Genomic DNA, 111,130 nt, shown 5'->3' on the forward strand with positions numbered 1-111,130 from the left:
GCGTCTGCAGCACCTTGGCGCCGAGGGATGCCAGCTCCAGCATCTCCTCGAAGGCGATGCGGGGCAGCTTGCGCGCGCGCGACGTGATGCGCGGATCGGTGGTATAGACCCCGTCCACGTCGGTATAGATGTCGCAGCGTTCCGCATCGAAGGCGGCGGCGAACGCCACCGCGGTCGTGTCCGATCCGCCGCGGCCAAGCGTGGTGATGCGGCCTTCGGGCGACAGGCCCTGAAAGCCCGCGACCACGGCGACCTTGAAGCCTTCGGCGAACTTCTGGTCCAGGTTCTTGCGCGGGATGTCCACGAAGCGCGCGGCCGAATAGGCGGCGGTCGTGTTGATCGGCACCTGCCAGCCCTGCCAGCTGCGTGCGGGCACGCCCATCTCCTGCAGGGTCAGGGACATCAGGCCCGCGGTCACGTTCTCTCCGGAACTGACCACCGCGTCGTATTCGCGCGCGTCGAACAGCGGAGAGGTCTGTTCGACCCATCCGACCAGTTCGTTCGTCTTGCCGGACATGGCGCTGACGATGACGATCACGTCATAGCCCCGCTCGACCTCGCGCTGCACCTTGCGGGCGGCGTTCTTGATCCGGTCCAGATCGGCCACCGAGGTGCCGCCGAATTTCATTACCAGAAGCGGCATCAAGGGCCTCCAGCCAAAGGATGTGCGTCGGCGGGGCTTTTAGGGGCGGTGCGCGCGAACCGCAAGGGGCGGCGCTAGTTCGTCTTGGGACGCGGGACGAAGGGCAGGGGGGCCACGGGAACGCCGTCCTCGATCAGCTTGCGCGCATCCTCGGGGCGGGCCTCGCCATGGATGGCGCGGGCGGGCCGCGTGCCCTCGTGCATCGCGCGGGCCTCCTCGGCGAAGGACAGGCCGACATAGTCGGAGCTGGTCTCGATCTTGCGGCGCAGCGCCTGCAGGGCGGCCTCGGCCGGGTTGCGGGGGGCGGTCAGGGTCTTGTCGCTGACCGCCGGGGCCATCAGCGCCCGGTCGACCTTGGTCGCGCCGCAAACCGCGCAGCCGACCTGACCCGCATCGCGCATCGCCTCGAACCCGTCCGAGGACCGGAACCAGCCGTCGAAATCATGCCCCTGGTCGCAGCGCAAGGCATAGCGGATCATCGCAACAACTCCTGTCAGATGATCCCTATATCGGGTCCGCCGGGGGCGCGTGCAAGATCGTCCAGCCGCGCGATCAGCGCCGCAGGATCGCCCGCCCGGTCCACCAGCACGGCCCGCGCCGCGCGGCCCATCGCACGGGCCTCGTCGGGCATGTCGGTCAGCCGCGACAGGGTCGCCGCCAGATCGCCCGCGGGTCGCGCCGCGCCGTGCCCGTCCAGCGCATCGAAGGCCTCGACGAAGTTGCCGACATGGGGCCCGTGGATCAGCGCGCAGCCATAGGCCGCAGGCTCCCACGGGGTGTGGCCGCCATGGTCCTGCAGGCTGCCGCCGATGATGCAGATCCCGGCGCGCGCGTACCAGCGCGCCATCTCTCCCAGGGTGTCGGCCAACAGCACGCCGCCCGGCGGCGCATCGTCCGCGCCCACGCTGCGGCGCGCGAAGGACAGGCCGCGCGTCGCGATCAGTGCCGCGATGGCATCGCCCCGGTCGGGATGGCGCGGCGCCAGGATCAGGCGCAGGTCGGGCCGGGCATCACGCAGCGCGGCAAAGGCGTCCAGCACTGGCCCGTCCTCGCCCTCATGCGTCGATGCCGCCAGGATCACCCGGTCGCGGGCCGCACTGTCCGGGGGCACGGGCTGCGCCGCCGGGGCCAGCAGCTTGAGGTCCAGCCGCGGCAGCAGCGCGCGATGCGGCAGGCCCAGGTTCAAAAGGCGCGCCTCGCTGCCCTGATCCTGCGCCGACAGGGCCGCGACGCGTCCCAGCATCGGCCCGATGATGCGCGGAAACCGCGCCCAGGTGCCCGCCGACCGTTCCGACATGCGCGCGCCGATCATCGCCTGGCGGATGCCGCGTTCGGCCAGCAGGCGCGACCGCAGCGGCCAGAACTCTCCCTCGACGGTGATCGCCAGCGCGGGGCGCGCGGCATCCAGGAACCGGGCCAGTGCGCCGGGCAGATCCAGAGGCGCCAGCCGCGCGGGCAGGCCCCAGTCCTGCGCCAGTGCGCGGCCCGTCTCGCTGTTGGTGGTGACCGTCAGGGGGTGGCGCGCGGCCAATGCCTCGATCACCACGCGGGCCGAGGTCAGCTCTCCGACGGATGCGGCATGCAGCCAGATCGCGGCGGGGCCGGGCGCGCCCGTGCAGACCAGACGCTCGCGCAGCGCCCGCGATCCGCCCAACCGCGCGCGCAGGCAAAGCGCGGCCTCGGCGATGCGGGTCGTGGCGTCATAGATCATGCAGGAAGGTCCCCTCGGTCAGGATGAGGTGGAGGCGGGTACCGGAATCGAACCGGTCTTCACGGATTTGCAATCCGGTGCGTAACCTCTCCGCCAACCCGCCGCCGTCGAGAGTGGCCGTGTCCTAGCGGATTGCCGCGACCCTTGCAAGACGCGAAGCGCGGGGCCGATGTCCTGCGTTGCCCAACTGCGGGAAACATGGCAATAGTCGGCCAAACAGGTCCAGCAGAGGTTCCCCGACATGAGCGATTTCGCCGCGCGCCGCACGACGATGGTGGATACGCAGGTGCGCACCAGTGACGTCACCAAGTTTCCCGGTGATCGACGCGATGCTGACCATTCCGCGCGAGGAGTTCGTTCCCGCCAGCCGCCGCTCTGTCGCCTATTCCGGCGAGAACCTGGACATCGGCCACGGCCGCGTCCTTCTGGAGCCGCGGACCCTGGCCAAGATGGTCGACGCGCTGGACATCCAGCCCGACGAGCTGGTCCTGGACCTGGCCTGCGGCTATGGCTACTCCGCCGCCGTCATGGCGCGCATGGCCGAGGCCGTCGTCGCGATCGAGGACGACGCGGAACTGGCCTCCGAGGCCGAACAGCGCCTGTCGGAGGCGGGTATCGACAACGTCGCCGTCCTGCATGCCCCGCTGACCGAAGGCGCGCCCAAGCAGGGGCCCTATGACGTGATCCTGATCGAGGGCGCGGTCCAGGACATCCCCGCCGCCATCGTCGAGCAGCTGCGCGAGGGCGGCCGCGTCGCCGCCCTGTTTGTCGAGGGCGCGCTGGGCGTCGCCCGGATCGGCACCCGGCAGAACGGCCAGCTCAGCTGGCGCTATTCGTTCAACGCCAAGGCGCCGATGCTGCCCGGGTTCGGCCTGCAACGCGGGTTCGCACTGTGACCCCGCTTGCGCGGTTTGCAGGGGGTGCGCTGCTGGCCTTGGCCGCGGCACTGCCCGCCCGCGCCGAATCGCTGGCCGACACCATGGTGGCGGCCTATCGCCATTCGGCGCTGATCGAACAGAACCGCGCCGTCCTGCGCGCCGCCGACGAGGATGTCGCGGCCTCCGTCGCGGCTCTGCGCCCGGTCGTCGAATGGGTCGCGCGCCAGTCCGCCTCGCGGACCGAGGGGGGTACGACCGTGCGCTCGACCTCGCTGTCCCTTGGCGCGCAGCTGACGCTTTATGATTTCGGACGCTCGCAGCTGGCCATCGACGGGGCCAAGGAACAGGTTCTGGCCACACGACAGGCGCTGGTGGGGGTCGAACAGGACATCCTGCTGGCCGCGACCGTCGCCTATTTCGACGTGCGCGAGGCTATCCAACAGGTCGGGCTGCAGGAAAACTCGGTCGACGTGCTGTCCAGCGAGCGCCAGGCCGCGCAGGACCGATTCGACGTGGGCGAGATCACGGTGACCGACGTGGCGCTGGCCGATGCGCAGCTGGCGGCGACCCGTGCCGCGCTGGCTGCCGCCAACGGCCAGCTGGAGATCGCGCGCGAGGCCTATCTGGCCGTGACCGGCCGCCAGCCGGGTCGACTGGACGCGCCGCCGCCGCTGCCCAACCTGCCCGCCACCCTGGACGAGGCACGCCAGATCGCCCAGCGCACCCACCCCGCCATCGGCCAGTCGCAACGCCAGGCCGCCGCGGCCGAGATCGGCGTGGCCGCCGCCGCCGCCGAACGCAACCCGACCCTGTCGGGCACGGCCAGCGTCGGCGTGACCCGCGCGCCCGAAGCCAGCCTGGGCGGCCGCTATGGCAGCCGCAATTCGTCGTCTGTGGGGCTGGAACTAAGCCAGACGCTGTATTCGGGCGGGCGCCTGTCGGCCGCGCATCGCCGCGCGATGGCACAGCGCGACCAGGCGCGTTCGGCGCTGCTGAATACCGCGCGCCAGATCAGCCAGCAGGTCGGAGAGACCTGGGCGAACATCGCCGTCGCCCGCGCGCAGATCACCGCGATCAACCAGCAGATCTCGGCCGCGCAGCAGGCCTATGACGGCGTCCGCGAGGAGGCGCTGCTGGGTGGCGCGGACCACGCTGGATGTGCTGGACGCCGAACAATCGCTGCTGGAGGCGCGGGCCGACCGGATTTCCGCGGAATCGAACCTGCAGTTAGCTCATTATCAACTTCTGGCTGCTATGGGTCTGTTGACGGTAGAAAACCTGCAACTGGGGATACCCACCTATGACCCATCGCAATATTACAATGCTGTGCGGGACGCGCCCGCAACCAGCAAGCAGGGCGAAAGCCTGGACCGCGTGCTGCGCGCCATCGGCCGGAACTGATCCGGCCCCGGCGGTGCGCCATGACTGAGGCGCGCCGCATGACCCCCGTCGAGGATTCGGCGACCGACACCCCCGCACCGCGGCGCAGCGCCGCCAAGGCCGCTGCGGCGCCCAACGCACCGCGCCGCCGCAGCGCCAAGGCTGATGCGGCCGCCCCCGCCACCAAGCCTGCCCGTGCCAAGGCCCCCCGCGCCAAGGCCGACCCTGAGGCCAAGCCCGCCCGCGCGCGCACCCGCAAGGTCGCGCCGGCGCAGCCCGCTCAGGTCGTCACCCTGCCGGTCCTGACCCAGGATCAGCCGATCGGTCAGGCCGCCCAGGAAATCGCCCGCATCCGTGCCGAAATGCAAAGCATCCGGCACATGATCGACGGTCAGCCCGTGACTCACAGCGACGCGCGCCCGATGCTGCACCGCCTGTCTCAGGATCCGACCCCGCGGGGCATGCTGGCGGGCAGCACGGCCTCGGTCATCCAGCTGACCCCGCATCTGCGCAGGGCGGTCGCGGATCTGCCTGACGACGGCGTTCCGTCGTCGCGGCCCCGGCGCACAACAGGCAAGGCCCGCGGCAGGACGGCAGCGGCACTGGCCCTGCCTGACGCGGTCGTCGAGGCGCCCATCGCCGATGCCCCGACCGAGGAGGTCGTGGCGCCTGCCGTCGCACCGGCGGTCATCCCAGCCGCAGCGGCGCCCCGGTCCCGCATCGCACGGCTACTCTCTGCCTGGGGCGACTGGCTGCTGTGGCGCCTGCTGCCGCCGGCGATGCCCGCCCAGGCATCCGCACAGGATGCGGCTGTCGGTCCTGCGCAGGTCCGCGGATCAGCGGCCGCCGATGTCGTCCCTGCGCCGCAGGCCCATGCGCCCGCGGGCGACGGTCCCGACCGTCCGCAGGCAGACGATGCCGCCGCGCTGTCGCATCTGCCGGTCGCGCAGATCGTTGCCCAGACCGTTGCGCAGATGATGGACGACAAGACCATGCGCGCCCCACCTGCAGGAGATGATCCGCGAGGAGCTGGAGGGAGAGATGGGCGCCCGCTTTTCGGGCAACCTGCGTGCCGTGGTGCGACGCGAGATCGCCACGGCGCTGGATGAACGGCTGACGCATCTCTGATCCCCGTCCGGGGATCAGTTCAGGTACCGCTCGGGGTCGACGCTTTCGAACCCCCGGCGGATCTCGAAATGGACGAAGCCCGCGTCGCCCGCCTGGCCCAGGGATTGTCCCGCGCTGACGCTGTCGCCCTTGGCGACGGCGACATCGCCCAGGTTGGTATAGACGCTCATCAGATCGCCCTCGTGGCGGACCACGATGATCGGCGTGCCCGCGCTGTCGCGGGTGATCGCGGCCACCTGGCCGCTGCCTGCCGCGGTGACCGCCGTGCCGCCCGAGGCCGCGATGTCGATCCCGTCGTTCTGGCCCTTTTCATAGACCCGGATGATCGACCCCTGGACCGGCATGCGGAACTGGCCGCCGCCCGATGCCGCGGTCCGCGTGGATCCCAGGTCGGTTTGGGGCGTATCTGGCGCGGGGGCGCCCGCGGGTGGCGTCTCCTCGGCGGGCAGGGGACGCGTGGCCGAGGGCGGGGTCGGGGTCGGGCTGCCCGCGCCGGGGGCGGTCGTGGCCAGCCTGTCAGGTTTCTGGCCGGGCTGCGGCACCAGAAGACGCTGGCCGGTCCGCAGGCTCATGTCGCCCGGCAGGCCGTTCCAGTTGGCCAGATCCTGGACGCTGACGTCATAGCGGCGGGCGATGGCCCAGGCCGTCTCTCCGGCGGCGACGACATGCTCGCCCGGGTTTGCAGCGGCGGCAGGGGCCGGGGCGGCGCGTCGCGCCGTGGGGCCGGCCGGGGCGCTGCCGGCAAAGGGGTCGGTCACGATTGCCGTGCCGCCACCGGTCGCGGCCCCCGCGGGCGCACCGGCGGCGACCTGCGTCGGCAGGACCAGGACTGCACCCGCCAGCAGGGGCGCGTCGGCAGGCAGGGCGTTATGGGCGGCCAAAGCCGCCGCATCCAGCCCAAGCCGCGCGGCGATCGATGCGGGCGTGTCGCCCGCCTGGGCGACCGCGACCTGGCCGCTGGAAAAGCTGATGACGCCGCGCGCGTCGGGCGCCGGACGGGGTGCCGCGGCTGCGGCCGCGGGGCGGTGTCCATGCCTCCGATCAGCCCGCGCAGGTCGGGGTCGAAACTGCCGTCCGACCCGCAGGCCGTCAGCGCCAGCACGGCCAGCATGGCGCAGCCGGTCCGAATATCACGTCTCGTCATGGTCCTGTCCTCGGCCTGCCTGGTGGTGGCCGGGGGTCATGTCTGGCCCAACCCCTCGACCAGCGGAACGAACCGCACCTGCCGCAACTCGTCGTAATCGAAACCCTCTTGGGTCCGCGTCACGCGGATCAGGGTCTGGACCGCGTCCGACTGTCCGACAGGCACCACCATGATACCGCCGATCTTCAGCTGTGCCAACAGGGGCCCGGGCGGATCCTCGGCCGCGGCGGTCACAAGTATGCGGTCGAAGGGGGCCTGGTCGGGCAGGCCCCGCGATCCGTCGGCCACCTGCGCGATGATGTTGTAGAGGCCCAGTTCGCGAAAGATCGCCTCGGCCTCATGGACCAGGCGGCGGTGGCGGTCGACGGTGTAGACGCGCCGGCACAGTCCCGACAGGACCGCGGCCTGGTATCCCGAACCGGTGCCGACCTCCAGCACGGTGTCCCGGGGACCGACGTCCAGGGCCTGGGTCATCAGGCCGACGACCGAGGGCTGGCTGATCGTCTGGCCGCAGGGGATGGGCAGGGGGGTGTCCTCATAGGCGCGGTCGGCGAACTGGCCGCGCACGAACAGGCCGCGGTCGATCCCCTCCATCGCGGCCATGACCCGCGGATCGGTCACCCCGCGGGACCGCAGCTGAAAGACGAACCGCATCTTGCGTTCCGCGTCGTCGTCCTCGTCGCTCATTCGGCGGCCCGTACCAGCGGATCGTCCAGCGCCGCCGCCAGTCGGTCCAGCGACGCATGGCAGGTCAGGTCCGCCCGCATCGGCGTGACCGAGACGAACCCCTCCATGTTGGCGGCCACATCGGTCCCGTCGCGCGCCGGCGCCTGCTGCGACCCGCCCGCGATCCACATGAACCGGCGCCCGTTCGGCGCGCTGTAGGGCTGGGCGGCAAAGCGCGATCCCTGGCGCTGGCCCTGGGGTGCGACGCGTAGGCCCCTTACCTCCGCGGCCGGGACCGGCGGAAAGTTCACGTTGTAGAACAGGCGGAAGTCGGCATCCGTCGACCAGTCGCCATGATCCAGAAGGCGGCGGATCACCGCGGCGCCATGCGTGCGCGCGCCTTCGAAGGGGTCGGCAAGGTCCGCGGTGCGCGGGCCCAGGTACTGCGACAGCGCGATCGCGGGCAGGCCCTGCAGCGCGGCTTCCATTGCGCCGCCGATGGTGCCCGAATACATGGCATTCTCTCCGGCATTGTTGCCGCGGTTGACGCCCGACAGCACCAGGTCGGGGGCCGCGCCCACGATGTCGCCCAGGGCCGCCAGCACGCAGTCGGCGGGGCTGCCCTCGGCGGCATAGCGGCGTTCGGCCAGGCGGGCGACCATGGTGGGGTGGGTATAGCTGATGCAATGACCCACGCCCGACTGCTCGAACGCGGGCGCGACGGTCCAGACCTCGCCGTGCGGGCCGGCCAGTTCGGTGGCGATCTGGTGCAGCACCTCCAGGCCCGGGGCGTTGATCCCGTCGTCATTGGTGATGAGAATGCGCATCCTGTCCCCTGTTCCGGCTGACCGCGCCCCTGCGCACGCGGATGTGACCCGATCTGCTTAGCGGGGGCGGCTTTCTGCTTCAACCCGTTCCTGCGCCGCAGGGCGGAAGCGGTTTGACGTCGGGCGCGCCGCGTTGCATCGTGGGACGGTGCGCAACGGGCCGGGATGCGATGCAGATCTTTCTTCCCATCGCCGAAGTCTCGGTCAACGCCTTCACCCTGATGGGGTTGGGCGGGCTGGTGGGCGTCATGTCCGGCCTGTTCGGCGTCGGTGGCGGCTTCCTGATCACGCCACTGCTGTTCTTCATCGGCATCCCGCCCGCCATCGCGGTGGCGACCGGCGCGAACCAGGTGGTCGCATCGTCGGTGTCGGGCGTGCTGGCGCACATGAAGCGCAAGACCGTCGATTTCCGCATGGGGGGCGTCCTGCTGGCCGGCGGCATGGTCGGATCGGGCCTGGGGGTCGTGGTCTTCAACATCCTGCAGCAGTTGGGCCAGGTCGAGCTGGTCGTCCAGCTGTGCTATGTCGTCTTCCTGGGCCTGATCGGCGCGATGATGCTGCAGGAGAGCCTGCGGGCCTTGTTGCGCGCGCGCCATCCCACGGGGCGGCGGCGCCTGCACCAGCACATGTGGGTCCACCGCTGGCCGCTGAAGGTCAAGTTCCGTGCCTCGGGCCTCTATATCAGCGTCATTCCGCCCCTTCTGGTCGGGGTTGCGGTGGGGGTTCTTGCCGCGATCATGGGCGTCGGCGGCGGCTTCATCATGGTGCCCGCGATGATCTATCTGCTGGGCATGCCCACCAAGGTCGTCGTGGGAACGTCGCTGTTCCAGATCACCTTCGTGACCGCCTTCACCACGCTGATGCACGCGGTCAGTTACAACACGGTCGACGTGATGCTGGCGGTGCTGCTGATCGTGGGGGGTGTCATCGGCGCGCAGATCGGCACCACGCTGGGCGCGCGCCTGCGGGCCGAGCAGCTACGCATCCTGCTGGCGCTTCTGGTGCTGGCGGTCTGCGGCAAGCTGGCGCTGGACCTGTTCCTGACACCTGACGACCTGTTCGTCATCACCACGCGGGGGCAATGATGCGGGGGGTCGTCCTGGCGATGATGCTGGCGCTGCTGCCGGGCGCGCTGATGGCGCAGGGGGCCGGGTCGACCATGCCCGCCAACCCTGATGCGGGCCTGATCCCCCCGGTGGACGCCCCCCAGGTCTGGCCGCTGTTCCCCGATCCGGGGTCGCCGCGCGGAGATCCGGTCGCCCCCGCCGACCAGGGGGGGGAGCAGGTGGTGGCGGGCCTGTCGAACAGCGCCGTGGCGATCACGACCAGCTTCGATGGCAGCGACATCCTGATCTATGGCGCCGTGCGGCGCGAGACGCCGATTCCCGACGGCCCCCTGGACGTGATCGTGACGATCGAGGCCCCGTCCGAACCGCTGACCATCTGGCAGAAGGCCCGCCGCTTCGGCATCTGGGTCAATACCGAACGCGTCGATGTGGGGGCCGCGCCCAGCTTCTATGCGGTGGCGACGACGCGGCCCCTGGACGACATCCTGGCGCCGGACTGGGACAACCGCTATCGCATCTCGCTGCCGCTGGTGCTGCGCGCCTTTGCCGGCGCCCCCGAGGTCGAGGATACGCTGCCCTATACCCAGGCCCTGCTGCGCCTGCGCCAGCAGAACGGCCATTACCGGATGGAGGAGGGGGCCGTGACCCTGGTCGAGGACACGCTGTTCCGCACAGACATCCGCCTTCCTGCCAACCTGATCGAGGGCGATTACCGCGCCCGCATCTTCCTGCTGCGCGAGGGGGCGGTGATCGACGCCTATGGCGCCGCGATCGAGGTGCGCAAGGTGGGTCTGGAACGCTGGCTGTACCGTTTGGCCTTCGACCAGCCGCTGCTCTATGGCCTGATGTCGCTGGCGGTGGCGGTGATCGCCGGCTGGGGCGCCTCGGCCGCGTTCAGGAAGCTGCGGCGCGCGTGATCGCCGATCATCTTGGCTGCGGGGCAGCGGCGTAGGGTCTCCCTGCAATGTTAATTCCGCGTCTGCACGTCTTCATGGGCTTACGCGGCAATCGTCGGGGCACTGCATGATACAGCTTGCAGCCATTCTGGCTGTCGAGCCTTCCGGGGTATGCCATCCGCGGGATCGATCAGTCGGCCTGATCGGCAGGCCAGCGCATGTGGTCAATGCATCCTATGGCCCAACGTCGTTGATCGTCGAGGCGGAACTGGAGGCTTGGAGCCCGCTTGAATGCACGGCATCGGGTGGTGCAAGATCCAATGGTGGACGACGGACCGCAGACGGCGGCAGCGGAGGGCGGTGCTCGATATTTCAAGGTGGCCGACGGCGGGCCCGTCGGAGGACCGGAACTGTTCCAGCGTTTGGTTGGTGGGAGCAACCCAGAGGGTCATTTTGTCCCTGGCAAGCCAAATTTGGACCTGCATCGGCCGGATGGCTGTAGAAGCAGCAATGCTTGCGAATGAGGAACCGCGCTGCGCTTGCGCTTCCGCCGCCACGCGGTAACGCCCGCTAAGGCGACGCACGGGCCGGTGCGCCAGTTGACGGCGCGCGTCGCGTCACCCTTCGGACATACCGGGATGCGCGGTGGGCGGTGCTGCTGGAGTTCGAGGGAAGCAAGGTTCAGGGCGGCTGACCGGGATGGCTGTAGTGGCCGGGACCGTCCATGGTCCGACCATCGGCAGGCCTCACCCGCGGTCATGCGATAAGGCCCCGCGATCGCTCGCGGGGCCTCTCCTCCCTCGTGGTGCGGGCCGTCCCCCTCCACTGGTCCGGCCCGCGGGGGGTCTTCAGGCGCCGATCAGGTCGGACTGGCGCAGGGTCACCTCGGCCTGCTTGATCGACGCAATGTCGACCAGGCGGCCCTTGTAGACGGTGGCGCCGGCGCCTTCGGCCTTGGCCTTCTCCATCGCGGCCAGGATCTCGCGCGCCTCGGTGACGGCGGCCTCACTGGGCGAGAACACCTCGTTGGCCAGCGCGATCTGGCTGGGATGGATGGCCCATTTGCCGACCATGCCCAATGTGGCGCTGCGCAGGGCTTGGGCGCGGAACCCCTCGGGGTCGCTGAAGTCGCCGAAGGGGCCGTCCACGGGCAGCAGCCCGTGCGTGCGGCAGGCCGCGACGATGGCGGTCTGGGCCCAGTGCCACGGATCGGGCCAGTATTTCTGGCCGTCCCGGATCATGTAGTAATTTTCCTGCGTGCCGCCGATGCCGGTGGTGGCCATGCCCATGGACGCCGCGAAATCGGCGGCCCCCAGGCTGATCGCCTGCAGGCGCGGGGACGCGGCCGCGATCTCCTCGACATGGCAGATGCCGGCGGCGGATTCGATGATGACCTCGAAGGCGATCGGCTTGGTACGGCCCTTGGCGCGTTCGATGGCGGTGACCAGCGCATCGACGGCATAGATGTCGGCCGCGCATCCCACCTTGGGGATCATGATCTGGTCCAGCCGATCACCAGCCTGTTCCAGAAGATCGACCACGTCGCGGTACCAGAAGGGCGTGTCCAGCCCGTTGATGCGCACCGACAGCGTCTTGGTGCCCCAGTCGACGTCGTTGATCGCCGCGATGATGTTGGCGCGGGCCTGGTCCTTGTCGGCGGGCGCGACCGAATCCTCCAGGTCCAGGTTGATCACGTCGGCGGCGGAGGCGGCCATCTTGGGAAACAGCGCCGGGCGCGAGCCGGGACCGAACAGCTGGCAGCGGTTCAGGCGCGCGGGCGGCAGGGGTTGCTGGCGGAAGCTCATGGCAGGGTCCAGTTCGAAAAGATTTGCGTCGCAACAAGCAATAAAGTTGCGCTGCGGTTGCGGCAAGATGTTTTTCCGCGATGCGGCATCGGGCGCGGTTCTTGACGCGCAGGGGCTTTGGGCGCAGGACCGGGCCCGAACACGCGACGGCACGGAGGCAGCGATGACGCGGACGGTCTATGTGAATGGCGACTATCTTCCCGAGGATCAGGCCACGGTCTCGGTCTTTGACCGGGGGTTCCTGATGGCCGACGGCGTCTATGAGGTGGTCAGCGTGCTGGGCGGCAGGCTGATCGATTTCGACGGGCACATGGTCCGGCTGAAGCGGTCGCTGTCCGAGCTGTCCATCGCCAATCCGCTGTCGGATGACGACTATCTGGCCGCCCACCGCGCGCTGGTGGCGCGGAACGCCATCACCGACGGGCTGGTCTATCTGCAGGTGACCCGCGGCAATCCGGGCGACCGGGATTTCGCCTATCCGCCCGCGGACACCGCGCCGACGGTGGTGATGTTCACGCAATCGAAGCCCGGCCTGGCCGACGCGCCCGCGGCCAGGACCGGCTGGAACGTGGTCAGCGTCGAGGACCTGCGGTGGGGTCGGCGTGACATCAAGACAGTGCAGCTTCTCTATCCGTCCATGGCCAAGATGGAGGCCAAGGCGCGCGGTGCGGATGACGCGTGGATGGTCGAGGACGGGCGCGTGACCGAGGGGACCTCGAACAACGCCTATATCGTCACGGGCAACACCATCGTCACGCGCGAGCTGAGCCACGACATCCTGCACGGCATCACCCGCGCGGCGGTGCTGCGCTTTGCCCGCGAGGCGCAGATGCAGGTCGAGGAGCGCAGCTTCACCATCGCCGAGGCGCAGGCGGCGGACGAGGCGTTCATCACCTCGGCCTCGGCCTTCGTGATGCCGGTCGTGTCGATCGACGGGGCGCGGGTGGGCGCGGGCACGGTCGGCCCGGTGGCCACGCGCCTGCGCGAGATCTATCTGGAAGAGAGCCTGAAGACCGGGGTCTGAGTTGCGTCCCGCGACGGCGGGGGGCCAGCCCCCCGCACCCCCCGGCGGCGTCACAACCTGCTGTCGGCCAGCACCTTCGTGATCACCGGTGCCAGCCTGTCGGCCCAGATCTGCTGGCCTTCGGGGGTTGCGATCAGGTCGTTGCGGACCTCGATCAGCATGTTCGGGCGGCCGTGGCGCAAGGCGTGGCGATCGACGCTGTCGCCGTCCAGATGCCCGTCATAGGGCTGGTTCTCACCGGTGATCCAGCCCTGATCGCGGCAGGCGGCGACCATCGCGGGGCCAAGGCGCGGATCGGCATGCGAATAGAGGATGCCGACCTGCCACGGCCGAGGCGGGCGCCCCCGCAGCTGCGGCGTAAAGCTGTGGACCGCGCAGATGCAGCGGTCCGGGTGCAGCGCCGCGACCCGGGCCAGCGCGGCATGGTAGGGGCGGTGCAGCCGGTCCAGCCGGCGCTGGCGTTCGGCCGCGTCCGCCAGGCGGTTCGTCGGGATCACCGTCCCGTCATAGAGCCGCATCAGCAGGGTGGGGTCATCCTCTCCGCGGTTCGGGTCGATCACCAGGCGCGAGAAATCGGACAGGATCGCCGGCGCGTCCAGCCGTTCGGCCAGCCGTTCGGTCAGCCCGGCCGCGCCGACGTCGTAGGCGATGTGGCGGGCCATGTCGGCGGGCGCGATGCCCAGGGTGCCGCCGCCGACCCAATAGGGCACGCGGTTCGTGGCGTGATCGCAGGTGATCAGCCACCGCGAGGGGCGGTCCTGACCCAGGATGCGGAAGGGCGTCGCTGTCGTGTCATCGGTCATGATGCAGGCTGTCTACGACGGATGGCGGACAGACGCCAGTTGCCGACCATCGGCATTTGCGGCATAGATAGCGCTAAACCTGAGACAAGGGCGGGATGATGAGACGACATCGCAACGTGAAGATCGTGGCAACCCTGGGACCGGCATCATCGTCGAAAGAGATGATCCGCGCCCTGTTCGATGCCGGGGCCGACGTGTTCCGCCTGAACATGAGCCATGGCAGCCATGACGATCACCGGGCACGCCACGACACGATCCGCGAGATCGAGGCCGAGACGGGCCGTCCCATCGCGATCCTGGCCGACCTGCAGGGCCCCAAGCTGCGCGTGGGTCCCTTTGCCGCCGGGCCGCACGAATTGGCCGTGGGCGATCATTTCCGCTTTGACTTGTCGCCCGATCTGGGCGACGCGACCCGCGTCTCGTTGCCGCACCCCGAGATCTTCGCGGCCCTGATCGAGGGGTCGGAACTGCTGGTCAACGACGGCAAGATCCGCCTGACGGTGCAGAAATGCGGCCCCGATTTCGCCGATTGCGTGGTCACGGTCGCAGGTGCGATCAGCGACCGCAAGGGCGTGAACGTCCCGGACGTGGTGCTGCCGCTGGCCGCGCTGTCGGACAAGGACCGCGCCGACCTGGAATTCGCCTGCGAGTTGGGCGTGGACTGGCTGGCCCTGTCCTTTGTTCAGCGCGCCGAGGACGTCGAGGAGGCCAAGACCCTGGCCAAGGGTCGCGCCGCGATCCTGTCGAAGATCGAGAAGCCCGCGGCCGTGCGCGCCTTTGACGAGATCCTGCAGGCGTCCGACGGGATCATGGTCGCGCGCGGCGACCTGGGCGTCGAGCTGCCGGTCCATTCGGTGCCGCCGATCCAGAAGCGTCTGGTCCGCCTGTGCCGCAGCGCCGCCAAGCCGGTGATCGTGGCCACGCAGATGCTGGAATCGATGATCGACAGCCCGATGCCAACCCGCGCCGAGGTCAGCGACGTCGCCAACGCCATCTATGAAGGCACCGACGCCGTCATGCTGTCCGCCGAGAGCGCCGCCGGCAGCTTCCCGGTCGAGGCGGTGCGCACGATGGACAACGTCGCCCGGTCGGTCGAGGCCGACCCGAACTATCGCTCGATCATCGAGGCGGCGCGCAAGGCCAGCCTGTCGTCGGTCCCCGACGCCATCGTGACCGCCGCGCGCGAGATCGCCGAGACGACCGACGTGGCCGCCATCTGCGCCTTCAGCCAGTCGGGCAAGACGATCAGCCTGATCGCCCGCGAACGGCCCCGCGTGCCGATCCTGGCGCTGTCGCCGATCCTGACGGTCACGCGCCGCATGGTGCTGACCTGGGGGACGCATTGCGTGACGACCCCGCGCATGTCGCGCTTCAAGGAGGCCGTGATCATCGGCACCCGCGCCGCCCGCGAATACGGCTTTGCCGACGAGACGCGGCAGGTCGTGGTGATGGCGGGCGTGCCCTTCAACGTGCCGGGCACGACGAACATCCTGCGCATCGCCCCCTGCGATGACCGCTTGATCTTCGCCACCGACCCGGAATAACGCTGGGGCCTTGAAACCCGGGGGGTGGTGATGTCCGATCTTCTTTTGCTGGCAGGGGTTGCTCTGTGCCTTCTGTCCGTGGTGCTGGCGGTGGTTCAGCTGCTGCAGACGCAGCCGCCGCGCGCGGCGATCCTGGCGCTTCTGGGCGGGATCGTGCTGCTGTTCGCGGGGTCCTGGATGGATCCCGAACCCTTCAGCCCGGCCGACATCCCGGCCGCGCTGGACACGGTCACCGGCGGCGCGCCCGCGTCCTGACCCCTTGCGCATTCCCGCGCGCCTGTGTAAGGCGACGCTTCCGTTCCCGTGCGGCCGGCCGACATGGCATTGCCGAGCCGCGCGTTCACTCTGATGAAGGAGATGAAAATGCCGAAGATGAAGACCAAATCCGCTGCCAAGAAGCGGTTCTCGATGACGGCCTCGGGCAAGGTCAAGGCAGGTCAGGCCGGCAAGCGCCACGGCATGATCAAGCGCACGACCAAGTTCATTCGCGACGCGCGCGGCACCACCATCCTGTCGGATGCGGATGCCAAGATCGTCAAGAAATACATGCCCTACGCTCGCTGATCAGGAGAACCACACATGTCCCGCGTTAAATCCGGCAAGGTGACCCACGCCCGTCACAAGAAAGTCCTTGATCAAGCCAAGGGCTACTATGGCGCGCGCTCGCGCAACTTCCGCACCGCCACCCAGGCCGTCGACAAGGCCAACCAGTACGCGACCCGCGACCGCAAGAACCGCAAGCGCAACTTCCGCGCGCTGTGGATCCAGCGGATCAACGCCGCCGTCCGCGCCGTCGATGCCGAGATGACCTACTCGCGCTTCATCAACCTGCTGTCGAAAGCCGGCATCGAGGTTGACCGCAAGGTCCTGGCCGACCTGGCCGTGAACGAACCCGACGCGTTCGGCGCGATCGTGGCACAGGCCAAAGCCGCCGCCTGATCGCGGTCACCGCATTGCCGCAAAGGCCCGTTCCCGATCCGGGGGCGGGCCTTTGTCATGCGCGGAACCCGCATGCGTGTCGGGCGTTCATTCCCCACAGAGACACACCCATCAAGGAGATCCCCATGGGCGAGATGACCGACAAGGCGAAAGCCGCAGGGAACAAGCTGGCAGGCAACGTCAAGGAGGGCATCGGCAAGATGACCGACAACGAGCGTCTGGAAGCTGAAGGCAAGGCCCAGCAGGCCAAGGGCACCGCACAGAACGTGTCGGGCACCGTCAAGGGCAAGCTGGGCGACGACATCTGATCGTCACCCATTGTCTGGAAAGGCCCCGCGATTGCGGGGCCTTTTTCATGTGGTGCGTCACCTCAGCAGCAGCTTGGCGGCGATGGACCACATGACGACGGCGATCACCGCCTCCAGGATGCGCCAGGCGGTGGGGTTGGCAAAGACCGGGCCGCAGCCAAGCGGCGCCATAGCCCAGGGCGAAGAAGAACAGGAACGACCCGGTCACCGCGCCCGCCGCGAACGCGTCGCGGTCCTCTGTGAACCGGGTCGAGATCGTGCCCAGCAACACGACCGTGTCCAGATAGACATGCGGGTTCAGCCATGTCAGCGCCAGGCAGGCCAGCACCGTTCGCCGCAGCCCGCCCGGTCCGCGCCCGCCGCCTGCCTCCAGCGCCCCGGTCGCGCTGATCGCCGCGCGCAGGCTGCGCGCCCCGTACCAGATCAGGAACGCCGCCCCCGCCACGCGCATCACCGGGTCGATCCAGGGCAGCAGCTGGGCGATGCGGCCAAAGCTGGTGACGCCCAGCACGATCAGCACCGCATCCGACAGCGCGCAGGTCAGGCAGACCGCCAGCACGTGATCCCCGCGCAGGCCCTGGCGCAGCACGAAGGCGTTCTGCGCACCGATCGCCACGATCAGGCTGAGGCCCGTCATCAGGCCGGTCAGAAAGATCGCAGGGCTCATGGGGCGTCTCCGGTCATGGGGTCGCGGTTGATCTAGCCGTCCGTGGCGGATTAGACAAACTCATGCTGCTAAGGGCGGGTAAGGAAAACTGATGCTGGATTATGCCGCTGCCCGTGCCGTGGCGACGATCGTGCGGACCGGCAGCTTCGAGGCCGCGGCGCGGGCCCTTGGGGTGACGCCTTCGGCGATCTCGCAGCGGGTCCGCAATCTGGAGGAGCGGTTGGGCACCGTCCTGATCCGTCGCGGACAGCCCTGTACCGCGACCGAGGCCGGAGCGCGCCTGTGCCGCCACATGGACCATGTGGGCATGCTGGAACAGACCTTGGCGCAGCACCTGCCGGGGATGGCCGACGGGGATGCCGCGCGGGTCACGGTGACGATCGCGACGAATGCCGACAGCCTGGGCACCTGGCTGATGCCCGCCCTGGCCGCCCATGCGCGCGACAGCGGGCACCTGTTCCAGATCGCCATCGACGACGAACAGCACACCGCCGATGGGCTGCGGCAGGGCAGGGTGCTGGCCGCCGTGACATCGCTGGACAGCCCGGTGCAGGGCTGCGCGGTGCGGCCCCTGGGGCGGCTGCGCTATCACGCGACGGCCAGCCCCGATTTCATGCGGCGGCATTTCCCTGACGGGGTGACGGCGGCGGCGCTGGCAGGTACGCCGGCGCTGGCCTTTGATCGCAAGGACGGGCTGCAGCTGGCTTGGGTCCGACAGGTCACGGGGCAATCGCCGGTGCTGCCCGCGCATGGCCTGGCCTCGACCCAGGGTTTCGTGGATGCGTGCCGCGCGGGGCTGGGCTGGGGGCTGAATCCCGAGATGCTGGTCGCCGATGATCTTGCCTCGGGTCGGCTGGTGCAGATGGTGCCGGGCACGCCGCTGGACGTGTCGCTGTACTGGCAAATCGGGCGGTTGGCCGCGGATCGGCTGTCCGGGCTGACGCGCGCGGTGCAGGCGGCGGCGGTCGCGGCCCTGCTGCCCGCGACATCTGGGCCGCTGTCCAACGGTTGACCCGCAGCCCCCGCGGCCCCAGCTTTGTAGGACAGCCCCAGCCAGAGGCCGCCGCCATGTTCGACCTGCCCCAAGCCGATCCCGCCAAGGTGCCGTTGGCGACCGTCCCCCTTGGCCTGTGGGGCACGGCCATGACCGCGCGCCGCAATGTGCTGGAACTGATCCCCGCCATTGCCACGCGCCAGCCCATCGTGTCGGGCAAGACCGGCGTCAGCTGGCACATGGTGATGGACCCGACCGCCTTGCGCCGGATCCTCAAGGAGAAGCTGGACGACTATCCGAAATCGGTGACGACCAAGCTGATCCTGAACCCGGCCATCGGTGACAGCCTGTTCGTGGCCGAGGGTGCGCATTGGCGCTGGCAGCGCCGCGCCGCCGCCCCGGCCTTTGCACAACGCCATGTCGAGGCGCTTGGCCCAGTGATGACCGCCGCCGCCGAGGCGTCCTGCCGCCGTCTGGCGGGCGCGCGCGGCCCGGTCGATCTGTTCGAGGAGACGGTGGCCGCCACCTTCGACGTGATTTCCGATGTGACCTTTTCCGGCGACGGGATGTTCGATCGCGATGCAGTGCATCAGTCGATCGACGCCTATATTGCGCAGACGGCCAAACTGTCGCTGATGGACGTGCTGGGCATGCCCGCCTGGCTGCCGCGGCCGGGGCGGCTGTTTTCCGGTCCGGGGCTCAAGCGGATGAAGGCCATCGCCGACCAGTCCATCGCCACCCGCGCGCAAGCCGCCGAAAAGCACGGGCCGCCCGACTTGCTGGACCTGTTGCTGGTCGCGCAGGACCCCGAGACCGGGCGCACGATGACCCGCGACGAGTTGCGCGACAACCTGCTGACGTTCATCGTGGCGGGGCACGAGACGACCGCCCTGACGCTGGCATGGGCGCTGTATCTGATGGCCTTCGCCCCCGACATCCAGGAGGCCGCCGCCGAGGAGGCGCGCCGTGCCTTGGGCGACCGCGCCGCCACCGCCGCCGATCTGGGCGCGCTTCCCCTGACCATGCGTATCGTGAACGAGACGTTGCGCCTGTACCCGCCCGCGGCCTTCCTGTCGCGCACCGCCCAGGCCCGCGACACGCTGTGCGGGCGCCAGATCAATCCCGGCGATACGGTCATGATGCCGATCTATGCGCTGCACCGGCATCACCTGCTGTGGGACCGGCCCGACGCCTTCGACCCCGACCGCTTTCTGACCGCGCCCGACCGCTATGCGTTCCTGCCCTTCGGCGCGGGGCCGCGCATCTGCATCGGCGCCAGCTTTGCCCTGCAGGAGGCGGTGATCATCCTGTCGACGCTGCTGGCGCAATTCCGCTTTGCCCGCGTGCCGGGGCGAGAGCCGCAGCCGCGCATGATCCTGACGCTGCGCCCCGAAGGCGGGGTCTGGCTGACCGTGACGCCCCGCGACTAAGCGGCTTGCGATTGCTCACATGGCTGTTACAGACTGCCTCTTGAAAAGGCAGCGGAGAACGCCATGACCGCCATCATCGATTTCCTCAACACCATCTTCTGGGGCTATGTGCTGATCTACGGCCTGCTGGCCGTGGGCATCTACTTTACCCTGCGCCTGGGCTTCCTGCAGTTCGTCCACTTCGCCGAGATGTGGCGCTGCGTGCGCGGATCGGGAGAGACGGACAAGGACGGCATCACCCCGTTCCAGGCACTGTCGGTGTCGCTGGCCAGCCGCGTGGGCACCGGCAACATCGCGGGGGTCGCTGTGGCGCTGACGCTGGGCGGGCCGGGCGCGATCTTCTGGATGTGGATGGTGGCACTGGTCGGCATGGCCACGGCCTATGCGGAATCGACGCTGGCGCAGCTTTACAAGGTGCACGGGTCGGACGGGATGTATCGCGGCGGACCGGCGCAATACATCGCCCGCGGCCTGGGCCTGCCCTGGCTGGCCGCACTGTTCGCGGTCGCGCTGATCGTCGCCTTCGGCCTGGTGTTCAACGCGGTCCAGGCCAACTCGATCGCGCAGGCGGTCGAGGGCGCCTTCGGCATCGGCGCGGGCATGGTCGGCATCGGCGTGGCCATCCTGTCGGGCATCATCATCTTCGGCGGCATCCCCCAGATCGCGCGGGCGGCCCAGTTCATCGTGCCGATCATGGCGGGTCTCTACCTGCTGGCGGCGGTTGTCATCCTGGTGATGAACATCACCGAGGTGCCGGGCATCCTGGGCGGCATCGTGCGTTCGGCCTTCGGCCTGCAGGAGACCGTTGGCGGGGTCGCGGGCGGCGTCGCGGCGGCGATGCTGAACGGGGTCAAGCGCGGCCTCTTCTCGAACGAGGCCGGCATGGGCTCGGCCCCCAACATCGCCGCGGTGGCAGTGCCCAACCCGCATCACCCCTCCAGCCAAGGCTTCGTGCAGGCCCTGGGCGTCTTCATCGACACCATCCTGGTCTGCACGGCCACGGCGGTGATGATCCTGCTGGCCGATGTCATGCCTTCGGACCAGCTGACCGGCGTGAACCTGACCCAAGCCGCGCTGACCGACCATTTCGGCGGCTTCGGCCAGATCTTCGTGGCGGTGGCGATCTTCTTCTTCGCCTTCACCTCGATCATCGGCAACTATTCCTATGCCGAGAACGCCATCGTCTATCTGGGCGCGGGCAAGCCGGGCATCATGGTCCTGCGGCTGGCGGCACTGGGCATGGTGGTCTGGGGCTCGCTGCAGGCGGTCACGACCGTCTTCAACTTCGCCGATGCCAGCATGGGGCTGATGGCCACGATCAACCTGATCGCCATCGTCGCGCTGTCGGGGACCGTCGCGGTCGTCACCCGCGACTATCTGCGCCAGCGCAAGGCAGGGCACGAGCCGACCTTCCGCATCGGCGATCACCCCGGCATCGCGCCGGGCGTGAACCGCGACATCTGGAAATAAGGCGGCACGGGCGCGCGGTCTTTACCCCGCGCGCCCGGCCATGCTAACGCGGGCGCAACCAGGAAAGGCCCCGCGATGGACGATCTGACCCCCCTGCGCCAGCAATGGCTGGACCGCATTTCTGCCGCCTCCGACCCTCAGGCCATCGAGGACGTGCGCCTGTCCGCGCTTGGCAAGAAAGGCGAGCTGAGCCTGATGATGCGCGAGCTGGGCCGCATGTCCCCCGAGGAGCGCCAGACCACCGGCAAGGCGCTGAACCAGATCCGCGACGAGATCGACGCCGCCCTGCGCGCGCGCAAGCTGGCGCTTGAGGATGCGGCGCTGGACGCGCGTCTGCGCGACGAATGGCTGGACGTGACCCTGCCGGGCCGCCCGCGCCGTCAGGGGTCGATCCACCCGATCAGCCAGGTCACCGACGAGGTCACGGCGATCTTTGCCGACATGGGCTTTGCGGTCGCCGAAGGGCCGCAGGTTGAAAGCGACTGGTACAATTTCGACGCCCTGAACATCGCCCCCGAACATCCCGCGCGGCAGGAGCACGACACCTTCTTCATGCACCGCGCGCCGGGCGACGACCGTCCGCCCCACGTGTTGCGCACCCACACGTCGCCGGTGCAGATCCGCGCCATGCAGGATCACGGCGCCCCGGTCCGCGTGATCGCGCCGGGCCGCGTCTATCGCATGGACATGGACCAGACGCACACGCCGATGTTCCACCAGATCGAGGGCGTGGCCATCGACCGCGACATCAGCATGGCGCATCTGAAATGGACGCTGGAGGAATTCTGCCGGGCCTTCTTCGAGGTGCCGTCGGTCGAGCTGCGCTTTCGCGCCAGCCATTTCCCCTTCACCGAACCTTCGGCCGAGGTGGACATCCGCTGTTCCTGGGAGGGCGGCCAGCTGAAGATCGGCGAGGGCAATTCCTGGCTGGAGATCCTGGGTTCGGGGATGATGCATCCGCATGTCCTGCGCTCTGGCGGGATCGACCCGGATCAGTGGCAGGGCTTTGCCTTTGGCATGGGCATCGACCGCATCGCGATGCTGAAATACGGCATCCCCGATCTGCGCGCCTTTTTCGAAAGCGACCTGCGCTGGCTGCGCCACTATGGCTTTGCAGCAGGCGACGTGCCGAGCGTCAGCGGCGGGCTGTCGCGCTGAAGGCTGCGCGCCCTAGCGATCGAGGGGCGCGCGCCGTGGACGTCAGGCGGTGAATGGAACGCCCGGTGCGGATGCGGGGAAGGCGGTTGGGTGCGGTCCGGAATGACCCCCGAACTCTACGGCCAGCCTTTGCCGCAGGGCGTCCTGATCGGCCCTGATGATCCCGGGGATCAGGAACAGATCGACGAACGCCCAGATCCCGACTGCGGCCAGCATGATCAGCCCGACCCCGAGGATCAGCGTCATCCAGCCCAGCACCCACAGGATCAGCATGGCGACTGCCGTGCCGGTCTTGCCTAGATAGAATCGGTGCGCCCCGAATCCACCCAGAAAAACCAGCAGAAGATAGGCGATCACAGGCGACCTGGTGTCGTTCGTGACACGCTGTTCGATAAGGATTCGCTGTTGGGTATCAAGGGGCACGTCGAAATCTCCGGATCTGAAAAGGGAATGTCTATAGTTGACCGCCCTAGCACGGGCCGCCTTTACAGATCACGGAAACTTCAACCTCAGGTTAACGGCGCGCCATCACCGCAGCCGCCGCCGGATGTCCTCGCGATCCGCGCGGACCATTCCGGGGATCAGGAACAGGTCGATGATGCACCACAGCACCACAAAGCCAACCGCGGGCCAGCCGATCAGGATCGGCGTCAGTAGCCAGCCCACTGCCCAGACCGACAGCATGAACAGTCCGCTGATCCAGCGGCCCAGATACATGCGGTGCACGCCGAACCCCCACAGGAAGATCAGCAGCAGATAGGCGATCAGCGGCGATTTCGCCTCGTTGGCCACCCGCTGCTCGATCAGCAATTCGCGCTGCACATCCATCCGCAAGGCTCTCCTGTTCCATGTCGCGCCCGCCATCCGGGCGCATTGCAAAGATAAGAACGCCCCGCCGCCACGCAAGATCCGCACCGCAGAACCCGGCGGACCCTGTGCGCGGTCGGTGACCCCGCGATGCCCGCGGCGTTCCGGAAGCATCACCGACCACGGCGCCGTGCCCCAGGCCGATGGGATCGACAGCGTCCGGGGTCAGTCTACGCGCTCGAACCGCTCGAACACCAGGCCCACGGGGCGGATCGGTGCGCCGGGCTGGTCGGGGCGGTTCACGTCCGTCAGCGCCATCCGGTACTCTCCGGGTTCCAGCACCACCGGCCCCAACCGGGCGTCCACGCTGCCGTCCCGGTCGTCGGCCTGCGCCACCACCGCCCCGTCCCGCGAAAACAGCGCCAGCTTGGCATCGACGCCGACCAGTTCGCCATAGGCGCTGACAATCAGCGCGGTCTCCCGGTCCAGGGTGAAGGTCAGCCATTGCGCGGTGCCGTCCTGCAGGACGACCGTCTCGCGGTCGGCGGCCAGATCGATGGCCTGCATCGGATAGTCGCCATCCGTGGGCGGCGCCAGCTCGCCCTTGCGCCAGGCGGTGCGCAGATAGCTGTCGCGGTCCAGCGCCTCGACGCTGACGGTGATCGTGCCCTCGACCGAGGAGATCGGCGCGACACCCAGGCAATAGTCGCCTCCGGCCAGACCGCTTGGGAAATCGAGGCGCGCGTTCAACCCGTCGGCATCGTCGTTGGCGGCGATCTGCGTGCCCGACCCGTCGAACAGGATCATGTTCGGGTCCAACCCGTCGCTGACCGCGCGCAAGGTCACGGAGGCGCTGCCGTCCAGCGCGAATCGCAGATAGCGGACAGTGCCGTCCGTCTGCGCCTCAATGGGCAGGGCGGCGTTCAGCGGCCCCTGGCCCAGGGTCTCGGCAGGCGTTTCAGGGGTGCAGGCGGCGATGGTCGTGTCCACGGGATCGACCAGCAGGGCGGGCATGTCGGGACGCGTCAGCTGGACGGTCGCGGTCATGTCCGGGTCCCCGACGGGATCAGCCGCACGCAATAGTCGCCCGGTCCGACGGACTGTTCGATCCGCGAATTCAGCCCGACGGCATCGTCATTCTCGGCCAGCAGGTCGCCGTCGGGGGTTTCCAGCCTGATCGACGGGTCGCCGTCCGACATCGCCTCCAGCCTCAGGGGCTGCATGTCGCCCGTCACCCGGAACATCGCATAGGGGTTGGTGCCGGCGGTCGTGGTCATCTGCCGCGACAGCGCGGCCCCCGCCGCGGTGATGTCGCTGGCATCGGGATCGTCGCCCAGCCAGGTGGCGGGCTGACCGGAACACTGTGGCTGTGCCGGGGCGTCCTGCGCCTGCGCGGGCAGGGCTGCCAGCAGCAGGAGGGGCAGGGGGGCAAGACGGGACATGAGACTCATGATGACACCTTCGGTTTGCTTCGCGCTACAGTTGCACCCTGCGCAGGGCCCGGCAAGCGTGGTGACGGGCCGGGGATTCGGGGAAAACCGCTGATCCGGCTTGACCCAGGACGCATGGCACGGTTCAAGGCGGCAAAGTCCCCGCGCGGGCCGACCCGGAAGGCAGACGCCATGAAGTTCACCCTCTCCTGGCTCAAGGAGCATCTCGACACAACCGCGACCATCGACCAGATCGCCGAGGCGCTGACCGATCTTGGCCTGGAGGTCGAGGAGATCGCGGACCCCGCCGCCAAGCTGGGGACCTTTATCCTGGCGCGGATCGATCATGCCGAACAGCATCCCGATGCCGACCGCCTGCGGGTCTGCCGGGTGATGACGGACGAGGGCGAAAAGCAGATCGTCTGCGGCGCGCCCAATGCGCGGGCGGGCATCACGGTCGTGCTGGCCAAGCCCGGCGATTACGTCCCCGGCATCGACACGACGCTTGGCGTGGGCAAGATCCGCGGCGTCGAAAGCCACGGCATGATGGCCAGCGAACGCGAGCTGGAGCTGTCCGAAGAGCATGACGGCATCATCGAGCTGCCGTCCGGCGAGGTCGGTCAGCGCTTCGTCGACTGGCTGGCGCAGAACGCGCCGGACAAGATCGACCCGATGATCCACATCAAGATCACGCCGAACCGCCCCGACGCCCTGGGCGTCCACGGCGTCGCCCGCGACCTGGCGGCGCGCGGCCTGGGCACGTTGAAGGCCGTGACGGTCGATGCGGTGCCCGGCGCCTTTCCCTGCCCGGTGGGGGTGACGATCGACGCGGGCGTGGCCGCCAAGGCGCCGTTCTTTGCCGGCCGCGTGGTGCGGGGCGTGACGAACGGCCCGTCGCCCGCCTGGCTGCAGAAGCGCCTGCGCGCGATCGGCCTGCGTCCGATCAATGCGCTGGTGGACATCACCAACTTCTTCACCTTCGACCTGAACCGGCCGCTGCACGTGTTCGACGCGGGCAAGGTCGCGGGCGACCTGATCCTGCGCGGCGCACGGGCCGGAGAGGAGCTGGTGGCGCTGGACGACAAGACCTATGCCCTGCCCGAAGGCGCGGTGGTGATCTGCGACGACAACGGCATCGAGAGCATCGCGGGCATCATGGGCGGCGCGGCATCGGGCGCGTCCGAGGAGACGCGCGACGTCTTCATCGAGGCCGCCTATTTCGATCCGATCAGCACCGCCGCCACCGGCCGCGCGCTGAAGATCAATAGCGATGCGCGCTATCGCTTTGAACGCGGCATCGACCCGGCCTTCACCCTGCCAGGGCTGGAGCTGGCCACGCGCATGGTGCTGGACCTGTGCGGCGGCGAGGCCTCCGAGGTGGTCACCGCCGGCGCGCTGCCCGACACGGGTCGCGCCTATCGCCTGGACCCCGCACGCACCAGCCGCCTGGTCGGCATGGATATCAACGAGGCCGATCAGCGTGCCACGCTGGAGGCCCTGGGGTTCCGGCTGGAGGGCGAGATGGCGCATGTCCCCAGCTGGCGTCCCGACGTGCTGGGCGAGGCCGACTTGGTCGAGGAGATCGCCCGCATCGCCAGCCTGACCAAGCTGCAGGGCAAGCCCCTGCCGCGGGCCCAGGCCGGGGTGCCAAAGCCCGTGCTGACGCCCCTGCAGGTCCGCGAGAAGACCGCGCGGCGCATGGCGGCGGCCTTGGGCTACAACGAATGCGTGACCTACAGCTTCATCGACCAGGCCTCGGCGGCGCTGTTCGGCGGCGGGGACGATGCGGTGCGCGTCGAGAACCCGATCAGCAGCGAGATGAGCCATCTGCGCCCCGACCTGCTGCCCGGCCTGCTGCAGGCCGCGGCGCGCAACCAGGCGCGCGGTTTCGCCGATCTGGCGCTGTTCGAGCTGGGCCCGGTCTTTTCGGGCGGAGAGCCGGGCGAGCAGGCGGTCCGCATCAGCGGCCTGCTGGTCGGCCAGACCGCGCCGCGCGATCCCTTCGGCAGCCGCCGCAAGGTGGACCTTTACGACGCCAAGGCCGATGCCGAGGCGATCCTGAACGCCATCGGCGCGCCTGCGCGTGCGCAGATCAACCGCAAGCTGGATGGCTGGTGGCATCCGGGGCGTGCGGGCAACATCGCGTTGGGTCCGAACGTGCTGGCAACCTTCGGCGAGATCCACCCCAAGGTCCTGCGCCAGATGGACGTCAAGGGGCCGGCCGTGGGCTTCACGATCCAGCTGGCCGCGGTGCCCTTCCCCAAGGTCAAGACGCCCACGCGCCCCGCGCTGGAGCTGTCCGAACTGCAGGCCGTCGATCGCGATTTCGCCTTCGTCGTGGATGCGGGGGTCGAGGCGCTGACCCTGGTCAACGCCGCCGCCGGGGCCGACAAGGCGCTGATCGCGGGCGTGTCGGTCTTTGACCAGTTCCAGGGGTTGGAGGGGGGCCAGAAATCGCTGGCCATCACCGTGCGCCTGCAGCCGCGCGACAAGACCCTGACCGATGCCGACATCGAGGCGGTCAGCCGCAAGATCGTCGAGAAGGTCGAGAAGGCCACGGGCGGCCGCCTGCGCGCCTGATCCGTCCGGTCACGGACATGAAAAGACCCCGCCCGGTGGTCCGGGCGGGGTCTTTTCATGTCGGCCGTCTGGCGCGTCTCAGAAGATCAGCGACAGGATGCCGATCACGACCAGCAGGCCGATGATGAAGATGATGCCGGCGGCGCCGCCGATGAACTTGAGCATGTCGGTCTCCTGTTTGTTACGCAGGACAACCGGAAAGGCGCGCTGTTGTTCCCCGGCACGGACCGCGCGGTGCAGGAAAACCGGATGATCATGCGGGAAAACGGTGAGAGGCTGGACAACGACCCATGCGGGACTCGTTACGGCTGCTTCCTTCCGGACCTGACCGATTTGGCGAGGCGCTTGCCCGCGCCAACCTCTCGGGCGCACAGATAGGATGGTCGCGCGGCGGATGCAAGCCCATGCGCACGGCTTACAGCGACAGGCGCATCACCGCGAAACCGTCCTCGTTCAGTCCCACGCCCTGCAGCCGGTCTGGTTCGGGCAGGGGACGGTCCAGCGCGGCGGGCGCTGTCTCGAACAGGACGGTGGTGCCGGGCTGGGACGCGAAGGCCCAGTTGGGCCGGGCCGGAATGCGGACCCGCCGCAGCTGTCGGACATAGCGGCGCAGAACGTCCAAAGTCAGCGCGTCACGGTCCAGGATCACCCGGTTGCACGAGACCAGCGGACTGAACAGCTCGCAGCTTGCCAGCCGATACGAGTTCGTGGCCAGCACGAAGGCCTGGTCGTCCGCGACGGGCCGGGTCTGCCAGGTCAGGTCGCGGATGCGGTGGGCATTCGGGGCGGCAAGCCGCCCGTCGGGGTGAAACCGCGCTGGGGCGGACAGGTCGATCCGCCAGCTGACCCCGTCGATGACGTCGAAGTTGTAGGCCGGAAACTCGGGGTTCAGCAGCGGCGCGTCGCGCGTGCCGGGTTGGACGCGGTGAAACAGGCTGGCCGAACGTTCCAGCCATCCCCGCAGCTGCGCGCCCGTCAGGCGGATGGCGGTGATCCGGTTCGGAAAGGAGTAGAGGTCGGCCAGGTGCCGCAGGCTCAGCGTGCCCGCCGGAACGTCGGTGTAATGCTGCGGCCCGCCCCGCCCCCCGGCCCGATAGGGCGCCGAGGCCGACAGCACCGGCAGGTCCGCATCCGGCGTGCCCGCCAGCCGCTGCCGGACATGCCAGCGCTGTGCGAGGTTCACCAGGCGCAGGCCACAATCATGGCCGATCACCGCGAAATGGCTGTTCAGGGGTTGCACCGTGCGGCCGATGCGCGTGGACAGCTGCCGCAGCGTGGCCTTGTGCGCGGTCGCCACCTGGCGCGCCACCAGCACCGCGGTCGGCATCGCCGGCGTGACCGATTCGGCGCGCACGGCAAAGCGGTCGACCGCCAGCCCGCCATCGGCCCGCGGGGCAAAGCGCAGGTCGATCACCCCCAGATGCGATCCGCCAAAGCCGGGCATGACCGCGGGCTTGCCCGCCAGCGTTCCCCGATCGGCGTCGATGCCGGGGCGGCCGCGCCAGCGGGGGCCGGGAAAGACCTCGTGCGTGTGGCCGGCGATCAGCACGTCGATGCCGGGCAGGGTGGCCAGCGCATGGGCGGCGTGCTCCATCCGGGGCAGGGGCTCGGGGCCGCCGATGCCGCTGTGGGCCAGCGCCACGACCAGATCGACCCCTTGGGCGCGCAGCCGCGGCACCAGGCGGCGGGCACAGTCCAGGATGTCGTCGCTGCGCATGACGGCGCGCAGGTCTTGGTCCCATTCCTCGGTCTGGGGCGGCAGAAAGCCGATCACGCCGATGCGCAGCGGCAGGCGGTTGCCCTGCGGGTCGGTCAGCTCACGCTTGATCACGCAGGTGGCGGCGAAATCGGCGCCGCGGCGCACGGTCAGGTTCGCGGCCAGCATCGGAAAGCGCGCCCGTGCCACCGCGCGCCGCAGAAAGGGCAGGCCGAAGTTGAAATCGTGGTTCCCCAATGCCGCCGCGTCATAGCCAAGCGCGTTCATCGCCGCGATGGCCGGGTGGGTGCCGGCGAAGGGTCCGCTGCGCCGCGCGACCAGGTCGCCCATCGGACCGCCCTGCAGGAAATCGCCGTTGTCCAAGAGGATGCTGGCATGCGGCCCGGTCCGCCGCGCCTCGATCAGCGATGCGGTGCGCGCCAGCCCGATCCGGTCCGACGGACGATCCGCCAGGTAATCGTAGGGCAGCAGGTGCATGTGCAGGTCGCTGGTGGCCAGGATGCGCAGCGTCATGCCGTCCGGGGGCGGATCATCCGCGGCCGTTGCGGGCATTTGCATCGTCTTCCTGTCAAACATGTGATCGCCCGACGCCGCGTTGCGCATGCCGTCATGTCCTTTCCGGGCACGGACGACATACCGATACCATGCTTACTGTATACAATTCGAACCACACAACCAAAGATTGAAGAACGCACGCTTTATCAGGTCATTGTGGCACAGAATTTCACAAATCCGAAACGTTGCGATGAATTCGGGCGCGCCTTGGTTTTCGGGTGCCATGATCGCGGTTTGGTAATCCCCCGGTTGAACCTGCCGCGCGATCCGGATTATCTGCCAAGGGAGGGGTCGGCGGTCCTGGCCGCCCCGGATGGGTCATTGGGTCGTTTCAGATGAAGTTCTCCACGCGGATCGACACGGACCTTCCCGCGGAACGCCTGTTCGAGGTGGTCGGGAATTTCGACGCGCTGGAACGGATGGTGATCGGCCGCGGCGCAACCGTGGCGCGCATCGATCCGTCGAACGAACCGGGGATCGGCATGGGCTGGAACATCGGGTTCGACTGGCGGGGCAAGGCGCGGCAGCTGCGGCTGGCCGTCACGCGGTTCGACCGCCCCGAACAGATGATGATGGCCGGTCATTCCGATGCGCTGGACCTGACGGTGGTGGCCACCGTCGTCGCGCTGAGCCGCGTCAAGTCGCGCCTGATCTTCGAGACCGAGGTTCGCCCGCGCAACATGAAGGCCCGGCTGATGCTGCAGACCGCCAAGCTGGGCAAGGCGCAGCTAGACCGCCGCTATCAGCGCCGGATCGAGGATTTCGTCCACCAGATGCGCAACTTTGCCCGCTAGGCAGGATCAGTCCGCCATGCTTGCCTGTCGCTGCGTCTCGCGCAGCGGATCGGCCGGATAGACGCCCAGGATGTCCAGGCTGGAGGTGAAGAAGCGCAGCTCGTCCAGCGCGCGGGCGACGTTCGCGTCCTCGGGGTGACCCTCGATGTCGGCATAGAACTGGGTCGCGGTGAACACGCCGTCGACCATGTAGCTTTCCAGCTTGGTCATGTTCACGCCGTTCGTCGCGAACCCGCCCATCGCCTTGTAGAGCGCTGCCGGGATGTTGCGGACCCGGAAGACAAAGCTGGTCAGCATCCGCTCGGCGCGCCGGCTGTCGTCGGCCTGGCGCGACATGATCAGGAACCGCGTCGTGTTGTTCTGCCGGTCCTCGATCCGGTCGGCCAGGCGGTCCAGACCATAGATCTCGCCCGCCAGGGGCGCGGCCAGCGCGGCCAGCGACGGATTGCCGCGCGCGGCGACCTCCTTGGCGGAACCGGCCGTGTCGGCCCCGGTGATCGCGTGGATGGCGTTCCGGCGCAGGAACCCGCGGCACTGGCCCAGCAGGACGGTGTGGCTCATCGCCTCGCGGACCTGATCCAGGGTCGTTCCGGGCACGGCCAGCAGGCTGATATGGACGCGCACGAAGGCCTCGTCGATGATGCGCAGGCCGGATTCGGGCAGCAGGTGATGGATGTCGGCCACCCGGCCATAGGTCGAATTCTCGACCGGCAGCATGGCCAGATCGGCGTCGCCCGCGCGCACGGCCTCGATGACGTCTTCGAAGGTGCGGCAGGGCAGGGCCTCCATTCCAGGGCGCGCGCTGCGGCAGGCCTCGTGGCTGTAGGCACCCGGTTCTCCCTGGAACGCGATGCGATTCGTGGTCATGGCCGAGCCCCCGCTGTTCTAAATTTGAGCGTGCCGGGGTAACTATACCTTGATCCTTGAAAGCGAAAGCGGATACATACCGCACGACCTGACGAGCTTACCAAGGCGGGACCGCACGCGATGTTCAATACGATGACCCTGACCAAGGCAGCCGGCGCCTTCATTGGCGCGCTGCTGTTTTTGATGCTGGCCAACTGGGCGGCCAGCGGCCTGTTCACTGTCGGACATGGCGGCGGTCATCACGGCGACGAGGAAATTGCGCAGGCCTATACCATCCCGGTCCCGGAAACCGTCCCCGCGGGCGAAGAGGAAGCGCCGCTGGACTTTGCCGCGCTGATGGCCTCGGCCGATGCGGCCGCGGGCGAGCGTGAATGGGCCAAGTGCCGGTCGTGCCACGCCCTGGACGGCAGCGACGGCGTCGGCCCTCACCTGAACGGCGTCGTCGGACGTCCGACCGCCAGCATCGACGGGTTCAGCTATTCCAGCGCGATGACCGAACATGCGGCCGAATACCCCACCTGGGATCCCGACCACCTGCAGGCGTTCCTGGAGAACCCGCGCGGCTTCGTCTCGGGCACCGCGATGAGCTTTGCGGGCATCCGCGATCCGCAGGCCCGCGCCAACCTGATCGCCTATCTGGAAACCAATCCCTGATCGGTCCCGCCCGACCGTACGCCATCCAGGAAACCCCGGCCCGGCGCCGGGGTTTTTTCATGGCCCGCGTTCACGAAATCGCGGCTTGAAGCCCGGCCCCCCGCTGGCCTAGCCTCTCGCTGGTCCAGACCGGAGAGACGACATGCGCCACGCCGCCCGCCTTGCCACGCTGCTTCTTGGGATCGCCGTGGTCCCAGCCTGGGCGCAGGACGCGGCCGGCGATCCGACGGTCGTCAAGACGCATGGCATCGCCACCTTTGGCGAGCCCGCACTGCCCGCGGACTTTCCGCATCTGCCCTACGTGAACCCGGACGCGCCCAAGGGCGGCGAGATGTCCCAGCACGGCATCGGCACCTTTGACAGCTACAATCCGTTCACCTTCCGCGGTCGCGCAACCGCGCCCGCCACCATCATGCTGGAGCGTCTGATGGCGCCGGTGCTTGACGACCCGTATTCAGATTATTGCCTGATCTGCGAAACGATCGAGTATCCGGAAAGCCGCGATTGGGTCATCTTCAACCTGCGCCCCGAGGCGCGGTTCAGCGACGGCAGCGCCCTGACGGCGGATGACGTGCTGTTTTCGTTCGAGTTGCTGCGCGACAAGGGCTTTCCGTCCTTCAGCGAGGCGATCAAGCGTCTTGTCGAAAGCGCCGAAGTTCTGGACCCGCACCGTATCAAGTTCACATTCCGCGAGGACGCGCCGCGACGCGATGCCATCGGGCAGATGGGCGCGCAGATCGTCTTTTCGCGGGCTGACTTCGAAGAGAACGCTCGCGACATCCAGCAGACCAGCACGACGCCGTTCCTGGGGTCCGGCCCCTATGTCTTCGACAGCGCGGATTTCGGGCGGTCGATCACGATGCGGCGCAACCCGGACTATTGGGGCAAGGACCTGCCCATCAACAAGGGCCGGCACAATTTCGACACCTTGCGGTTCGAGTATTTCGGCGATTTCGACGCGGCCTTCGAGGCGTTCAAGGCCGGCATCTACACCTTCCGGGTCGAGCCGTCCGAACAGCTGTGGTCGACCGGCTATGACTTTCCGGCGGTGGCGGCGGGCGCCGTCATCAAGGAGGAGATCCCCGACGGCGTGATCGCATCGGGCGATGCCTGGGTCTTCAACCTGCGGCGCGACAAGTTCAAGGACATCCGCGTGCGCGAGGCGATCGGGCTGATGTTCAACTTCGAATGGTCGAACCAGGCGCTGTTCTATGGCATGAACACCCGGCTGGACAGCTTCTGGGACAACAGCGACCTGCAGGCCGAAGGCCCGCCCACGCCTGAGGAACTGGCGCTGCTGGAGCCCGTCGCGGCCGATCTGCCGCCGGGCATCCTGACCGACGATCCGGTCTCGGCCCCGGTCAGCGGCGAACGCCAGCTGGACCGTGGCAACGCGCGCCGGGCGGCAGCGCTGCTGGATGAGGCGGGCTGGACGACCGGCACGGACGGCATGCGCCGCAACGCCGCAGGCCAGACGCTGCGGGTCGAGTTCCTGGACTTCAACCAGAGCTATGACCGCATCGTGAACCCTTATGTCGAGAACCTGCGTGCGATCGGCGTGGACGCGGTCCTGTCGCGGGTCGATCCGTCGGAACTGACCACCCGCACCCGCAGCCATGATTTCGACATCGTGCGCGACAGCCTGGGCAACGGTTACGGCATCGGCGGCGGCACGGCGCAGGCCTTTGGGTCCGAGCACAGCGACGACGTGTTCAACCCAATGGGCCTGGCCAACCCCGCCATCGACCGCCTGATCGAGATCGGCAGCGCCGCCACGACGGACGCCGAGAACCGCGTCGCCATCCGCGCGCTGGACCGGGCGCTGCGCAGCCTGCGCTTCTGGATCCCGCAATGGTACAAGCCGGTGACCACGGTCGCCTATTGGGACGTCTATGACCGCCCCGAGACCCTGCCCACCCTTGGCCTGGGGGTCACGGACTTCTGGTGGTACGACCAGACCCGCGCGGACGAGCTGCGGGCGGCGGGCCAGCTGCGCTGAGACGGCGATGCGCTTGATTTCCCGGCGCGGATTGCCGACAAGCCCAGATAACGACAAGGCCCCGCCAAGGGGCACGGACCCAACGGGGAAGGGCATGCGCTGATGGGCGCCTACATCTTGCGGCGACTGCTGCTGATCATCCCGACCCTGATCGGGATCATGGTGGTGAACTTTACCCTGACGCAGTTCGTCCCCGGCGGCCCGATCGAACAGATCGCGGCCCAGGTCCGGGGCGAGGGCGACGTGCTGGGCAACCTGGCCGGCGCCACGGCCGACAGCGCCGAACAGCTGGGCGGCGACGCGGGATACGAGGGTGCGCGCGGCCTGCCCCCCGAATTCATCGCCCAGCTTGAAAAGGAGTTCGGCTTCGACAAGCCCCCGGTCGAGCGGTTCTTCTCCATGATGTGGAACTACATCCGCTTCGATTTCGGGACCAGTTGGTTCCGGTCGATCAGCGTGATGGACCTGGTCGTCGAGAAGATGCCGGTCTCGATCACGCTGGGGCTGTGGTCGACGCTGATCGCCTATGTCATCTCGATCCCGCTGGGCATCCGCAAGGCGGTGCGCGACGGATCGCGCTTCGACACCTGGACGTCGGGCGTGATCATCATGGCCTATGCGATCCCGGCCTTCCTGTTCGCGGTCATCCTGATGGTGCTGTTCGCGGGCGGCAGCTATTGGCAGATCTTTCCGCTGCGCGGCCTGACATCGGACAATTTCGCGGACCTGTCGGTCTGGGGCAAGGTCAAGGACTATGCCTGGCACGCAGCCCTGCCGGTGATCGCGGCCACGATCAGCAGCTTCGCGACGCTGACGCTGCTGACCAAGAACAGCTTCCTGGACGAGATCAACAAGCAGTACGTGATGACCGCGCGGGCCAAGGGGCTGACCGAACGCCGCGTCCTGTACGGCCACGTCTTCCGCAACGCGATGCTGATCGTGATCGCGGGGTTTCCAGCGATGTTCCTGGGCGTGTTCTTCGGATCAAGCATCCTGATCGAGACGATCTTCTCGCTGGACGGGCTGGGGCGCCTGGGCTTCGAGGCGGCGGTGCAGCGCGACTATCCGGTGATCTTCGGCACGCTGTATGTCTTCGGCCTGATGAGCCTGGTGGTCGGCATCCTGTCGGACCTGATGTACGTCTTTGTCGATCCGCGCATCGACTTTGAGAAGAGGGCGGGCTGATGGCGATGTCGGAACTGAACCGTCGCCGCTGGCGCAACTTCCGCCGGAACGGACGCGCCTTCTGGTCGCTGGTGATCTTTGCGGTCCTGTTCGTGACCGCGATGTTCGCCGAGATCGTGGCCAACGACAAACCCATCGTCGTCCGCTATCAGGGCGAACTGTACTGGCCCGCCTACAACTTCTATCCCGAGACCGCGTTCGGCGGCGATTTCGGGACCGAGGCGATCTATCGCGACGAGGCTGTGCAATGCCTGATCGTGTCGGGCGGCCGCGAGGAGTGCTGGGACGAGCCGGAGGGCTTCATGGCGGCGGTGCGGTCGGGTTCGACCGATGTGCCCAAGGCCGAACAGGGTTGGATGATCTGGCCGCCGATCCCCTATCACTACCGCACCATCAACAACGTCGGCACCGCGCCTTCCGCGCCCGACGGCAATCACCTGCTGGGCACGGACGACACCGCGCGGGACGTGCTGGCGCGGGTGATCTACGGGTTCCGCACCTCGATCCTGTTCACGCTGATCGTGACGGTGGTGGCCTCGACCATCGGCATCACGGCGGGCGCGATCCAGGGCTATTTCGGCGGCCGCACCGACCTGGTGTTCCAGCGCGTGCTGGAGATCTGGGCCTCGACGCCCAGCCTTTACGTCATCATCATCCTGTTCGCGATCCTGGGGCGCAGCTTCTGGCTTCTGGTCTTCGTCACCATCCTGTTCGGCTGGCCCGCGCTGGTGGGCGTGGTGCGGGCGGAATTCCTGCGGGCGCGGAACTTTGAATATGTCCGCGCGGCGCGCGCCCTGGGCGTCAGCGACCGCAAGATCATGTTCCGCCACATCCTGCCCAACGCGATGGTCGCCACGCTGACGATGATGCCCTTCGTCGTCACCGGCACGATCAGCGGCCTGGCCGCGCTGGACTATCTTGGCTATGGCCTGCCCGCCGGATCGGCATCCTTGGGAGAGATGGCGCTGCAGGCGAAACAGAACCTGCAGGCGCCCTGGCTGGCCTTCTCGTCCTTCTTCACCTTCGCGATCATGCTGTCGCTTCTGGTGTTCATCTTCGAGGGCATCCGCGACGCCTTCGACCCCAGAAAGACCTTCCGATGAGCGATCAGCCCGTCCGCCCCGCCCCCGGCGCCCCCGCGGCCGTGGCCGAGAGCCATGGCGGCTCGATGCCCGGCGCGTCGCAGGCGCGTCCCGTGCCCGCCCCGTCCAGCGATGCCGTGCTGGCGGTCAGCGACCTGCGCATCGGGTTCCGGTCCGAAGGCGTCCTGACCGCGGCCGTCAAGGGCGTCAGCTTTCACATCGACCGTGGTGAGACCGTGGCCCTGGTGGGCGAATCCGGTTCGGGCAAGTCGATCACGGCGCTGTCCACCGTGCAGCTGCTGGGCGCCTCGGCCGAGGTCCAGGGGTCGGTGAAATACGCGGGCCGCGAGATGGTCGGCGCATCGGACCGCACCCTGCGCGACATCCGCGGCAACGACATCAGCTTCATCTTTCAAGAGCCGATGACCTCGCTGAACCCGCTGCACACGCTGGAAAAGCAGCTGTCGGAAAGCCTGGCGCTGCACCAGGGGCTGTCGGGCGCCAAGGCGCGGGCGCGGATCATCGAACTGCTGACCCGCGTCGGCATCCGCGACCCGGAAACCCGCCTGGCCGACTATCCGCACCAGCTGTCGGGCGGTCAGCGTCAGCGCGTGATGATCGCGATGGCCCTGGCCAACGGTCCCGACCTGCTGATCGCGGATGAACCCACCACGGCGCTGGACGTGACCATCCAGGCCCAGATCCTGGCCCTGCTGGCCGAGCTGAAGGCCGACGAGGGCCTGTCGATGCTGTTCATCAGCCACGATCTGGGCATCGTGCGCCGCATCGCCGACCGCGTCTGCGTGATGAAGGACGGAGAGATCGTCGAACAGGGCGCGGTCGAGGACATCTTTGCCCGGCCCCAGCACCCCTATACCCGCAAGCTGCTGGCCGCCGAGCCGACCGGGCAGGCCGATCCCATAGCCCCCGATGCGCCGGTCCTGGTCGAGACGCGCGACCTGAAGGTCTGGTTTCCCATCAAGCGCGGCCTGCTGCGCCGCGTGACGGGGCACGTCAAGGCGGTGAACGGCGCGACCCTGTCGCTGCGCACGGGAGAGACCCTGGGTATCGTCGGCGAATCGGGATCGGGCAAGACCACGCTGGCCCTGGGCATCATGCGCCTGATCGAAAGCGACGGCCCGATCCTGTATCTGGGCCAGGACATCCAGGCCTGGACCAGCGGCCAGTTGCGCCGCCTGCGCCGCGACATGCAGATCGTGTTCCAGGACCCCTATGGCAGCCTGTCGCCCCGCATGACGATCGAGCAGATCATCACCGAGGGCCTGGGCGTGCACGGGGTCGAACCCGGCCGCGACCCGCCGCCAGCTGGTCACCGAGATCATGACCGAGGTCGGGCTGAACCCCCAGATGATGCACCGCTATCCGCACGAATTCAGCGGCGGTCAGCGTCAGCGCATCGCCATCGCCCGCGCGATGATCCTGCGCCCCAAGGTCGTCGTCCTGGACGAGCCGACCAGCGCGCTGGACATGACCGTGCAGGTGCAGATCGTGGATCTGCTGCGCGACCTGCAGCGGAAATACGGTCTGGCCTACCTGTTCATCAGCCACGACCTGCGCGTGGTGCGCGCGATGGCGCATCACATCATGGTCATGCGCGCCGGAGAGGTCGTCGAACATGGCAGCGTCGCGCAGATCTTCGATGCGCCCCGGCAGGATTACACCCGCGCCCTGCTGCGCGCGGCCTTTCCGATCCACGAATGAAGATCCTGTTCGTCCACCAGAACTTTCCGGGCCAGTTTCCGCATCTGGCCCCGGCCCTGGCCGCGCGCGGGCACCAGGTCCTGGCCCTGACGGATGAGAACAACCAGCGGCCCAGCCCGATCCGGACCCTGCGCTACAAGGCGCCGGCGGCGGTGCAGACCGACAGCGCCCTGGGTCGGACCTATGCGGACCATGCGGAACGCGGCCTGCTGGCGGCGCGGGGCGCGCGTGCGCTGCGCGACCGGCACGGGTTTCACCCCGACATCGTCATCGGCCATCCGGGCTGGGGAGAGACGCTGTTCCTGAAGGACATCTGGCCCCACGCGCGCCTGCTGGTCTATGCCGAGCTGATGTACCGCACCCGCGGCCACGATGTGGGCTTCGACCCCGAGATCAGCCCCGACCGGGACGAGGTGCGCTTCATGACGGTCGCGCGGTCGGCGCATCTGGTCCAGGCGATGGTGCAGGCCGATGCGGCCATCGCGCCCACCCGTTATCAGGCCGACAGCTTTCCGCCCGAGCTGCGCGGCAAGATCACCGTCATCCATGACGGCATCGACACCGCCCGCGTGGCCCCCGATCCCGTGGCCCGCCTGACCCTTCCGGGCGGCACGATCCTGCGCGCGGGGGACGAGGTGCTGTCCTTCGTGTCCCGTTCTCTGGAGCCTTACCGCGGGTTTCACGTGCTGATGCGGGCATTGCCCGACGTGCTGGCGGCGCGCCCCGACGCGCAGGTGGTCCTGGTCGGCGCCGAGGGCACCAGCTATGGCGCCAAGCCGCGCGATGCGAACAGCTGGAAGGACAAGCTGCTGGCAGAGGTCGGCGCCCGGCTGGACCTGTCGCGGATGCATTTCCTGGGCCGCGTGCCCTATGGCGACTATCTGTCGCTGATGCAGGTGGCGCGGGTGCATTGCTATCTGACCTATCCGTTCGTGCTGTCCTGGTCGCTGACCGAGGCGATGGCGGCGGGGGGGTACGTCGTGGCGTCCGATACCGATCCGGTGCGCGAGCTGATCACCGACGGGGTGAACGGGCGGTTGGTGCCGTTCTTTGACGGGGCGGCCCTGTCGGCGGCTCTGATCCGCGGATTGGAGGGCGATCCGCAGGCGGCGGCGATCCGCAAGGCGGCGCGGGCCACGATCCTGGGGGGCTATGATCTGGCGTCGCAATCGCTGCCGCGCCAGATTGCCTGGGTGGAAAGCCAGGGCGCGATGCGATAGACCCTTGGCCACGCTTGCCAAAAGGGCCGCATCATGACGCAGATCAGGCTGACCAACACCCGCACCCGCCGCAAGGAGGAGTTCGTCCCCATCGACCCGGCCAACGTGCGTCTGTATCTGTGTGGACCCACCGTCTATGACCGCGCCCATCTGGGCAATGCCCGGCCGGTCCTGGTGTTCGACCTGCTGGTGCGGCTGCTGCGGCATGAATACGGCGACCGTGCGGTCACCTATGTGCGCAATTTCACCGATGTCGACGACAAGATCAACGCCGAGGCGCAGCGCCGCCGTGCGGCCGGTTCCGACCTGTCCCTGGAGGCGCTGATCGCCGAGCGGACCGAGGAGACGATCGGCTGGTATCACGCCGACATGGACGCGCTTGGCGCGGCTCGTCCGGACCACGAGCCGCGGGCGACCGCCTATGTCGGCCAGATGATCGCGATGACCGCCGACCTGATCGCCAAGGGCCATGCCTATGAGGCCGAGGGGCATGTGCTGTTCGACGTGCGGTCCTTTCCCGACTACGGCACGCTGTCAGGCCGTTCGGTCGACGACATGATTGCGGGCGCGCGGGTCGAGGTGGCACCCTTCAAGCGCGACCCGATGGATTTCGTGCTGTGGAAGCCGTCCTCGGACGACCTGCCGGGCTGGGACAGCCCCTGGGGCCGGGGGCGTCCGGGTTGGCACATCGAATGCTCGGCCATGTCGGCGGCGCTGCTGGGGCCGCATTTCGACATCCACGGCGGCGGCATCGACCTGCAATTCCCGCACCATGAGAACGAGATCGCGCAGAGCTGCTGCGCCCATCCCGGCGCGGGTTTCGCCAATGTCTGGCTCCACAACGAGATGCTGCAGGTCGAAGGCAAGAAGATGTCCAAGTCCCTGGGCAACTTCTTCACCGTACGCGACCTGCTGGACCGGGGCGTGCCCGGCGAGGTGATCCGCTTCGTGATGCTGTCCACGCATTACCGCAAACCGATGGACTGGACCGAGGCCAAGGCGCAGGAGGCCGAAGCGGTGCTTCGGCGGTGGCATGGGCTTGTTGCGGGCATCGAACCCGCAACAAGCCCGGCACCCGCGCTGATCGAGGCGCTTGCCGATGACCTGAACGCTGCGGGTGCCATCGCCGCGTTGCACGACCTGGCGGGTCGGGGGGACGCGGAGACGCTGTTGGCATCGGCCCGGATGCTGGGCCTGCTGCTGCCGGGCATGGGCGATTGGGCCCAGGCCGATGCCGGTGCGGCGGGCCAGATCGAGGCGTTGCTGGCGGCGCGACTGGCGGCGCGCCAGGCCCGCGATTTCGCCCGCGCGGATGCGATCCGCGACGGGTTCGCGGCGGCGGGCGTCGAGGTTAAGGACACGGCCAAGGGGCCCGAATGGTCGCTGGCCGCGGGGTTCGATCCGGCACGACTGGCCGATCTGGCGCGGACCCACGGCACATGACCCTGGAGGCCTGCACCGAGGCGCTGCGCCAGCATGACCCCGACCGGTTCGGCGCGGTGCTGGTGGCCGAGGCGGCGGACCGTCCGGCGCTGGTCACGCTCTATGCGCTGAACCTGGAGATCGCCCGCGCGCCGTTCCAGTCGGCCGAGCCGATGCTGGCCGAGATGCGGCTGCAATGGTGGATCGACCGCCTGGACGAGATGGGGCAGGGCACCGCGCCCCCGCTGCACGACGTGCTGACGCCCCTGTGGGAGGCCTGGGGGACCGATGCAGGCGCCCTTTCGCCCCTGGCCGAGGCCCGGCGCAGGGATTGCGAACGCCAGCCCTTTGACGGGCCGCAGGCGGTGCTGGCCTATGTCGACGCGACGGCGGGCGCGCTGATGTGGACCGCCGCGCGCCGCTGCGGCGCGCCCGAAGGCACGCGAGAGATCGTGGCCCATCAGGCCCGCGGTGCCGGTCTGGCCGCGTGGCTGCGCGCGCTGCCGCAATTGCAGGCAGTCCGGCTGGGGCTGGAACCGGCCCGCCCCGAAGACGCGCTGGCCTTGGCGGAACAGGCGCGCGACGGGCTGCGCATGGCGGCGCGGATGCACCGCAAGCTGCCGCGCCGGGCGGCGGCTGCGCTGTATCCCGGGCCCCGCGTGCCGCGCCTGCTGTCCGAGATCATGGCCGGGCGCACCGATCCGTTCGAGGCCACCACCGCGATCACGCCGTTTCAGCGGCGCGCATCGCTGGCGCGGCTGGCGCTGACCGGGCATTGGTGGCGCTAGGCGGGCCAGAAACCTCTTTTCCTCGCGCGCGGCCTGTGACAGCAATTGCGAAAGGCCCGGCGGGGCGGACGGAAGGGGATCGCCATGGCAAAGGCCAAGTTCGACGACCAGGCACGGGCCGGGCTGTCGCTGATCGCGCCGCCGTTCCTGTATGCGCTGGTGATCCTGGCGGCGCCGCTGCTGACCATTCTGGCCTACAGCTTCCTGACCGACGGCTATCTTGAGATCATCCGCGACTTCACGCTGGACAATTACACCCAGGTGCTGACCGACCCGATCGTGCGGACGGTGATGCTGCGGTCGCTGGTCGTGGCGGCCATCGTGACGCTGGCGACCGTGGTGATGGCCTTTCCGGTCGCCTATTACGTCAGCTTCTGCGTGCGGCCCGAAAAGAAGGCCATGTGGCTGTTCCTGATCACGATCCCCTTCTGGACCAGCTATCTGATCCGGGTGTTCCTGTGGAAGGTGATCCTGGGGTACAACGGGGTCATCAACTCGTCCCTGACGGGGCTTGGCATCATCGACGCGCCGCTGACCTTCATCCTCTACAACACAAACGCGATCGTGCTGACGCTGGCCCATGCCTATGCGCCCTTCGCGATCCTGCCGATCTTCGTCGCGCTGGAGAAGATCGACCGATCCCTGCTGGAGGCCGGGCGCGATCTGGGCGAAAGCCGGCTGATGACCTTCTGGCGGGTGACGCTGCCCCTGGCGATGCCGGGCGTCATCGCGGCGGTGCTGATCGTCTTCATCCCGACCATCGGCGACTATGTCACGCCCGAGGTCATCGGCGGCGGCAAGATCCCGATGATCGCCAACCTGATCCAGGTCCAGATGCTGGCGCTGGACAACCGGCCCCTGGGATCGGCGCTGGCGGTGACGGCCATGGCCATCGTAGCGGTGGTCAGCCTGGTCTTCCTGTTCCTCAACCGTCGTTTCCTCAAGGTGCGCCAATGAACCGCCAGGGACGCGGCCTGCAGGCCTATGCCATCTTCTATCTGCTGTTCCTGTATGCGCCGATCATCCTGCTGCCGATGTTCGCGTTCAACTCGGGCACGATCATCGCCTTTCCGCTGCAGGGGGTGACGACCGACTGGTTCCGGCAGATGTGGGCCGACGCGACGCTGCGCCGGGCGCTGACCAATTCGCTGACGGTGGCGGTGGCCTCGTCCATCCTGGCCACCTGCTTTGGCATCTTCGCGGCGCGCGCCTCGACCCGCTTCGTGTTTCCGGGCAAGGGCGGGATGATGGGGTTCATCATGCTGCCCATGGTCCTGCCCGAAATCATCGTGGCCATGTCGCTGCTGGTCGTGCTGCTGGGCATGGGGGTGCAGCTGTCGCTGATGACGGTCATCGCAGGGCACACACTGATCTGCATGCCCTATGCCATCGCCGTGCTGACCACCGCCTTCTCGTCGCTGGACCGCAGCCTGGAGGAGGCGGCCTATGACCTGGGCGAGACGAAATGGGGCGCGTTCCGTCTTGTCACGCTGCCCCTGGTCATGCCGGGCATCATCAGCGCGCTGCTGATCAGCTTCACCATCAGTTTGGACGAGTTCATCCTGGCCTTCTTCCTGGCGGGGAACGAACCGACGCTGCCCACCTACATCTTCAGCCAGCTGCGTTTTCCGCGCGCGATCCCCGTCATCATGGCGTTGGGCACGGTGCTGGTGATCCTGTCGATCGTCCTTCTGGCGATCGGCGAATATTTCCGCCGCCGGGGCAATGCCCGCATCGGCGGCAAGCCCACCGGAGGGTTGATGTGACCGAAGCCAAGCCGATGATCGAATGTCAGGGCGTCCACAAGTATTACGGCGACTATCACGCGCTGCGCGGGATCGACCTGACCATCCGGGCCGGAGAGTTCTTTTCCCTGCTGGGCCCGTCAGGCTGCGGCAAGACCACGCTTCTGCGCACCATCGCGGGCTTCGAGGACATCAGCGACGGCGCCATCCTGATCGGCGGCAAGCGCATGGAGGAGGTGCCCGCGAACAAGCGGCCCACCAACATGGTGTTCCAGTCCTATGCCATCTTCCCGCATCTGACCGTCGCCGAGAACGTGGCCTTCGGCCTGCGCCGCGATCCGCGCAGCAAGGCCGAAAAGGCCGCCGCGGTCGAGGAGGCGCTGGCCATGGTCGGCCTCAAGGGATACGGCGCGCGATCCGCGCATGCCCTGTCGGGCGGCCAGCGGCAGCGGGTGGCACTGGCCCGCGCGCTGATCCTCAAGCCCAAGGTGCTGCTTCTGGACGAGCCGCTGTCCGCGCTGGACCGCAAGATGCGCGAGCAGATGCAGGTCGAGCTGATCAAGCTGCAGCGGCAGGTCGGCATCACCTTCGTCCTGGTCACCCATGACCAGGAGGAGGCGCTGGTCATGTCCGACCGCATCGCCGTCATGTTCGAGGGCGAGATCGCGCAGCTGGACGGCCCCGAGGCGCTGTATGCCCGCCCGGCCACGCGCCGGGTCGCGGATTTCATCGGTGTGATGAACTTTCTGCCCGCCACGATCCTGTCCGAGGCGGGCGGCACGGTCACCGTCGATGTCGCGGGCCTGGGTACGGTCGAGCTGCCCGAACGTCAGGTCAGTCGCGCCAATCCCGACGATGCAGGTGCCGTGATCGGTTTCCGCCCCGAGACGATGACCCTGGTCGGTCCGGGCGCGACCCACACGCAGCCGCGCGAGACCAACGCCACCATCGACGAGGTCGTCTATTACGGCGACATGACCTATTACGACCTGCGCCTGGACGGCGTGGCGCGGGGCGACGGCAAGTCGCGCACGGTCCGCATCTCGATGCGCAACGTCTTTGGCCGCGACGTGCAGGAGGTCGGCACGCGAACCCGGCTGGCCTGGTCGCCCGGATCGCTGGTTCTGTTCCGCTGAGGCGCGCGGCGCCTTAGCGCGGCGTCACCCTGACCCAGATCCCGTCGCGCGCCCGGATCGTCAGCCGGGCGATGGGCATCGGCTGGCGGTCGGTCACCTCCAGCCGCCACCGCGCTGTGATCGCAGCCAGCATCACCACCCCCTCGATCATCGCCAGCCCCGCGCCGGGGCAGGCGCGCGGCCCGGCCGAGAACGGCAGGAAGGCCGCGCGGGCGCTGGCCTTGCCTTCCGGCGTGTCCCACCGGGCGGGGTCGAAATCATCCGGCCGGTCCCACAGCCGGTTGTGCCGGTGCAGATGCCACGGAGAGATGACCAGCTGCGCCCCGCGCGGCACGGGACGGTCTCGGAACGTCTCGGGGGCGGTGGACTCGCGCACAAACATCGCAACGGCCGGATACAGGCGCAGCGCCTCGCGGAACACGGCACGCGTGGCACGCAGCCCACCGACGCTGGCGAAGTTGTCCAGGGTCGCGGCCTCTGCGGCGACGCGGTCCTGCCAGTCAGGATGCGTGGCCAGCAGCCACAGCGCCCAGGCCAAGACCGAGGCGCTGGTCTCATGCCCGGCCAGGAACATCACTGCGACTTGGTCGATCATCTCGGCTTCGGAGAACGGCGTGCCGGTGTCGGGGTCTGGGGTGGTCATGATCCGCGTGGCCAGATCGTCGGGTGCGGTGCCCGTCGCGATGGCCCCGCGACGCGCGCGCACCAGATCGCCGATCAGCCCGCGGATGCGCGCGGCGGTGGCGCGGGTGCGGCGCGAATGCGGTCGCGGCATCCAGGCGGGCAGGGGCAGCAGGGCCGCCAGGTTCACCAGGGGTTGAGCGGCCTGATGGTCGCGGAACGCCTCGAACACGTCGGACGCAATGCGGTGTTCGACGGGCATAGAGAACAGCGTGCGAAAAATCACGTCGGCGGCGGCATGGGCGGCCTGCGGCTCGATGTCCTGCACCCCCGGCGCCAGCCGCTGGCTGGCCGCGCGTGCGGCGGCCAACACGGCGGGAAAGCTGTCGCGAAGGCGACCGCCGTCAAAGGCCGGGTCGATAATGCGCCGCTGGCGCGCCCAATCCGCGCCATTGGAGATGAAGACCCCATTGCCCAGAAGCGGCGCCAGACCCTCGCGCATGCGGTTCGATTTCGGAAAGTCGCCCGGTCGCTCCTGCAGGATCAGCCGGATCAGCGCCGGGTCGTTGCAGAAGAAGCTGTGGATGACCGGACTGCGGAATTCCGCCATCCACGCGCCGTACAGGCGTTCCGGCAGCGCGCCCAGCAGGTCGCGCCTGAACCCGCGGATCAGCCCGCGCAGCGTCCCGCGCCCCTCTGCGCCCTGGGGGCGGGGCGTCACCGCGCGCCCACGGGCCGGGTGATCCGCCCCGGCGACGGCTTGCGCCCGGCGAACCGCTGCGCCAGCGTCCGCGGCCCGGCGGTGATCGCGAAATAGTCGTAATCGCCCGGCCGATCAAAGGCGCACAGATACTGGAAATGCAGCTTGAACCATCGGTTCTTCAACGCCGCCTGCCGGTCCGGCGACAGCGTGTGCGTGAACGCCGCCGAAATCACCAGCGGCCAGCGCTGGTCCGGGCCGGCCTGTCCGCAGACCGCCACCGGATCGCACAGCGCGAAACAGCAGGCATCGCCCGGCGCCGTCACGTCCAGCCAGAACAACCCGTCGCTGCGCGCAAGCCAGCCCAGATCGTCGCGCAGCCGCCCGGCATCGGGCAGGAACGCCGCCATCGGCACCACATGCCCAAGCGTCAGCAGCGACAGGGCCGGGCCGGGGTCGGCACGTTCGCGCAGCAGATCGGCCATCACCGACACCGCCAGATAGGCGCCCGAGGAATGGCCGACGACCAGCACCTCGTCCGGTCCGTCGTCCAGGATCGCCATCAGGCGGGCGCGGAACTGGGCCAGCCGGTCCTCCAGCGCGGGGGGATAGGCGCCGCGATGGCGCGCGGTGAAGGCGTAATCGTGCATCAGGTAATAGGCGAACAGCCGGTGATCCAGCCGCCGCCCCAGGACCAGCACGCCCCAGGCCACCGCCAGCCCCACGGGCAGGCCCGGCCAACTGCCGACCAGCCACGCCGCCAGCCCCCCAGCCAGCAAAGCCAGCGCCAGCTGTGCCAGCAGCACCGCGATGGGATAAAGCGCCGCGATGACCGGCCCGCGCCGCAGACGCATCAGCCGCGACAGGGTGCCCGTCGCGATGTAGGTCCAGGACGTCCGCGCCAGCTGTGCGAACGTCCCCGCGATGCCCTGCCGCATCGAGGCCTGCACTATGTCGGACCACAGCGCGACCTCGATCACGGTGGTGGTGTCGCGACCCTCGACCCGGCCGTGGACGGCCCAGGCAAAGCCCTGCGCCTGCGCCTTGGTGATGCGCAGCCGGTGGCCCGAAATCCGCGCCTGATCCGCGGCCTCGCGCCGATACAGTTCGCGATAGCGGCGCGGCGGGATGGGGTCGAAACCCGGCAGGTACAGGATGTGGCGGCGGAACGGTGCGGTCATGGGGGCCCTTGACTGTCCGGCACCACCTTAGGTGGAAATGCCGCCGCGGCAAGACCCGGTCAGCCGCGCCAGCGCGCCTCGTGCGCCTCGATCGCGGCAATGCGGCGGGCGGCGGGGGGGTGGGACAGGAACCATGCGGGGGCGCCTGCGCCGCCGCTGCCGGTCAGGCGGTCCAGCTTGCGGAACAGCGATTTCTGCGGGGCGGTGCCAAGGCCCGCCTTGATCATCAGGGCGCTGGCGAAGCGGTCGGCCTCGAACTCGTCCTGGCGCGACAGGCGGGCGGCGACGGCGGTCGCGATCAGGTTGGCGATCCAGGCGCCGATGCCCGGCAGGATGCGCCCCAACACCCCCGCCAGCGCCATGCGGATCGCGTTCTGGCCCGCGAAATCGATCATCCGGCGGCGCGAATGGCCCAGGCTGACATGGCCCAGTTCGTGCGCGATGACGCTGGCCAGTTCCTCGGGCGTGACCTCTTCGGCGTCCAGCTTGCGCAGAAAGCCGCGGGTCAGGAAGATGCGCCCGTCGGGGGCGGCAAGGCCGTTCACCGGCTCGATCTCATAGACATGGGCGCGGATCGGGGGCAGGTCCATCGCGCGGCCAAGCCGGTCCAGCATGGGCGTCAGGCGCGGATGGGTCAGGGGCGTGGCCTTCTGGTTCAGCTCCTGGCGCAGACGCCATGCGGAAAAGAACCACATCGCGACCAGGTACAGCGCCAGCAGGATGAAGGGCAGGTAACGCATCATGGCCCTTATATGGCGGCGCCGGACCGCCGATGCCAGAGCCTGCGCCCCGCCCAGATTGCCGCAGCCAGCACCGCGGCCGCCGCAAGTGCCTTGAGCGCCGCGGCCTCGTCCCCGCGAAAGCCGCGCCCGGCCAGATGCCCCGCGCCCAGATGCAGCGTGGCCCAGATCGCCTCTCCGGGGACCGAGGCGGCCATGAACCGCGCCAGCGACAGCCCCGCGGCCCCGGCGACGTAGTTGGTGGCCGGACCAAGCGGCGTGACCAGCCAGCGCGACAGGAACACCGCTCCCGCGCCGCGCCGGGCGATCAGCGCCTGCGCCCGCGCCAGGATCGCCCCCCGCCTGCCGCGCATCAGCCACGGCCGCATCCGGCGCGCCAGCAGGAACGCCGCCGCGTCGCCCGCGCTGGCCCCCAGCACCGCGCCCGCGCCGATCAGCCCCAGGTCCAGGTGCCCGGTCCCCGTCAGCGCCCCCGCCGCCACCAGCACCGCCGAGGTCGGCACCGGGACCATCATGCAGGACAGGAACGCCATCGCCCCCACCAGCCACGGCCCCCAGACCGGCAGCAGGGCCATCAGCTGGGCGATCATCCCAGCACCCGCATGGCGCGCGTCAGCCCGTCCAGCGTCAGGGGCAGCATCCGGTCGGGAAAGACCTGCTGCACCATGCCGATGGACTGGGTGTATCCCCAATGCGCCTCGGGGACGGGGTTCAGCCAGACATGGTCGGGCCAGGCCCCGGCAAGGCGCTGCAGCCAGACCTGCCCGGATTCGGGATTCCAGTGTTCGTTGGCCCCGCCCGGCACCGCGATCTCGTAGGGCGACATCGATGCGTCGCCCACCACGATGCATTTGTAGTCGCGGCCATAGCGGTGCAGCACGTCCCAGGTGGGCGTCTGCGCGTCCCACCGGCGGCGGTTGTCGGTCCAGACGCCTTCGTACAGGCAGTTGTGGAAGTAGAAATGCTGCATGTGCTTGAATTCGGCGCGGGCGGCACTGAACAGCTCGTCCACGACGCGGATATGGTTGTCCATGCTGCCGCCCACGTCCAGGAACAGCAGCACCTTGACCGCGTTGCGCCGTTCGGGCCGCGTCTGCACGTCGATATAGCCGTGATCGGCGGTGGCGCGGATCGTGCCGGGCAGGTCCAGCTCGTCCGCGGCGCCGTGGCGGGCCCATTGGCGCAGGCGCTTCAGCGCGACCTTGATGTTGCGGGTGCCCAGTTCGGCGGTGTCGTCGAAATCGCGGAACTCGCGCTTGTCCCAGACCTTGACGGCGCGGCGGTGGCGGCTGCCGTCCTGGCCGATGCGCACGCCTTCGGGGTTGTAGCCATAGGCGCCGAAGGGCGAGGTGCCCGCGGTACCGACCCACTTGTTGCCGCCCTGATGGCGCCCCTGCTGTTCGGCCAGCCGCTTGCGCAGCGTATCCATCAGCGCCTGCAGGCTGCCCAGGCCTTGGACCTGCGCCTTTTCGTTGTCCGACAGCAGCTTTTCGGCCAGCTTCTCAAGCCACCCTTCGGGCAGGGCGCGGGGGTCCAGCAGGTCGCCGACATCGACCTGCTCAAGCCCCGAGAACGTGTCCGAGAACGCGCGGTCGAAGCGGTCGATATGGCGTTCGTCCTTGACCAGCACCAGCCGGGCCAGGCCGTGGAACCCCTCGACCGTCATGCCGTCCAGGCCGGCGCCCATGCCCTCCATCAGATCCAGCCATTCCCGCAGCGAGACGGGAACCCCGTGCCTGCGCAGATTGTCCAGAAAGGGCAGGAACATCAGCTCATCCGATGAACGATGATCGTGGCGACAACGCCGATCATGGCTAAGCCAAGCGCAAAGGCCACCGCATACTGGATGCGGTCGGCGCGCGTGCCGCCCAGCTGGCCGGCGCGACGCCAGCCCAGGATGGCACCGATGATGACGGCTGCGATGACGATCATGACGGTCCTTCCCGTGGCACCCAAGGCCCCCAGCAGATACCGTGCCCGGCCCCCGCCCGCAACCGCGACCGCTTGTCCCCGCGCGGCCGTGCCACTAGCGTCGCCACCGGGACGGAGGATCGGCATGCAGGATTTCGGGGATTACGACTATATCATCGTGGGCGCGGGCTCGGGCGGGTGCGTGCTGGCGAACCGGCTGTCGGCCGATCCCGCGAACCGGGTCCTGCTGCTGGAGGCGGGGGGGCATGACAACCGCTTCTGGGTGCATGTGCCGGTGGGCTATCTCTATGCGATGGGCAACCCGACGCTGGACTGGTGCTATCAGACAGAACCGGAACCCGGTCTGAACGGGCGGCGCCTGAACTATCCGCGCGGGCGCGTCCTGGGCGGGTGTTCGTCGATCAACGGCATGATCTACATGCGCGGGCAGGCGGCCGATTACGACCGCTGGCGGCAGATGGGCAACGCGGGCTGGTCCTGGTCCGACGTGCTGCCGCATTTCCGCGCGACGGAGCGCCATTACGAACCGGCCTGCGACATCCACGGCGACCAGGGCGAATTGCGGGTCGAACAGCAGCGGCTGCGCTGGCCGATCCTGGACGCGGTGGCCCAGGCCGCGCAGGAGCTGGGCCTGCCCGCCAACCCGGACTTCAACCGGGGCGACAACCTGGGCGTCGGCTATTTTCCGGTCACGCAGCGCAAGGGCATCCGCTGGAACGCAAGGAAGGCCTTCCTGAACCCCGCCCGCGGCCGCCCCAACCTGCGGATCGAGACGGATGCCCAGGTCCTGCGCCTGCAGATGGACGGCCGCCGCGTCACGGGCGTCCTGTTCGACCAGCACGGCCAGCGCCGGCTGGCGCGCGCGCGGGGCGAGGTGATCCTGGCCGCCGGCGCGATCAATTCGCCCGCGCTGCTGGAGCTGTCGGGCATCGGACAGCCGGACCGCCTGGCGGCCCTGGGCATCGCGCCCGTCCATGCCCTGCCGGGGGTGGGCGAGAACCTGCAGGATCACCTGCAGCTGCGCACCGTGTTCCGCATCCGCGGCGCGCGGACGCTGAACGACCGGGCGCGGACGATCTGGGGCAAGGCCGGCATCGCGCTGGAATACGCGCTGCGCCGGACGGGGCCGATGGCGATGGCGCCCAGCCAGCTGGGGATATTCGCGAAATCGTCCGATGCGTTCGACACGCCCAACATCGAATATCATGTGCAGCCGTTGTCCCTGGGCAAGTTCGGAGACCCGCTGGACGATTTTTCGGGGCTGACGGTGTCGGTCTGCAACCTGCGGCCCGAAAGCACGGGGTCCGTGCACATCACCGCGCCCGATCCCCGGACGGCGCCCGCCATCGCGCCGCGCTATCTGACGACCGAGGGCGACCGACAGGTGGCCATCGACAGCCTGCGCCATGCGCGCCGCCTGATGGCGACCGCCCGCATGGCCGAATTCGCGCCCGAGGAGCACAAGCCGGGCGCGCATCTGCAAAGCGATGCCGATCTGGCGCAGGCGGCGGGAGAGGTCGGCACGACCATCTTCCACCCGGTCGGCACGACGCGGATGGGGTCGGACCCGATGGCCGTGGTCGATGCGCAGCTGCGCGTGCACGGGCTGTCGGGCCTGCGCATCGCCGATGCCGGGGTGATGCCCGCAATCGTGTCGGGCAACACCCATGCACCGGTCACGATGATCGCGGACAAGGCGGCGGGGATGATCCTGGTGCGTTAGGTCAGCATTTCGCGGAACGCGTGCCAGCTGGCCTTGGGGGTCCGCACCATCGTGTCATAGTCCACATGGACCAGGCCGAAGCGCGGGCCGTATCCCCAGCCCCATTCGTAATTGTCCAGCAGCGACCAGTAGAAGAACCCGCGCACGTCCACGCCCTGATCCATCGCCGCCTTGGTCGCGCGCAGGTGATCGCCGATGAACCGGATGCGGGCCTGATCGTCGGTCGGCACCTCGGAGGCCATGCCGTTCTCGGTGACATACAGCGGCAGGTTGCCGGTGTGGTCGCGCGCCAGGCGGGTCAGGAATTCGGTCAGGCCCTCGGGGCGGATCTCCCAGTCCATCTGGGTCTTGGGCAGGGGGCCGGGCACCTCGGAGGCGTGGGGCCACAGCCCGTCGTTCCGGGTGTACAGGCGCCGGGTGTAGTAGTTGACCCCCAGCCAGTCCAGCGGCTGCGCGATCAGGTCCATGTCATCCTGCCAGCGGTCTGGCAGATGCGGCCCGATCCCGGCCAGCGCGGCGTCCGGGTATCCCTGGCCCATCAGCGCGCGGATGAACCACTGGTTATAGATTGCGTCCTGCGTCTCTGCCGCCTGTTCCGCCTGTTCCGCCTCGGCGGAGTTGTCGGCGGGGTGGCTGGTCTCGAAGTTCAGCACGATGCCCAGGTTCGTGGCGCCATCGGCGCGCAGCGCCTGCATCGCGGTGCCATGTGCCAGCAGGACATGGTGCATGGCGCGGCTGGCGGCACGGATGTCACGCAGGCCGGGGGCGTGGTGGCCGAGGAAATGCGACAGCCAGGCGATGCACAACGGCTCGTTCAGGGTGGCGGCCGATGCCACGCGGTCCCCGATGCGGGCGTTGATCGTGGTGCACAGGTCCGCGAAACGCTGCGCGATGTCGCGGTTCTGCCAGCCGCCCTGCGACGACAGCGCCGCGGGCAGGTCCCAGTGGTGATAGGTCAGGAAGGGTTTCAGGCCGCGTTCCAGCATGCCGTCGACCAGCTTGTCGTAGAAATCCAGACCATCGGGGTTCACCGTCACCCCGTCCGGCATCACCCGCGCCCAGGAGGTCGAAAAGCGGTAGCCGTCAAATCCTGCGTCGCGGATCAGGTCCAGGTCCTGCGGCCACAGCCGCAGGTGATCGCAGGCGCGGCTGCCGTCGCTGTCATCCATGATGTTGCCGGGCGTGGCGGCAAAGGTGTCCCAATGCGACGGGCCCGCGCCGGCCGTGCCCTCGATCTGATAGGCCGAGGTGGCGGCGCCGAAGGTGAAACCTGCGGGAAAGTCGGTGCGGGGCGGCAGCATGGGGGATCCTCCTGATGGCGCAACCATGCTGGCATGTCCGCGCGGGGCGGGAAAGGGGTCAGGCGCCGCCGTTCACGCGCGCGGCGCCATCTGCCGCCAGGCAAAGGCCAGAACGAAGACCGCGGTCAGGATCACGATGATCGTGGGGGCGGGCGCGCTGTCCAGCCAGAAGCTGGCCCAGATGCCTGCCAGGCTGGCCGCGACCGCGATGACTGTGGCCAGCGCCATCATCACGGCCAGCCGGCGGGTCAGCAGGAAGGCGATGGCGCCGGGCGCGATCAGCAGCCCCACGGCCAGGATGATCCCAACCGCCGACAGCATCGCCACGACCGAGGCCGCGATCATCGCCAGCATCCCGTAATGCAGCCAGCCCACCCGCAGCCCCGACACCCGCGCCTGCACCGGATCGAAGGCCAGCAGCGCGAAGTCCCGCCATTTCAGCAGGAGCGCCAGCGTCACTGCGGCGGCGATGGGCAGGGCCTGGGCGAAATCGCCCGGCCCGATGCCCAGGATGTTGCCGAACAGGATATGGTCCAGATGCACGCCGGGCGGAAAGACCGTGAAGAGGATCAGCCCGACCGCGAACATGCCCGCCATGACGACGCCAAGCGCGGTGTCGGACTTGATGCGGCTGTTGGCGTCCAGCCAGCCCGAGGACAGCGCGCAGACCATGCCCGCCGCGAAGGCCCCGACCAGCAGGGGCAGGCCCAGGGCATAGGCCAGCACGATGCCTGGCAGGACCGCGTGGCTGATCCCGTCGCCCATCAGCGCCCAGCTCTTGAGGACCAGGAAGCAGGACAGCAGCGCGGCGGGGACCGCGACGATCACCGCGATCAGCGCCGCGTCCGCCATGACGGGAAAGGTGAAGGGCAGGATCAGCGCGTTCACGGCTGCGCCCTGACGGCATCGCGGGCGCGGCGGCGCGTGGCGCACAGCCCGTGTGTGGGGGCGAAGACGAAGGCCGCCAGGAAGATCAGCGTCTGCAGCGTCACGATGATACCGCCCGTGGCCCCATCCAGGAAGAAGCTGGCATAGGCGCCGATTGCCGAGGTCGTCGTGCCGATCACGACCGAGATTACGATCAGCCGCGGAAAGCGGTCGGTCAGCAGATAGGCCGTGGCCCCCGGCGTCACCACCAGGGCGATGACCAGGAAGGCGCCGACGGTCTGCATCGCCGCCACGGTCGAGGCCGCCAGCAGGGTGAAGAACAGCGCCTTCATGCGGTTCGGATGCAGGCCGATGGTGCGGGCGTGGACCTCATCGAAGAAGACCACCATCAGGTCGCGCCACTTCATCAAAAGGATCGCCAGCGAGACGCCCGAGATCAGCACCAGTTGGATCACGTCGCCCGGCGCGATGGCCAGGATGTTGCCCATGGTGATCGCCTGAAGGTCCACCGCGACCGGGTTCAGAGACACCATGAACAGCCCGATGCCGAAGAAGCCCGTGAAGATCAGCCCGATGATCGCGTCCTGTTTCAGCCCCGTGCGGGTGTTCAGGAACAGCATGGTCAGCGCTGCAAGCCCTCCCGACAGGAACGCGCCAAGCGCGAAGGGCAGGCCCAGCATATAGGCCCCCGCCACGCCCGGCACGATGGAATGGGACAGCGCGTCGCCGATCAGGCTCCAGCCCTTGAGCATCAGATAGGCTGACAGGAACGCGCAGACGCCGCCGATCAGGGCCGAGACCCAGATCGCGGTCGTCATGTAGCCATAGGTGAAGGGGGTCAGGGCCAGCTCGATCATCGGGCGTCGCGCGCGGGGGTTTTGCACCCCCGCACCCCCGCAGGGTATTGGGGCAAAGGAGAAACGCTCATGCGCCGCCCCCTGTCCGGTGACGGTCGTCGTAGAAGATCAGCGGGCGTTCGTCGTCGGTGAAGACGTCCACGTTGCGCGCGTCGGCGTCGTCATGCAGGTCGGTGCCGCCCAGCATGAAGTGGCGCAGCGTGCCGCCAAAGGCCTGGCGCAGGTTGGCGGGTGTGAAGGTCGTCTCGGTCGGGCCGAAGGCCAGCACCGTGCCTTTGACCAGCACAACGCGGTCGCAATATTCGGGGACCGAGCCCAGGTCATGGGTCGAGACCAGCATCACCCTGCCTTCGTCGCGCATCTGGCGCAGAAGCGTGATGATCGTCTGTTCGGTCTGCACGTCGACGCCGGTGAAGGGTTCGTCCAGCAGGATCACCCGCGCCTCCTGCGCCAGCGCGCGTGCCAGGAAGACGCGCTTCTTCTGGCCGCCGGACAGTTCGCCGATCTGGCGGGTGGCGTAATCGGTCAGTCCGACGCGGGCCAGTGCGTCGGTCACCGCCTGTCGGTCGGCAGGGCGGGCGCGGCGCAGGAAGCCCATATGGCCGTAGCGGCCCATCATCACCACGTCGCGCACCAGCACGGGGAAGGTCCAGTCGACCTCCTCCGCCTGTGGGACATAGGCGACCAGATTGCGCGACAGGGCCTGGCGCACGGTCAGGCCCAGGATGCGCACCTGACCCGTGGCATGGGGCAGCAGGTCCATCAGCGCCTTGAACAGCGTCGATTTTCCCGCGCCGTTCACGCCGACCAGCGCGGTCACCGAACCCTGCGGCACGGTGAAGCTGGCCTGCGCCAGGGCGCGGTGGCCGTTGCGATAGGCAACCGTCAGGTTGCCGACCTCGATGCCCAAGGGGTCGCGCTGGGTCTGAGGGTCAGCCATCGGCCAGCGCGTCCACGATGGTCTGCGACGTGACCCGCAGCAGGTCCAGATAGGTGGGCACGGGCCCGTCCGTGTCCGACAGGCTGTCCACATAGAGGACGCCGCCATAGTCGGCCCCGGTCTCGGCTGCGATGCTGCGCGCTGGACGGTCCGAGATGGTGCTTTCCGAGAAGATCACCGGCGCGCCCGTGTCGCGCATGGCGTCGATCAGGGCGCGGACCTGCTGGGGCGTGCCTTGGCCCTCGGCGTTGATGGGCCAGAGATACATCTCGGTCAGGCCGAAATCGCGGGCCAGGTAGCTGAAGGCGCCTTCGGAGGTGACCAGGAAGCGGCGATCCTCGGGCAGGGCGCGGGCGGCGTCGCGCAGCGGGCCCACGACATCGGCGATCTGCTGCTTGTAGTCGTCCGCATTCGCGGCATAGGCGGCGGCATTGTCGGGGTCAGCCTGGGCCATCGCGGCGGCGATGTTGTCGACATAGATCTGTGCCGAATCCAGCGCCATCCAGGCATGGGGGTTCGGCTTGCCCTCATAGTCGCCGCCGCGGATCGGCATCGGCTCGATCCCGTCGCTGACGGCGATGATGGGCACGTCGCCGGCACGGTCCAGGTATTGCTGCGCCCATCCGTCCAGGTTCAGGCCGTTGACCAGGACCAGATCGGCATCGGCGATGCCGATGATGTCGCGGGGGCTGGGCTGATAGTCGTGGATCTCCGCCCCCGGCGGCGTGATGGAACGCACCTCGGCCAAGTGGCCGCCAACGTTGCGGGCCATGTCGGCGATGATGGTGAAACTGGTGGCGACCTGCAGCTGGTCGGCGGTCGCATGGGTCGGGATCAGGAACAGGAACGGCGTCAGGAATCGATACATCGCATCCTCCAATGCCCCTGTTATCTGCGAACGGTTCGCAACTGTCAACAGTTGAGAACCAGTTGCAACTGGACCCCGGCTGCGGCAGAATGCGCGCATGACCAGACGACGTGCGGACAGGTTGGAGCAGGCGTTGCGGGATGCGGGGGTCCGCGTCACGCGCCAGCGCGCGGCGCTGCTGCAGGTGATCGCCGCGGCTGACGACCACCCCGACGCGGCCGAGTTGCATGCCCGGGCGGTCACCGCCGGGGCGGGGGTGTCGCTGGCCACGGTCTATCGCACGCTGACGACGCTGCAGGCGCAGGGTGTGATCGAGAAGCTGGAATTCCAGGGCGAACCCGCCCGCTGGGAGGCCGCCGACCAGCGCCACCACGACCACATGATCGACGTGGACAGCGGCGAGGTCATGGAGTTCACCAACGAACGGATCGAGCGCCTTCAGGCCGAGATCGCCGCCGAGATGGGATATGACATCGTCCATCACCGGCTGGAGCTGTATGTGCGGCGGCGCTGATGCAGGTGTTCGACAAGATCATCAGCGACCGGGGGTCGCGCTATGCGGTGTCGGGCGGGCCTGCCACCGACCGGGCGGCGGTGGCCGCGATGCTGGCCGAGCTGACGCGGGTCAAGCGGTTCCAAAAGGCCACCCATCACAGCTGGGCCGCCATCTTGGGCGGACAGGGCGTCAAGGATGATGATGGGGAAAGCGGCGCGGGGCAGCTGATCCTGCAGATGCTGGAACGCGCCGGCCTGCAGGATCATGTGGTCATCGTCACGCGCTGGTACGGCGGCAGGCATCTGGGCGGGGACCGGTTCCGGCATGTCGCCGATGCGGTGCGCCATTACCTGCGCGAGACGGGGGCGGGCTGACCCGGCGACGGGTCACCCCCTTTGGTCAGGGCCGGAACATCACCTTGCCGGTGCGGCCCGGCGTCAGGGCGGCGGTGACGGCCTGGGTCGGTTCGTCCAGTCCGAAGGTGCCGCCCGCGGTCAGGTCCAGCTTGCCGTCCATGACCAGCCCGATCAGTTCGCCGAACATGCGCTGGCGATCCTCTGCCGGGGTGGCGGGCATCACCTTGGCACCCCAGAAGCCCTTGACGGACAGGTGCTTGAAGATGATCGGCCCGGCAGGCAGCTGCAGGTCCTCTCCGGTGGTCGAGCCGAAGGTGACCAGCAGCCCCTCGGTCCCCAGCAGGTCGACCAGCCCGGCCGCGACCGCGCCGCCCACGGAATCGACCGCCGCGCGGGCGCCGTCCTTGCCGATGATCGCGCGGGCCTTGGCCACCCAGTCCGGGTCGCTGGTCGAGATGACGTCGGTCATGCCCATCGCGGTCAGCTCCTCGACCGCTTCAGGGCGGCGGACCAGGTTCAAGAGGCGCACGCCGCGCGACTGCGCCAGCACGGCCATGATCTTGCCCACCGCGCCGTTGGCGGCGGTCTGGATCACCCAGTCACCGCGCGACACGTGCAGGAATTCCAGCAGCGTGATGGCGCTGAAAGGCATGGCGATCAGCTGGGCCGCGGCCGCGTCGGGCATCTCGTCGGGGACGGGGATGGCGCCGGCGGCCTGGGCCACGGCGTATTCGGCCCAGGACCCCTTGAGGCCCGCGACGGCGACGCGGCGGCTCTTCAGGGCGGGGTCGACGCCGGGGCCGGTCTCCTCGACGATGCCCACGGCCTCGCTGCCGGCGGTGGCGGGCAGGTCGGGACGCACGCCGTAATTGCCGCGGATGGTCCACAGGTCGTGATTGTGGATGGGCGACAGAAGCACGCGGACCAGCAGCTCGCCGTCCTGCGGGGCGGGACGGTCGGTGTCGGTCGACTGCAGCACGTCGGCGGGTTCGCCGAAGCGGTCATGGGTGACGCTGCGCATAAGATATCCTTTCGGTCCTGTTCGTTGCAGCTGACCTAGGCATTGCCCCCTGCCGTTGCCAGTGCCGGCGCGCGGGCGGTGACAGGATGACTCCGCGTCAAGCGGCCCGTTCGTCGGGAACCTCGCGGGCCAGCGCCCGCGCCTCGGCCCGGTCCAGGGTGGCCAGGATCTGATCGATCGTGGCCCCCCGTGCCCGTTGTCGCTGCCAGATGCGCAGGCAGGATGTAGGCGACCAGGGGAGGGCGGCGCGGCTCAGCCAGGCGCGCAGCGGCGCAGGCAGCGCGTCGAAGGCCGCCATGGGGTCGCGCGTGCGCCGCCGCTGGCGCTGCGCGGTTCGGCCCAGATTGGCACAGCGGCGCATCAGCACGATGCGGCCTCCTCCACCGGATCGACCACCACCAGCAGCCGCGTCTGGCCGGGGATGGCGGGCGGCGACCGGTGCAGGATGCCCGTCGGCTGGATCCCCCAGCTGCGGCCGCGGAACAGGGCGGCGGTGCCCGTGGGCATCTGCCGGATGCGGTCAACCTGGGCCGGACCACTGACGGGACCGAACTGCGTGCCCGCTCCGCGCAGGGTGCAAAGCAGCCGTGCGCGCACTGCATCCAGATGCCATTTCGGACAGGACTGGCCATCCGTGACCTCGACCCGCAGGGTGACCATCAACGCGCCCAGGGAACGCGCCGCGTGCTGCGCCAGCTCGGCGATCTGGTCGATCAGCGCCCTGCGGTGATCGCAATGCGCCAGCGCGGCCGCGTCGCAGGCATGGCGCAGGGCCGTCGCGGCGTCCTGCGGGCGCAGGGTCTGGCGCAGACGCGGCAACCGGTCCGGCGGCAGCGCGTCCAGCCAGGCCTGCCATGCAGGATCGGTGGTCCGCTGCCACAGCGCGACCGCGACGCCGGGCAGCGCCATCGTCCCCAGCACGCGCGGATCGTGGCCGCTGTTCATCGCCGTCGCGGGGGCGGGGGTCGGGCGCAGGGCGACGCGCTGGTTCATGCCGCGACCTCCGTCGCGCGGCGCCAGGCGGGGAAGGGGTCGGGCAGGGCGGTCCAACCTGCCGGGTTGTCGCCCCATTCCTCGCCCAGAAGGCAGGCGTCCAGGCGGGCGCGGATGCGATCCTCGTCTATGCCGGTGCCGATGAAGACAAGCTCCTGCCGCCGGTCGCCGAAGGGGTCGGACCAATGCGCGTCCAGATAGGCGCGCCCCTCGGGGTGGGTCGGCCAGCGGTCGCGCGGGACCGAGGCCCACCACTGCCCCAGGGGCCGGACCGACGACAGCGCCCCCGCCAGAGAGAACTCGGCTACCCAGTCGGGCCGCGTGGCGACCCAGAAATGCCCCTTGGCGCGGATCACGCCGGGCAGGGGGCCGTTCAGCAGCTCGTAGATCTTGCGCGGCTCGAACGGCTGGCGGGCGCGATAGACGAAGCTGGCGACGCCGTATTCCTCGGTCTCGGGGGTGTGGTCGGCATGGCCATACAGCTCCTTGGCCCACATCGGATGGGTATGGGCGCGGTCGAAATCAAACAGGCCGGTGTTCAGGATGTCGCGGGGCGCGACGCGGCTGTGATCCGTCTCGATGATGCGCGCGTCGGCGTTCAGCGCGCGGATGATCTTGCGCGCGGCGTCCACGCGGGCGGGTCCGGCATCGCTGCATTTGTTCAGCACGATCACGTCGGCAAATTCCATCTGGTCGGTCAGCAGATCGACCAGCGTGCGCGCATCGGCGTCGCCCATCACCTCTCCACGGTCGGACAGGAAATCGTGGCTGGAGAAGTCGGCCGTCAGGTTCACCGCATCGACCACCGTCACCATCGTGTCCAGCCGCGCCACGTCGGACAGGCTGGCGCCGCTGTCATCCGCGAACTCGAAGGTGGTGGCGACGGGCAGCGGCTCGCTGATCCCGGTCGATTCGATCAGTAGATAGTCGAACCGCCCCGCCTGGGCCAGGCGGCGCACCTCCAGCAGCAGGTCCTCGCGCAGGGTGCAGCAGATGCAGCCGTTCGACATCTCGACCAGGGTCTCCTGGGTCTGCGACATGCCGCCCTCGGCGCGGACCAGGTCGGCGTCGATGTTCACCTCGGACATGTCGTTGACGATGACGGCGACGCGCAGCCCGTCGCGATTGTTCAGAACGGCGTTCAGCAGGGTCGTCTTGCCGGCGCCCAGAAAGCCGGACAGGACGGTGACGGGCAGGCGGGGATCGTGGGTCATGGCAGGTCCTCGGTGCTGTGGCTGGTCAAATTAGTTATAGTATAACATTACTGATGACAATCCTGCAGCCTGCCTTGCCCGCCCCATTGACGACCCGCCCCCGATGGGCCATGCCGCGCGGATGCTGCACATCGATGACATCTCCTATTCCATCCAGGGCCGCCCGCTGTTCGCCGGCGCCTCGGCATCCGTGCCCGAAGGGCACAAGGTCGGCCTTGTGGGTCCGAACGGCGCGGGCAAGACGACGCTGTTCAAGCTGATCCGCGGCGAACTGGGCCTGGACGGCGGCGCCATCAGCCTGCCGACGCGCGCCCGCATCGGCGGCGTGGCCCAGGAATCGGCCGCGACCGCGTTGTCCGTGCTGGAGACCGTCCTGGAGGCAGACCAGGAACGCACCGCCCTGATGGCGGAATCGCTGACCGCGACGGACGCGCACCGCATCGCGGACATCCAGACCCGCCTGACCGACATCGACGCTTGGTCGGCCGAGGCTCGCGCCGCGACGATCCTGGACGGGCTGGGCTTCGACACCACAGACCAGCAGCGACCGACCAGCGACTTCAGCGGCGGCTGGCGGATGCGCGTGGCGCTGGCGGGGGTGCTGTTCGCGCAGCCCGACCTGCTGCTTCTGGACGAACCGACCAACTATCTGGACCTGGAAGGCGCGCTGTGGCTGGAAACCTATCTGGCCCGCTATCCGCACACGGTCATCATCATCAGCCACGACCGCGGCCTGCTGAACCGCGCCGTCGGCCATATCCTGCATGTCGAGGACAAGAAGCTGACGCTGTATACCGGCGGCTATGACAGCTTCACCCGCATCCGCGCCGAAAAGCGTGCATTGCAGGCCGCCGAGGCCAAGAAGCAGACCGAACGCCGCGCCCATCTGCAAAGCTTCGTCGACCGCTTTGGTGCCAAGGCCAGCAAGGCCCGCCAGGCCCAGGCCCGCGTCAAGGCACTGGCCAAGATGGAGCCGATCACCGCGCCCGAAGAGGCCAAGTTCTTCCGTTTCAGCTTTCCTCAGCCCGAGGAGCTGTCGCCCCCCATCGTCGCGATGGAGGGGGTCAATGTCGGCTATGGCGACCGCACCGTGCTGTCGCGCCTGGGGCTGCGCATCGATCAGGACGACCGCATCGCGCTGCTGGGCCGCAACGGCCAGGGCAAGTCGACGCTGTCCAAGCTGCTGGCCGGGCGCCTGACGCCGATGGCCGGCAAGGTGGTGCAGTCGAACAAGCTGCGCGTCGGCTATTTCGCCCAGCACCAGGTCGACGAGCTGTCGCTGGACGACACGCCGCTGGACCACATCCGCGCCGTGCGCCCGAACGAGGCGCAGGCGCGCCAGCGGGCCCGTTTGGCCGGTTTCGGCCTGATGGAGGCGCAGGTCGAGACCAAGGTCCGCGCCCTGTCCGGCGGCCAGAAGGCGCGCCTGTCGCTGCTGCTAGCCACGATCGACGCGCCGCATCTGCTGATCCTGGACGAACCGACCAACCACCTGGACATCGAAAGCCGCGAGGCCCTGTCCGAGGCGCTGAACGATTACACCGGCGCGGTCGTGTTGGTCAGTCACGACATGCACCTGCTGGGACTGGTCGCGGACCGGCTGTGGTTGGTCAAGGACGGCGCCGTCGCCCCCTACGAGGGCGATCTGGATGATTACCGCAAGTTCCTGCTGTCGGGCGACGCGCCCGCCGAGAAGTCCGGCGAGAAGACCCCCGAGGCGCCAAAGCCCGCCGCCCCCAAGAAGCCGAACCGCGATGCGGTGCTGGCCCTGCGGTCGGACGTGCGCAAGTCCGAGGAGCGGGTCCAGAAGCTGACCGAGATGATGGGCAAGCTGGACGTCAAGCTGGCTGATCCGGGCCTCTACAACGATCCCTACGAGGCCGAGAAATGGGGCAAGAAGCGGGCCGAGGCCGTGCGCGCCCTGGCCTTCGCCGAGGAGCTGTGGATGGCCGCGCTGGAAAAGCTGGACGCGGCCGAAAAGGGCTGACGGCGGGGTGATCATCGCGCTGTTGCGAAAATGCGGCGCATGGCCCAGGATGAGACGCGGACAGGTTGTGCCTTGCGGGGCACGGCCATAGATACCCGGAAAGCCCTTTTTGCGCGGAATCGCCCCCATGAAATATGCCTTGGCCCTTGCCGTCCTGTTCGCCATTCCCGCCCATGCGCAGGATTTCGGGGCTACAGGGGGGCGCACATTCTCGGTCGATCTGGGCGTCGGTGCGGCGCTGCGCCCGGCCTATCCCGGTGCCGAGGATGCCGAGGTCGCGCCGTGGATCATCTGGCGCGACGCGGGCTTCGGTCCGGTCGGCACGGCCCCTGCGCAGGGATTCTCGATCGCGCCGTCCTTCGGCACCGTGGGCAAGCGTGAAAGCAGCGACGACGCGGCCCTGACGGGGCTGGACGACATCGACCGCGCCTATGAGCTGGGCCTGCGGGTCAGCTATGGCGCGGGGCCGGTGACGGCCTATGGCAGCGTGCGCCGCGGGTTCGAGGGCCATGAGGGCATCACCGGAGAGGTCGGCGCGAAGTACCGCACCGAGCTGAGCGACCGCGTGACCCTGTGGTCCGGGGCCGAGGTCGTCTATGGCAATGACGACTTCAACAACACCTATTTCGGCGTGACGCCCGCCGAAAGCGTGACCAGCGGCCTGCCCGCCAGCGCCCCCGGCGGCGGTCTGAACGAGGCCGCGATCACCTTCGAGGCGCGCTATGCCATCAACGACACCACCGCCGTCCTGGGCGAGGTGCGTTACGGCAAGCTGATCGGCGACGCCGGCGATTCGCCGGTCGTCCAGGAAGAATACCAGCCCTCGCTGCGCCTTGGCGTGACGCGTCGGTTCTCCTTCGGCTTCTGATCGCCGCAGGGTCAGGGGATCGGGGTCGCGTGTGGCGCGGCCCCTTTTTCTTGGCCAAATGTTTTAAGCCTGAAATAATTTCTTGACAGGTCGCGCCCGCCTGTTGCGTTCTGGTGTCAAGGCATCCGAACCGGGCCGCGACCAACGCGGTCCCCGCCAACAGGGAAAGACCGCACCATGACCCAGACCCGTTCGCTGATCGCGGCGCTTGCCGCAACGACCGCCCTGGCCGCCCCGGCCATGGCGCAGGACGACACGCTGACCGTGGGCGTGTTGCTGACGCTCTCCGGCCCCGGCGCCGTGTTGGGAGAGATGGCGCGCGACGGCTTCCTGCTGGCCGCAGAGGAGATCGGCGATCTGGGCGGCATCCCCACCCAGATCATCGTGGTCGATGACGAACAAAAACCCGACGTCGCCGCCAACAAGGCCCGCGAACTGGTCGAGCGGAACGGCGCGGACATCGTGGTCGGGCCGATCTTCTCCAACGTCGCGGGCGCCATCGTGCAGCCGGTCACGCAGGGCGGCGGCATCCTGATCAGCCCGAATGCCGGCCCATCGAACCTGGCCGGGGCGGAATGCAACAAGGCCTTCTTCGCGACGTCCTATCAGAACGACCAGATGCACGAGGTGATGGGCGCCCATGCGCAGGCGCAGGGGTTCCAGAACGTCTTCCTGCTGGCCCCGAACTATCAGGCCGGGCAGGATGCGCTGGCGGGCTTCAAGAAAAGCTATACCGGCGGCGTCGCGGGCGAAATCTTCACCCAGATGGGCCAGTTGGACTATTCCGCCGAACTGGCCCAGATCGCCGCGATGCAGCCCGATGCGGTCTTCGCCTTCATGCCGGGCGGCATGGGTGTGAACCTGGTGCGCCAGTATCGCCAGGCGGGGCTGGAGGGCATCCCCTTCCTGTCGGCCTTCACCGTGGACGAGGCGACGCTGCCCGCGCAGGCCGAGGCGGCCCTGGGCTTCTTTGCCGGGTCGAACTGGGCGCCCGATCTGGACACGCCGGAAAACGCCGCCTTCGTCGCGGCCTACGAGGCGAAATACGGCCATGTGCCCGGCGTCTATGCGATGCAGGGCTATGACGCGGCCCGCCTGATCGACGGCGCGCTGCGCGAGGCGGGCGGCACCGATCGTGACGCGCTGATCGCGGCCCTGGAGAAGGCGCCCTTCACCTCGGTCCGCGGCGATTTCAGCTTTGGTCCCAACCACTTCCCGATTCAGGACTTTTACCTCACCACGGTGGTGCAGCGCGAGGACGGCAAGTTCGCCACCTCGGTCGTCGAGAAGATCTTCGACGACTATCAGGACAATTACGCCGCCAACTGCCAGATGAACTGAACCGATGACCAGCCTGTTCCTGCTGCAGCTGCTGAACGGGGTGCAGCTGGGGGTCCTTCTGTTCCTGATCGCCGCCGGGCTGACCCTGGTCTTTGGGATCATGGATTTCGTGAATCTGGCCCATGGCGTGATCTACATGGTCGGCGCCTATCTGGTGGTGATGTTCGCGGGCATGACCGGCAGTTACGGGCTGGGCCTTCTGCTGACGCTTCCCGCGACGCTGGTCATCGGGCTGGTGCTGGAGGCGCTGATCTTTCGCAGGCTCTATGACCGCCCGCATCTGGATCAGGTGCTGGCGACCTTCGGGCTGGTCATGGTGGTGACGGAACTGGTCAAGATCATCTGGGGCCAGTCGCCGCTGTCGATCCTGCCGCCCGATGCGCTGTCGGGGTCGGTGCCGCTGGTGGGTGCGCTGCGCTATCCGGTATTCCGGCTGGTGGTGATCGCGGCGGGGCTGGCGGTCGCGGTGGGGCTGTGGCTGGTCATCACGCGCACCCGCATCGGCATGCGCCTGCGGGCGGGCGCCACCAACCGCGCGATGGTGGGCGCGCTTGGCGTCGATATCGGGCGGCTGTTCACGGTGATCTTCGCCTTTGGTGCGATGCTGGCGGGGTTCGCGGGGGCGATGGTGGCACCCATCCTGTCGGTCGATCCGGGCATGGGGGAAAGCGTGCTGATCCTGGCCTTCGTGGTGATCGTCATCGGCGGCATCGGCTCGGTCAAGGGGGCGTTCGCGGGGGCGCTGCTGGTGGGGATCGTCGACACGTTGGGCCGCAGCTTTGGCCCGATCATCCTGCGCGCGGTGATGGAGCCCTCCGCCGCCGCCCAGACCGGGCGCGTGCTGGCGCCGATGCTGGTCTATGTGCTGATGGCCGCGATCCTGGCTGCCCGGCCGCAGGGCTTGTTCGGAGCGCGCCCATGACCCGCTGGCTGATGCGCCGCCGGGTTGCGGCCTGGGCGATCTTCGGCGGTTTCGCCCTGTTGCCGCTGATCGCGGCGATGACGGGGGACCCCTATCTGGTCGTCGTGGCGACGCGCATTCTGGCCTTTGCCATGGCGGCCTTGGCGCTGGACCTGATCCTGGGCTATGGCGGCATGGTCAGCTTTGGCCATGCGGCCTATCTGGGCATCGGCGCCTATGCGGTGGCGATCCTGTCGCGCGCGGGCATCACCGATCTGGGCGCGCATCTGGGCGTGGCGGTGGTCGCGGGGGCGCTGTTCGCGCTGGTCACCGGGGCGATCAGCCTGCGCACGCGGGGCATCTATTTCATCATGATCACGCTGGCCTTCGCGCAGATGGCCTATTTCTTCTTCGTCTCGCTGTCGGCCTATGGCGGCGATGACGGGGTGACGCTGACGGCGCGGTCGACCGTGCTGGGGCAGGACTGGCTGGCCGATGACCGGGTGCTGTATTACGCCGCGCTGGCGATGCTGCTGGGTCTCTATCTGCTGTGTGTCGCGATCACCGGGTCGCGGTTCGGCCGCGTGCTGACGGGGGCGCGGGAAAACCCGCTGCGGATGCAGGCGGTGGGCTTCACCCCCTTCCGGTTTCAGCTGACGGCCTTCGTCATCTCGGGCGCGATGACGGCCATCGCCGGGGTGATCCTGGCCAATCAGGCCAGCTTCGTCTCGCCCTCCTACATGAACTGGCACCGCTCGGGGGAACTGGTGGTGATGGTCGTCCTGGGCGGCATCGGCAACCTGCTGGGCGCCATCGCCGGGGCCACGCTGGCGCTGCTGCTGGAGGAATGGCTGGCGCTCTTCACCGAACATTGGCGGCTGATCTTCGGCGCGCTCCTGATCCTGGTCGTGCTGTTCTCGCGCGACGGGCTGACGGGGCTTTTCAGGGGGCGCGCAAAATGAGCCTTCTCTCCGTGCGCGGCTTGCGCAAATCCTATGGCGCGCTGAAGGTCACCGACGATCTGGACCTGGAGGTCACCGAGGGCGAGCTGCACGCCATCATCGGCCCGAACGGGGCGGGGAAATCCACGCTGATCGCGCAGCTTTCGGGGCAGGCGGGGTCGGATGCGGGCTCGGTCCGCTTTGCGGGGGCCGAGATGATGGGTCGTCCCATGCCCGCGCGGGTCCGGGCGGGCATGTCGCGCAGCTTCCAGATCACCTCGATCCTGCCGGGCTTCACCGTGCTGGAGAATGTGGCCACCGCCGTGCAGGCCCATGCGGGCAGCAGCTTCCGCTTCTTCGCCCCCGTCGCGCGGGACGACGGCCTGAACGCGCAGGCGCGGGACGCGCTGTCCCGCGTGGGCCTGGCCGACCGCGCCAACACCCGCGCCGGCAGCCTGTCGCATGGAGAGAAGCGTGCGCTGGAGCTGGCCATCGCGCTGGCCACGCGGCCGCGCCTGCTGCTGCTGGACGAGCCCCTGGCCGGGACCAGCGGGGCAGAGGCCGAGCGTCTGGTTCAGGTTATGGCGGGCCTGAAGGGGCAGGTGACGCTGGTGCTGATCGAACATGACATGGACGCGGTCTTTGCGCTGGCCGACCGGGTCAGCGTGCTGGTCTATGGCCGGATCATCGCGACCGGCACGCCCGATCAGGTGCGCGCCGATCCGGCGGTGCGCGCCGCCTATCTGGGGGATGCGTGATGCTGGTCGTCGAGGGGCTGCAGGCCGGTTACGGAGAGGCGCAGGTCCTCCACGACATCCACCTGTCGGTCGGGCAGGGGCAGGTGGTGACCCTGCTGGGCCGCAACGGCATGGGCAAGACGACGACGATCAGCACGATATTCGGCCTGCTGGCGGCACGGGGAGGGCGCGTCAGCATAGACGGGCGCGACGTGACCCGCACCGCACCGCACCGCATCGCGCGCGCGGGCCTGGGCCTGGTTCCCGAGGGGCGGCAGGTCTTTCCGACACTGGACGTGCGCGAGAACCTGATCGCCACCGCGCGCCCCGGACACTGGACCCTGCCGCGCGTCCTCGAGCTGTTCCCGCGCCTGTCCGAACGCATGGGCCACAAGGGCAGTGAGCTGTCGGGCGGCGAGCAGCAGATGCTGGCCATCGGCCGGGCGCTGATGACCAACCCCCGCCTGATCGTGCTGGACGAGGCGACCGAGGGCCTGGCCCCCCTGATCCGGGACGAGATCTGGTCCTGCCTGACGCGCCTGAAGGACCAGGGCGAGGCGATTCTGATCGTGGACAAGAACCTGTCGGCCCTGACCCGCTTTGCCGACCGCCATGTGGTAATCGAGAAGGGACGCACCGTCTGGTCCGGCGACAATGCGCAGCTTTTGAACGATTCCGCTGTGGCAGAACGGCATCTGGGCGTCTGACGGACACACATCTCCCTTTACCGGCGCGGCCTGCGCGACATAATAAGATGCATTGGTCTGCGGCCACTGCCGCCCGTTTTTTTTAGGAATTCATCATGCGTCCGTCCGCGCGAATCGTGACCCTCGGTCTTGCTTTCGCGCCGCTGATGCTGGCCGCCTGCCGCGTCGATGCCGGCGGAGGCGGTGAGGCGCCGACCGTCCAATGCGCCCCGGCCCAAGGTGTGGACATGGTCCAGGCCGATGCCCTGTGCGACGCGCTGCGCGCCCAGGACCCGAAGGGCGGGATGCGCCTGCGCGTCCTGGCCACGGGGCCCACGGCGTTGTCCGCACAGCTGGACCGCGTGACCGACCAGGGCGACCGGCCCGGCCAGCGGATGGATTTCAGCGTCACGGACCGGGACCTGCAGCCCGACGATTTCACCAGCTTTGCCCGCGACCTGCTGCGATACGGGTTGCCCGATTAGGAAAGAGCCGCACGCATGTGCCAGATCTGCGCCAACCTTCGTCCCTATGACAAATCCTGCGCCGGGTCGGAGTTCGCGGGTTCCACCGTCGATCTGCTCAGCGCGACGCTGCGCGAACAGGGCGACGCGCCGGGGGGGCGGGGAACCCCCTATCGCATGGCGCCGGGGGACGTGTTCAACGGCACGGTCGGATTTTCGGGCGACAACGACTGGGTGGCCGTCCGTCTGGAGGCCGGCACGACCTATCGAATCGCCCTGAACGGCGTCAGCCTGTTAGATCCGCTGCTGGAACTGCGCGGCCCCGATGGCCGCGTGGTCGCCGTGAACGACGACGGGGGGGCGGGGCTGGACAGCCTGATCACCATCGCGCCCACGCAGACCGGGACCTATTACGTGAACGCGGGCGCCTATTCCGCGGGCACCGGCAGCTATCAGCTGGTCGTGACCGAGGCGCCCGTGCCCCGGCCCGCCCCGATGGCCGAGCTGGCCACCTATCTGACCGACGGCTTCTGGGCCGATACCGGACAGTCCGCGCGGTCCTTCGACATGTCGCGCGACAACATCATCACCTATGACTTCAGCGGCCTGACGCCGCAGGGCCGGGCGCTGGCGCGCGACGCGATGCAGGCCTGGTCGGCGGTCGCCAACCTGCGCTTCGTTGAACAGCGCGGCGATGCCGACATCACCTTCGACGACAACCAGGACGGGGCCTTTGCCCAGTCGACGATCATGGGCGGGCGCATCCTGCGGTCGTCGATCAACGTCTCCACGGACTGGATCTCGCAGGATGGCGCGCGCATCGGCACCTATTCCTATCAGACCTACGTGCATGAGATCGGCCACGCGCTGGGCCTGGGGCACCAGGGCCCCTATAACGGCAGCGGCAATTTCGCCGATGACGCGTGGTTCGTGAACGACAGCTGGCAGGCCTCTGTGATGTCCTATTTCGGCCAGGACGAGAACCCCAACATCGCCGCCAGCGGCGCCTATCTGGCGTCGCTGATGCCCGCCGATATCATCGCCATCCAGCGCCTGTACGGCGCCGCGGGTGCGGTGTCGCTGACCGCGGGCAACACGGTCTATGGCGTGGGCCATACGCTGGGCAGCAGCTGGCTGGGGCGCGTGTTCTCGGCGCAGGACGGGGGCTCTCACCAGACCGTCCAGAACGCGCGCGGCGTGGCGATGACCATCTATGACGCAGGCGGCCATGACGTTCTGAACTTCTCCAACGATGGACAGGCGCAGCGGGTCGATCTGCGTCCCGGGGCCATGTCGGATATCTATGGCCTGCGCGGCAATCTGCAGATCGCCCAGAACACCGTGATCGAGGGCTATGTCGCGGGATCGGGCAATGACGCGGTCCATGGCAACGCCGCAGGCAACGTCCTGCGCGGCATGGGCGGCCACGATCGGCTGTCGGGCGGATGGGGCAACGACATCCTGCATGGCGGCGCGGGGAACGACACCCTGCTGGGGGATGTCGGTGCGGACCGGCTGTTCGGCGATGCCGGGAACGACGTGCTGACGGACATGCAGGGCGACAATGCGATGGCGGGCGGGACAGGGGACGATCGCCTGACCGCGGGGGCCGGACGCGACAGCCTTTATGGCGACGATGGCGCGGACATCATCCTGGCGGGGGCGGGCGATGATTTGATCCGCGGCGGGGCGGGGTTCGACACGATCCGCGCCGGTGCCGGCCACGATCGGGCCGAGGGCGGCTTGGGCAACGACATCGTCGATGGCGGCTGGGGCAACGACCGCCTGTTCGGCCAGCAGGGCAACGACACGATGGTCGGCGGGCTGGGGGCTGATTCGATGGCGGGCGGACTGGGCGCGGACACGTTCCGGTTCTTCTCTGCCGCCGACAGCAGCCTTGCCGCGCCGGACCTGATCGTCGATTTCGACCCCGATCGGGACGTGATCGACCTGCGGGCGCTGGATGTCGACTATGTCGGACGCGGGCCGCTGGCGGGGGATGCCTCGGTGCGGTGGGACCACGCGAACGGGATGACCCGCGTGCTGGTCGACGTGGACGGCGACCGCCTGCCGGACATGCTGATCCGCCTGAGCGGCAGGCTGCAGCTGGACGCCGACAGCTTCCTGCTGTGAGGCGACCCGCGCGGGGCTTGCAAATTCCCCGCGACCGGGTCCATCTGCCTGCCAACATCGATGACAAGGACCGGCCATGGCATACGCACAGACCCTGACCCCCCGCCCCGGATTGGGCCTTCCCGGAACCGGGGCACTGGTTGTCCTGGCGCTTGGCACCATCGCGCTGGCGCTGACCCAGGGGGCGGCGCAGGGCGCGTTGTTCCTGGTGGGCGGGGCCTTGGGCATGTCGCTGTACCATGCGGCGTTCGGGTTCACCTCCGCGTGGCGGGTGTTCATCCTGGACCGCCGGGGCAGGGGCCTTCGGGTGCAGATGCTGCTGCTGGCCATGGCGGTGGTGCTGTTCTTTCCGGCCCTGGCATCGGGAACGCTGTTCGGGAACGAGGTGCGGGGGCTGGTCTCTCCGGCCGGGCTGGGGGTGATCGCGGGGGCGTTCATCTTCGGCATCGGCATGCAGCTTGGCGGCGGCTGCGCCTCCGGCACGCTGTTCACCGCCGGGGGCGGCAATGCGCGGATGCTGATCACGCTGGTCTTCTTCATCGTGGGGTCGGTGATGGGCACCGTCCATTTCGACTGGTGGGCCAGCCTGCCCGCGCTGGAGCCTGTCGCATTGTGGCAGCCGCTTGGTCCCTGGGGCGGGATCGCGCTGTCTCTGACCATCTTCGGGGCGATCGCGCTGATCACGATGCGGGTCGAACGCAACCGCCACGGCACGCTGGAGCAGCCCCCCGAAAGTGAGCGTCACGGCATGGCACGCTGGCTGCGCGGGCCCTGGCCGCTGGTCGGTGGCGCGGTGGCGCTGGTGGTGCTGAACTTCCTGACGCTGGCGATTTCGGGGCGGCCTTGGGGCATCACCTCGGCCTTTGCGCTGTGGGGGGCCAAGATCGCGCAGGCCATCGGCATCGACCCCACCGCCTGGGGCTACTGGCAGCGCCCCGCCAATGCCGAGGCGCTGCAGTCAAGCGTGTTCTCGGACGTCACCTCGGTCATGGATTTCGGCATCATCGCGGGGGCCATGCTGGCCGCGTCGCTGGCCGGTCGGTTCGCGCCGTCGCTGCGGATCCCGCTGCGGTCGGTGATCGCCGCGGTCGTGGGCGGGCTGATGCTGGGTTACGGCGCGCGCATCGCCTATGGCTGCAACATCGGGGCGTATTTCTCGGGGATCGCGTCGGGCAGCCTGCACGGCTATCTGTGGGCGGTGGCGGCATTCGCGGGCAACATGCTGGGCGTGGCCCTGCGCCCGTGGTTCTTCATGGAACGCCGCACCAGCCGCGCCGACGGCTGAATTGGACTGGCTGGCCCCCGTCGACGCCTATTGCGAACGCACCGGGCCGGAATACTGGTCGGAACCCGTCAATGCGCTGACCAACCTGGCCTTTCTGCTGGCTGCTCTGGTCATGGCGCGGCGCCTGCGGGGACCGGGCATGGCGACGGGGCGCGTGCTGGCCGGGGTGCTGTTCGTCATCGGGCTGGGGTCCTGGCTGTTTCACACCCATGCCAACGGACTGACCGGGCTGATGGACGTCCTGCCGATCCTGACGTTCATCCTGATCTACGTGTTTGCCGCCACACGCGACTATCTGGGCGCCCGGCCTTGGGTCGCGGCGCTGGTGACGGCGGGGTTCATCCCCTATGCGGCGGTCACGGTGCCGCTGTTCGCGCAGGTGCCGGGGCTGGGATCGTCGGCCAGCTATGCCCCGGTGCCGGTGCTGATCCTGGCCTATGCGGTCCTGCTGCGGAACCGCCTGCCGCGCGTGGCGCGGGGCCTGGCGATCGGGGCAGGGCTGCTGACGCTGTCGCTGACCTTTCGCACGCTGGACCAGACCAGCTGCGCCGTGCTGCCCATCGGCACGCATTTCATGTGGCACATCCTGAACGCGACCATGCTGGCATGGATGATCGAGGTCTGGCGGCGGCATCGGATCGGTTAGGGGATCTTGGTGCACCCGAAGGGATTCGAACCCCTGGCCTCTGCCTTCGGAGGGCAGCGCTCTATCCAGCTGAGCTACGGGTGCACGCGCCGCCTGATTACCCGGCGGGGTCAGGCGACGCAATGGTGAAAATCGATCAGGCGGCGTCCAGGGCCGTGATGATCGGGACAAAGTCGGCGGCCTTCAGGCTGGCGCCCCCCACCAGCGCGCCGTTCACATGCGCGATGGCAAAGATCTCGGCCGCATTCGCGGGCTTGACGCTGCCACCGTAGAGCAGCGCCACATCGGCTCCGTCGGACAGGCGCGCGGACAGGTGGTCGCGCATCAGCGCGTGCACCTGGGCGATCTGATCCAGCGTCGGCGTGCGTCCGGTGCCGATCGCCCAGACCGGCTCATAGGCCAGAACGGTGTTGCGGGCATTGGCGCCGTCCGGGACGGACCCGGCCAGTTGCGTGGCGATCACGTCCAGGGTGCGCTCGGCGTCGCGTTCGGCCTCGGTCTCGCCGACGCAGATGATGGCGGTCAGGCCTGCGGCATGGGCGGCCTGCGCCTTGGCGCGCACCATGGCGTCGGTCTCGCCGTGATCGGCGCGGCGTTCGGAATGGCCCAGGATGACGTGCGTCGCGCCCGCGTCGCGCAGCTGCAGGGCGGCGATGTCACCGGTATGGGCGCCCTTGTCGGCATGGTGGCAATCCTGCCCGCCGACCAGCAGGTCGCTGGCGCCGATGCGGGCCATCATCGGGTGGATCAGCAGGGCTGGCGGGCAGATCAGGACGTCGCAGGTCGCACCTTCGGCGGCGGCGGCCATGTCGTCCAGCTGATCCAGCGCGGCCAGATCGCCGTTCATCTTCCAGTTTCCAGCGGCAAGTTTGCGCGGTGCCATGGGGGTCCTCCGTGGGTTCGGGACAGGCTTAGCCAGCGTCCCGCCCCCGCGCAAGGCTCAGCTCTGCGCGCGGCTGCCCTCGATCGGGGCAAAGTTCACCGACTCTCCGCAGCCGCAGCTGTCGGTGACGTTGGGGTTACGGAACCGGAAGCCCTGCTCCAGCAGGCCGGTCTCATAGTCGATCTGGGTGCCGAACAGGAACATCTGCGCCATGGGCGCGATGATGACGCGCGCGCCGTCCAGTTCGACCACTTCTTCGTTCGCGGTGGGGGTCTGGGCCAGCTCCATCGTGTATTCCATGCCCGCGCAGCCGCCCTTCTTCAGCCCGATGCGCAGACCATAGGCGTTCTTGCCCACCATCAGCCGCGCGATCTGGGCGGCGGCGGCGGGGGTGATGGTCACGGGAGGGGTGCCGGGCATGGCGAACATGGCGATATCCTTTCGGGCTTGGCCTCAAGATAGTCATCCGGGGGGCATCGGTTCAAGACCGCCCCCCGGCCGGCGATCACATGAAGCCCAGTTCCAGACGCGCCTCGTCGGACATCATGTCCATGCCCCATTGCGGCTGGAAGGTCATCTCGACATCGACCTGCTTGACGCCCGGCACGGCCTCGACGGCGTCGGCGACCCATCCCGGCATCTCTCCGGCGACAGGGCAGCCCGGCGCGGTCAGGGTCATGATCACCCGCACCTCCGAGGCGTCGTTGATGTCGATCGTGTAGATCAGGCCCAGGTCGTGGATGTTGACCGGGATCTCGGGGTCATAGACGGTCTTGCACGCCTCGACGATGGGCTCGTAGAGGGGATGGTCGGTCGAAGACGGCGCGATCAGGGGCGCGCCTTCCATCAGGGGTTCGGTCATCGGAGCATCCTTCAATTCCGACCGATTATATAGGGCACCGACCGCCCGCGGTCCAGTGGGCGCCCCACATTGCGCCGGGCGGGGGGCGGCGCTACAAGCGCCCGGTTCCAAAGGCTCGGGCGGACTCATGACCACGCGTTTCAACTTTACCCTCCAGGCGACCGACGGTGCGGCGCGCACGGGCGTCATCGACACGCCGCGCGGCCAGATCCGCACCCCGGCCTTCATGCCGGTGGGGACGGCCGCGACGGTCAAGGCGATGCTGCCCGACAGCGTGGCGGCCACGGGCGCGGACATCCTGCTGGGCAACACCTATCACCTGATGCTGCGCCCCGGTGCGGAGCGCGTGGCGCGGATGGGGGGGCTGCACAGGTTCATGAACTGGTCCAAGCCCATCCTGACCGACAGTGGCGGGTTCCAGGTGATGTCGCTGGCGGGCCTGCGCAAGCTGACCGAGAAGGGGGTGACCTTCTCCAGCCACGTCGACGGGTCCAAGCATTTCCTGTCGCCCGAGACCAGCATGGAGATCCAGAAGCTACTGGGCAGCGACATCGTGATGTGTTTCGACGAATGCCCCGCGCTGCCGGCGACCGAGGAGGCGGTGGCGGCCTCCATGCGCCTTTCGATGCGGTGGGCGCAGCGGTCGCGCGACGCCTTTGGCGACCGGCCGGGGCATGCGCTGTTCGGCATCATGCAGGGCGGCGTCACGCGCGAACTGCGCGAGGAGAGCGCCGAGGCGCTGCAGGCCATCGGCTTTGACGGATACGCGGTCGGCGGCCTGGCCGTGGGCGAGGGGCAGGAGGCGATGTTCGGTGTGCTGGACTATGCCCCCGGCTTCCTGCCGGTGGACAAGCCGCGCTATCTGATGGGCGTGGGCAAGCCGGACGACATCGTGGGCGCGGTGCAGCGTGGCATCGACATGATGGATTGCGTCCTGCCCTCGCGGTCGGGGCGGACGGGTCAGGCCTGGACCCCGCGCGGTCAGGTCAACATCAAGAACGCCCGCCACCAGGACGATCCGCGCCCCTTGGACGAGGATTGCACCTGCCCCTGCTGCCGGGGCTATTCGCGGGCCTATCTGCACCATGTCTTCCGCGCCAAGGAGATGATCAGCGGCATGCTGCTGACCTGGCACAACCTGCATTACTATCAGCAGCTTATGGCGGGGCTGCGCGACGCGATCGCGGCGGGACGGCTGGACGCCTTCGTGGCGGAATTCCACGCGCGCCGCGCGGAAGGCGATATCGAACCCGTGTGACGCCGCGACCTTGGACGGAATTTCCCCGTCCGGGCCTTGGCGCGGGCGTGCGGGGGCGTTATCTTGATGGTGTTCTCAGGGCGGGGTGCAATTCCCCACCGGCGGTGACAGCCCGCGAGCGCCCCTTGCCATGGCAGGGGGGTCAGCAGATCCGGTGAAATTCCGGGGCCGACGGTATAGTCCGGATGGAAGAGAACCGCCCCGTGTGCCACCCCGGCGCGCGTGGTGGTATGCCTTGGGGGCCTGACGCAACTTACGGAAGGTTCCTGAAAGATGACCAAATCCCCCCGTATCGCCTTCATCAAGGCGCGCTGGCACGCCGATGTCGTGGACCGCGCGCATGAAGGTTTCCTGACCCAGGCCGCCAGCCTGATGCCCGGTGCACAGATCGAGGCTTGGGACGTGCCCGGCGCCTTCGAGATGCCGCAGCTGGCCAAGAAGCTGGCTCTGACCGGCAAGTATGACGCCGTGGTGGCCGCGGCACTGGTGGTCGATGGTGGCATCTATCGCCATGATTTCGTCGCCGGCGCGGTGGTCAGCGGCCTGATGCAGGCGGGCATGGACACGGGCGTGCCGGTGTTCTCGGTCTCGCTGACGCCGCACAATTACCAGGAGACCGAGCTGCTGACCGGTTTCTATCGCGAGCATTTCGTCAAGAAGGGCGCCGAGGCCGCCCATGCGGTCGCGCAGATGCTGGCCGTCGAGGGGCGTCTGGCCCGTCTGGATCAGGCCGACGCGGCCTGATCCATCCGCAGGCGGTGCCGCGTCAGCAGCATCGCCTGTGTTTCCCTGAATTCGCGGTCGCGCCGCGCGGCGTTCCATTCCAGTGCAGCCGCGCAGATCTCGGCGATGCGCGCCAGGTCGCGGACCGACAGATGGCCGGTGACGGCCAGCGCGGTGCGGCGCATGACCAGATCGGCCAGGGTGCCGACCTGTTCGTTGCGGATGATCCAGTCCAGCTCCTGTTCGCTGTGATCGCTGTCGGCCAGCATGATGGGCGCCGCCCCTTCGGCCGCCAGGATAGCCGCCGCGGTCGTGCCGTAGCGCGCCAGAAGATTGCGCGCGCGGGCGGGCGCGGCCAGGGTGCGCCGGGCCGCATCGTCGCTCCACGCGCCCGCATCGGCCGGGTAATCGCGGCCACCGCCGATGGGCAGCCTGTCGGTGGCGATGCGGCGGGACGCGTTCAGGCGCGCCAGAAGATCGTCGGCGACCTCCTCGGCGAAGCCGCGGAAGGTGGTCCATTTGCCGCCCACCAGCGCGATGATCGGCCATGGCCGCGTGGCGTCGGGGGCGATCTCCGGCGCGGAATGGTCGCGGCTGATCAGGCCGGGATTGGCCGCGTCCGAGGCGGGCAGGGGGCGGATGCCGGAATAGGCATAGACGATCTGGCTGTCGCCGAAGCTGAGCCCCGGCAGCAGGCCGCGCAACGCGTCGAGGAAATAGGCGATCTCGGCGTCGTCGCAGGCCACGTCGTCGGGATCGTCCGCGCGGATGTCGGTGGAGCCGACCAGCGCGCGGTCCAGATAGGGAAAGACCAGGCAGATGCGCCCGTCATCGGCCTCGAAATAGATCATGCGGCCCTTCAGCGCGGCCAGCAGCTCGGGGTGGTCCAGCAGGATATGCGAGCCCTTGGTGCCGCCGATCATCCGCGTGGCCACGCCAAGAGCTGCGTTCACGCGGTCGATCCAGGGACCGGCGGCGTTCACCACGATGCGCGGGCGCAGGGACAGCGCGCCCTGCGGGCCGGAAAGGTGGATCACGTCGCCGTCGGTGCCGGTCAGCGCGGTGTGATTCAGCGCGCGGGCGGCGGGGTTGGCGCGCAGCCCGTCCGCGACCAGCTCCCAGACCAGCCGTTCGGGCAGGGTGACGGCGGCGTCGTAATATTGTCCCGCGGCCTTGATTCGCGGAGTCAAAGGCGGGATCTCGCGCAAGGCACGCGCGCGCGACCACAGCTGATGGCGCGGCATCATCCTGTGGCGGCGGCCATAGAAGTCGTACATCGCCAGCCCCGCCTTCATCAGCACCGCGCCGCGGCTGCGGGGTGCGGTGGTCGACCCCATCAGCGTGCGCAGCGCCGGCCCGATGCCGCGCAGCCAGGAGAAGATCGGGATGACCGTCGGCAGCGGCTTGACCAGATGCGGCGCATTTTTCAGCAGCAGGTTCCGTTCCAGCGTGGATTGCGCGACTAGGCGCAGCTCTCCGGTCTCCAGGTACTTGATGCCGCCATGGATCAGGCGCGAGGGTGCGGCCGAGGTGCCGCCGCCGTAATCGGCCTTGTCCACGATCACCGCGTTGACGCCCTGTTCGCACAGGTCGCGGAACAGGCCCGCGCCGTTGATGCCCGCGCCCAGGATCAGCACGTCGATGTCTTGGGTCATGGGATGTCCTGCAGGGCCTCGATCCGCGGCCACAGCGGGGCCATGGCGGCAGCGATGTCGGTGAAGACCGCGTAGCGGCGCGCCATGTCGGCGGCGCGGACGGGGTCGGGGTGATGGGTGGTGCTGATCGCGCCCATGTCGCGCGGGTCATGGCGCGGCGAGGCGAAGATCCCGACCCCCGCGCCCGCGCAGAGCGCCGCGCCCCAGGCTGCGGCCTCCTCGGTCGCGCTGACGGTCACGGGCATGTCCAGCACATCCGCGAACAGCTGCGCAAAGACCGGCGCGCGGGAAATGCCGCCGGTCAGCCGCGCCGCCCTGGGGGCGAACCCGTCGCGCAGGGCGTCGACATGGTGGCGGTGGTTAAAGGCGATGCCCTCGATCACGGCGCGCAGCATGTCGCCGCGATCCTGCCAGCCGCGTAGGCCGAAAAAGCCCGCGCTGGCCCGCGCCCCGTGCGGCGAGCCGAACAGATAGGGGTGGAACAGCGCGCTGGAGGGGCGGGCCAGGGCGGCCTCGATTTCCGGGATGACGCGCAGATGGGCGGGCTGGTCGCCGCCCTCGCGGCAGAGGCTGTCCAGGAACCAGTCGTAATTCGCGGCGGACGCCGGAGAGATCGACATGGCGTTCCATTCGCCGCGCGCGATGCCGTTGCGGCAGAACCAACGCGGATCGGACAGGGGTCGGTCGGTGACGGTCTCGTTGATGGAATAGGTGCCGGCGACGATGGCGACGCAGCCCTGCCCGTAGCCGTCCGACCCCAGGGCCGATGCGGTCACGTCATGCAGTCCCGCCACGACCGGCGTGCCCGCGGCCAGGCCGGTCAGGGCGGCGGCGTCTGCGGTTACATGGCCCACGACCTGGTCGGGCAGGGCGATCTCGGGCAAGGGCAGGCCCGGCAGGCCGAAGATGCCGGGGATGTCGGGGGCGAAGCCCTGGGTCGCAACATCGGTGAAGGCGGTGCTGGCCTCGGTCAGGTCGGTGCCGATGCGACCGGTCAGGCGATAGGTCAGCCAGTCCTTGCAGGCCAGCACATGGCCGATCGCGGCAAAGCGCGCGGGGTCGTGGTCGCGCAGCCACGCCAGGATCGCCGACGGTGCCGAGGCATGGGGCATCTGCCCCGTCCGCGCCAGCGCGTGCGCGGCGGTCCCATCCGCGCGCCATCCATCCGCGACGCCACCCGCGCGGCTGTCCAGCGATAGGATGCCCGGCCCCAGGGGCGCGCCCGCCCGGTCCAGCAGATACAGCCCGTCGCCATGCGCGGTCGCGGCGACGGCGCCGATGTCGCGGGCCGGGCGGCCGCAGGCGGCGATGGCCTCGGCCACGGCGGCGGCTGTCTGGCGCCACAGGTCCTCCATGTCGCGTTCGACATGGCGGGGCTGGGGCATGACCTGCGCCACGCGGCGGCGCGCGGTGGCCAGGACCCGGCCTGTGGCGTCGAAGATCACCGCCTTGGTGACGGTCAGCCCGTTGTCGATGCCCAGGATCAGCATGGCGTCAGTCCCCCGTCGCGGCGATCTGGACCTCGACGCCGCGGCGGCGCAAGGCGGTGATCTGGTCGGGGGGCGTGCGGTCGTCGGTGACGATCAGGTCGAAATCCTCGATGCCGCCCATGGAATGCAGGGCGCGGCGGGTGAACTTGGTGTGATCGGCCAGCAGGATGCGGCGGCTGGCGGCGTCCAGCATGGCGCGCTTCGTCTCGGCCATCTCGGGGGACTGGTGAAAGACCTGGTCGTCGGTGACGGCGGCCATCGACAGGATCGCCACGTCCGCACGCAGGCGGCGGATCTGGGCGGTGGTCTGCGGTCCCATGAAGGCGTTGCACCAATGGTGGAACTGGCCGCCCAGACCCAGCAGCGTCATGTCGCCGATCTCCTTGATGGCGCTCATCAGCGTCAGCGAGTTGGTGATGACCGTCAGCGGCACCCGTGCGGCCAGATGCGGCACCATGCGCAGCACGGTGGTGCTGTCGTCCAGAAACAGCGCCTGGCCCGGTTCGACCTGCTGGGCCGCCAGCTGCGCGATGGCGGATTTCTGCGGACCCTGGCGGGTGTCGCGATACAGGTCGCTGGCCTCGATCAGGCTGGTGGGGGCGGCGGACACGATGCCGCGCGACTTGCGCAGCAGGCCCTTGGCGGCCAGTTCGTCCAGGTCGCGGTGCGCGGTCATCAGGCTGATGCCGAAGCGGTCGGTCAGATCCTCGATCCGCAGGCTGCCCTCGGCCATGACAGCCTGCGCGATCAGCTGGCGCCGCGCCTGCAGGCGGGCCTGTCGGCTGTCCGAGGGGATCATGTCCATGGGGATGCGGCCCTTGCGTGGGTGGGGCGCGCGCGTGACGGCGCGCGCCCCGGTGGCGTCACTGGTCCAGAACGAAGGCGGCGCTGTAGCTGTCCACGTTCTCCGGCGTGATCAGCAGGCAGTCGAACAGCTGCTTTTCGGTCTCGACCCCGGTCTCTCCGGTCTTGATGAAGGTGTCGGCCTGACGGACGGCCTCCTCGGCAAAGACGGCGACGGGCTGCAGGACGGTATAGGCCATCTCTCCGGCCTTCACCGCCTCGACGGCGTCGGGGCTGCCGTCAAAGCCGCCCACGGTCACGGCGTCCAGCTTGCCGGCCTCCTTCAAGGCGGCGATGGCGCCGAGCGCCATCTCGTCGTTGCCCGAAATGACGCCGGTGATGTCGGGGTTCGCCTGCAGCAGCGACTGCATGCGCTGATAGCCCTGGGTGCGGTCCCAGTTGGCGACCTCCTGGCCGACCTTCTCGAACTCGGGATACTGGCTCAGCACGGTCTCGTAGCCGTTCGAACGGGTCTGGGCGTTGTTGTCCGAGGGGTTGCCGAACAGCTCGACGAACTGACCGCCATCCTCGCCCATGGCCTCGACCCAGGCCTGCGCGCCCAAGGCCGCGCCCTGCGCGTTGTTCGACACCAGCTGCGCCTTGGCCAGGCCCTCCTGGTTGATCTCGGCGTTGACCAGAAAGACCGGGATGCCCGCATCGACGGCCTTCTGGACGGCACCGACCGAACCGTCGGCATTGGCCGGGTCCAGGATGATCGCGACCGACTGGTTTGTGATCGCGGTGTCGATCAGCGTGCTTTCGGTGTTGGTGTCGCCGCGATGGGCGGCCACGTTGGCGGTATAGCCCAGCTCCTCGGCGGTGGCCTTGGCGACCTCGCCCTCGGTGAACCAGTAGGGGTTGGCCGGATCGTTCACGATCACGGTGATCAGCCCCTCGGCCCAGGCCGATCCGGCCATCAGCGGCACGGTGGCCACGGCGGCCATCAGCATCCGGCGCGTCATCTTCATCATTTGGTCTCTCTCCCTTGGTGTGGTGGTCCTGCCCGGTGCGGGGCAGTCTTTCCGCGCGCCATCCCTGTGGCGCGCGGGGAAGGTCGGGGGCAGGGCCTCACGTCTTGCGCGTGCCGCTGCCGTATTGAAGCGAGTTCATCAGCACGGCCAGCACGATCACCGCGCCCGTGAACACCGTCTGCCAGTAGGAGCTGACCCCGATGATCACCAGGCCCGCAGACAGGAAGCCGATGACGAAGGCGCCCAGCATCGTGCCGCGCACGTTGCCGCGCCCGCCTGTCAGGGCCGCGCCGCCGATCACGACCGCGGCGATGGCGGTCAGTTCATACGCGTTGCCCGCCGTGGGCCCGGCCGAGGTCAGCTGCGACGCCAGGACCAGCCCCGCGGCGGCGGCCAGTGCGCCCGACACCATGTAGACGGTGATCTTGACCCGCTTGACCGGCACGCCGGACAGTTCCGCCGCACGTTCGTTGCCGCCCGATGCGTAAAGCCAGCGCCCGAAGGCCGACCGGCCCAGCATCAGCCCCGCGGCGATCGCCACGACCGCCAGCACGATCACGCTGATGGGCACACCGCCGATGCGGTAGAAGCCCAGCCAGTTGAAGCCGGTGTTGCCCAGCTCCTCGCGGCCGCGCAGGTTGTTGTAGGTCAGCCCGTTGGTCATCAAGAGCGCGATGCCGCGCGCCACATACATCACGCCCAGGGTCGCCACGAAGGGCGGCACCTTGAAGACGGCGATCAGCACGCCGTTGACCGCCCCCACCGCCGCGCCCACGCAGAGCGTCAGCACCACGACCGCCCAGACCGGCGGATAGAGGATCACGCCCATCGCGTCGATCTCGACCCCCTGCATCATCGCGCCCGCGACCACGCCCGACAGCGCCAGGATCGAGCCCACCGACAGGTCGATCCCGCCGTTCAGGATGACCAGCAGCATGCCGATGGAGAGGATGCCGAAGATCGCGACCTGGCTGGACATGATCAGCAGGTTCGACAGGGTGAAGTAGTTCGGCGACAGGAACGAGAAGACCGCGATGATCGCGATCAGCGCGAAGAAGGCGCGCCCCTCCAGGAGCAGGCGGCCGATGCTCAGGGACCGGGGCTTGGCGGGGTTGGTGGTGGTGGCGGACATGGGTTCCCTTCCCTCAGGCTGCATGGGCTTCGCCCGAGGCGGCCATGATCCGGTCCTTGGACACGGTGCTGTCGAATTCGGCCGTGATGCGGCCCTTGTGCATGACGATGATGCGGTGGGCGATGGACAGGCATTCGCTGACCTCGGAGGTGGAATAGACCACCGCCAGCCCGGACCGCGCCCCCTCCGCCAGCAGGCGGAACACCTCGGCCTTGGCGCCGATGTCGATGCCGCGCGACGGCTCGTCCAGCAGGATGGCGCGGGGCCGGGTGGCCAGCATCTTGCCGATCACGACCTTCTGCTGGTTGCCGCCCGAGAGCGACCCGATGGGGGCGGCCCCGCCCGCCGTCTTGACGGTCACGCGGCGGATGCTGTCGTCGATCAGGTCCCGTTCGGCGCGGGTGCTGGTGAACAGCCCCCGCGTGAAGCGCGCGATGGAGGCCAGCGACAGGTTCTGGCCGACGCTCATGGTCTGGACCAGGCCGTCGCGCTGGCGGTCCTCGGGGACCAGGGCCAGGCCGCGGGCGATGCGTTCGCCGATGGAGAGCTGGCTGATCTCGTGCCCTTCCAGCACGATCTGGCCGCCGGTGGCGCGCAGCCGCCCCGCGATGGTCTCAAGCAGTTCGGTGCGGCCCGCGCCCATCAGGCCATAGATGCAGACGATCTCTCCGGCGCGCACGTCCAGGTTCAGCCCGCGCACAAGGTCCTGGCCGGTGGCGTCCGGGACCGACAGGTCGCGGATCGACAGGGCGACCTTGCCCATGGTGCTGTCCGGGGGCGATCCCAGGTCGTAATTCTCGCCGACCATGTTGCGCACGATCCATTCCAGGTCGATCTGGGCGCGCGGCGCATAGGCGGTCATCACCCCGTCGCGCAGCACCACCGCATGGTCGGTGATGGTCAGCGCCTCCTCCAGGTGGTGAGAGATATAGACGATGCTGACGCCCCGCGCGGTCAGGTCGCGAATGACCTTGAACAGCACCTCGACCTCGCTGGCGGACAGCGCGCTGGTCGGTTCGTCCATGATCAGGATGCGGCTGTCCACCGACAGTGCGCGGGCGATCTCGACGATCTGCTGCTGGCCCAGGCGCAGGTCCTCGACCAGGGTCGCGGGGTCGATCTGCTCCTCCAGCTCCTCCATCAGGGCGCGGGTCTGGCGGTCCTCCTCGGCGTAGTCGACGCCCAAGGGGCCCATGATCTCGCGGCCCATGAAGATGTTGTCGCGCACCGACAGGTTCGGGGCCAGCGACAGCTCCTGGTGAATGATAGAAATCCCCCGGTCGCGCGCGTCATTGGCATTGGCAAAGGCCACCGGCTGGCCGTCCAGCACGATCTGGCCCGATGTGGGCTGGATCACGCCCGACAGAATCTTCATCAGCGTGGATTTGCCCGCGCCGTTCTCTCCGAACAGGGTGGTGACCTGGCCGCGATGGATGTCGAAGTTCACGCCCTTCAGCGCGTGGACCTGGCCATAGGACTTGGCCACGTTGCGGGCGGCAAGGACGACCTGGGCGCTCATTGGACCTCCAGCGCGACGGGGGTGATCAGCCAGTTCGACGGGTTGATCAGCCGGAACGCCCCGGTCACCGTCACCTGCTTGCCCGCCAGGGCGGTGGTGTCGATGGGGGCCAGCACCTCGGCCGCCATGGCGCGGTTGATGCCCGATCCCGCGTCCTGGTATTCGATCTGGTTCTTGAAGGCGCCGAAGGCGATGTCGCCCGGCGCGTCGCGCAGGTCGGTGCCGTTGATCGCGGGGCCGGTCTGCACGCGGACGCGCAGATCCTCGGGCAGGCCCTCGATGGTCAGCGGGTAGACCCCGGCCCGCGGCTCTCCGGCGGTGCCGGTCACGGTGACCATCATGATGGCGCCGGTCGATGCGGGCGTGCCGTATTGGGCGATGGCCGCGTCCTGATCGGCGGCGATGGCCGCGGCCAGGTCGGTGGCGGGCACGGCGCGTTCGATCACCGCGTCGCGGATGCGCGGGAATTCCTGTGTGCCATAGGTGTCGGGCGAAAACGCCTGCTGGCGGGCATCCGCCTCGGAGCCGACCTGCACCACGGTGGTATCCAGCGCGATGGCGGCCAGGACGGCCAGGCCCAGGGCCACGGACAGGATCAGGCCGCGACGGCTGGCGGCGGGGGCCCGGGGGGCGGTGGTGCTGTCGGTCATCGGTCTGCCTCTGGCTGGAACACGGGGCGGGCGGGCGCACATCTCATGGTTGATGATAACTTCACGTGATCGACCTCGCGGAGAGGATGCGCATCGGGGCCTGCTCTGCGGCGGTCGCCGCACGGGCCGCATCCAGGGCGCGAGGGCATGCGGGGCGCAAGCCTGTGCTGGCGAAAGTCATCATGCGGTCCGGCCTCCCCTCCGGTCGATTCGCGTGGCGCGGGCCTGTGATTGCGGCGATTCCGCGCATCCTTTAGGACGCGAACAGGACCAGCTTAGATGAAATAAATTGCCGTGTCCGTAAAAAAATACGTTCCCTGTGCGATCATCGTGATATAAACCGGGGCCAAGGGATGGAGGCATCATGACGGACAAGCAGCGCGACGTGCTGATCGGAATCGATGCCGGGACCTCGGTCATCAAGGCCGTGGGGTTCGATCTTTCCGGGCGTCAGCTGGGCGCGGCGGCGGTGCCGAATCGCTATACGACCGGGGCGCAGGGCGCAGCGACGCAGGACATGGCCCGCACCTGGGATGATTGCGCCGCCGCGCTGCGCGGGCTGGCCGATCATATCCCGAACCTGGCGGGGCGGACCGCGGCGCTGTCCGTGACGGGGCAAGGCGACGGCACCTGGCTGGTCGGAGACGACGGCCCGGTGGGCGATGCCTGGCTGTGGCTGGACGCGCGCGCCGCACCGACCGTCGGCCGGTTGGGCCAGGACCGCGCCCGGTTCGAGGCGACGGGCACCGGCCTGAACACCTGCCAGCAGGGCGCGCAGATGGCCCATATGGACGCCCATCACCCGGACCTGCTGGACCGGGCGCGGGTCGCGCTGCACTGCAAGGACTGGCTGTATCTGAACCTGACCGGCGTGCGGGCGACAGACCCGTCCGAGGCCAGCTTCACCTTCGGCAACTTCCGCACCCGAGCCTATGATGACACGGTCATCGACGCGCTGGGCCTGACGCATCGGCGCGGCCTGCTGCCGCCGATCATCGACGGCACGCAGGTGACCCATCCGCTAACCGCGGATGCCGCTGCGGCGACGGGCCTGCTGGCAGGCACGCCGGTCAGCCTGGGCTATGTCGACATGGTGATGACCGCGCTGGGCGCGGGCGTGCTGGGTGGGGCGGGCGACGTGGCCTGTTCGACGGTCGGCTCGACCGGGGTGCATCTGCGCGCCGTGACCGCCGACCGGGTGCATCTGAACGATCAGGGCACGGGCTATGTCATCTGCCTGCCGGTGCCGGGCGTGGTCACGCAGGTCCAGACCAACATGGCGGCGACGCTGAACCTGGATTGGGTACTGGGCCTGGCGGCGGGCATCCTGTCGGACATGGGCCAGCCGGTGACGCATCGCGACCTTGTCGCGCGGCTGGACGGCTGGCTGGGCCAAGCCGCGCCGGGGCAGATCCTGTACCACCCCTATATCTCGGATGCCGGGGAACGCGGGCCCTTCGTCGATGCGGCGGCGCGGGCCGGGTTCACCGGCCTGTCGGCGGGCCATCGCTATCCCGATCTGGTGCGCGCCGTGGCCGAAGGTCTGGGCCTGGCCATGCGCGACTGTTACGCCGCGATGGGGCCGCTTCCGTCCGAACTGCGCCTGACCGGTGGGGCGGCGCGGTCGCCCGCCCTGCGGCGCATCCTGTCGGCCGCGCTGGACGCGCCCGTCCGCGTGTCCGACCGCGACGAGGCCGGGGCCGCGGGGGCCGCGATGATGGCCGCCGTGGCCATCGGCGCCTATCGCGACATGGACGCCTGCATCGCCGAATGGGTCACGCCCCTGCTGCGCGCCCCCGAGGCCCCCGATCCCCATCTGGCCGCGACCTATGCGCGGCTGTTCCCCGCCTTTGCCGCGACCCGCGCTGCCCTGCCGCCCGTCTGGGCAGCCATGGCGCGGGCCCGCACCACGACAGGAGAGTAGGATGACCCAAGGCCACGAGATGATCGATCTGTTCGTGATCGGCGGCGGCATCAATGGCGCAGGCGTCGCGCGCGATGCCGCGGGGCGGGGCCTGTCGGTCGTGCTGTGCGAAAAGGACGATCTGGCGCAGGGCACCTCGTCGCGGTCGGGCAAGCTGGTCCATGGTGGGCTGCGCTATCTGGAATATTACGAGTTCCGCCTGGTCCGCGAGGCGCTGATCGAACGAGAGGTGCTGCTGGCCGCGGCCCCGCACATCATCTGGCCGATGCGCTTCGTGCTGCCGCACAGCCCCGACGACCGGCCCGCCTGGTTGGTCCGGCTGGGGCTGTTCCTCTATGACAACCTGGGCGGGCGGAAGAAATTGCCGGGCACGCGCACGCTGGACCTGCGCCGCGATCCCGAGGGCGCGCCGCTGCTGGACAAGTACCACAAGGGGTTCGAATACAGCGACTGCTGGGTCGACGACGCGCGGCTGGTGGTGCTGAACGCGGTCGATGCGGCGGAGCGCGGCGCGACCGTCCTGACCCGCACCGCCTGTGTGTCGGCACGCCGCGAGGGCGACGCCTGGTCCGTGACCACCCGCGACACCGTCACCGGAGAGGAACGGCAGTTCCGCGCCCGCTGCCTGGTCAACTGCGCCGGTCCCTGGGTCAGCGACTTCATCACCCGCGTGGCGGGGTCGAATTCGGCCCGCAACGTGCGCCTGGTCAAGGGCAGCCACATCATCGTGCCGAAATGGTGGGCGGGGACCAACGCCTATCTGGTGCAGAACCACGACAAGCGCGTGATTTTCATCAACCCCTACGAGGGCGACATGGCGCTGATCGGCACGACCGACATCGCCTATGACGGCCGGGCCGAGGACGTCACCGCCGACGAATCCGAGATCGACTATCTGCTGGCCGCCGTGAACCGCTATTTCAAGGAAAAGCTGCGCCGGTCCGACGTGATCCACAGCTTTTCGGGCGTGCGCCCGCTGTTCGACGACGGGCAGGGCAACCCGTCGGCGGTCACGCGGGACTATGTGTTCGACCTGGACCAGACCGGAGGCGCGCCGCTGCTGAACGTCTTCGGCGGCAAGATCACCACCTTCCGCGAACTGGCCGAACGCGGCATGCACCGCCTGACCGAGGTGTTCCCGCAGATGGGCCCCGACTGGACCGAGACCGCGACCCTGCCGGGCGGCGAGATCGCCAATGCCGATTACGAAAGCTTTGCCAACCTGCAGCGCGAACTGCACCCCTGGATGCGCGTGCGCTGGTCCAGCATTACGGTCGCCTTTACGGCGCGCGGACCAAGGATGTCGTGGCGGGCGCCATGACTCTGTCGGGCCTGGGACGCCATTTCGGTGGACAGCTTTACGAGGCCGAGGCGCGGTACCTGGTCGCCAAGGAATGGGCGCGCAGCCCCGAGGACATCCTGACCCGGCGCACCAAGCATTATCTGCACCTGACCAAGGACCAGCAGGCGGCCTTTGCCGCGTGGTTCGACGACACCCTGGCGCCGGAGATCGCGTGATGCTGACCCTGTCGCTGAACACCAACCCGCTGGTCAACCGCTTTGCCGATCCGGACGACCTGATCGACACGGTCGCGCGGGATCTGCGCATCCGCGACCTGCAGCTGACGCATGAGTTCATCAATCCCTCCTGGCCCGCGCCGGTGATCCGCCGCCTCACCCGGCAGATGCGCGCGGCGCTGGACCGGACCGGGGTGCGCGTCACCAGCGGCATGACCGGCCCCTATGGTCGGCTGAACCATTTCGGCCATCCCGATGCGGATGTGCGGCGATACTATGTCGATTGGTTCAAGTCCTTCGCGGACATCACCGCCGATCTGGGCGGTCGATCTGTGGGCACGCAATTCGCGATCTTCACCTATCGCGATTACGACGACCCCCAAAAGCGTGAGGACCTGATCCGCATCGCCATCGACTGCTGGGCCGAGGTCGCGGACCATGCGCGGGCCGCGGGGCTGGATTACGTCTTCTGGGAGCCGATGAGCGTGGGCCGCGAATTCGGAGAAACGATCCCGGCCGCCCTGGCGCTGCAGGACCGGCTGAGCGCGGCCGACATGGCGGTGCCGATGTGGATGATGGCCGATATCGACCACGGCGACGTCACCAGCCCCGATCCGGACGATCTGGATCCCTATGCCTGGGCCCGCGCCGTGCCGCGCGTCAGCCCGATCATCCACATCAAGCAGTCCCTGATGGACAAGGGCGGCCACCGCCCCTTCACCGCCGAATTCAACGCCAAGGGTCGCGTCCAGCCGGAATCCCTGCTGGAGGCGCTGGCCCAGGGCGGCGCGGTCGACAACGAGATCTGCCTGGAGCTGTCCTTCAAGGAACGCGACCCGAACGACCGGCAGGTCATCGCCCAGATCGCCGAAAGTGTCGCATTCTGGGCGCCGCATATCGACACCGGGGCGGATAAGCTGAATATCTGACCCATCATCGACAGGACGCCCCATGCCCCAGCCCTTTGCCTTTGCCACCGCCACCGAGATCCTGTTCGGCCGGGGGCAGGCGGCGATGGCCGCCGGGCGGGTCGCGGCCTTGGGGCGACGGGTCTTGCTGGTCCACGGCCGAGATCCGGGCCGCAGCGCCGCCCTGGCGCGCGATCTGTCGGCGGCAGGCTGTTCGATGGCGACTTTCGCGGTGCCGCATGAGCCGGACATGGCGCTGATCGAGGCGGGCGTTGTGGCGGGGGCGGCCATGCAGGCGGTTGTCGCGATGGGCGGCGGTGCGGTGATCGATGCGGGCAAAGCCATTGCGGCGCTGATCCCCGCCACGCGGCCGATGCTGGATCATCTGGAGGTGGTGGGGCAGGGTCTGCCGCTGGACCATCCCCCGTTGCCCTTCGTGGCCATCCCCACCACCGCCGGCACCGGGGCCGAGGTGACGCGCAACGCCGTGATCGGCGTGCCCGAGGCGCGCCGCAAGGTCAGCCTGCGCGATGCGCGGATGCTGCCGGCGCTGGCCATCGTGGACCCGGCCCTGACGGACGGCTGTCCGCGCGGGGTGACGCTGGCCTCGGGGCTGGATGCCGTCACGCAGGTGATCGAGCCCTATGTCTGCACCCGCGCCAATCCGCTGACCGACGCGCTGTGCCGCGATGCGATCCCGCGTGGGCTGGCGGCGCTGATCCGCCTGATGCAGGCCGAAGACCGCCAGGCGCGCGACGAGATGGCCTGGGTCAGCCTGTGCGGCGGCCTGGCGCTGGCCAATGCTGGGCTGGGGGCGGTGCATGGGCTGGCCGGCCCCTTGGGCGGGCTGACCGGGGCGGCGCATGGCGCAATCTGCGGCACGCTGCTGCCGCATGTGCTGGTGGCAAACCGCCGGGCGGTCACGGACCGCGCGCTGGCGGCCCGGCTGGACCAGGTGGGCGCCTGGATCGGGGCGGCGTTCGGGCGGGCCGATGCCTCGGTCGCCGAGGCCGCAGCGCTGCTGGCCGACTGGTCCCGTACGGCGGGCCTGCCGGGGCTGGACGCGCTGGGGATCGACGCGGCGGCGCGCAAGGCCGCGGCGCAGGCGGCGGCCGCGTCGTCGTCGATGAGGGCCAACCCGGCGCCGCTATCGGTCGACGATCTGGACGCCTTGATGCGGGCCGCCGCCTGATGGCCCGGCGGGGACCGGTCGATCCGGAGCAGAGCCTGGCGATCCGGGCGGCCTGGCTGCATTACGCGGGCGGGCTGACGCAGGCGGCCGTCGCCAAGCGGCTGGGCCTGCCCGGCGTCAAGGCGCACCGCCTGATCGCCCGCGCCGTGGCCGAGGGCGTGGTCAAGGTCACCATCGACGGAGAGATCGTCGAATGCGCCATGCTGGAGGATCAGCTGTGCGCGCGCTATGGGCTGGACCACTGCGAGGTTGCCCCCGACCTGGGCGAGGACGGCATGCCCCTGCGCGCCCTGGGCCTGGCAGGCGCGGGCTTCCTGCGCCGCGAGATCGAGCGGGGCGAACACAGGGTCATCGGGCTGGGGCATGGCCGGACGCTGGCGGCGGCGGTTCGGCAGATGCCGCGCTTTGACGCGCGCGCGGTGCGGTTCGTCGCGGTCTTGGGCGGGCTGACGCGCAATTATGCGGCGAACCCGCATGACGTGATGCATACGCTGGCGGAAAAGACAGGGGCGCAGGCCTTCGTGATGCCGGTGCCGTTCTTTGCCAATTCCGAAGGCGACCGGGCCGTGCTGCTGTCCCAGCCCGGCGTGCGCGACATCTTCGATCTGTCGAACAGCGCCACGCTCACCTTCGTGGGCATGGGCACGGCGGATGCGGGGGCGCAGCTGGTCGCATCCGGCATGATCGAGGCGCGCGAGATCGCCGAGATCAACGCCGCGGGGGGCGTCGGAGAGATGATGGGGTATTTCTTCGATGCCACGGGTCGCGTGCTGGACACGACGCTGAGCGCGCGGACGCTGTCGGTGGACCTGAACCGGGGGCAGGATCAGCGTATCGTGGTCATCGCCGGAGGCGCGGAAAAGGTCGCAGCCATCCGCGCGGTGCTGAACAGCGGGCGCCTGTCCGGGCTAATCACCGACGAGGCGACGGCGCGCGCGCTGATGGCGGGGTGACCCAAACGGGGACGGGTCGGGGAAACCCCGACCCGGTCGCTGCCGCTGGGCCCCGCGCGCGCTTTGCGCGCGTGGGGAGCATCGTGGAAAGGCCGCTTGCGGCCTTGGCCTTTGGATCAGTGGCCTGTCACCAGGCGGGCGCGGGCGATGATGGCCTCGGGGGTGATGCCGAACTCCTGGTACAGCCGGTCGATCGGGGCCGATGCGCCGAAGCCGGTCATGCCGATCACGTCGTCCTCGGTCGCGACATAGCGGGTCCAGCCGAACTTGCCCGCGGCCTCGACCGCGATGCGGGGTGCGGTGCCAAGCACCTGTGCGCGGTAATCCGCGTCCTGCGCCTCGAACAGCTCCCAGCTGGGCATCGACACGACCGCCACGGCCATGCCTTCGGCAGCCAGTGCCTCGGCGGCCTCCACGGCGATGGCGACTTCGGTTCCTGTGGCGATCAGGGTCACGTCGCGGCCCTCGCCGAACTGGCGGATCACATAGGCGCCCTTGGCAGTCAGGTTCTCGGACCCGGCCTCCGTGCGCAGCTGCGGGACGTCCTGGCGGGACAGGGCCAGCAGCGACGGCACGTTGCGGTTGCGGATCGCGATGTCCCAGGCCTCCAGCGTCTCGACCGTATCGGCGGGGCGCAGGACGGTCAGGCCGGGGATGGCACGCAGGGACGCCAGATGTTCCACCGGCTGGTGGGTCGGGCCGTCCTCGCCCAGGCCGATGCTGTCATGGGTCATGACATAGATCGTGCCGACCCCCATCAGCGCCGACAGGCGGATCGCGTTGCGGGCATAGTCGGAAAACACCAGGAACGTGCCGCCATAGGCGATCACGCCGCCATGCAGGTTCAGTCCGTTCATCGCGGCGGCCATGCCGAACTCGCGCACGCCATAGCCGATGTAGCGGCCGGGCGTCTCACGCGTGTACTGCGTGTCGACGGCCTTGACGCGGGTCAGGTTCGATCCGGTCAGGTCGGCCGATCCGCCAATCATCGCGGGCACGGCCGGGGTCAGCGCCTCCAGCGCCATCTGGCTGGCCTTGCGGGTCGCGGCTTTCTTGGGCGCGGCGAACAGGGCGTCGCGGGCGGCGATGACGGCCGCGTCATAGCCCTCGGGCAGATCGCCCGACAGACGCTGCGTCAGGGCCGCGCCCTTGGGGGATGCCGCCAGACGGGCCTCCCAGGCCTCGCGGTCGGCAGCGCCGCGCGCGCCGATTTCGCGCCATTCGGCCCCCAGATCGTCGGGGATCACGAAGGCGTCGTGGCTCCAGCCCAGGGCCTCGCGGGTCAACGCGCCCTCATCCTTGCCCAAAGGCGATCCATGCACGGAATAGCTGCCCGCGCGGTTGGGAGAGCCGAAGCCGATGATCGTCTTCATCGCGATCAGCGAGGGCTTGCCCGTCTCCGCCTTGGCGGCCTCCATCGCGGCATCCAAGGCGGGCCCGTCATGGCCGTCGCAGCTCTGGACATGCCAGCCGCAGGCCTTGAACCGTGCCGGGATGTCCTCGGAGAAGCTGACCGAGGTCGGGCCGTCGATGGTGATGCTGTTGTCGTCATAGAGCACGATCAGCTTGCCCAGGCCCAGATGGCCCGCCAGGCTGATCGCCTCCTGGCCGATGCCCTCCTGCAGGCAGCCGTCGCCCAGCATGACCCAGGTGCGGTGATCGACCAGGTCCTCGCCGAACTCTCCGGCCAGCGCTCGTTCCGCCAGCGCCATGCCGACGGCGGTGGCCAGGCCCTGGCCCAGGGGGCCGGTCGTGGTCTCGACGCCCTTGGCATGGCCGTATTCCGGATGGCCGGCGGTGATCGCGCCCCATTGGCGGAAATTCCTGATCTGATCCAGCGTCATGTCCTGGTACCCGGTCAGGTGCAGCAGGCTGTAGAGCAGCATGGACGCGTGCCCGTTCGACAGCACGAAGCGGTCGCGATCGGGCCAGTCGGGATTGGCCGCATCGAACTTCAGGTGGTTGCGGAACAGCACGGTGGCGGCATCGGCCATGCCCATCGGGGCGCCGGGATGGCCGCTGTTGGCGGCGTTCACGGCATCGATGGTCAGCGCGCGGATGCAGTTCGCCAGGGCGAAGTTCTGCGGGTCCAGATCGGCCTTGGCGGCGATGGCGGGGTCTTTGGGGGTGTCTAAGGGCATGGCGGTCCTCCTGTCGCGACCTCCATAACCCGCCGCTGCCATCATCACAACAAAAAATCACAAAGTCACAAAGTCGGTGTTGTTATGTGCGCGGATCATGTTATGAAACCGGCGACCAGGGGAGGGTTTGGGTGAAACGCGAGGAACGCAGACAGGCGATCATGGATCTGCTGGTCGCGGCACGCGCCGTGGACCTGGACGATCTGGCGGCCCGTTTCGCAGTCAGCAAGATGACCATCCATCGCGACCTGGACGACCTGGAACAGGCGGGCCTGTTGCGCAAGGTTCGCGGCGGCGCCACCATCGAGGCCGGCACCCAGTTCGAGAGCGATTTCCGCATCCGCGCCCTGCAGGACGGAGAGGCCAAGATCCGCATGGCCCATGCCGCCCGCGCCCTGATTGAGCCGGGGATGACCGTGATGGTCAATGACGGCTCGATGGCGGCGCTGCTGGGCGCCAGCCTGACGGAATGCGCGCCCCTGTCGGTGATCACCAACAACGCCGCCGTGATCGAGCGGCTGAAGGATGCGCCGCGCGTCACGCTGATCGCGCTTGGCGGCATCTACAGCGCCAAGTTCAACGGCTTTTTCGGCATGGTCACGGAAAGCGCGCTGGCCGGGCTGCATGCGGACCTGGCCTTCATCTCGACCCCCGCGGTGGCGGGGCTGCGGGCGTTCCACATGGACGACAACGCGGTCCGGGCCAAGCGCGCGATGATGCACGCGGCGGAACGCAGCGTGCTGCTGGTCAACCACGCGCGGTTCGGGCGCAGCGCGCTGCATGCGCTGGCCGACCTGACCGAATTCGATGCCATCATCACCGACGCGCCCCCCGCGCCCGAGGATCGCGCCGCGATCGACCGGGCGGGCATCGCGCTGACCATCGCAAAGGACCCCGCATGACCCCATTCTGGATCGGCACCAGCTGGAAGATGAACAAGACCCTGGCCGAGGCGATGACCTTTGCCCAAGGGTTGCGCGGCACCCCCGCGCCCGCGGGCATCCAGCGTTTCGTCATCCCGCCCTTCACCGCCTGCCGTCAGGTGGCCGAGGCGCTGTCGGAGACCGACGTCAAGGTCGGCGCGCAGAACATGCACTGGGACGACGCAGGCGCCTGGACCGGAGAGATCAGCCCCGTGATGCTGACCGATTGCGGGCTGGACATCGTGGAGCTGGGCCACAGCGAACGCCGCGAGCATTTCGGAGAGACGGACAGGACCGTGGGCCTGAAGACCGCCGCTGCCGTCCGCCACGGCCTGATCCCGCTGATCTGCATCGGCGAGACCCTGGCCGAGCGCGAGGCTGGCCGCGCCACGCAGGTGCTGGAGACGCAGGTCCGCGCCGCGCTGGAACCCGTGGCCGGGTCCGACGCCACGATCCTGCTGGCCTATGAGCCGGTTTGGGCGATCGGCGCGAACGGCATCCCCGCGACCTCGGATTACGCCGACGCGCGGCAGGCCGAGATCATCGCGGTCGCGCAGGACGTGCTGGGCCGCCCTGTGCCCTGCCTTTACGGCGGGTCGGTCAATCCGGGCAACTGCGCGGAACTGATCGCATGCCCGCATATCGACGGGCTGTTCATCGGGCGGTCGGCCTGGGACGTGAACGGCTATCTGGACATCCTGGCGCGCTGCGCCGCAACCATCGGAGATGACGCATGAAACTGGCAATCGCAGGGGACAGCGCGGGCGAAGGTCTGGCCAAGGTTCTGGCCGACCACCTGAAAGACCGCTTCGACGTGGCCGAGATCAGCCGCACCGACGAAGGCCCCGACGCCTTCTATGCCAACCTGTCGGACCGGGTGGCCAGCCAGGTCATGGACGGCACCTATGACCGCGCCATCCTGGTCTGCGGCACGGGCATCGGCGTCTGCATCGCGGCCAACAAGGTGCCGGGCATCCGCGCCGCCCTGACGCATGACACCTATTCGGCCGAACGCGCCGCCCTGTCGAACGACGCGCAGATTATCACCATGGGCGCCCGCGTCATCGGGGCAGAGGTCGCCAAGACCATCGCCGACGCATGGCTGGCGCAGACCCGGAACTTCGACCGCAACGGCAAGTCGGCGGGCAATGTCGACGCCATCGACGCGGTCGGCGCCAAGTACGCAGGGCGGTGATGCTGCGGCTGCCGACGGACGGGCCCGCGACGGGGCCGCTGCTGGACGACGTGCTGGCGCGCGAGGGCGCTGCGGCCATCGTGGCGGCCATCGCGCGCGCGCTTCCGCCCCTGGCCGCGCGGCTGGCGGCGGGGCGCCTGCATGGCGACCCCGAGGCCATCGTCGGCACCAATGACAGCGGCGACCGGCAGAAGGCGCTGGACGTCGCGGCCCACGACCACATGATCGCCGCCCTGCGCGCGGCGGGCGTGCAGCAGGTCCTGTCCGAGGAGGCCTTGGACATCATTCTGCTCAACGAAGGCGGCGCCTTCGACGTGGCGATCGACCCGATCGACGGATCGGGCAGCATCGGCATCGGCGCGCCCCTGGGGATGCTGTTCAGCATCCTGCCCGCCGATCCGCAGGGATTTCAGCGGACGGGCCGGGCGGTGGTGGCGGCGGGCTATGCCTCCTTCGGTCATTCGGTCGATTTCGGCTGGTCCACCGGCGCGGGCGTCCATGTCGCGACCTGGGACGCCGAGGCCCATGCCTTCCGCGTCAGCCGCCAGAACCTGCGGCTGAAGCCCCAGGCCTCGACCATCGCCTATAACGCGTCGAACGAACGCCACTGGGCGCCGGGCCTTCAGGCCTGGGCGCGCGATCTGCGCGCGGGGCGCGACGGGCTGCGCGGGCGCGATTTCAACATGCGCTGGCTGGCCGCTGCCGTGGGCGAATTGCACCGCATCCTGCTGAAGGGCGGCGCGTTCCTGTACCCCGCCGATGCGCGGCCCGGATACGGCGACGGCCGGCTGCGGCTGATCTATGAATGCGTGCCCATCGCCTTTCTGATCGAACAGGCCGGGGGCCGCGCGACCGACGGGCATGGCCCGATCCTGGACCGCGTGCCGCGCGGGCCGCATGACTTCACCCCGCTGTTCTTCGGCGCGTCCGAGGAAATCGACGCGCTTCACGCCGCCCTTCAAGGATAACATCCCATGCCGATGATCACCCTGCGCCAGCTTCTGGACCACGCGGCCGAGCATGACTATGCCGTGCCCGCCTTCAACATCAACAACATGGAGCAGGGCCTGTCGGTCATGCAGGCGGCCCAGGCCACGCGCAGCCCGGTGATCCTGCAGGCCAGCCGTGGCGCGCGGGCCTATGCCAATGACGCGGTGCTGGCCGGGCTGATCGCGGGCCTGGCGCGGGCCTATCCCGACATCCCGATCTGCATGCACCTGGACCATGGCAACGGGCTGGAAACCTGCGCGACCGCGATCCAGAACGGCTTCACCAGCGTGATGATGGACGGGTCGCTGAAGTCGGACGGCAAGACGCCCGCCGATTACGCCTACAATGCCGACATCACCCGCCGCGTGACGCAGATGGCCCATGCCTGCGGCGTGTCGGTCGAGGGAGAGCTGGGCGTGCTGGGCAGCCTTGAGACCGGCATGGGCGATGCCGAGGACGGCCACGGTGCCGAGGGCAAGCTCTCCGAGGAACAGCTGCTGACCGACCCGGACGAGGCCGTGCGCTTTGTCGAGGAGACCGGCGTGGACGCGCTGGCCATCGCCATGGGCACCAGCCACGGCGCCTACAAGTTCACGCGCAAGCCCGATGGCGACATCCTGGCCATGCATGTGATCGAGGAGATCCACCGCCGCCTGCCCAACACCCATCTGGTGATGCACGGCTCCAGCTCGGTCCCCGAGGATCTGCAGGCGATCATCAACGCCCATGGCGGCGACATCCGCCCGACCTGGGGCGTCCCGGTCGAGGAGATCCAGCGCGGCATCCGCCACGGCGTGCGCAAGGTGAACATCGACACCGACAACCGCCTGGCCATGACCGCCGCGATCCGCCGCGTGATGGCCGAACACCCGGCCGAGTTCGACCCGCGCGCCTATCTGAAGCCCGCGATGGCGATGATGGCGCAGGTCTGCCGCGACCGGTTCGAGGCTTTCGGCACCGCCGGCAACGCCGACAAGCTGCGCCCGCTGTCCCTGCCGGAAATGGCCGCGCGCTACTGATCCGCGCGGGCCAGCAGCTCCTCGACCTTGGGGCCGATCGCATCCACGATCTGCTCGACGCCGCGCGCGTTGGGGTGGATGCGGTCGTCCTGCATCAGGTCCGACAGGGACAGGCCCTGCGTGGCCTTTTCCCCGATCGGACCCAGGAAGTCGGGGACCAGCACCGCGTCGTATTCAGTGGCCAGATCGGCATACATCGCCTCGAAGTCGCGCTTGAACTCGGGGCCGTAATTGCCCGGCGCGGGCAGGCCCGCCAGCAGCACGGGCACCCCCGCCGCCTGCGTCTTGTCCAGGATCGCCGCCAGGTTCGCGCGGCTGGAGGACGGGTCGATCCCGCGCAACAGATCGTTGCCGCCAAGCGCCACGATCATCGCGTCGGGCCCGTCCGCCAGCGTCCAGTCGATCCGCGCGGCACCCCCCGCCGTGGTATCCCCCGACACGCCCGCATTGGTCACCGCGACGTCATGGCCGCGGTCGCGCAGCCACGCCTCCAGAACAGGCACGAAACCCTGATCCTGCGGCAGGCCGTATCCCTGCGTCAGACTGTCGCCCATCGCGGTCAGGCGCAGCGTCTCTGCGTCAGCAGGGGCTGCCCATGATGCCGCGATGGTGACCGCCAGCGCCGCGACGGCGGCTGTCAGGCGGTTGCCTTCGCGGGCGGGCCGACCATATCGTGCCCCGACACCCAGACCGCGACGAAGGAGCGACCCGATGGCCGACCCCGTGATCCGCCTGTCCGATGCGCATCTGACGTTGCAGGGCAATGCCGGGCCGGTCCCGATCCTGCGCGGCCTGTCGCTGCAGGTCGAACGTGGAGAGACGGTCGGGCTGGTGGGTCCTTCGGGATCGGGCAAGTCGTCGCTCCTCATGCTGATGGGCGGTCTGGAACGCGCCACGGGCGGCCTTGTCCAGGCGATGGGTCAGGACCTGACCGTACTGGACGAGGATGCGCTGGCGCGCTTTCGTCTGTCCCATATGGGGGTGGTGTTCCAGTCCTTCCACCTGATCCCCACCATGACGGCGCTTGAAAATGTCGCGACGCCCCTGGAGCTGGCCGGTGCGCCCGACGCCTTCGACCGCGCGGCAGCGGAGCTGGACCGCGTGGGCCTTGGCGCGCGGCGCGACCATTACCCCGCGCAACTGTCGGGCGGAGAGCAGCAGCGCGTGGCCCTGGCCCGCGCCGCCGCGCCGCGCCCGGCGATCCTGCTGGCGGACGAACCCACCGGCAATCTGGACGGGGCGACGGGGCAGGCGATCATGGATCTGCTGTTCGGGCTGCGCGCCGATCATGGCGCGACACTGGTCCTTGTCACGCATGATCCGGACCTGGCGCGACGCTGTGATCGTGTGATCCGCCTGGCCGACGGCCGTCTGGCCGCCGAGGCCGCGGCATGAGCCTGGCGCTGGCGGCCCGGCTGGCGCGGCGCGACCTGCGCGGGGGCCTGCGCGGGTTCTGGGTGCTGCTGACCTGCTTGGCGCTTGGCGTGGCCGCCATCGCCGCCGTGGGGTCGGTGCGCGCGGCGATCCAGGCGGGGCTGACCTCGCAGGGCGCGATCCTGCTGGGCGGCGATGCCGAGGTGCAGCTGACCTATCGCTTTGCCACGCCCCCAGAGCGGGACTGGCTGGAGGATCGGGCCGTAACGGTATCCGAAATCGTCGATTTCCGGTCCATGGCGGTGGTCGGGCAGGGGGATGCCTCCGAACGCGCCCTGACCCAGGTCAAGGGTGTCGACGCGGCCTGGCCCCTGCTGGGTCAGGCGGTGCTGGACCCGCCCATGCCGCTGGCGCAGGCCTTGGGGGCGACCCCGCAGGGCCTGCCCGGGGGCGTGATGGCGCCGCTGCTGGCGGACAGGCTGGGGCTGTCGCCGGGCGACGTGTTCCGCCTTGGCACGCAGGATTTCGTGCTGACCGCGCGGCTGGTCAGCGAACCCGATGCGGGGGCGGCCAGCTTCGGCTTCGGCCCCCGCACCCTGGTCCTGCGCGAGGCGCTGGCCGACAGCGATCTGCTGGGCGCGGGCACGCTGTATGACAGCAACTACCGGCTGGCGCTGCCGCCGGGGACCGATCTGGACGCGCTGCGGGCCGACTGGCGCGCGGCCTTCCCCGACAGCGGCGCACGCTGGCGCGACAGCCGCCGCGGCGCGCCGGGCATCGACAGTTTCGTGGACCGCATCGGGGCGTTCCTGGTGCTGGTCGGGTTGACCGGGCTGGCCGTGGGCGGGGTCGGCGTGTCGGCGGCGGTGCGCGCCCATCTGGCCCGCAAGACCGAGACCATCGCCGTGCTCAAGACCTTCGGCGCGTCGGGGCGCACGATCTTTCAGGTCTACCTGCTGCAGATCGGGGCGGTGACCGCGATCGGCGTGGCGGCGGGGCTGATCCTGGGGGCGCTGGTGCCCTTGGCGCTGGCGCCGCTGCTGACGGCGCGCCTGCCGGTGCCGGCGGTCTTCGGCGTCTATCCGGGCCCCCTGGCGCAGGCGGCGGTCTATGGCGTGCTGACCGCGTTCATCTTTGCGCTGTGGCCCTTGGCGCGGACGCGGCGCATTCGGGCGGCGACCTTGTTCCGCGACGCGGACGCATCCGGGGGCGGCTGGCCCGAACGGCGCTATCTGGTGATGATCGTTGCGGCGCTGATCGCGCTGGTGGGGGCTGCCGCACTGTTTTCGGGGCTGTGGCGGCTGACGCTTGGCATGGCGGGGGGCGTCCTGGCGGCCTTTGTCGTGCTGGCCGGGGCGGCGGCGCTGGTCCGGCGCGCGGCGGGGGCGGGGGCGCGGCTGGCACGGCGCAGACCCGCGCTGCGGCTGGCGCTGGCGGCCATCGGCGGACCGCGCAGCGAGGCGCTGTCGGTGATCCTGTCCCTGGGCCTGGGACTGACGGTGCTGGCGGCGGTGGGGCAGGTGTCGTCGAACCTGCGCCAGGCCATCGCGACCGAACTGCCCGAACGCGCGCCCAGCTATTTCTTCCTGGACATCCAGCCCGATCAACTGGACCCGTTCCTGACCCGGCTGCGGGACGATCCGCTGGTCGGCGACGTGCAGACCGCGCCGATGCTGCGCGGCATCGTCACGCAGCTGAACGGCCGCCCCGCGCGCGAGGTCGCGGGCGATCACTGGGTGCTGCGCGGCGACCGGGGCATCACCTATGCCGCGACCCCGCCGCCGGGCACCCAGATCACCCGCGGCGACTGGTGGCCCCAGGATTACGCCGGCCCCCCGCTGGTCAGCCTGTCCGAGGAGATCGCGACCGAGATCGGCCTGGACCTGGGCGACACCGTCACCGTCAACATCCTGGGCCGCGACATCACCGCGACCATCGCCAACCTGCGGGTGGTGGATTTCAGCGATGCGGGCATCGGCTTTGTCATGGCGCTGAACCCGGGCGCGCTGGCGGGCGCGCCACACACCCACATCGCCACCGTCTATGCCGATCCGGCGGCCGAGGCGCAGATCCTGCGCGATCTGGGCAACCGCTTTCCGAACATCACCGCCGTCCCCGTGGCCGAGGCGATCGACCGTGCCTCGGACGCCCTGGCGGGGATTGCGGCGGCGGTGGCCTGGGCGGCGGGGGCCACGCTGGTCACCGGCTTCGTCGTGCTGATCGGGGCCGCGGCGGCGGGCGAACGCGCGCGCGTCTATGAGGCCGCGATCCTGAAGACGCTTGGCGCGTCGCGCGCGCTGATCCTGGGCAGCTTCGCGCTGCGCCAGGCGCTGATGGGGGCGGCGGCGGGGCTGGTCGCGCTGTTGGGCGGGGGCCTCGCGGGATGGGCTGTCAGCCGCTTCGTGATGGACGTGCCCTATCGGTTCGACATGGGCTCGGCGCTGCCCATCGTGGCGGGCGGCATCGCCGCGACCGTCGTGGCGGGGTTGGCCTTTGCGTGGCGCCCGCTGGCCGCGCGGCCCGCACAGGTCCTGCGGGCGCAGGACTAGGGGTTGACGGGACCGGGCAGGGGGGCCACGGGCTGGGACACGTCGCGCTGCCATTCCCGCCAGATCGACATCATCAGCGCCATCAGCACCGGCCCCACGAACAGGCCCACCAGGCCCATCGTCTTGATCCCGCCGATCAGCCCGAAGAACGTGGCCAGGAACGGCAGCTTGACCGGGCCGCCGATCAGCACGGGGCGGATGGTCTTGTCCACGATGAACAGCTCGACCGTGCCCCACAGGAACAGCGCGGCGCCCGCGACCGGCGTTCCGCTGAACACCAGATAGGCCGAGATCAGCGTGAAGGACAGCGGCGCCCCGCCCGGGATCAGCGCCATGAACCCGGTCACGACCCCGAAGAACACCGGCGAGGGCACCCCTGCCAGCCAATAGGCCGTGCCCAGGATCACCCCCTCGCCGATGGCGATCAGGGTCATGCCGGTGACGGTCGCGCTGATCGTGGCGGGGACCACGCGCGACATGTGCGACCAGCGGCCGGGCAGGATGCGCGCGCCCACGCGGTCCAGCTGCGCCACGATGCGTTCGCCGTCGCGATAGAACACGAACAGCGCGATCAACGTGAACAGCAGGTTCAGCATGAAGTGGAACGCGGTCGATCCCGCGGTCAGGATGCCGCGATAGACGGAATAGATGTTCGACCCGGTCACCGCCTGGACCAGCTGGCTGATCGCGCCGGGCTGACCGATATAGGTGCGCCATTGCTGGTCCAGCCACGGCCCAATGCGGGGGATGTCAGCGATCCAGGGGGGCGTGGCCTCGCCCATGGCGTTCACGTTGCCCGCCCACAGGATCCAGACGCGCAGTTCGGCCGCCGCATAGGTCAGCGCCATCAGCAGCGGCACCACCAGGATGCACAGGATCGCCAGCACCAGCAGCGTGGCGGCCAGCGTCGGCCCGCTGCGCTGTGCCAGACGCTCGCGGATGCGCCAGCTGGCCACGCAGATGATCGTCGCGGCCAGGACCGGGATCAGGAAGCCGTGGAAGAAATAGATCGACGCCGCAAGGATCCCCAGCAGCAGCCAGCGCGCGGCCGACAGGTCGGTGACCAGCGGGCGCGGCGCCGGACGGGGAACGGCGTTGCGGTCGGCCCCTGGGGTCATTCGCGCGTCTCCGGGTGGTCGTCGCCAGGGGCGGGGGGCAGCGTGCCCTCGGCCCGGTCGCGGTGCAGGGCGGCGCGGCCCAGCAGCATCAGCGTGACGGGAACCGTCGTCATGATGCCCAGACCCACCATCAGTTCATGCAGGATCGGGCGCCCCTGCTGAAAGCTGGCCAGCAGCGCCGACCCCAGGATCACCCCGCCCGTCCCCCAGCTGGAGGCCAGCGTCGGCGCATGCAGCCGGTCATAGAAGCTGTTCATCCGCAAGAACCCCCAGGCCCCGATCAGCGTCAGCGTCGCGCCCAGCATCACCAGCCCCGCCACCGGAACGGCCAGCCACAGGGGGATGTCGTCAAGCGGGCTCATTCGATCACCTCTCCGCGGAACAGGAACTTGGCCAGCGCGATGGAGGCCACGAACCCCATCACCGCGATGACCATCGCGGCCTCGAACAGGTACAGTGAGCCAAGGCGCATCCCGGTGACCAGGAACAGCAGCATCACCGCGATATACAGCGTGTCAAGGGCCAGCACCCGGTCCTGGGCGCGGGGACCGCGCAGGATGCGCAGGCCCGCCAGGCAGCCCGCCAGGGCTAGGACCACCTGGGCATAGCCGATGGCAAAGGTCAGGATCGTGCCGCTCATTCGAAGATCTCCTGCAGCATGGGTTCATACACGTCGCGGATGACATGCAGGTAATGGTCGGTCTCGGCCCCGTCGAAGACATGCAGGACAAGCGTCTGGCGGTCGTGGGAATATTCGATCCAGGCGGTGCCGGGCGTGGCGGTCAGGATGATCGACAGCACCGCCAGCCCGGTCGGGCTGCGCAGCTGCAGCGGCACCTCGAGGAAGGCCGAGCGGCGGCCCGACCGCCCCTCGGTCAGGATCAGCCGCGCCACGCGGATGTTCGACCGGACGATGTCGCCGAACAGCGTGGCGATCAGCCGCGGCACCACGCGCCAGTTGCGCGGCGTGGCCCGTTCGGGGTGCAGCGACGACATCGCCCAGCCCGCCAGCAGCGCCAGCGCGCCCCCCAGCAGCAGGTGACCAAGCGAGAACCGCGTCATCACCATCCACAGCAGCGTCAGCAGGCCCGACTGGACGGGATAGGGGACAAGCCGGGTCATCATGGAACGTCCTCTGGGGTGGGCGGCTGCGCGTCGTCGGCACGGGGCGCGGTCAGCACGCCCTGGGCATAGCGCGACGTCTGGTGCAGCGCCTGCGCGGTGCGGTCGGTATAGCGCAGCACGGCCTCGGATTCGATGCTGATCATGGCCAGGACGGCGATCAGGGCCATGATCGGGGCGATCTCCATCGCCATGACCGGGGAATCGCGGTCGTCATTGGCCCAGAAGGTCTGGATGCCGATCCGCGCCAGACCGATCAGCGTGGCAAAGCCCGACACCAGCAGCAGCGCGACGAAGGCCCAGCCCAGCCAGGGGCTGGTGTCTGCCGTGTCGAAGACGCCCTGGATCATCGTCAGCTTGCCGATGAAGCCGGGCATCGGCGGCAACCCCGCCAACGCCAGCAGGCACAGCGCAAAGCACGCCGCCAGCAGGGCGGGGCCTGCGGCGATGGCGGGGCCGTCCGGGCCGTCGTCGTCGGACGGCAGGTCGGCCTTGGCGCCATAGATCTCGGCCGTCAGGGCCAGCATGGCGGCGATGCCGCCGTCGTCGCGCGACATCGGCTCGACCATCAGGAACAGGGCGCCCGCGGCCAGGGTCGACGCGACCATGTAATGCAGGGCGCCCGCCAGCATCCATTCCCCGCCCCCCGCCAGCGCCAGCCCGGTCACGGCAAGCATGGTGCCCGACGACAGGATCACCGCATGCGCCGCGATCCGCCCCAGGCTTTGCGACGCCAGCACGCCCAGCATGCCGAAGACGACCGTGGCCATGCCCAGCCCGATCAGCAGCCCCGCGCCCAGCCCCGCAGACGGGCCCGATCCGGCCGCGAACAGCAGCATCGTCAGGCGCAAAATCGCATAGATGCCCACCTTGGTCATGATCGCGAACATCGCGCCCACCGGCGCGGCGGCGGCCATGTAGGCGTTGGGCAGCCAGAAGGACAGCGGCCATATGCCCGCCTTGACCAGGAAGGCCACCCCCATCAGCCCCAGGCCCATCTGCAGCAGGGGCCGGTTGGCGGCATCGATGTCGGGCATCATGCTGGCCAGATGCGCCATGTTCAGCGTGCCCGTCACGCCATAGATCAGGCTGATCCCCAGCAGCAGCAGCAGGGACGCCGCCAGGTTGATCGCGATGTAATGCAGCCCCGCGCGGACCCGCACCTGCCCCGACCCGTGCAGCAGCAGGCCATAGGACGCGGCCAGCAGCACCTCGAAGAAGACGAACAGGTTGAACAGGTCGCCGGTCAGGAACGCGCCGTTCAGACCGACCAGCAGGAACTGGAACAGCGAAAAGTAATGCTGCCCCTGCCGATGCCAGGACGCCCGCGCATAGACCAGCGACGCCAGCGCCAGCACCGATGTCAGCAGCAGCATCATTGCCGCCAGGTGATCCAGCACCAGGACGATCGCCATCGGCGCGGCCCAGTCCCCCAGCAGGTAGAAGCCGATGTTCTCGGCCCCTTCGGACGCGCCCAGCTTGGCGCGCATCAGCAGCGCAACCGCCACCGCCAGGGTCAGCCCGGTCGCGATCAGGCTGAGCCAGAATTTCGCCGCGCGCTGGCGGTCGTCATAAAGCAGCATCAGCGCGCCGGCGACGAAGGGGATCAGGATCGGGGCGATGATCAGGTGCTGGCTCATGGCTGCTCTCTCTCGCGGCCGTCGACATGGTCGGTGCCGGTGAACCCGCGCGATGCGATCAGCACGACCAAGAACAGCGCCGTGGTGGCAAAGCTGATGACGATGGCGGTCAGGACCAGCGCCTGGGGCAGCGGGTCGGCATAGCGGGTCGGATCGACGAAGCCGCCCTTGGGCATGATCGCGGGCGCCGACAGCGTCAGGCGCCCCATGGAAAAGATGAACAGGTTCACCGCATAGGACAGCAGGCACAGCCCGACGATGACCTGGAAGCTGCGCGGGCGCAGGATCAGCCAGATGCCCGACGCCGACAGAACGCCGATGGCCAGGGACAGCACGATCTCCATCAGCGGATCTCCTTTGTGGCGGGGGTGGCATCGTCCTGTTCGCGCAGGCGCGCGGCGCGCAGGGACTGGTGGGCGATGGCGATCAGCATCAGCACCGTCGCGCCCACGACCAGGGCAAAGACCCCCAGGTCGAACAGCAGCGCGGTCGCGGCGGGCACGTTCCCGATCAGCGGGATCGAGACATAGCGGGCATGGGCCGACAGGAACGGATAGCCGAAGATCCACGACCCCATCCCCGTGCCCACCGCGATCAGCAGGCCGATGCCCATCCAGCGGATCGGCAGGATGGTCAGCCGCGCCTCGACCCAACGCACATTGGTGGCCAGGTATTGCAGCAGGAAGGCGATGGCCATGGTCACGCCCGCGGCGAAGCCGCCGCCCGGCAGGTCATGGCCGCGGAAGAAGAAATAGGCCGCGACCATGATCAGCACCGGGAACATCCACAGCATGATGACCGACGGTACCATCAGGTAGTCGTCCAGCGCCTGCTGGCTGGTGGCCTGCTGCTGGTTGGGCTGGTCCACGCTTTCGGGGGCGGGGCGGAACCGGCGCAGCAGCGAATAGACGGTCAGGCCGACGATCGCCAGCACGGCGATCTCTCCGAACGTGTCGAAGGCGCGGAAATCGACCAGGATGACGTTCACCACATTGGTGCCGCCGCCTTCGTAATAGGCGTTGGCCAGGAACCAGTCGCCCACGTTCGGGACCAGCGGCCGTGTCATCACCGAATGCGCCACCAGGGCGATGCCCGACCCGCCCGCGACGGCCATCACCAGGTCGCGCATCCGCCGCCTGCGCGCGGATGCCAGGTTGTCCTCGGGCAGGCCCGCCCGGCGTTGGGGCAGCCAGCGCAGGCCCAGCAGCAGCAGGACCGTGGTCACCACCTCGACCAGCAGCTGGGTCACGGCAAGGTCTGGGGCCGACAGCCAGGCGAAGGTCAGGCAGGTGACCAGACCCGCGCCGCCCAGCATCGCCAGCGCGGCAAAGCGGTGGTACTTGGCCTGCCACGCCGCACCCACAGCGCAGGCCCCGCCGATCAGCCACATCAGCGCGAATGCCGGGCTGAAATCGGTCACCCGCGCCGGGGGTGCCCAGGGGAACCGCGCGCCGATGGCCGCGACGGCCAGAAACAGCGCGACCGCCACCAGCAGGCGCAGCTGCGGCTGCAGCCGTTCGGTCGCAAGCCGGCCCAGCACGCGGCGGGGCAGGACCCACGCCCCCTTCAGCATCAGCCGGTCGAAGACGCGCTGCCCGCGCAGGCGGTGCAGCAGGGGCGGGCCTTCGGGGCCCAGGGGGATGCGGGTCCGGGTCATCGCATAGATCAGCGTGCCCACGCCCAGGGACACCAGGCTGAGCATCAGCGCCGCATTGACCCCGTGCCAGATCGCGATGTCGTAATAGGGCAGGTCGGGCCCAAGCACGGCGCGCGCGGCGCGGTTGATGACCGGGCCAATCACCGGCGCGGGCAGGATGCCCACCGCCAGGCAGGCCGCGGCCAGCAGGCTGACGGGCAGGCGCAGCAGAACCGGCGCCTCGGACACGCGGCCGCGCAGGGCGTCGGGCAGCGGACCGAAGAACACCGACGCGATGAACCGGATCGCATAGGCGGCGGAAAACGCGCTGGCCACGACCGCCAGATAGGGCAGGCTGTCGTCCAGCCAGCTGCCGTTGTGCCAGGCGACGGCCTCGGCCAGGAACATCTCCTTGGACAGAAAGCCGTTCAGCAGCGGCACGCCCGCCATCGCGGCGGATGCGATGATCGCCAGCGTCGCGGTGAAGGGCATCACGCGCGCGAGTCCGCCCAGCTTGCGCAGGTCGCGCGTGCCGGTCTGGTGGTCGATGATGCCCGCGGTCATGAACAGCGACGCCTTGAAGACCGCGTGATTGCAGATGTGAAAGATCGCGGCCAGGATCGCGCCCTGGCTGCCGATGCCGGCCAGCGCGGTGATCAGGCCCAGATGGCTGATCGTCGAATAGGCCAGCAACCCCTTGAGGTCGTGGCGGAACAGCGCGATCACCCCGCCGGTCAGGAAGGTCGCCATGCCGATGCCGGTCACGGCCAGGAACCACGCCTCGGTCCCGCCCAGGACGGGAGAGAAGCGGATCAGCAGGAACACCCCGGCCTTGACCATCGTGGCACTGTGCAGGAAGGCCGAGACCGGGGTCGGCGCCGACATCGCGCCGGGCAGCCAGAAATGGAACGGCACCTGCGCCGACTTGGTGAACGCGCCCAGCAGGAACAGCGCCAGGATCGCGCCGTACATCGGGTGTTCGCGCACCTGCGGCCCCGCGGCCAGCACCACGTCCAGATCGTGGCTGCCCACGACATGGCCCAGCATCAGCATCGCTAGCAGCAGGCAAAGCCCGCCCATCGCGGTGATCAGCAGCGCGGTGCGCGCGCCGTCGCGTGCCGCCTGGCCCTGGTGCCAGAACCCGATCAGCAGGAACGACACGACCGATGTCAGCTCCCAGAACACCACCAGCATCAGCAGGTTGCCCGACAGAAGGATGCCCTGCATCGCGCCGGTGAACGCCATCAGCAGAGCGAAGAAGCGTGGCAGGCGGTCCTTGCCCGCCATGTAGACCTGGGCATAGACGACGACCAGCAGGCCGATCGCGCTGACCAGCGTCGCGAACATCCACGCGAACCCGTCCATCCGCAGCGACAGCGACAGCCCCGCCGACGGCACCCAGTCCAGCGATGCGCGCAGCACCTCGCCCGACATCACGGGTCCCCCCAGCCCCGCCGACAGCGCGATCCCGGCCAGCATGGTGATGCCCGCCAGAATCCCCGCCGCGCGCCCCGAGACGCTGATCAGCAGAAGCGCGGAAAGGAAGGGCAGGACCGCCAGCAGCACCAGAAGGTTCTGCTGTGCAAGGGCGGTGGGGGTGATCATCAAGGGCGGTCCTTCGCTGGGGCGGCATGCAGGGCGGGGCAGGATCCCAGGCGAGATCATGCGGGCGTCGGGGGAATGCGGCAAGATGCGGGTGATGACGGGACGGCGCATGCGATGCGGCCGTGCCGCGGCACGATCCGTCCGGGATCACCTCTGTGGGGGCGGCCGCGGAGCCATCGGCCGCGGGTCAGGACAGCAGGCGTCCGCGGGCGCGGGTCAGGCCAGCGGAGGGCCGCGGGCGCGGGCAGGGCGGGCGACGCCCTGCGGCCGGGGAACGTCCGCGTCGGACGCGGCGATGACCGACACGGCCTGCGGCGGGACGGGCCCCGCGGGCGCGCGGTACCATGGATCGGCGTCCGGCAGAGGTGATGTCGCCTGCGGTCCGGCCGGAGCCTTGGAGGTCAGGACTGCGACCTGGGCCGGGCTGTCGGAATACAGCCGCTGCTCCTCGGTCAGGCGCAGGAACTGCGGCCCCAGTTCGACCGAGGCAGGCGCCGTCGCCCCGTACAGCGCAAGCTGCACGATGCTGGCCACCAGGACCAGAACGCGCATGATGCACGCCAAGGGTTTCCGCTGTCCGTCCATGGCGCGGATATTGCAGACGCCGCCGGGGCGATGCAAGGGCGGGTGGGGGGCGCAGACGCGTTTGTCACCCCACCGGCAGGTGCAGTTCGGCCCGCAGGCCGCGCCCCTGCGCCCCCGCGCGCAGCCGCAAGGTCCCGCCGAACAGCTGCGCGATCTCGGTCACGATGGACAGGCCCAGACCGCTGCCGCCGGGCCGCGCCTCGGCCGACGCGCCGCGGGTAAAGCGCGAGGTCAGCTGGTCCATCGCCGGGGCGGCGATGCCGGGGCCGTCATCCTCGACCGAGATCACCGCCGTGTCGTCCTGCCGCGCGACGCGGACGGTGACCTCTGCCCCGCGGCCGGCATAGGCCAGCGCGTTGTCGATCAGGTTCTTCAGCGCCTCGGCCAGCAGGACGGGTTCGGCGCGGACGACGACGGGCTGGCCGTCATATCCCAGGTCGATCCCCGCACCGGCGGCGCGCGGGATCATCTCTCCGGTCAGATCGCGGGCCAGGGCGTGGGCATCCAGCGGCGCGACCATCGGATGGCCCGCGGCCGCATCGACCCGCGCCAGCAGCAGCAGCTGCGCCAGGATCCGTTCGGCATCGGCCAGCGCCGCGTCGCCCTTGGCCACCGCCGATCGCGCGGCCTGCGCGTCGCCCGCCCGGTGCGCCAGTGTCAGCTGGGTGCGGATCACCGCCAGCGGCGTGCGCAGCTGATGGCTGGCATTGCCGGTGAAGTTGCGCAGCGCCGACAGCGCCGTGTCCAGCCGCACCATGAACGAGTTCATCGCCGCGACCAGGTCCTGGACCTCCTGCGGGACGTCGGTGGGCAGGGGGGACAGGTCGTCCGCGCGCCGCGCGCTGATCGCGTCGCCCAGCCTGTTCAGCGGGCGCAGCGCCAGCGGCACCGCGATCCAGATGATCGCCGCCGCCCCGCAGATCATCAGCGCCAACCTGGCCGCCGAGCGCAGCAGGATCGCCTGCGACAGCTGGTTCCGCGCCAGCTTGGATTCCGCGACCGTCACGCGGAACGGAATGGACTCGATGCCCGTCGACACGGTCCGCGCCAGCGTGATGACCCGGATCGGCGCGCCCGCGAACACCGCATCCGCATAGCCCGCGCCATCCGCGCCCGGTTCGGCCAGCGGCAGGTCGGCATAGCCGGTCATGAACCCGCCCGGCCCGTCGACGCGATAGAACACGCTGTCCTGCGCGGTCGAGGTCAGCATCTCCAGCGCGGAATAGGGGATGTCGGCCTGCAGGGCGGCATCGTCGCCCACCGTCACCCGTTCCGCGATGGCCAGCGCCGATCCGGTCAGCACCCGGTCGGACACGGCGCGGGCGGTGGACACGGCCTCGGACCAGGTGTCGGCCATCGCCAGCGTGCCCAGGGCGGCCGTGGCCGCCAGCAGCCAGGCCAGCAGGCGGCGGCGCAGCGATCCCATCGGCGCTCAGACGCCCTTGTCGATGTAATAGCCGATGCCCCGCGCGGTGCGCAGCTGCACCCCGTGGGGCGCCAGCCTGCGGCGCAGGCGGCTGGCATATTGCTCGATCGCGTTGTCCGACAGGGTATCCTCCAGCGAGGTCATGGACTGCATGATCGTCTCCTTGGGGACGACCTTGCCGGCGCGCATGAACAGCAGTTCCAGCAGCGCATGTTCGCGGGCGGGCAGGTCCATCGGCTGCCCCTCGGCCAGGAAACGGCGCGCGGTCAGGTCCAGCATGACGCCGCCGATCGTGACCTCGGCCGCGCGCAGGCCCGCCTGGCGGCGCAGCAGCGACCGGACGCGGGCCTCGAATTCGGTGATCTCGAAGGGTTTGACCATGTAGTCGTCCGCCCCCAGGTCCAGGCCGCGGACGCGTTCCTCGGGCGTGCCGCGGGCGGTCAGGATCATCACCGCGGCCGGGTCGCGGCGGGTGCGCATGCGGCGCAGGACCTCCAGCCCGTCCATCTGCGGCAGGTTCAGGTCCAGGATCACCAGGTCGAACCGTTCCGCCGCGATCAGCGCCTCGGCCGAGGCGCCGTCATCGACATGATCCACGGCATGTCCCGCACCGGCCAGAAGCTGCACCAGCCCGTCGGCCAGCGCCGCGTTGTCCTCGACCAGCAGAATGCGCATCGACCGTCCCCCCGGCGGCGATCTTAGGGCCGCGCGGGCCGGGCAGGCAAGGGCGCGCGGCCCGCTTGTCCGGCGGGGCGGCGGGTGCCACGATGCGCCATGCTGGTGCGCATGATTCCCCGCCTGTCCTGCGTTGCGCTGATCCTGTCCGTCATCGCCGGGGCGGCGGCGGCCGACACGCTGCGGTTTCCCGCGCCCTCAGGCGCGCAGGACCGGCCGCTGCGCCTTTACATGTCGTTGGACGAGGATCTGGCCCGCCCGCTGATCCAGGGGTTCCAGGCGCTGAACCCCGACATCGCCGTCGAATATCAGGACCTGCTGACCGGCCAGATCTTTGCACGCATCACCGAGGAGACGGACGCCGGCGGCACCACCGCGGATCTGGCGTTCTCCTCGGCCATGGACCTGCAGATCAAGCTGGCCAATGACGGCTATGCCCAGGCGGTGGCCACGCCGTCCTCGGCCGACTGGCCGCGCTGGGCGAACTGGCGCGACACGGCCTATGCGATCACGTTCGAACCCGCCGTCCTGGTCTATCACAAGCCCAGTTTCCGCGACCGCCGGCCCCCCGCAACCCGGTTCGAGCTGCTGGACTGGCTGGATCATGGCGGGGCGGCGGTGCAAGGGCGCATCGGCACCTATGACA

The 111,130-nt window shown here is 69.0% G+C and carries 105 protein-coding genes, 2 tRNA genes, 1 other RNA gene, 6 pseudogenes and 1 riboswitch (1 of these 115 cut by a window edge); of the genes and pseudogenes, 59 read left to right on the forward strand and 55 right to left on the reverse strand.

The window, feature by feature from the left end:
* From F1642_RS00005 to F1642_RS00020, 4 genes are all read right to left on the reverse strand, one after another.
* The coding region (locus F1642_RS00005; RefSeq protein WP_194885131.1) for an aspartate kinase at positions 1-643 on the reverse strand (643 nt) is incomplete at its 3' end.
* 74 nt (positions 644-717) lie between these two features.
* Entirely contained in the window at positions 718-1,122 is a 405-nt protein-coding gene (locus F1642_RS00010; protein ID WP_045981475.1) for a DUF1178 family protein, read from the reverse strand.
* 14 nt (positions 1,123-1,136) lie between these two features.
* On the reverse strand, positions 1,137-2,354 hold the full coding sequence (locus F1642_RS00015) for a 3-deoxy-D-manno-octulosonic acid transferase (protein WP_194885132.1): 1,218 nt from the start codon (positions 2,352-2,354) through the stop codon (positions 1,137-1,139).
* Positions 2,355-2,383: 29 nt separating this feature from the next.
* Positions 2,384-2,457, reverse strand: a tRNA-Cys gene (locus F1642_RS00020).
* 138 nt (positions 2,458-2,595) lie between these two features.
* On the opposite strand from F1642_RS00020, the pseudogene F1642_RS00025 reads away from it, so the two are divergent.
* The 4 genes and pseudogenes from F1642_RS00025 to F1642_RS00035 all read left to right on the forward strand — a co-directional run bounded on the left by F1642_RS00025 (position 2,596) and on the right by F1642_RS00035 (position 5,721).
* Positions 2,596-3,250 (forward strand): annotated as a pseudogene (locus F1642_RS00025) (protein-L-isoaspartate O-methyltransferase).
* Between the two features lie 83 nt (positions 3,251-3,333).
* Positions 3,334-4,317, forward strand: a pseudogene (locus F1642_RS00030) (TolC family protein); the annotation flags it as partial.
* Positions 4,318-4,339: 22 nt separating this feature from the next.
* Complete coding sequence (locus F1642_RS16140; protein ID WP_370582723.1) at positions 4,340-4,633, forward strand: TolC family protein; 294 nt, start codon at positions 4,340-4,342, stop codon at positions 4,631-4,633.
* Between the two features lie 20 nt (positions 4,634-4,653).
* A complete protein-coding gene (locus F1642_RS00035; RefSeq protein ID WP_194885133.1) occupies positions 4,654-5,721 on the forward strand; it encodes a hypothetical protein in 1,068 nt (355 codons plus the stop codon).
* A 33-nt stretch (positions 5,722-5,754) separates the two neighbouring features.
* Here the strand turns inward: F1642_RS00035 and F1642_RS00040 are convergent, their stop codons facing one another.
* The gene (locus F1642_RS00040) at positions 5,755-6,621 is read right to left on the reverse strand and encodes a peptidoglycan DD-metalloendopeptidase family protein (RefSeq protein WP_370582724.1); all 867 of its coding nucleotides are present in this window, start codon (positions 6,619-6,621) and stop codon (positions 5,755-5,757) included.
* Here F1642_RS00040 and F1642_RS16145 point away from each other — a divergent pair.
* On the forward strand, positions 6,610-6,981 hold the full coding sequence (locus tag F1642_RS16145) for a hypothetical protein (protein WP_370582725.1): 372 nt from the start codon (positions 6,610-6,612) through the stop codon (positions 6,979-6,981). The genes F1642_RS00040 and F1642_RS16145 overlap by 12 nt on opposite strands.
* Here the strand turns inward: F1642_RS16145 and F1642_RS00045 are convergent.
* Positions 6,921-7,571, reverse strand: a complete 651-nt coding sequence (locus F1642_RS00045) for a protein-L-isoaspartate(D-aspartate) O-methyltransferase (RefSeq protein ID WP_045981481.1) — start codon at positions 7,569-7,571, stop codon at positions 6,921-6,923. The genes F1642_RS16145 and F1642_RS00045 overlap by 61 nt on opposite strands.
* The gene (gene surE / locus F1642_RS00050) at positions 7,568-8,377 is read right to left on the reverse strand and encodes a 5'/3'-nucleotidase SurE (protein ID WP_139598859.1); all 810 of its coding nucleotides are present in this window, start codon (positions 8,375-8,377) and stop codon (positions 7,568-7,570) included. Before surE ends, F1642_RS00045 begins: the two co-directional genes overlap by 4 nt.
* Before the next feature lie 170 nt (positions 8,378-8,547).
* On the opposite strand from surE, the gene F1642_RS00055 reads away from it, so the two are divergent.
* Complete coding sequence (locus F1642_RS00055) at positions 8,548-9,462, forward strand: sulfite exporter TauE/SafE family protein (protein ID WP_045981483.1); 915 nt, start codon at positions 8,548-8,550, stop codon at positions 9,460-9,462.
* Complete coding sequence (locus tag F1642_RS00060; RefSeq protein WP_255522007.1) at positions 9,462-10,361, forward strand: TIGR02186 family protein; 900 nt, start codon at positions 9,462-9,464, stop codon at positions 10,359-10,361. The genes F1642_RS00055 and F1642_RS00060 overlap by 1 nt, the downstream gene beginning before the upstream one ends.
* Positions 10,362-11,188: 827 nt before the next feature.
* On the opposite strand, the gene F1642_RS00065 is transcribed toward F1642_RS00060, so the two are convergent.
* Complete coding sequence (locus tag F1642_RS00065; protein ID WP_194885134.1) at positions 11,189-12,145, reverse strand: L-malyl-CoA/beta-methylmalyl-CoA lyase; 957 nt, start codon at positions 12,143-12,145, stop codon at positions 11,189-11,191.
* A gap of 163 nt (positions 12,146-12,308) precedes the next feature.
* On the opposite strand from F1642_RS00065, the gene F1642_RS00070 reads away from it, so the two are divergent.
* Complete coding sequence (locus tag F1642_RS00070; RefSeq protein WP_194885448.1) at positions 12,309-13,169, forward strand: D-amino-acid transaminase; 861 nt, start codon at positions 12,309-12,311, stop codon at positions 13,167-13,169.
* A 50-nt stretch (positions 13,170-13,219) separates the two neighbouring features.
* On the opposite strand, the gene F1642_RS00075 is transcribed toward F1642_RS00070, so the two are convergent.
* Positions 13,220-13,972, reverse strand: a complete 753-nt coding sequence (locus F1642_RS00075; RefSeq protein WP_194885135.1) for an N-formylglutamate amidohydrolase — start codon at positions 13,970-13,972, stop codon at positions 13,220-13,222.
* 98 nt (positions 13,973-14,070) lie between these two features.
* Between F1642_RS00075 and pyk the strand changes: the two genes are divergently transcribed.
* From pyk to F1642_RS00100, 5 genes are all read left to right on the forward strand, one after another.
* Positions 14,071-15,516: a pyruvate kinase gene (gene pyk / locus F1642_RS00080; RefSeq protein WP_046000136.1), complete on the forward strand. Its 1,446-nt coding sequence runs from the start codon at positions 14,071-14,073 to the stop codon at positions 15,514-15,516.
* A gap of 30 nt (positions 15,517-15,546) precedes the next feature.
* The gene (locus F1642_RS00085) at positions 15,547-15,771 is read left to right on the forward strand and encodes a hypothetical protein (protein WP_194885136.1); all 225 of its coding nucleotides are present in this window, start codon (positions 15,547-15,549) and stop codon (positions 15,769-15,771) included.
* Between the two features lie 108 nt (positions 15,772-15,879).
* Positions 15,880-16,080, forward strand: coding sequence for a 50S ribosomal protein L35 (gene rpmI / locus F1642_RS00090; RefSeq protein WP_042244892.1), 201 nt, complete (start codon positions 15,880-15,882; stop codon positions 16,078-16,080).
* A 15-nt stretch (positions 16,081-16,095) separates the two neighbouring features.
* Positions 16,096-16,455, forward strand: coding sequence for a 50S ribosomal protein L20 (rplT, locus tag F1642_RS00095; protein ID WP_045981489.1), 360 nt, complete (start codon positions 16,096-16,098; stop codon positions 16,453-16,455).
* Positions 16,456-16,580: 125 nt separating this feature from the next.
* Positions 16,581-16,763: a CsbD family protein gene (locus F1642_RS00100; RefSeq protein ID WP_045981490.1), complete on the forward strand. Its 183-nt coding sequence runs from the start codon at positions 16,581-16,583 to the stop codon at positions 16,761-16,763.
* Between the two features lie 57 nt (positions 16,764-16,820).
* Here F1642_RS00100 and F1642_RS00105 read toward each other — a convergent pair.
* Positions 16,821-17,430, reverse strand: a pseudogene (locus F1642_RS00105) (LysE/ArgO family amino acid transporter).
* Between the two features lie 91 nt (positions 17,431-17,521).
* Between F1642_RS00105 and F1642_RS00110 the strand changes: the two are divergent.
* From F1642_RS00110 to pheS, 4 genes are all read left to right on the forward strand, one after another.
* Complete coding sequence (locus F1642_RS00110) at positions 17,522-18,442, forward strand: LysR family transcriptional regulator ArgP (protein ID WP_046000139.1); 921 nt, start codon at positions 17,522-17,524, stop codon at positions 18,440-18,442.
* A 56-nt stretch (positions 18,443-18,498) separates the two neighbouring features.
* On the forward strand, positions 18,499-19,854 hold the full coding sequence (locus F1642_RS00115) for a cytochrome P450 (RefSeq protein WP_194885137.1): 1,356 nt from the start codon (positions 18,499-18,501) through the stop codon (positions 19,852-19,854).
* Positions 19,855-19,917: 63 nt separating this feature from the next.
* On the forward strand, positions 19,918-21,324 hold the full coding sequence (locus F1642_RS00120; protein WP_194885138.1) for a sodium:alanine symporter family protein: 1,407 nt from the start codon (positions 19,918-19,920) through the stop codon (positions 21,322-21,324).
* Between the two features lie 75 nt (positions 21,325-21,399).
* Positions 21,400-22,482 carry a phenylalanine--tRNA ligase subunit alpha gene (gene pheS, locus F1642_RS00125; protein ID WP_127897976.1) on the forward strand — a complete coding sequence of 361 codons (1,083 nt, stop codon included), beginning with the start codon at positions 21,400-21,402 and terminating at the stop codon, positions 22,480-22,482.
* A 42-nt stretch (positions 22,483-22,524) separates the two neighbouring features.
* Here pheS and F1642_RS00130 read toward each other — a convergent pair whose 3' ends face one another.
* From F1642_RS00130 to F1642_RS00145, 4 genes are all read right to left on the reverse strand, one after another.
* Positions 22,525-22,839 carry a TM2 domain-containing protein gene (locus F1642_RS00130; protein WP_239441282.1) on the reverse strand — a complete coding sequence of 105 codons (315 nt, stop codon included), beginning with the start codon at positions 22,837-22,839 and terminating at the stop codon, positions 22,525-22,527.
* A 171-nt stretch (positions 22,840-23,010) separates the two neighbouring features.
* Complete coding sequence (locus F1642_RS00135; RefSeq protein WP_194885449.1) at positions 23,011-23,310, reverse strand: TM2 domain-containing protein; 300 nt, start codon at positions 23,308-23,310, stop codon at positions 23,011-23,013.
* Between the two features lie 204 nt (positions 23,311-23,514).
* Entirely contained in the window at positions 23,515-24,336 is an 822-nt protein-coding gene (locus tag F1642_RS00140; protein ID WP_194885139.1) for a hypothetical protein, read from the reverse strand.
* On the reverse strand, positions 24,333-24,740 hold the full coding sequence (locus tag F1642_RS00145) for a hypothetical protein (protein WP_194885140.1): 408 nt from the start codon (positions 24,738-24,740) through the stop codon (positions 24,333-24,335). The genes F1642_RS00140 and F1642_RS00145 overlap by 4 nt, the downstream gene beginning before the upstream one ends.
* Before the next feature lie 171 nt (positions 24,741-24,911).
* Here F1642_RS00145 and pheT point away from each other — a divergent pair, with 171 nt between their 5' ends.
* The gene (pheT, locus tag F1642_RS00150; protein ID WP_194885141.1) at positions 24,912-27,299 is read left to right on the forward strand and encodes a phenylalanine--tRNA ligase subunit beta; all 2,388 of its coding nucleotides are present in this window, start codon (positions 24,912-24,914) and stop codon (positions 27,297-27,299) included.
* Positions 27,300-27,565: 266 nt separating this feature from the next.
* Here the strand turns inward: pheT and ffs are convergent.
* Positions 27,566-27,664: signal recognition particle sRNA small type (gene ffs / locus F1642_RS00155), an RNA gene on the reverse strand.
* Between the two features lie 50 nt (positions 27,665-27,714).
* Positions 27,715-29,574 (reverse strand): bifunctional 2',3'-cyclic-nucleotide 2'-phosphodiesterase/3'-nucleotidase, encoded by a 1,860-nt coding sequence (locus F1642_RS00160; protein WP_255522018.1) that lies wholly within the window; start codon positions 29,572-29,574, stop codon positions 27,715-27,717.
* A 332-nt stretch (positions 29,575-29,906) separates the two neighbouring features.
* Here F1642_RS00160 and F1642_RS00165 point away from each other — a divergent pair, with 332 nt between their 5' ends.
* On the forward strand, positions 29,907-30,365 hold the full coding sequence (locus F1642_RS00165; protein ID WP_046000145.1) for a hypothetical protein: 459 nt from the start codon (positions 29,907-29,909) through the stop codon (positions 30,363-30,365).
* Positions 30,366-30,371: 6 nt separating this feature from the next.
* Here F1642_RS00165 and F1642_RS00170 read toward each other — a convergent pair whose 3' ends face one another.
* On the reverse strand, positions 30,372-31,232 hold the full coding sequence (locus F1642_RS00170) for a prephenate dehydratase (RefSeq protein WP_194885142.1): 861 nt from the start codon (positions 31,230-31,232) through the stop codon (positions 30,372-30,374).
* Between the two features lie 120 nt (positions 31,233-31,352).
* Between F1642_RS00170 and F1642_RS00175 the strand changes: the two genes are divergently transcribed.
* The 11 genes and pseudogenes from F1642_RS00175 (at position 31,353) to F1642_RS00225 (ending at position 44,185) form a co-directional block, all read left to right on the forward strand.
* Positions 31,353-31,886, forward strand: a complete 534-nt coding sequence (locus tag F1642_RS00175) for a cytochrome c family protein (protein WP_046000146.1) — start codon at positions 31,353-31,355, stop codon at positions 31,884-31,886.
* Positions 31,887-32,028: 142 nt separating this feature from the next.
* Complete coding sequence (locus tag F1642_RS00180) at positions 32,029-33,885, forward strand: extracellular solute-binding protein (RefSeq protein WP_194885143.1); 1,857 nt, start codon at positions 32,029-32,031, stop codon at positions 33,883-33,885.
* A 102-nt stretch (positions 33,886-33,987) separates the two neighbouring features.
* Positions 33,988-35,070 (forward strand): microcin C ABC transporter permease YejB, encoded by a 1,083-nt coding sequence (locus F1642_RS00185; RefSeq protein ID WP_046000148.1) that lies wholly within the window; start codon positions 33,988-33,990, stop codon positions 35,068-35,070.
* Positions 35,070-36,173 carry an ABC transporter permease gene (locus F1642_RS00190; RefSeq protein WP_194885144.1) on the forward strand — a complete coding sequence of 368 codons (1,104 nt, stop codon included), beginning with the start codon at positions 35,070-35,072 and terminating at the stop codon, positions 36,171-36,173. Before F1642_RS00185 ends, F1642_RS00190 begins: the two co-directional genes overlap by 1 nt.
* 65 nt (positions 36,174-36,238) lie before the next feature.
* Positions 36,239-37,874: pseudogene (locus F1642_RS00195) on the forward strand (ABC transporter ATP-binding protein).
* A 77-nt stretch (positions 37,875-37,951) separates the two neighbouring features.
* A pseudogene (locus tag F1642_RS00200) lies at positions 37,952-39,094 on the forward strand (glycosyltransferase); the annotation flags it as partial.
* Positions 39,095-39,127: 33 nt separating this feature from the next.
* Positions 39,128-40,537, forward strand: a complete 1,410-nt coding sequence (cysS, locus tag F1642_RS00205; protein WP_194885146.1) for a cysteine--tRNA ligase — start codon at positions 39,128-39,130, stop codon at positions 40,535-40,537.
* Complete coding sequence (locus F1642_RS00210; protein ID WP_194885147.1) at positions 40,534-41,304, forward strand: squalene/phytoene synthase family protein; 771 nt, start codon at positions 40,534-40,536, stop codon at positions 41,302-41,304. Before cysS ends, F1642_RS00210 begins: the two co-directional genes overlap by 4 nt.
* 84 nt (positions 41,305-41,388) lie before the next feature.
* Positions 41,389-42,261 (forward strand): ABC transporter permease, encoded by an 873-nt coding sequence (locus tag F1642_RS00215; RefSeq protein WP_194885148.1) that lies wholly within the window; start codon positions 41,389-41,391, stop codon positions 42,259-42,261.
* A complete protein-coding gene (locus F1642_RS00220) occupies positions 42,258-43,070 on the forward strand; it encodes an ABC transporter permease (protein ID WP_194885149.1) in 813 nt (270 codons plus the stop codon). The genes F1642_RS00215 and F1642_RS00220 overlap by 4 nt, the downstream gene beginning before the upstream one ends.
* 14 nt (positions 43,071-43,084) lie before the next feature.
* Positions 43,085-44,185, forward strand: a complete 1,101-nt coding sequence (locus F1642_RS00225; protein ID WP_046000357.1) for an ABC transporter ATP-binding protein — start codon at positions 43,085-43,087, stop codon at positions 44,183-44,185.
* 13 nt (positions 44,186-44,198) lie between these two features.
* Here the strand turns inward: F1642_RS00225 and F1642_RS00230 are convergent, their stop codons facing one another.
* Genes F1642_RS00230 through F1642_RS00255 form a run of 6 tightly spaced genes read right to left on the reverse strand, consistent with a single transcriptional unit; the run spans position 44,199 to position 49,359 of the window.
* Complete coding sequence (locus F1642_RS00230) at positions 44,199-45,527, reverse strand: cytochrome P450 (protein ID WP_370582726.1); 1,329 nt, start codon at positions 45,525-45,527, stop codon at positions 44,199-44,201.
* Positions 45,524-46,687, reverse strand: coding sequence for a hypothetical protein (locus F1642_RS00235; RefSeq protein ID WP_194885150.1), 1,164 nt, complete (start codon positions 46,685-46,687; stop codon positions 45,524-45,526). The genes F1642_RS00230 and F1642_RS00235 overlap by 4 nt, the downstream gene beginning before the upstream one ends.
* Before the next feature lie 59 nt (positions 46,688-46,746).
* Positions 46,747-47,430: a M48 family metallopeptidase gene (locus F1642_RS00240; RefSeq protein ID WP_045981511.1), complete on the reverse strand. Its 684-nt coding sequence runs from the start codon at positions 47,428-47,430 to the stop codon at positions 46,747-46,749.
* A gap of 5 nt (positions 47,431-47,435) precedes the next feature.
* On the reverse strand, positions 47,436-48,017 hold the full coding sequence (locus F1642_RS00245) for a DedA family protein (RefSeq protein ID WP_194885151.1): 582 nt from the start codon (positions 48,015-48,017) through the stop codon (positions 47,436-47,438).
* A complete protein-coding gene (locus F1642_RS00250) occupies positions 48,014-49,195 on the reverse strand; it encodes a VWA domain-containing protein (protein WP_194885152.1) in 1,182 nt (393 codons plus the stop codon). Before F1642_RS00250 ends, F1642_RS00245 begins: the two co-directional genes overlap by 4 nt.
* Positions 49,195-49,359: a hypothetical protein gene (locus tag F1642_RS00255; protein ID WP_164871398.1), complete on the reverse strand. Its 165-nt coding sequence runs from the start codon at positions 49,357-49,359 to the stop codon at positions 49,195-49,197. Before F1642_RS00255 ends, F1642_RS00250 begins: the two co-directional genes overlap by 1 nt.
* A 124-nt stretch (positions 49,360-49,483) precedes the next feature.
* Between F1642_RS00255 and F1642_RS00260 the strand changes: the two genes are divergently transcribed.
* Entirely contained in the window at positions 49,484-51,082 is a 1,599-nt protein-coding gene (locus tag F1642_RS00260; RefSeq protein WP_194885153.1) for a GMC family oxidoreductase, read from the forward strand.
* Here F1642_RS00260 and F1642_RS00265 read toward each other — a convergent pair.
* From F1642_RS00265 to F1642_RS00285, 5 genes are all read right to left on the reverse strand, one after another.
* Positions 51,079-52,383, reverse strand: a complete 1,305-nt coding sequence (locus F1642_RS00265) for a GH1 family beta-glucosidase (protein ID WP_194885154.1) — start codon at positions 52,381-52,383, stop codon at positions 51,079-51,081. The genes F1642_RS00260 and F1642_RS00265 overlap by 4 nt on opposite strands.
* A gap of 72 nt (positions 52,384-52,455) precedes the next feature.
* Positions 52,456-53,271 carry a metal ABC transporter permease gene (locus tag F1642_RS00270; RefSeq protein ID WP_369799418.1) on the reverse strand — a complete coding sequence of 272 codons (816 nt, stop codon included), beginning with the start codon at positions 53,269-53,271 and terminating at the stop codon, positions 52,456-52,458.
* Positions 53,268-54,128 carry a metal ABC transporter permease gene (locus tag F1642_RS00275; RefSeq protein WP_046000161.1) on the reverse strand — a complete coding sequence of 287 codons (861 nt, stop codon included), beginning with the start codon at positions 54,126-54,128 and terminating at the stop codon, positions 53,268-53,270. Before F1642_RS00275 ends, F1642_RS00270 begins: the two co-directional genes overlap by 4 nt.
* 67 nt (positions 54,129-54,195) lie before the next feature.
* Complete coding sequence (locus F1642_RS00280) at positions 54,196-55,068, reverse strand: manganese/iron ABC transporter ATP-binding protein (protein ID WP_194885155.1); 873 nt, start codon at positions 55,066-55,068, stop codon at positions 54,196-54,198.
* Complete coding sequence (locus F1642_RS00285) at positions 55,061-55,936, reverse strand: metal ABC transporter solute-binding protein, Zn/Mn family (protein WP_194885156.1); 876 nt, start codon at positions 55,934-55,936, stop codon at positions 55,061-55,063. Before F1642_RS00285 ends, F1642_RS00280 begins: the two co-directional genes overlap by 8 nt.
* A 97-nt stretch (positions 55,937-56,033) precedes the next feature.
* Between F1642_RS00285 and F1642_RS00290 the strand changes: the two genes are divergently transcribed.
* Complete coding sequence (locus tag F1642_RS00290; RefSeq protein WP_046000164.1) at positions 56,034-56,450, forward strand: Fur family transcriptional regulator; 417 nt, start codon at positions 56,034-56,036, stop codon at positions 56,448-56,450.
* Complete coding sequence (locus tag F1642_RS00295) at positions 56,450-56,806, forward strand: YigZ family protein (RefSeq protein ID WP_194885157.1); 357 nt, start codon at positions 56,450-56,452, stop codon at positions 56,804-56,806. The genes F1642_RS00290 and F1642_RS00295 overlap by 1 nt, the downstream gene beginning before the upstream one ends.
* Positions 56,807-56,831: 25 nt before the next feature.
* On the opposite strand, the gene F1642_RS00300 is transcribed toward F1642_RS00295, so the two are convergent.
* From F1642_RS00300 to F1642_RS00315, 4 genes are all read right to left on the reverse strand, one after another.
* A complete protein-coding gene (locus F1642_RS00300; RefSeq protein WP_194885158.1) occupies positions 56,832-57,809 on the reverse strand; it encodes a zinc-binding dehydrogenase in 978 nt (325 codons plus the stop codon).
* Between the two features lie 97 nt (positions 57,810-57,906).
* Entirely contained in the window at positions 57,907-58,170 is a 264-nt protein-coding gene (locus F1642_RS00305; protein WP_194885452.1) for a DUF6525 family protein, read from the reverse strand.
* Positions 58,170-58,802 carry a DUF1826 domain-containing protein gene (locus F1642_RS00310; protein ID WP_194885159.1) on the reverse strand — a complete coding sequence of 211 codons (633 nt, stop codon included), beginning with the start codon at positions 58,800-58,802 and terminating at the stop codon, positions 58,170-58,172. Before F1642_RS00310 ends, F1642_RS00305 begins: the two co-directional genes overlap by 1 nt.
* Positions 58,799-60,016, reverse strand: coding sequence for a GTP-binding protein (locus F1642_RS00315; RefSeq protein ID WP_194885160.1), 1,218 nt, complete (start codon positions 60,014-60,016; stop codon positions 58,799-58,801). The genes F1642_RS00310 and F1642_RS00315 overlap by 4 nt, the downstream gene beginning before the upstream one ends.
* A gap of 121 nt (positions 60,017-60,137) precedes the next feature.
* Between F1642_RS00315 and F1642_RS00320 the strand changes: the two genes are divergently transcribed.
* The 11 genes from F1642_RS00320 to F1642_RS00370 all read left to right on the forward strand — a co-directional run bounded on the left by F1642_RS00320 (position 60,138) and on the right by F1642_RS00370 (position 72,005).
* Positions 60,138-62,003: an ABC-F family ATP-binding cassette domain-containing protein gene (locus F1642_RS00320; RefSeq protein WP_046000362.1), complete on the forward strand. Its 1,866-nt coding sequence runs from the start codon at positions 60,138-60,140 to the stop codon at positions 62,001-62,003.
* Between the two features lie 127 nt (positions 62,004-62,130).
* On the forward strand, positions 62,131-62,871 hold the full coding sequence (locus tag F1642_RS00325) for a MipA/OmpV family protein (RefSeq protein ID WP_194885161.1): 741 nt from the start codon (positions 62,131-62,133) through the stop codon (positions 62,869-62,871).
* A 177-nt stretch (positions 62,872-63,048) separates the two neighbouring features.
* Positions 63,049-64,212: an ABC transporter substrate-binding protein gene (locus tag F1642_RS00330; protein WP_194885162.1), complete on the forward strand. Its 1,164-nt coding sequence runs from the start codon at positions 63,049-63,051 to the stop codon at positions 64,210-64,212.
* A gap of 4 nt (positions 64,213-64,216) precedes the next feature.
* Positions 64,217-65,134: a branched-chain amino acid ABC transporter permease gene (locus F1642_RS00335; RefSeq protein WP_194885163.1), complete on the forward strand. Its 918-nt coding sequence runs from the start codon at positions 64,217-64,219 to the stop codon at positions 65,132-65,134.
* A complete protein-coding gene (locus F1642_RS00340; RefSeq protein WP_194885164.1) occupies positions 65,131-66,075 on the forward strand; it encodes a branched-chain amino acid ABC transporter permease in 945 nt (314 codons plus the stop codon). The genes F1642_RS00335 and F1642_RS00340 overlap by 4 nt, the downstream gene beginning before the upstream one ends.
* A complete protein-coding gene (locus F1642_RS00345; RefSeq protein WP_194885165.1) occupies positions 66,072-66,812 on the forward strand; it encodes an ABC transporter ATP-binding protein in 741 nt (246 codons plus the stop codon). The genes F1642_RS00340 and F1642_RS00345 overlap by 4 nt, the downstream gene beginning before the upstream one ends.
* The gene (locus tag F1642_RS00350) at positions 66,812-67,498 is read left to right on the forward strand and encodes an ABC transporter ATP-binding protein (protein WP_194885166.1); all 687 of its coding nucleotides are present in this window, start codon (positions 66,812-66,814) and stop codon (positions 67,496-67,498) included. The genes F1642_RS00345 and F1642_RS00350 overlap by 1 nt, the downstream gene beginning before the upstream one ends.
* A 95-nt stretch (positions 67,499-67,593) precedes the next feature.
* On the forward strand, positions 67,594-67,962 hold the full coding sequence (locus F1642_RS00355; RefSeq protein ID WP_157020454.1) for a hypothetical protein: 369 nt from the start codon (positions 67,594-67,596) through the stop codon (positions 67,960-67,962).
* A gap of 15 nt (positions 67,963-67,977) precedes the next feature.
* Positions 67,978-70,074, forward strand: a complete 2,097-nt coding sequence (locus tag F1642_RS00360) for a M10 family metallopeptidase C-terminal domain-containing protein (RefSeq protein WP_194885167.1) — start codon at positions 67,978-67,980, stop codon at positions 70,072-70,074.
* A gap of 76 nt (positions 70,075-70,150) precedes the next feature.
* Complete coding sequence (locus F1642_RS00365) at positions 70,151-71,359, forward strand: YeeE/YedE family protein (RefSeq protein ID WP_194885168.1); 1,209 nt, start codon at positions 70,151-70,153, stop codon at positions 71,357-71,359.
* 1 nt (position 71,360) lies between these two features.
* Positions 71,361-72,005, forward strand: coding sequence for a ceramidase domain-containing protein (locus F1642_RS00370; RefSeq protein WP_194885169.1), 645 nt, complete (start codon positions 71,361-71,363; stop codon positions 72,003-72,005).
* Between the two features lie 7 nt (positions 72,006-72,012).
* Here F1642_RS00370 and F1642_RS00375 read toward each other — a convergent pair.
* The 4 genes from F1642_RS00375 to F1642_RS00390 form a co-directional block, all read right to left on the reverse strand.
* Positions 72,013-72,089, reverse strand: a tRNA-Arg gene (locus tag F1642_RS00375).
* Positions 72,090-72,141: 52 nt separating this feature from the next.
* Positions 72,142-72,888, reverse strand: coding sequence for a triose-phosphate isomerase (gene tpiA, locus F1642_RS00380; RefSeq protein ID WP_194885170.1), 747 nt, complete (start codon positions 72,886-72,888; stop codon positions 72,142-72,144).
* Between the two features lie 57 nt (positions 72,889-72,945).
* Positions 72,946-73,317 carry an iron-sulfur cluster assembly accessory protein gene (locus F1642_RS00385; RefSeq protein WP_194885171.1) on the reverse strand — a complete coding sequence of 124 codons (372 nt, stop codon included), beginning with the start codon at positions 73,315-73,317 and terminating at the stop codon, positions 72,946-72,948.
* Positions 73,318-73,393: 76 nt separating this feature from the next.
* The gene (locus tag F1642_RS00390) at positions 73,394-73,750 is read right to left on the reverse strand and encodes an SUF system Fe-S cluster assembly protein (protein WP_045981535.1); all 357 of its coding nucleotides are present in this window, start codon (positions 73,748-73,750) and stop codon (positions 73,394-73,396) included.
* Positions 73,751-73,877: 127 nt separating this feature from the next.
* Here F1642_RS00390 and tgt point away from each other — a divergent pair, with 127 nt between their 5' ends.
* The gene (tgt, locus tag F1642_RS00395; RefSeq protein WP_194885172.1) at positions 73,878-75,008 is read left to right on the forward strand and encodes a tRNA guanosine(34) transglycosylase Tgt; all 1,131 of its coding nucleotides are present in this window, start codon (positions 73,878-73,880) and stop codon (positions 75,006-75,008) included.
* A 67-nt stretch (positions 75,009-75,075) separates the two neighbouring features.
* Positions 75,076-75,209, forward strand: a riboswitch (FMN riboswitch).
* Positions 75,210-75,281: 72 nt separating this feature from the next.
* A complete protein-coding gene (locus F1642_RS00400) occupies positions 75,282-75,752 on the forward strand; it encodes a 6,7-dimethyl-8-ribityllumazine synthase (RefSeq protein WP_045981537.1) in 471 nt (156 codons plus the stop codon).
* On the opposite strand, the gene F1642_RS00405 is transcribed toward F1642_RS00400, so the two are convergent.
* From F1642_RS00405 to F1642_RS00435, 7 genes are all read right to left on the reverse strand, one after another.
* Positions 75,734-77,386, reverse strand: a complete 1,653-nt coding sequence (locus F1642_RS00405) for a glycerol-3-phosphate dehydrogenase/oxidase (protein WP_194885173.1) — start codon at positions 77,384-77,386, stop codon at positions 75,734-75,736. The two genes, F1642_RS00400 and F1642_RS00405, sit on opposite strands and share 19 nt — an antisense overlap.
* A complete protein-coding gene (locus F1642_RS00410) occupies positions 77,383-78,876 on the reverse strand; it encodes an FGGY-family carbohydrate kinase (RefSeq protein ID WP_194885174.1) in 1,494 nt (497 codons plus the stop codon). Before F1642_RS00410 ends, F1642_RS00405 begins: the two co-directional genes overlap by 4 nt.
* Positions 78,877-78,880: 4 nt before the next feature.
* Positions 78,881-79,681: a DeoR/GlpR family DNA-binding transcription regulator gene (locus F1642_RS00415; protein ID WP_194885175.1), complete on the reverse strand. Its 801-nt coding sequence runs from the start codon at positions 79,679-79,681 to the stop codon at positions 78,881-78,883.
* A 58-nt stretch (positions 79,682-79,739) separates the two neighbouring features.
* Positions 79,740-80,690, reverse strand: coding sequence for a D-ribose ABC transporter substrate-binding protein (locus tag F1642_RS00420; protein ID WP_255522019.1), 951 nt, complete (start codon positions 80,688-80,690; stop codon positions 79,740-79,742).
* 97 nt (positions 80,691-80,787) lie between these two features.
* The gene (locus F1642_RS00425) at positions 80,788-81,822 is read right to left on the reverse strand and encodes an ABC transporter permease (protein WP_194885176.1); all 1,035 of its coding nucleotides are present in this window, start codon (positions 81,820-81,822) and stop codon (positions 80,788-80,790) included.
* A 13-nt stretch (positions 81,823-81,835) separates the two neighbouring features.
* Positions 81,836-83,341 (reverse strand): sugar ABC transporter ATP-binding protein, encoded by a 1,506-nt coding sequence (locus tag F1642_RS00430; RefSeq protein WP_194885177.1) that lies wholly within the window; start codon positions 83,339-83,341, stop codon positions 81,836-81,838.
* The gene (locus F1642_RS00435) at positions 83,338-83,991 is read right to left on the reverse strand and encodes a DUF2291 family protein (RefSeq protein WP_194885178.1); all 654 of its coding nucleotides are present in this window, start codon (positions 83,989-83,991) and stop codon (positions 83,338-83,340) included. Before F1642_RS00435 ends, F1642_RS00430 begins: the two co-directional genes overlap by 4 nt.
* A 364-nt stretch (positions 83,992-84,355) precedes the next feature.
* On the opposite strand from F1642_RS00435, the gene F1642_RS00440 reads away from it, so the two are divergent.
* The 5 genes and pseudogenes from F1642_RS00440 (at position 84,356) to F1642_RS00460 (ending at position 90,486) form a co-directional block, all read left to right on the forward strand.
* On the forward strand, positions 84,356-85,915 hold the full coding sequence (locus F1642_RS00440; protein ID WP_194885179.1) for an FGGY-family carbohydrate kinase: 1,560 nt from the start codon (positions 84,356-84,358) through the stop codon (positions 85,913-85,915).
* A gap of 1 nt (position 85,916) precedes the next feature.
* Positions 85,917-87,433 (forward strand): annotated as a pseudogene (locus F1642_RS00445) (glycerol-3-phosphate dehydrogenase).
* Positions 87,430-88,362, forward strand: coding sequence for a TIM barrel protein (locus tag F1642_RS00450; RefSeq protein WP_194885180.1), 933 nt, complete (start codon positions 87,430-87,432; stop codon positions 88,360-88,362). Before F1642_RS00445 ends, F1642_RS00450 begins: the two are co-directional and overlap by 4 nt.
* A gap of 22 nt (positions 88,363-88,384) precedes the next feature.
* Positions 88,385-89,533: an iron-containing alcohol dehydrogenase gene (locus F1642_RS00455; protein ID WP_194885181.1), complete on the forward strand. Its 1,149-nt coding sequence runs from the start codon at positions 88,385-88,387 to the stop codon at positions 89,531-89,533.
* On the forward strand, positions 89,533-90,486 hold the full coding sequence (locus F1642_RS00460; protein ID WP_194885182.1) for a sugar-binding transcriptional regulator: 954 nt from the start codon (positions 89,533-89,535) through the stop codon (positions 90,484-90,486). The genes F1642_RS00455 and F1642_RS00460 overlap by 1 nt, the downstream gene beginning before the upstream one ends.
* A 116-nt stretch (positions 90,487-90,602) precedes the next feature.
* Here F1642_RS00460 and tkt read toward each other — a convergent pair whose 3' ends face one another.
* Positions 90,603-92,627 carry a transketolase gene (gene tkt, locus F1642_RS00465; protein WP_194885183.1) on the reverse strand — a complete coding sequence of 675 codons (2,025 nt, stop codon included), beginning with the start codon at positions 92,625-92,627 and terminating at the stop codon, positions 90,603-90,605.
* Positions 92,628-92,758: 131 nt separating this feature from the next.
* Here tkt and F1642_RS00470 point away from each other — a divergent pair, with 131 nt between their 5' ends.
* The 5 genes from F1642_RS00470 to fba are packed head-to-tail and all read left to right on the forward strand — an operon-like array spanning position 92,759 to position 96,754.
* Positions 92,759-93,529 (forward strand): DeoR/GlpR family DNA-binding transcription regulator, encoded by a 771-nt coding sequence (locus F1642_RS00470; RefSeq protein ID WP_045982702.1) that lies wholly within the window; start codon positions 92,759-92,761, stop codon positions 93,527-93,529.
* Positions 93,526-94,287, forward strand: coding sequence for a triose-phosphate isomerase (locus F1642_RS00475; protein WP_194885184.1), 762 nt, complete (start codon positions 93,526-93,528; stop codon positions 94,285-94,287). The genes F1642_RS00470 and F1642_RS00475 overlap by 4 nt, the downstream gene beginning before the upstream one ends.
* Positions 94,284-94,745 (forward strand): RpiB/LacA/LacB family sugar-phosphate isomerase, encoded by a 462-nt coding sequence (locus F1642_RS00480; protein WP_139598899.1) that lies wholly within the window; start codon positions 94,284-94,286, stop codon positions 94,743-94,745. The genes F1642_RS00475 and F1642_RS00480 overlap by 4 nt, the downstream gene beginning before the upstream one ends.
* On the forward strand, positions 94,745-95,713 hold the full coding sequence (locus F1642_RS00485; RefSeq protein WP_194885185.1) for a class 1 fructose-1,6-bisphosphatase: 969 nt from the start codon (positions 94,745-94,747) through the stop codon (positions 95,711-95,713). The genes F1642_RS00480 and F1642_RS00485 overlap by 1 nt, the downstream gene beginning before the upstream one ends.
* Before the next feature lie 6 nt (positions 95,714-95,719).
* Positions 95,720-96,754, forward strand: a complete 1,035-nt coding sequence (gene fba, locus F1642_RS00490) for a class II fructose-bisphosphate aldolase (RefSeq protein ID WP_194885186.1) — start codon at positions 95,720-95,722, stop codon at positions 96,752-96,754.
* Here fba and F1642_RS00495 read toward each other — a convergent pair.
* Positions 96,748-97,308, reverse strand: coding sequence for an arylesterase (locus F1642_RS00495; RefSeq protein ID WP_370582727.1), 561 nt, complete (start codon positions 97,306-97,308; stop codon positions 96,748-96,750). The two genes, fba and F1642_RS00495, sit on opposite strands and share 7 nt — an antisense overlap.
* Positions 97,309-97,465: 157 nt before the next feature.
* Between F1642_RS00495 and F1642_RS00500 the strand changes: the two genes are divergently transcribed.
* Positions 97,466-98,149 (forward strand): ABC transporter ATP-binding protein, encoded by a 684-nt coding sequence (locus F1642_RS00500; RefSeq protein WP_255522020.1) that lies wholly within the window; start codon positions 97,466-97,468, stop codon positions 98,147-98,149.
* Positions 98,146-100,677, forward strand: a complete 2,532-nt coding sequence (locus F1642_RS00505; protein WP_194885189.1) for an ABC transporter permease — start codon at positions 98,146-98,148, stop codon at positions 100,675-100,677. Before F1642_RS00500 ends, F1642_RS00505 begins: the two co-directional genes overlap by 4 nt.
* On the opposite strand, the gene F1642_RS00510 is transcribed toward F1642_RS00505, so the two are convergent.
* The 10 genes from F1642_RS00510 to F1642_RS00555 all read right to left on the reverse strand — a co-directional run bounded on the left by F1642_RS00510 (position 100,674) and on the right by F1642_RS00555 (position 110,484).
* Complete coding sequence (locus F1642_RS00510) at positions 100,674-101,795, reverse strand: AI-2E family transporter (protein ID WP_194885190.1); 1,122 nt, start codon at positions 101,793-101,795, stop codon at positions 100,674-100,676. The genes F1642_RS00505 and F1642_RS00510 overlap by 4 nt on opposite strands.
* Complete coding sequence (gene mnhG / locus F1642_RS00515) at positions 101,792-102,157, reverse strand: monovalent cation/H(+) antiporter subunit G (protein ID WP_194885191.1); 366 nt, start codon at positions 102,155-102,157, stop codon at positions 101,792-101,794. The genes F1642_RS00510 and mnhG overlap by 4 nt, the downstream gene beginning before the upstream one ends.
* The gene (locus tag F1642_RS00520) at positions 102,154-102,435 is read right to left on the reverse strand and encodes a K+/H+ antiporter subunit F (RefSeq protein ID WP_045983163.1); all 282 of its coding nucleotides are present in this window, start codon (positions 102,433-102,435) and stop codon (positions 102,154-102,156) included. The genes mnhG and F1642_RS00520 overlap by 4 nt, the downstream gene beginning before the upstream one ends.
* Positions 102,432-102,917: a Na+/H+ antiporter subunit E gene (locus F1642_RS00525; RefSeq protein WP_046000366.1), complete on the reverse strand. Its 486-nt coding sequence runs from the start codon at positions 102,915-102,917 to the stop codon at positions 102,432-102,434. The genes F1642_RS00520 and F1642_RS00525 overlap by 4 nt, the downstream gene beginning before the upstream one ends.
* Positions 102,917-104,557, reverse strand: a complete 1,641-nt coding sequence (locus F1642_RS00530; protein ID WP_194885192.1) for a monovalent cation/H+ antiporter subunit D — start codon at positions 104,555-104,557, stop codon at positions 102,917-102,919. Before F1642_RS00530 ends, F1642_RS00525 begins: the two co-directional genes overlap by 1 nt.
* Positions 104,554-104,901, reverse strand: coding sequence for a Na+/H+ antiporter subunit C (locus F1642_RS00535; protein WP_045983165.1), 348 nt, complete (start codon positions 104,899-104,901; stop codon positions 104,554-104,556). The genes F1642_RS00530 and F1642_RS00535 overlap by 4 nt, the downstream gene beginning before the upstream one ends.
* A complete protein-coding gene (locus F1642_RS00540; RefSeq protein ID WP_194885193.1) occupies positions 104,901-107,798 on the reverse strand; it encodes a monovalent cation/H+ antiporter subunit A in 2,898 nt (965 codons plus the stop codon). Before F1642_RS00540 ends, F1642_RS00535 begins: the two co-directional genes overlap by 1 nt.
* Positions 107,799-108,014: 216 nt before the next feature.
* Positions 108,015-108,350 (reverse strand): hypothetical protein, encoded by a 336-nt coding sequence (locus F1642_RS00545; RefSeq protein WP_139599153.1) that lies wholly within the window; start codon positions 108,348-108,350, stop codon positions 108,015-108,017.
* Between the two features lie 97 nt (positions 108,351-108,447).
* A complete protein-coding gene (locus F1642_RS00550; protein ID WP_194885194.1) occupies positions 108,448-109,809 on the reverse strand; it encodes a sensor histidine kinase in 1,362 nt (453 codons plus the stop codon).
* 6 nt (positions 109,810-109,815) lie between these two features.
* Positions 109,816-110,484 (reverse strand): response regulator transcription factor, encoded by a 669-nt coding sequence (locus F1642_RS00555; protein ID WP_046000203.1) that lies wholly within the window; start codon positions 110,482-110,484, stop codon positions 109,816-109,818.
* Positions 110,485-110,583: 99 nt separating this feature from the next.
* Between F1642_RS00555 and F1642_RS00560 the strand changes: the two genes are divergently transcribed.
* Positions 110,584-111,130 carry the 5' end (the start) of an ABC transporter substrate-binding protein gene (locus F1642_RS00560; protein WP_206692627.1) on the forward strand. Its footprint extends 551 nt past the window's final position, so only the first 547 of its 1,098 coding nucleotides appear in the window; its start codon is at positions 110,584-110,586; its stop codon lies beyond the right edge, outside the window.

The sequence above is a fragment of the Paracoccus sp. NBH48 genome (assembly GCF_015390265.1).
In the GTDB taxonomy this organism is placed as follows: Bacteria; Pseudomonadota; Alphaproteobacteria; order Rhodobacterales; family Rhodobacteraceae; genus Paracoccus; species Paracoccus marcusii.

What these genes read in the sequence shown, in the direction of transcription:
- rpmI (WP_042244892.1), top strand. Translation starts at nt 15,880, where the DNA reads ATGCCGAAGATGAAGACCAAATCCGCTGCCAAGAAGCGGTTCTCGATG.
- F1642_RS00535 (WP_045983165.1), bottom strand. Translation starts at nt 104,901, where the DNA reads ATGGAGATCGTGCTGTCCCTGGCCATCGGCGTTCTGTCGGCGTCGGGC.
- F1642_RS00175 (WP_046000146.1), top strand. Translation starts at nt 31,353, where the DNA reads ATGTTCAATACGATGACCCTGACCAAGGCAGCCGGCGCCTTCATTGGC.
- F1642_RS00065 (WP_194885134.1), bottom strand. Translation starts at nt 12,145, where the DNA reads ATGAGCTTCCGCCAGCAACCCCTGCCGCCCGCGCGCCTGAACCGCTGC.
- F1642_RS00345 (WP_194885165.1), top strand. Translation starts at nt 66,072, where the DNA reads ATGAGCCTTCTCTCCGTGCGCGGCTTGCGCAAATCCTATGGCGCGCTG.
- F1642_RS00035 (WP_194885133.1), top strand. Translation starts at nt 4,654, where the DNA reads ATGACTGAGGCGCGCCGCATGACCCCCGTCGAGGATTCGGCGACCGAC.
- F1642_RS00185 (WP_046000148.1), top strand. Translation starts at nt 33,988, where the DNA reads ATGGGCGCCTACATCTTGCGGCGACTGCTGCTGATCATCCCGACCCTG.
- F1642_RS00545 (WP_139599153.1), bottom strand. Translation starts at nt 108,350, where the DNA reads ATGCGCGTTCTGGTCCTGGTGGCCAGCATCGTGCAGCTTGCGCTGTAC.
- pheT (WP_194885141.1), top strand. Translation starts at nt 24,912, where the DNA reads ATGAAGTTCACCCTCTCCTGGCTCAAGGAGCATCTCGACACAACCGCG.
- pheS (WP_127897976.1), top strand. Translation starts at nt 21,400, where the DNA reads ATGGACGATCTGACCCCCCTGCGCCAGCAATGGCTGGACCGCATTTCT.
- F1642_RS00385 (WP_194885171.1), bottom strand. Translation starts at nt 73,317, where the DNA reads ATGTTCGCCATGCCCGGCACCCCTCCCGTGACCATCACCCCCGCCGCC.
- F1642_RS00110 (WP_046000139.1), top strand. Translation starts at nt 17,522, where the DNA reads ATGCTGGATTATGCCGCTGCCCGTGCCGTGGCGACGATCGTGCGGACC.
- F1642_RS00460 (WP_194885182.1), top strand. Translation starts at nt 89,533, where the DNA reads ATGGCCCGGCGGGGACCGGTCGATCCGGAGCAGAGCCTGGCGATCCGG.
- F1642_RS00415 (WP_194885175.1), bottom strand. Translation starts at nt 79,681, where the DNA reads ATGGACATGATCCCCTCGGACAGCCGACAGGCCCGCCTGCAGGCGCGG.
- F1642_RS00145 (WP_194885140.1), bottom strand. Translation starts at nt 24,740, where the DNA reads ATGAGTCTCATGTCCCGTCTTGCCCCCCTGCCCCTCCTGCTGCTGGCA.
- mnhG (WP_194885191.1), bottom strand. Translation starts at nt 102,157, where the DNA reads ATGAGCCCGCTTGACGACATCCCCCTGTGGCTGGCCGTTCCGGTGGCG.
- tgt (WP_194885172.1), top strand. Translation starts at nt 73,878, where the DNA reads ATGACCACGCGTTTCAACTTTACCCTCCAGGCGACCGACGGTGCGGCG.
- F1642_RS00455 (WP_194885181.1), top strand. Translation starts at nt 88,385, where the DNA reads ATGCCCCAGCCCTTTGCCTTTGCCACCGCCACCGAGATCCTGTTCGGC.
- F1642_RS00335 (WP_194885163.1), top strand. Translation starts at nt 64,217, where the DNA reads ATGACCAGCCTGTTCCTGCTGCAGCTGCTGAACGGGGTGCAGCTGGGG.
- F1642_RS00280 (WP_194885155.1), bottom strand. Translation starts at nt 55,068, where the DNA reads ATGGCTGACCCTCAGACCCAGCGCGACCCCTTGGGCATCGAGGTCGGC.
- F1642_RS00285 (WP_194885156.1), bottom strand. Translation starts at nt 55,936, where the DNA reads ATGTATCGATTCCTGACGCCGTTCCTGTTCCTGATCCCGACCCATGCG.
- F1642_RS00115 (WP_194885137.1), top strand. Translation starts at nt 18,499, where the DNA reads ATGTTCGACCTGCCCCAAGCCGATCCCGCCAAGGTGCCGTTGGCGACC.
- F1642_RS16145 (WP_370582725.1), top strand. Translation starts at nt 6,610, where the DNA reads ATGGGCGGCCAAAGCCGCCGCATCCAGCCCAAGCCGCGCGGCGATCGA.
- F1642_RS00075 (WP_194885135.1), bottom strand. Translation starts at nt 13,972, where the DNA reads ATGACCGATGACACGACAGCGACGCCCTTCCGCATCCTGGGTCAGGAC.
- F1642_RS00440 (WP_194885179.1), top strand. Translation starts at nt 84,356, where the DNA reads ATGACGGACAAGCAGCGCGACGTGCTGATCGGAATCGATGCCGGGACC.
- F1642_RS00220 (WP_194885149.1), top strand. Translation starts at nt 42,258, where the DNA reads ATGAACCGCCAGGGACGCGGCCTGCAGGCCTATGCCATCTTCTATCTG.
- surE (WP_139598859.1), bottom strand. Translation starts at nt 8,377, where the DNA reads ATGCGCATTCTCATCACCAATGACGACGGGATCAACGCCCCGGGCCTG.
- F1642_RS16140 (WP_370582723.1), top strand. Translation starts at nt 4,340, where the DNA reads ATGACGGCGTCCGCGAGGAGGCGCTGCTGGGTGGCGCGGACCACGCTG.
- F1642_RS00240 (WP_045981511.1), bottom strand. Translation starts at nt 47,430, where the DNA reads ATGATGCGTTACCTGCCCTTCATCCTGCTGGCGCTGTACCTGGTCGCG.
- pyk (WP_046000136.1), top strand. Translation starts at nt 14,071, where the DNA reads ATGAGACGACATCGCAACGTGAAGATCGTGGCAACCCTGGGACCGGCA.
- F1642_RS00300 (WP_194885158.1), bottom strand. Translation starts at nt 57,809, where the DNA reads ATGCGCAGCGTCACCCATGACCGCTTCGGCGAACCCGCCGACGTGCTG.
- F1642_RS00355 (WP_157020454.1), top strand. Translation starts at nt 67,594, where the DNA reads ATGCGTCCGTCCGCGCGAATCGTGACCCTCGGTCTTGCTTTCGCGCCG.
- F1642_RS00500 (WP_255522020.1), top strand. Translation starts at nt 97,466, where the DNA reads ATGGCCGACCCCGTGATCCGCCTGTCCGATGCGCATCTGACGTTGCAG.
- F1642_RS00410 (WP_194885174.1), bottom strand. Translation starts at nt 78,876, where the DNA reads ATGCTGATCCTGGGCATCGACAACGGGCTGACCGTCACCAAGGCGGTG.
- F1642_RS00480 (WP_139598899.1), top strand. Translation starts at nt 94,284, where the DNA reads ATGAAACTGGCAATCGCAGGGGACAGCGCGGGCGAAGGTCTGGCCAAG.
- F1642_RS00320 (WP_046000362.1), top strand. Translation starts at nt 60,138, where the DNA reads ATGCTGCACATCGATGACATCTCCTATTCCATCCAGGGCCGCCCGCTG.
- F1642_RS00060 (WP_255522007.1), top strand. Translation starts at nt 9,462, where the DNA reads ATGCGGGGGGTCGTCCTGGCGATGATGCTGGCGCTGCTGCCGGGCGCG.
- rplT (WP_045981489.1), top strand. Translation starts at nt 16,096, where the DNA reads ATGTCCCGCGTTAAATCCGGCAAGGTGACCCACGCCCGTCACAAGAAA.
- F1642_RS00180 (WP_194885143.1), top strand. Translation starts at nt 32,029, where the DNA reads ATGCGCCACGCCGCCCGCCTTGCCACGCTGCTTCTTGGGATCGCCGTG.
- F1642_RS00420 (WP_255522019.1), bottom strand. Translation starts at nt 80,690, where the DNA reads ATGATGAAGATGACGCGCCGGATGCTGATGGCCGCCGTGGCCACCGTG.
- F1642_RS00135 (WP_194885449.1), bottom strand. Translation starts at nt 23,310, where the DNA reads ATGGATGTGCAGCGCGAATTGCTGATCGAGCAGCGGGTGGCCAACGAG.
- F1642_RS00295 (WP_194885157.1), top strand. Translation starts at nt 56,450, where the DNA reads ATGCAGGTGTTCGACAAGATCATCAGCGACCGGGGGTCGCGCTATGCG.
- F1642_RS00160 (WP_255522018.1), bottom strand. Translation starts at nt 29,574, where the DNA reads ATGCAAATGCCCGCAACGGCCGCGGATGATCCGCCCCCGGACGGCATG.
- F1642_RS00210 (WP_194885147.1), top strand. Translation starts at nt 40,534, where the DNA reads ATGACCCTGGAGGCCTGCACCGAGGCGCTGCGCCAGCATGACCCCGAC.
- F1642_RS00010 (WP_045981475.1), bottom strand. Translation starts at nt 1,122, where the DNA reads ATGATCCGCTATGCCTTGCGCTGCGACCAGGGGCATGATTTCGACGGC.
- F1642_RS00305 (WP_194885452.1), bottom strand. Translation starts at nt 58,170, where the DNA reads ATGCGCCGCTGTGCCAATCTGGGCCGAACCGCGCAGCGCCAGCGGCGG.
- F1642_RS00100 (WP_045981490.1), top strand. Translation starts at nt 16,581, where the DNA reads ATGGGCGAGATGACCGACAAGGCGAAAGCCGCAGGGAACAAGCTGGCA.
- F1642_RS00310 (WP_194885159.1), bottom strand. Translation starts at nt 58,802, where the DNA reads ATGAACCAGCGCGTCGCCCTGCGCCCGACCCCCGCCCCCGCGACGGCG.
- F1642_RS00475 (WP_194885184.1), top strand. Translation starts at nt 93,526, where the DNA reads ATGACCCCATTCTGGATCGGCACCAGCTGGAAGATGAACAAGACCCTG.
- F1642_RS00315 (WP_194885160.1), bottom strand. Translation starts at nt 60,016, where the DNA reads ATGACCCACGATCCCCGCCTGCCCGTCACCGTCCTGTCCGGCTTTCTG.
- F1642_RS00255 (WP_164871398.1), bottom strand. Translation starts at nt 49,359, where the DNA reads ATGATCGTCATCGCAGCCGTCATCATCGGTGCCATCCTGGGCTGGCGT.
- F1642_RS00085 (WP_194885136.1), top strand. Translation starts at nt 15,547, where the DNA reads ATGTCCGATCTTCTTTTGCTGGCAGGGGTTGCTCTGTGCCTTCTGTCC.
- F1642_RS00250 (WP_194885152.1), bottom strand. Translation starts at nt 49,195, where the DNA reads ATGTTCCTGCCCTTTCTGGACAATCTGCGCAGGCACGGGGTTCCCGTC.
- tkt (WP_194885183.1), bottom strand. Translation starts at nt 92,627, where the DNA reads ATGCCCTTAGACACCCCCAAAGACCCCGCCATCGCCGCCAAGGCCGAT.
- F1642_RS00140 (WP_194885139.1), bottom strand. Translation starts at nt 24,336, where the DNA reads ATGACCGCGACCGTCCAGCTGACGCGTCCCGACATGCCCGCCCTGCTG.
- F1642_RS00265 (WP_194885154.1), bottom strand. Translation starts at nt 52,383, where the DNA reads ATGCTGCCGCCCCGCACCGACTTTCCCGCAGGTTTCACCTTCGGCGCC.
- F1642_RS00225 (WP_046000357.1), top strand. Translation starts at nt 43,085, where the DNA reads ATGATCGAATGTCAGGGCGTCCACAAGTATTACGGCGACTATCACGCG.
- F1642_RS00235 (WP_194885150.1), bottom strand. Translation starts at nt 46,687, where the DNA reads ATGACCGCACCGTTCCGCCGCCACATCCTGTACCTGCCGGGTTTCGAC.
- cysS (WP_194885146.1), top strand. Translation starts at nt 39,128, where the DNA reads ATGACGCAGATCAGGCTGACCAACACCCGCACCCGCCGCAAGGAGGAG.
- F1642_RS00390 (WP_045981535.1), bottom strand. Translation starts at nt 73,750, where the DNA reads ATGACCGAACCCCTGATGGAAGGCGCGCCCCTGATCGCGCCGTCTTCG.
- F1642_RS00245 (WP_194885151.1), bottom strand. Translation starts at nt 48,017, where the DNA reads ATGATCGCCCAGCTGATGGCCCTGCTGCCGGTCTGGGGGCCGTGGCTG.
- F1642_RS00170 (WP_194885142.1), bottom strand. Translation starts at nt 31,232, where the DNA reads ATGACCACGAATCGCATCGCGTTCCAGGGAGAACCGGGTGCCTACAGC.
- F1642_RS00070 (WP_194885448.1), top strand. Translation starts at nt 12,309, where the DNA reads ATGACGCGGACGGTCTATGTGAATGGCGACTATCTTCCCGAGGATCAG.
- F1642_RS00045 (WP_045981481.1), bottom strand. Translation starts at nt 7,571, where the DNA reads ATGAGCGACGAGGACGACGACGCGGAACGCAAGATGCGGTTCGTCTTT.
- F1642_RS00340 (WP_194885164.1), top strand. Translation starts at nt 65,131, where the DNA reads ATGACCCGCTGGCTGATGCGCCGCCGGGTTGCGGCCTGGGCGATCTTC.
- F1642_RS00015 (WP_194885132.1), bottom strand. Translation starts at nt 2,354, where the DNA reads ATGATCTATGACGCCACGACCCGCATCGCCGAGGCCGCGCTTTGCCTG.
- F1642_RS00555 (WP_046000203.1), bottom strand. Translation starts at nt 110,484, where the DNA reads ATGCGCATTCTGCTGGTCGAGGACAACGCGGCGCTGGCCGACGGGCTG.
- F1642_RS00350 (WP_194885166.1), top strand. Translation starts at nt 66,812, where the DNA reads ATGCTGGTCGTCGAGGGGCTGCAGGCCGGTTACGGAGAGGCGCAGGTC.
- F1642_RS00520 (WP_045983163.1), bottom strand. Translation starts at nt 102,435, where the DNA reads ATGAGCGGCACGATCCTGACCTTTGCCATCGGCTATGCCCAGGTGGTC.
- F1642_RS00485 (WP_194885185.1), top strand. Translation starts at nt 94,745, where the DNA reads ATGCTGCGGCTGCCGACGGACGGGCCCGCGACGGGGCCGCTGCTGGAC.
- F1642_RS00405 (WP_194885173.1), bottom strand. Translation starts at nt 77,386, where the DNA reads ATGACCCAAGACATCGACGTGCTGATCCTGGGCGCGGGCATCAACGGC.
- F1642_RS00055 (WP_045981483.1), top strand. Translation starts at nt 8,548, where the DNA reads ATGCAGATCTTTCTTCCCATCGCCGAAGTCTCGGTCAACGCCTTCACC.
- F1642_RS00400 (WP_045981537.1), top strand. Translation starts at nt 75,282, where the DNA reads ATGACCAAATCCCCCCGTATCGCCTTCATCAAGGCGCGCTGGCACGCC.
- F1642_RS00530 (WP_194885192.1), bottom strand. Translation starts at nt 104,557, where the DNA reads ATGAGCCAGCACCTGATCATCGCCCCGATCCTGATCCCCTTCGTCGCC.
- tpiA (WP_194885170.1), bottom strand. Translation starts at nt 72,888, where the DNA reads ATGGCACCGCGCAAACTTGCCGCTGGAAACTGGAAGATGAACGGCGAT.
- F1642_RS00360 (WP_194885167.1), top strand. Translation starts at nt 67,978, where the DNA reads ATGTGCCAGATCTGCGCCAACCTTCGTCCCTATGACAAATCCTGCGCC.
- F1642_RS00330 (WP_194885162.1), top strand. Translation starts at nt 63,049, where the DNA reads ATGACCCAGACCCGTTCGCTGATCGCGGCGCTTGCCGCAACGACCGCC.
- F1642_RS00430 (WP_194885177.1), bottom strand. Translation starts at nt 83,341, where the DNA reads ATGAGCGCCCAGGTCGTCCTTGCCGCCCGCAACGTGGCCAAGTCCTAT.
- F1642_RS00365 (WP_194885168.1), top strand. Translation starts at nt 70,151, where the DNA reads ATGGCATACGCACAGACCCTGACCCCCCGCCCCGGATTGGGCCTTCCC.
- F1642_RS00550 (WP_194885194.1), bottom strand. Translation starts at nt 109,809, where the DNA reads ATGGGATCGCTGCGCCGCCGCCTGCTGGCCTGGCTGCTGGCGGCCACG.
- F1642_RS00120 (WP_194885138.1), top strand. Translation starts at nt 19,918, where the DNA reads ATGACCGCCATCATCGATTTCCTCAACACCATCTTCTGGGGCTATGTG.
- F1642_RS00425 (WP_194885176.1), bottom strand. Translation starts at nt 81,822, where the DNA reads ATGTCCGCCACCACCACCAACCCCGCCAAGCCCCGGTCCCTGAGCATC.
- F1642_RS00260 (WP_194885153.1), top strand. Translation starts at nt 49,484, where the DNA reads ATGCAGGATTTCGGGGATTACGACTATATCATCGTGGGCGCGGGCTCG.
- fba (WP_194885186.1), top strand. Translation starts at nt 95,720, where the DNA reads ATGCCGATGATCACCCTGCGCCAGCTTCTGGACCACGCGGCCGAGCAT.
- F1642_RS00190 (WP_194885144.1), top strand. Translation starts at nt 35,070, where the DNA reads ATGGCGATGTCGGAACTGAACCGTCGCCGCTGGCGCAACTTCCGCCGG.
- F1642_RS00495 (WP_370582727.1), bottom strand. Translation starts at nt 97,308, where the DNA reads ATGGGCGACAGTCTGACGCAGGGATACGGCCTGCCGCAGGATCAGGGT.
- F1642_RS00275 (WP_046000161.1), bottom strand. Translation starts at nt 54,128, where the DNA reads ATGATCGAGCTGGCCCTGACCCCCTTCACCTATGGCTACATGACGACC.
- F1642_RS00215 (WP_194885148.1), top strand. Translation starts at nt 41,389, where the DNA reads ATGGCAAAGGCCAAGTTCGACGACCAGGCACGGGCCGGGCTGTCGCTG.
- F1642_RS00165 (WP_046000145.1), top strand. Translation starts at nt 29,907, where the DNA reads ATGAAGTTCTCCACGCGGATCGACACGGACCTTCCCGCGGAACGCCTG.
- F1642_RS00325 (WP_194885161.1), top strand. Translation starts at nt 62,131, where the DNA reads ATGAAATATGCCTTGGCCCTTGCCGTCCTGTTCGCCATTCCCGCCCAT.
- F1642_RS00435 (WP_194885178.1), bottom strand. Translation starts at nt 83,991, where the DNA reads ATGACCGACAGCACCACCGCCCCCCGGGCCCCCGCCGCCAGCCGTCGC.
- F1642_RS00540 (WP_194885193.1), bottom strand. Translation starts at nt 107,798, where the DNA reads ATGATCACCCCCACCGCCCTTGCACAGCAGAACCTTCTGGTGCTGCTG.
- F1642_RS00510 (WP_194885190.1), bottom strand. Translation starts at nt 101,795, where the DNA reads ATGACCCCAGGGGCCGACCGCAACGCCGTTCCCCGTCCGGCGCCGCGC.
- F1642_RS00525 (WP_046000366.1), bottom strand. Translation starts at nt 102,917, where the DNA reads ATGACCCGGCTTGTCCCCTATCCCGTCCAGTCGGGCCTGCTGACGCTG.
- F1642_RS00505 (WP_194885189.1), top strand. Translation starts at nt 98,146, where the DNA reads ATGAGCCTGGCGCTGGCGGCCCGGCTGGCGCGGCGCGACCTGCGCGGG.
- F1642_RS00290 (WP_046000164.1), top strand. Translation starts at nt 56,034, where the DNA reads ATGACCAGACGACGTGCGGACAGGTTGGAGCAGGCGTTGCGGGATGCG.